The sequence below is a fragment of the Streptomyces sp. NPDC048270 genome (genome assembly GCF_040652335.1).
Lineage (GTDB): Bacteria > Actinomycetota > Actinomycetes > Streptomycetales > Streptomycetaceae > Streptomyces.
The window spans coordinates 227,542-339,000 of the sequence record NZ_JBEZLV010000004.1; the positions used below are offsets into that span (position 1 = coordinate 227,542).

108 protein-coding genes, 2 tRNA genes, 1 other RNA gene, 2 pseudogenes and 1 riboswitch (2 of these 114 cut by a window edge) are annotated in these 111,459 nt (G+C 72.5%); of the genes and pseudogenes, 36 read left to right on the plus strand and 77 right to left on the minus strand.

Features of this window, described 5'->3' with window-relative positions; translation table 11 throughout:
- The 13 genes from AB0D66_RS06035 to AB0D66_RS06095 all read right to left on the minus strand — a co-directional run.
- Positions 1-48 carry the start of a class F sortase gene (locus AB0D66_RS06035; protein WP_362297284.1) on the minus strand. 612 nt of this gene lie to the left of the window's left edge, so 48 of the gene's 660 nt are visible here — the first part of the coding sequence; its start codon is at positions 46-48; the stop codon falls past the left edge of the window.
- Between the two features lie 63 nt (positions 49-111).
- Positions 112-717 carry a hypothetical protein gene (locus AB0D66_RS06040; RefSeq protein WP_362297287.1) on the minus strand — a complete coding sequence of 202 codons (606 nt, stop codon included), beginning with the start codon at positions 715-717 and terminating at the stop codon, positions 112-114.
- A gap of 82 nt (positions 718-799) precedes the next feature.
- Positions 800-1,579, minus strand: coding sequence for an HAD-IIA family hydrolase (locus tag AB0D66_RS06045; RefSeq protein ID WP_069920404.1), 780 nt, complete (start codon positions 1,577-1,579; stop codon positions 800-802).
- A 118-nt stretch (positions 1,580-1,697) separates the two neighbouring features.
- Entirely contained in the window at positions 1,698-3,221 is a 1,524-nt protein-coding gene (locus AB0D66_RS06050) for an alkaline phosphatase family protein (RefSeq protein WP_362297289.1), read from the minus strand.
- A gap of 160 nt (positions 3,222-3,381) precedes the next feature.
- Positions 3,382-4,461, minus strand: a complete 1,080-nt coding sequence (locus tag AB0D66_RS06055; RefSeq protein ID WP_362297291.1) for a 2-aminoethylphosphonate ABC transporter substrate-binding protein — start codon at positions 4,459-4,461, stop codon at positions 3,382-3,384.
- Positions 4,462-4,526: 65 nt separating this feature from the next.
- Positions 4,527-5,324 carry an ABC transporter permease subunit gene (locus AB0D66_RS06060; RefSeq protein ID WP_362297294.1) on the minus strand — a complete coding sequence of 266 codons (798 nt, stop codon included), beginning with the start codon at positions 5,322-5,324 and terminating at the stop codon, positions 4,527-4,529.
- The gene (locus AB0D66_RS06065) at positions 5,311-6,126 is read right to left on the minus strand and encodes a 2-aminoethylphosphonate ABC transporter permease subunit (RefSeq protein WP_362297297.1); all 816 of its coding nucleotides are present in this window, start codon (positions 6,124-6,126) and stop codon (positions 5,311-5,313) included. Before AB0D66_RS06065 ends, AB0D66_RS06060 begins: the two co-directional genes overlap by 14 nt.
- 322 nt (positions 6,127-6,448) lie before the next feature.
- Entirely contained in the window at positions 6,449-7,498 is a 1,050-nt protein-coding gene (locus AB0D66_RS06070; RefSeq protein WP_362297300.1) for an ABC transporter ATP-binding protein, read from the minus strand.
- Positions 7,495-8,277 carry a phosphonatase-like hydrolase gene (locus AB0D66_RS06075; protein ID WP_362297303.1) on the minus strand — a complete coding sequence of 261 codons (783 nt, stop codon included), beginning with the start codon at positions 8,275-8,277 and terminating at the stop codon, positions 7,495-7,497. Before AB0D66_RS06075 ends, AB0D66_RS06070 begins: the two co-directional genes overlap by 4 nt.
- A 5-nt stretch (positions 8,278-8,282) precedes the next feature.
- Complete coding sequence (locus tag AB0D66_RS06080; RefSeq protein ID WP_362297307.1) at positions 8,283-9,404, minus strand: TIGR03364 family FAD-dependent oxidoreductase; 1,122 nt, start codon at positions 9,402-9,404, stop codon at positions 8,283-8,285.
- A gap of 148 nt (positions 9,405-9,552) precedes the next feature.
- Complete coding sequence (locus AB0D66_RS06085) at positions 9,553-10,317, minus strand: GntR family transcriptional regulator (RefSeq protein WP_362297309.1); 765 nt, start codon at positions 10,315-10,317, stop codon at positions 9,553-9,555.
- Positions 10,318-10,454: 137 nt separating this feature from the next.
- Positions 10,455-11,207 carry a hypothetical protein gene (locus AB0D66_RS06090; protein WP_362297312.1) on the minus strand — a complete coding sequence of 251 codons (753 nt, stop codon included), beginning with the start codon at positions 11,205-11,207 and terminating at the stop codon, positions 10,455-10,457.
- A 548-nt stretch (positions 11,208-11,755) separates the two neighbouring features.
- Positions 11,756-12,808, minus strand: coding sequence for an ROK family transcriptional regulator (locus tag AB0D66_RS06095; RefSeq protein ID WP_362297314.1), 1,053 nt, complete (start codon positions 12,806-12,808; stop codon positions 11,756-11,758).
- Positions 12,809-12,999: 191 nt separating this feature from the next.
- Here AB0D66_RS06095 and AB0D66_RS06100 point away from each other — a divergent pair, with 191 nt between their 5' ends.
- Both AB0D66_RS06100 and AB0D66_RS06105 read left to right on the plus strand, forming a co-directional pair.
- Complete coding sequence (locus AB0D66_RS06100; protein ID WP_362297317.1) at positions 13,000-14,106, plus strand: Gfo/Idh/MocA family oxidoreductase; 1,107 nt, start codon at positions 13,000-13,002, stop codon at positions 14,104-14,106.
- A gap of 86 nt (positions 14,107-14,192) precedes the next feature.
- A complete protein-coding gene (locus AB0D66_RS06105) occupies positions 14,193-15,437 on the plus strand; it encodes an ALF repeat-containing protein (RefSeq protein WP_362297320.1) in 1,245 nt (414 codons plus the stop codon).
- Positions 15,438-15,581: 144 nt separating this feature from the next.
- Here AB0D66_RS06105 and AB0D66_RS06110 read toward each other — a convergent pair whose 3' ends face one another.
- From AB0D66_RS06110 to AB0D66_RS06125, 4 genes are all read right to left on the minus strand, one after another.
- Positions 15,582-16,439: a fumarylacetoacetate hydrolase family protein gene (locus AB0D66_RS06110; RefSeq protein WP_362297323.1), complete on the minus strand. Its 858-nt coding sequence runs from the start codon at positions 16,437-16,439 to the stop codon at positions 15,582-15,584.
- 123 nt (positions 16,440-16,562) lie between these two features.
- A complete protein-coding gene (locus AB0D66_RS06115; RefSeq protein WP_362297326.1) occupies positions 16,563-17,609 on the minus strand; it encodes a YidC/Oxa1 family membrane protein insertase in 1,047 nt (348 codons plus the stop codon).
- Positions 17,610-17,684: 75 nt separating this feature from the next.
- Positions 17,685-17,996, minus strand: a complete 312-nt coding sequence (locus AB0D66_RS06120) for a DUF6412 domain-containing protein (protein WP_362297329.1) — start codon at positions 17,994-17,996, stop codon at positions 17,685-17,687.
- Positions 17,997-18,119: 123 nt separating this feature from the next.
- A complete protein-coding gene (locus AB0D66_RS06125; protein ID WP_362297331.1) occupies positions 18,120-18,899 on the minus strand; it encodes a class E sortase in 780 nt (259 codons plus the stop codon).
- Between the two features lie 74 nt (positions 18,900-18,973).
- Here AB0D66_RS06125 and AB0D66_RS06130 point away from each other — a divergent pair, with 74 nt between their 5' ends.
- Entirely contained in the window at positions 18,974-19,969 is a 996-nt protein-coding gene (locus AB0D66_RS06130) for an SEC-C metal-binding domain-containing protein (protein ID WP_362297334.1), read from the plus strand.
- A 20-nt stretch (positions 19,970-19,989) separates the two neighbouring features.
- Here the strand turns inward: AB0D66_RS06130 and AB0D66_RS06135 are convergent, their stop codons facing one another.
- From AB0D66_RS06135 to AB0D66_RS06145, 3 genes are all read right to left on the minus strand, one after another.
- Positions 19,990-20,916: a YDG/SRA domain-containing protein gene (locus tag AB0D66_RS06135; RefSeq protein ID WP_362297337.1), complete on the minus strand. Its 927-nt coding sequence runs from the start codon at positions 20,914-20,916 to the stop codon at positions 19,990-19,992.
- An 88-nt stretch (positions 20,917-21,004) separates the two neighbouring features.
- On the minus strand, positions 21,005-22,726 hold the full coding sequence (locus tag AB0D66_RS06140) for a hypothetical protein (RefSeq protein WP_362297340.1): 1,722 nt from the start codon (positions 22,724-22,726) through the stop codon (positions 21,005-21,007).
- A 37-nt stretch (positions 22,727-22,763) separates the two neighbouring features.
- On the minus strand, positions 22,764-23,309 hold the full coding sequence (locus AB0D66_RS06145) for a GNAT family N-acetyltransferase (RefSeq protein WP_362297343.1): 546 nt from the start codon (positions 23,307-23,309) through the stop codon (positions 22,764-22,766).
- A gap of 165 nt (positions 23,310-23,474) precedes the next feature.
- On the opposite strand from AB0D66_RS06145, the gene AB0D66_RS06150 reads away from it, so the two are divergent.
- Together AB0D66_RS06150 and AB0D66_RS06155 are read left to right on the plus strand one after the other, a co-directional pair.
- Positions 23,475-23,654: a hypothetical protein gene (locus AB0D66_RS06150; protein WP_362297346.1), complete on the plus strand. Its 180-nt coding sequence runs from the start codon at positions 23,475-23,477 to the stop codon at positions 23,652-23,654.
- A 53-nt stretch (positions 23,655-23,707) separates the two neighbouring features.
- On the plus strand, positions 23,708-24,007 hold the full coding sequence (locus AB0D66_RS06155; RefSeq protein WP_362297646.1) for a hypothetical protein: 300 nt from the start codon (positions 23,708-23,710) through the stop codon (positions 24,005-24,007).
- Between the two features lie 96 nt (positions 24,008-24,103).
- Here the strand turns inward: AB0D66_RS06155 and AB0D66_RS06160 are convergent, their stop codons facing one another.
- From AB0D66_RS06160 to AB0D66_RS06180, 5 genes are all read right to left on the minus strand, one after another.
- On the minus strand, positions 24,104-25,519 hold the full coding sequence (locus AB0D66_RS06160) for a DUF445 domain-containing protein (RefSeq protein ID WP_362297348.1): 1,416 nt from the start codon (positions 25,517-25,519) through the stop codon (positions 24,104-24,106).
- 1,336 nt (positions 25,520-26,855) lie between these two features.
- On the minus strand, positions 26,856-27,509 hold the full coding sequence (locus AB0D66_RS06165) for a DUF1707 domain-containing protein (RefSeq protein ID WP_362297350.1): 654 nt from the start codon (positions 27,507-27,509) through the stop codon (positions 26,856-26,858).
- A 154-nt stretch (positions 27,510-27,663) separates the two neighbouring features.
- Positions 27,664-28,632 (minus strand): ATP-binding cassette domain-containing protein, encoded by a 969-nt coding sequence (locus AB0D66_RS06170; protein WP_362297353.1) that lies wholly within the window; start codon positions 28,630-28,632, stop codon positions 27,664-27,666.
- A gap of 41 nt (positions 28,633-28,673) precedes the next feature.
- On the minus strand, positions 28,674-29,501 hold the full coding sequence (locus AB0D66_RS06175; protein ID WP_362297649.1) for an ABC transporter permease: 828 nt from the start codon (positions 29,499-29,501) through the stop codon (positions 28,674-28,676).
- A gap of 94 nt (positions 29,502-29,595) precedes the next feature.
- Entirely contained in the window at positions 29,596-30,411 is an 816-nt protein-coding gene (locus AB0D66_RS06180; protein ID WP_362297355.1) for an ABC-2 family transporter protein, read from the minus strand.
- A gap of 418 nt (positions 30,412-30,829) precedes the next feature.
- Here AB0D66_RS06180 and AB0D66_RS06185 point away from each other — a divergent pair, with 418 nt between their 5' ends.
- Positions 30,830-33,067, plus strand: a complete 2,238-nt coding sequence (locus AB0D66_RS06185; RefSeq protein ID WP_362297652.1) for a transglycosylase domain-containing protein — start codon at positions 30,830-30,832, stop codon at positions 33,065-33,067.
- Between the two features lie 24 nt (positions 33,068-33,091).
- Here AB0D66_RS06185 and AB0D66_RS06190 read toward each other — a convergent pair whose 3' ends face one another.
- From AB0D66_RS06190 to AB0D66_RS06200, 3 genes are all read right to left on the minus strand, one after another.
- On the minus strand, positions 33,092-33,412 hold the full coding sequence (locus tag AB0D66_RS06190; RefSeq protein WP_030026576.1) for a multidrug efflux SMR transporter: 321 nt from the start codon (positions 33,410-33,412) through the stop codon (positions 33,092-33,094).
- Between the two features lie 31 nt (positions 33,413-33,443).
- A riboswitch (guanidine-III (ykkC-III) riboswitch) is annotated at positions 33,444-33,513 on the minus strand.
- A 64-nt stretch (positions 33,514-33,577) separates the two neighbouring features.
- Positions 33,578-33,919 carry a co-chaperone GroES gene (locus AB0D66_RS06195; RefSeq protein WP_030239046.1) on the minus strand — a complete coding sequence of 114 codons (342 nt, stop codon included), beginning with the start codon at positions 33,917-33,919 and terminating at the stop codon, positions 33,578-33,580.
- 46 nt (positions 33,920-33,965) lie between these two features.
- Positions 33,966-34,283 (minus strand): DUF3618 domain-containing protein, encoded by a 318-nt coding sequence (locus tag AB0D66_RS06200; protein WP_362297359.1) that lies wholly within the window; start codon positions 34,281-34,283, stop codon positions 33,966-33,968.
- 106 nt (positions 34,284-34,389) lie between these two features.
- Here AB0D66_RS06200 and bcp point away from each other — a divergent pair, with 106 nt between their 5' ends.
- From bcp to AB0D66_RS06220, 4 genes and pseudogenes are all read left to right on the plus strand, one after another.
- On the plus strand, positions 34,390-34,857 hold the full coding sequence (bcp, locus tag AB0D66_RS06205; protein WP_362297362.1) for a thioredoxin-dependent thiol peroxidase: 468 nt from the start codon (positions 34,390-34,392) through the stop codon (positions 34,855-34,857).
- Positions 34,858-35,007: 150 nt separating this feature from the next.
- Positions 35,008-35,646: pseudogene (locus tag AB0D66_RS06210) on the plus strand (HNH endonuclease signature motif containing protein).
- 116 nt (positions 35,647-35,762) lie between these two features.
- Positions 35,763-36,134, plus strand: a complete 372-nt coding sequence (locus AB0D66_RS06215) for an HNH endonuclease signature motif containing protein (protein WP_362297365.1) — start codon at positions 35,763-35,765, stop codon at positions 36,132-36,134.
- A 55-nt stretch (positions 36,135-36,189) separates the two neighbouring features.
- Positions 36,190-36,265: transfer RNA gene (locus AB0D66_RS06220), tRNA-Leu, on the plus strand.
- A 50-nt stretch (positions 36,266-36,315) separates the two neighbouring features.
- Here the strand turns inward: AB0D66_RS06220 and rdgB are convergent.
- The 4 genes from rdgB to AB0D66_RS06240 form a co-directional block, all read right to left on the minus strand.
- Entirely contained in the window at positions 36,316-36,918 is a 603-nt protein-coding gene (gene rdgB, locus AB0D66_RS06225; RefSeq protein WP_362297368.1) for an RdgB/HAM1 family non-canonical purine NTP pyrophosphatase, read from the minus strand.
- Between the two features lie 118 nt (positions 36,919-37,036).
- On the minus strand, positions 37,037-37,435 hold the full coding sequence (locus AB0D66_RS06230) for a hypothetical protein (protein ID WP_362297371.1): 399 nt from the start codon (positions 37,433-37,435) through the stop codon (positions 37,037-37,039).
- Positions 37,436-37,533: 98 nt separating this feature from the next.
- The gene (rph, locus tag AB0D66_RS06235; protein WP_362297374.1) at positions 37,534-38,259 is read right to left on the minus strand and encodes a ribonuclease PH; all 726 of its coding nucleotides are present in this window, start codon (positions 38,257-38,259) and stop codon (positions 37,534-37,536) included.
- A gap of 95 nt (positions 38,260-38,354) precedes the next feature.
- On the minus strand, positions 38,355-38,678 hold the full coding sequence (locus tag AB0D66_RS06240) for a PTS glucose/sucrose transporter subunit IIB (RefSeq protein WP_362297378.1): 324 nt from the start codon (positions 38,676-38,678) through the stop codon (positions 38,355-38,357).
- 138 nt (positions 38,679-38,816) lie between these two features.
- Between AB0D66_RS06240 and AB0D66_RS06245 the strand changes: the two genes are divergently transcribed.
- From AB0D66_RS06245 to AB0D66_RS06255, 3 genes are all read left to right on the plus strand, one after another.
- Positions 38,817-40,133 (plus strand): PTS transporter subunit EIIC, encoded by a 1,317-nt coding sequence (locus tag AB0D66_RS06245; RefSeq protein WP_362297381.1) that lies wholly within the window; start codon positions 38,817-38,819, stop codon positions 40,131-40,133.
- Positions 40,134-40,438: 305 nt separating this feature from the next.
- The gene (locus AB0D66_RS06250) at positions 40,439-41,686 is read left to right on the plus strand and encodes a PTS transporter subunit EIIC (RefSeq protein WP_362297385.1); all 1,248 of its coding nucleotides are present in this window, start codon (positions 40,439-40,441) and stop codon (positions 41,684-41,686) included.
- 96 nt (positions 41,687-41,782) lie between these two features.
- A complete protein-coding gene (locus AB0D66_RS06255) occupies positions 41,783-42,694 on the plus strand; it encodes a hypothetical protein (protein WP_362297388.1) in 912 nt (303 codons plus the stop codon).
- Here the strand turns inward: AB0D66_RS06255 and AB0D66_RS06260 are convergent.
- Positions 42,691-43,443: an MBL fold metallo-hydrolase gene (locus AB0D66_RS06260; RefSeq protein ID WP_362297390.1), complete on the minus strand. Its 753-nt coding sequence runs from the start codon at positions 43,441-43,443 to the stop codon at positions 42,691-42,693. The genes AB0D66_RS06255 and AB0D66_RS06260 overlap by 4 nt on opposite strands.
- Positions 43,444-43,648: 205 nt before the next feature.
- Here AB0D66_RS06260 and AB0D66_RS06265 point away from each other — a divergent pair, with 205 nt between their 5' ends.
- On the plus strand, positions 43,649-44,083 hold the full coding sequence (locus tag AB0D66_RS06265; protein ID WP_362297393.1) for a hypothetical protein: 435 nt from the start codon (positions 43,649-43,651) through the stop codon (positions 44,081-44,083).
- A pseudogene (locus tag AB0D66_RS06270) lies at positions 44,080-44,456 on the plus strand (DUF488 family protein). The gene AB0D66_RS06265 and the pseudogene AB0D66_RS06270 overlap by 4 nt, the downstream one beginning before the upstream one ends.
- Before the next feature lie 58 nt (positions 44,457-44,514).
- Here AB0D66_RS06270 and AB0D66_RS06275 read toward each other — a convergent pair.
- The 8 genes from AB0D66_RS06275 to clpS all read right to left on the minus strand — a co-directional run bounded on the left by AB0D66_RS06275 (position 44,515) and on the right by clpS (position 49,845).
- Positions 44,515-44,952 carry a hypothetical protein gene (locus tag AB0D66_RS06275; RefSeq protein ID WP_362297395.1) on the minus strand — a complete coding sequence of 146 codons (438 nt, stop codon included), beginning with the start codon at positions 44,950-44,952 and terminating at the stop codon, positions 44,515-44,517.
- Positions 44,953-45,124: 172 nt separating this feature from the next.
- A complete protein-coding gene (locus AB0D66_RS06280) occupies positions 45,125-46,075 on the minus strand; it encodes a cysteine synthase (protein WP_362297398.1) in 951 nt (316 codons plus the stop codon).
- Positions 46,075-46,362 (minus strand): MoaD/ThiS family protein, encoded by a 288-nt coding sequence (locus AB0D66_RS06285; protein WP_362297401.1) that lies wholly within the window; start codon positions 46,360-46,362, stop codon positions 46,075-46,077. The genes AB0D66_RS06280 and AB0D66_RS06285 overlap by 1 nt, the downstream gene beginning before the upstream one ends.
- Positions 46,363-46,452: 90 nt before the next feature.
- Complete coding sequence (locus AB0D66_RS06290) at positions 46,453-46,560, minus strand: putative leader peptide (protein WP_312847437.1); 108 nt, start codon at positions 46,558-46,560, stop codon at positions 46,453-46,455.
- A gap of 88 nt (positions 46,561-46,648) precedes the next feature.
- The gene (locus tag AB0D66_RS06295; RefSeq protein ID WP_362297404.1) at positions 46,649-47,071 is read right to left on the minus strand and encodes a M67 family metallopeptidase; all 423 of its coding nucleotides are present in this window, start codon (positions 47,069-47,071) and stop codon (positions 46,649-46,651) included.
- Positions 47,072-47,148: 77 nt separating this feature from the next.
- A complete protein-coding gene (locus AB0D66_RS06300) occupies positions 47,149-48,588 on the minus strand; it encodes an amino acid permease (protein WP_362297408.1) in 1,440 nt (479 codons plus the stop codon).
- Positions 48,589-48,928: 340 nt separating this feature from the next.
- Complete coding sequence (locus AB0D66_RS06305) at positions 48,929-49,531, minus strand: DUF2017 domain-containing protein (protein ID WP_362297410.1); 603 nt, start codon at positions 49,529-49,531, stop codon at positions 48,929-48,931.
- Positions 49,531-49,845, minus strand: coding sequence for an ATP-dependent Clp protease adapter ClpS (gene clpS, locus AB0D66_RS06310; protein ID WP_362297413.1), 315 nt, complete (start codon positions 49,843-49,845; stop codon positions 49,531-49,533). Before clpS ends, AB0D66_RS06305 begins: the two co-directional genes overlap by 1 nt.
- 80 nt (positions 49,846-49,925) lie before the next feature.
- Between clpS and AB0D66_RS06315 the strand changes: the two genes are divergently transcribed.
- Together AB0D66_RS06315 and AB0D66_RS06320 are read left to right on the plus strand one after the other, a co-directional pair.
- A complete protein-coding gene (locus AB0D66_RS06315) occupies positions 49,926-51,254 on the plus strand; it encodes a nicotinate phosphoribosyltransferase (RefSeq protein ID WP_362297416.1) in 1,329 nt (442 codons plus the stop codon).
- A gap of 139 nt (positions 51,255-51,393) precedes the next feature.
- Complete coding sequence (locus AB0D66_RS06320; protein WP_362297419.1) at positions 51,394-51,978, plus strand: nicotinamidase; 585 nt, start codon at positions 51,394-51,396, stop codon at positions 51,976-51,978.
- 31 nt (positions 51,979-52,009) lie between these two features.
- Here the strand turns inward: AB0D66_RS06320 and AB0D66_RS06325 are convergent, their stop codons facing one another.
- Together AB0D66_RS06325 and AB0D66_RS06330 are read right to left on the minus strand one after the other, a co-directional pair.
- Complete coding sequence (locus AB0D66_RS06325; protein WP_069920444.1) at positions 52,010-52,312, minus strand: hypothetical protein; 303 nt, start codon at positions 52,310-52,312, stop codon at positions 52,010-52,012.
- 112 nt (positions 52,313-52,424) lie between these two features.
- On the minus strand, positions 52,425-54,779 hold the full coding sequence (locus AB0D66_RS06330; protein ID WP_362297655.1) for an immune inhibitor A domain-containing protein: 2,355 nt from the start codon (positions 54,777-54,779) through the stop codon (positions 52,425-52,427).
- 473 nt (positions 54,780-55,252) lie between these two features.
- Here AB0D66_RS06330 and AB0D66_RS06335 point away from each other — a divergent pair, with 473 nt between their 5' ends.
- On the plus strand, positions 55,253-55,564 hold the full coding sequence (locus AB0D66_RS06335) for a hypothetical protein (RefSeq protein WP_362297422.1): 312 nt from the start codon (positions 55,253-55,255) through the stop codon (positions 55,562-55,564).
- 4 nt (positions 55,565-55,568) lie between these two features.
- Here AB0D66_RS06335 and AB0D66_RS06340 read toward each other — a convergent pair whose 3' ends face one another.
- Together AB0D66_RS06340 and AB0D66_RS06345 are read right to left on the minus strand one after the other, a co-directional pair.
- Positions 55,569-56,288: an RDD family protein gene (locus AB0D66_RS06340; protein WP_362297425.1), complete on the minus strand. Its 720-nt coding sequence runs from the start codon at positions 56,286-56,288 to the stop codon at positions 55,569-55,571.
- Positions 56,289-56,365: 77 nt separating this feature from the next.
- Positions 56,366-58,264: an RDD family protein gene (locus AB0D66_RS06345; RefSeq protein WP_362297428.1), complete on the minus strand. Its 1,899-nt coding sequence runs from the start codon at positions 58,262-58,264 to the stop codon at positions 56,366-56,368.
- Between the two features lie 259 nt (positions 58,265-58,523).
- Here AB0D66_RS06345 and AB0D66_RS06350 point away from each other — a divergent pair, with 259 nt between their 5' ends.
- Entirely contained in the window at positions 58,524-59,003 is a 480-nt protein-coding gene (locus tag AB0D66_RS06350) for an SsgA family sporulation/cell division regulator (protein WP_362297431.1), read from the plus strand.
- A gap of 68 nt (positions 59,004-59,071) precedes the next feature.
- On the opposite strand, the gene AB0D66_RS06355 is transcribed toward AB0D66_RS06350, so the two are convergent.
- Positions 59,072-60,454 (minus strand): FAD-linked oxidase C-terminal domain-containing protein, encoded by a 1,383-nt coding sequence (locus AB0D66_RS06355; protein ID WP_362297434.1) that lies wholly within the window; start codon positions 60,452-60,454, stop codon positions 59,072-59,074.
- A 127-nt stretch (positions 60,455-60,581) separates the two neighbouring features.
- Between AB0D66_RS06355 and AB0D66_RS06360 the strand changes: the two genes are divergently transcribed.
- Complete coding sequence (locus AB0D66_RS06360; RefSeq protein ID WP_362297437.1) at positions 60,582-62,129, plus strand: hypothetical protein; 1,548 nt, start codon at positions 60,582-60,584, stop codon at positions 62,127-62,129.
- A gap of 515 nt (positions 62,130-62,644) precedes the next feature.
- Here AB0D66_RS06360 and hppD read toward each other — a convergent pair.
- Positions 62,645-63,799 carry a 4-hydroxyphenylpyruvate dioxygenase gene (hppD, locus tag AB0D66_RS06365; RefSeq protein WP_362297440.1) on the minus strand — a complete coding sequence of 385 codons (1,155 nt, stop codon included), beginning with the start codon at positions 63,797-63,799 and terminating at the stop codon, positions 62,645-62,647.
- 121 nt (positions 63,800-63,920) lie between these two features.
- Here hppD and AB0D66_RS06370 point away from each other — a divergent pair, with 121 nt between their 5' ends.
- The 8 genes from AB0D66_RS06370 (at position 63,921) to AB0D66_RS06405 (ending at position 70,394) form a co-directional block, all read left to right on the plus strand.
- Positions 63,921-64,397, plus strand: coding sequence for an Lrp/AsnC family transcriptional regulator (locus AB0D66_RS06370; protein ID WP_362297442.1), 477 nt, complete (start codon positions 63,921-63,923; stop codon positions 64,395-64,397).
- A 16-nt stretch (positions 64,398-64,413) separates the two neighbouring features.
- A complete protein-coding gene (locus AB0D66_RS06375; protein WP_362297445.1) occupies positions 64,414-65,061 on the plus strand; it encodes an ABC transporter permease in 648 nt (215 codons plus the stop codon).
- Positions 65,054-66,307: a betaine/proline/choline family ABC transporter ATP-binding protein gene (locus AB0D66_RS06380; RefSeq protein WP_362297448.1), complete on the plus strand. Its 1,254-nt coding sequence runs from the start codon at positions 65,054-65,056 to the stop codon at positions 66,305-66,307. The genes AB0D66_RS06375 and AB0D66_RS06380 overlap by 8 nt, the downstream gene beginning before the upstream one ends.
- On the plus strand, positions 66,304-67,173 hold the full coding sequence (locus AB0D66_RS06385; protein ID WP_362297451.1) for an ABC transporter permease: 870 nt from the start codon (positions 66,304-66,306) through the stop codon (positions 67,171-67,173). The genes AB0D66_RS06380 and AB0D66_RS06385 overlap by 4 nt, the downstream gene beginning before the upstream one ends.
- The gene (locus AB0D66_RS06390; protein WP_362297454.1) at positions 67,174-68,148 is read left to right on the plus strand and encodes a glycine betaine ABC transporter substrate-binding protein; all 975 of its coding nucleotides are present in this window, start codon (positions 67,174-67,176) and stop codon (positions 68,146-68,148) included.
- A 77-nt stretch (positions 68,149-68,225) separates the two neighbouring features.
- Entirely contained in the window at positions 68,226-68,864 is a 639-nt protein-coding gene (locus AB0D66_RS06395; RefSeq protein WP_362297456.1) for a winged helix-turn-helix domain-containing protein, read from the plus strand.
- Between the two features lie 34 nt (positions 68,865-68,898).
- Positions 68,899-69,102 (plus strand): hypothetical protein, encoded by a 204-nt coding sequence (locus tag AB0D66_RS06400; protein ID WP_362297459.1) that lies wholly within the window; start codon positions 68,899-68,901, stop codon positions 69,100-69,102.
- Positions 69,099-70,394: an MFS transporter gene (locus AB0D66_RS06405; protein ID WP_362297462.1), complete on the plus strand. Its 1,296-nt coding sequence runs from the start codon at positions 69,099-69,101 to the stop codon at positions 70,392-70,394. Before AB0D66_RS06400 ends, AB0D66_RS06405 begins: the two co-directional genes overlap by 4 nt.
- On the opposite strand, the gene AB0D66_RS06410 is transcribed toward AB0D66_RS06405, so the two are convergent.
- The 3 genes from AB0D66_RS06410 to AB0D66_RS06420 form a co-directional block, all read right to left on the minus strand.
- A complete protein-coding gene (locus AB0D66_RS06410) occupies positions 70,324-71,121 on the minus strand; it encodes a S16 family serine protease (RefSeq protein ID WP_362297465.1) in 798 nt (265 codons plus the stop codon). The genes AB0D66_RS06405 and AB0D66_RS06410 overlap by 71 nt on opposite strands.
- Positions 71,122-71,578: 457 nt before the next feature.
- On the minus strand, positions 71,579-72,220 hold the full coding sequence (locus AB0D66_RS06415; RefSeq protein ID WP_069920456.1) for a helix-turn-helix domain-containing protein: 642 nt from the start codon (positions 72,218-72,220) through the stop codon (positions 71,579-71,581).
- A 426-nt stretch (positions 72,221-72,646) separates the two neighbouring features.
- Positions 72,647-74,431 (minus strand): DEAD/DEAH box helicase, encoded by a 1,785-nt coding sequence (locus AB0D66_RS06420; RefSeq protein WP_362297469.1) that lies wholly within the window; start codon positions 74,429-74,431, stop codon positions 72,647-72,649.
- A 154-nt stretch (positions 74,432-74,585) separates the two neighbouring features.
- On the opposite strand from AB0D66_RS06420, the gene AB0D66_RS06425 reads away from it, so the two are divergent.
- Positions 74,586-74,720 (plus strand): hypothetical protein, encoded by a 135-nt coding sequence (locus AB0D66_RS06425; RefSeq protein ID WP_362297679.1) that lies wholly within the window; start codon positions 74,586-74,588, stop codon positions 74,718-74,720.
- 135 nt (positions 74,721-74,855) lie between these two features.
- On the opposite strand, the gene AB0D66_RS06430 is transcribed toward AB0D66_RS06425, so the two are convergent.
- Positions 74,856-76,319, minus strand: a complete 1,464-nt coding sequence (locus AB0D66_RS06430; RefSeq protein WP_362297472.1) for an MFS transporter — start codon at positions 76,317-76,319, stop codon at positions 74,856-74,858.
- A gap of 214 nt (positions 76,320-76,533) precedes the next feature.
- Between AB0D66_RS06430 and AB0D66_RS06435 the strand changes: the two genes are divergently transcribed.
- A tRNA-Cys gene (locus tag AB0D66_RS06435) sits at positions 76,534-76,608 on the plus strand.
- A 41-nt stretch (positions 76,609-76,649) separates the two neighbouring features.
- Here the strand turns inward: AB0D66_RS06435 and AB0D66_RS06440 are convergent.
- The 12 genes from AB0D66_RS06440 to AB0D66_RS06495 all read right to left on the minus strand — a co-directional run bounded on the left by AB0D66_RS06440 (position 76,650) and on the right by AB0D66_RS06495 (position 91,581).
- Positions 76,650-77,201, minus strand: a complete 552-nt coding sequence (locus AB0D66_RS06440) for a hypothetical protein (RefSeq protein WP_362297477.1) — start codon at positions 77,199-77,201, stop codon at positions 76,650-76,652.
- On the minus strand, positions 77,201-79,510 hold the full coding sequence (locus tag AB0D66_RS06445; protein WP_362297480.1) for a DUF6571 family protein: 2,310 nt from the start codon (positions 79,508-79,510) through the stop codon (positions 77,201-77,203). Before AB0D66_RS06445 ends, AB0D66_RS06440 begins: the two co-directional genes overlap by 1 nt.
- 8 nt (positions 79,511-79,518) lie before the next feature.
- Positions 79,519-79,941: a hypothetical protein gene (locus tag AB0D66_RS06450; RefSeq protein WP_362297483.1), complete on the minus strand. Its 423-nt coding sequence runs from the start codon at positions 79,939-79,941 to the stop codon at positions 79,519-79,521.
- A 40-nt stretch (positions 79,942-79,981) separates the two neighbouring features.
- Positions 79,982-81,157, minus strand: coding sequence for a type VII secretion-associated serine protease mycosin (gene mycP, locus AB0D66_RS06455; protein WP_362297486.1), 1,176 nt, complete (start codon positions 81,155-81,157; stop codon positions 79,982-79,984).
- A gap of 27 nt (positions 81,158-81,184) precedes the next feature.
- Positions 81,185-82,576, minus strand: coding sequence for a hypothetical protein (locus tag AB0D66_RS06460; protein ID WP_362297489.1), 1,392 nt, complete (start codon positions 82,574-82,576; stop codon positions 81,185-81,187).
- Positions 82,576-83,052: a DUF2563 family protein gene (locus AB0D66_RS06465; protein ID WP_362297492.1), complete on the minus strand. Its 477-nt coding sequence runs from the start codon at positions 83,050-83,052 to the stop codon at positions 82,576-82,578. The genes AB0D66_RS06460 and AB0D66_RS06465 overlap by 1 nt, the downstream gene beginning before the upstream one ends.
- Positions 83,053-83,187: 135 nt before the next feature.
- Positions 83,188-85,536 (minus strand): xanthine dehydrogenase family protein molybdopterin-binding subunit, encoded by a 2,349-nt coding sequence (locus AB0D66_RS06470; protein ID WP_362297495.1) that lies wholly within the window; start codon positions 85,534-85,536, stop codon positions 83,188-83,190.
- On the minus strand, positions 85,533-87,662 hold the full coding sequence (locus tag AB0D66_RS06475; RefSeq protein WP_362297498.1) for a (2Fe-2S)-binding protein: 2,130 nt from the start codon (positions 87,660-87,662) through the stop codon (positions 85,533-85,535). The genes AB0D66_RS06470 and AB0D66_RS06475 overlap by 4 nt, the downstream gene beginning before the upstream one ends.
- Positions 87,659-88,531: an FAD binding domain-containing protein gene (locus AB0D66_RS06480; RefSeq protein ID WP_361750808.1), complete on the minus strand. Its 873-nt coding sequence runs from the start codon at positions 88,529-88,531 to the stop codon at positions 87,659-87,661. Before AB0D66_RS06480 ends, AB0D66_RS06475 begins: the two co-directional genes overlap by 4 nt.
- Before the next feature lie 254 nt (positions 88,532-88,785).
- Positions 88,786-90,561 (minus strand): beta-N-acetylhexosaminidase, encoded by a 1,776-nt coding sequence (locus tag AB0D66_RS06485; protein ID WP_362297502.1) that lies wholly within the window; start codon positions 90,559-90,561, stop codon positions 88,786-88,788.
- A gap of 145 nt (positions 90,562-90,706) precedes the next feature.
- Positions 90,707-90,991: a DUF3039 domain-containing protein gene (locus AB0D66_RS06490; RefSeq protein WP_030010729.1), complete on the minus strand. Its 285-nt coding sequence runs from the start codon at positions 90,989-90,991 to the stop codon at positions 90,707-90,709.
- A gap of 29 nt (positions 90,992-91,020) precedes the next feature.
- A complete protein-coding gene (locus AB0D66_RS06495) occupies positions 91,021-91,581 on the minus strand; it encodes a YqgE/AlgH family protein (protein ID WP_069920470.1) in 561 nt (186 codons plus the stop codon).
- A gap of 263 nt (positions 91,582-91,844) precedes the next feature.
- Here AB0D66_RS06495 and murA point away from each other — a divergent pair, with 263 nt between their 5' ends.
- Positions 91,845-93,191 (plus strand): UDP-N-acetylglucosamine 1-carboxyvinyltransferase, encoded by a 1,347-nt coding sequence (gene murA / locus AB0D66_RS06500; protein ID WP_361750803.1) that lies wholly within the window; start codon positions 91,845-91,847, stop codon positions 93,189-93,191.
- Between the two features lie 246 nt (positions 93,192-93,437).
- On the opposite strand, the gene AB0D66_RS06505 is transcribed toward murA, so the two are convergent.
- From AB0D66_RS06505 to AB0D66_RS06540, 8 genes are all read right to left on the minus strand, one after another.
- Complete coding sequence (locus AB0D66_RS06505) at positions 93,438-93,719, minus strand: HU family DNA-binding protein (protein WP_007264399.1); 282 nt, start codon at positions 93,717-93,719, stop codon at positions 93,438-93,440.
- 341 nt (positions 93,720-94,060) lie between these two features.
- Complete coding sequence (locus AB0D66_RS06510) at positions 94,061-95,470, minus strand: NAD-dependent malic enzyme (protein WP_362297507.1); 1,410 nt, start codon at positions 95,468-95,470, stop codon at positions 94,061-94,063.
- Between the two features lie 460 nt (positions 95,471-95,930).
- Entirely contained in the window at positions 95,931-98,237 is a 2,307-nt protein-coding gene (locus tag AB0D66_RS06515) for a UvrD-helicase domain-containing protein (RefSeq protein WP_362297510.1), read from the minus strand.
- A gap of 157 nt (positions 98,238-98,394) precedes the next feature.
- On the minus strand, positions 98,395-98,964 hold the full coding sequence (locus tag AB0D66_RS06520) for an ABATE domain-containing protein (RefSeq protein WP_362297513.1): 570 nt from the start codon (positions 98,962-98,964) through the stop codon (positions 98,395-98,397).
- 98 nt (positions 98,965-99,062) lie between these two features.
- The gene (locus AB0D66_RS06525; RefSeq protein ID WP_362297516.1) at positions 99,063-99,611 is read right to left on the minus strand and encodes a GNAT family protein; all 549 of its coding nucleotides are present in this window, start codon (positions 99,609-99,611) and stop codon (positions 99,063-99,065) included.
- A gap of 32 nt (positions 99,612-99,643) precedes the next feature.
- Positions 99,644-100,816, minus strand: a complete 1,173-nt coding sequence (locus tag AB0D66_RS06530; RefSeq protein WP_362297519.1) for a uroporphyrinogen-III synthase — start codon at positions 100,814-100,816, stop codon at positions 99,644-99,646.
- Positions 100,817-100,888: 72 nt separating this feature from the next.
- Complete coding sequence (locus AB0D66_RS06535; RefSeq protein WP_362297522.1) at positions 100,889-102,259, minus strand: nitrate/nitrite transporter; 1,371 nt, start codon at positions 102,257-102,259, stop codon at positions 100,889-100,891.
- Positions 102,260-102,357: 98 nt separating this feature from the next.
- Complete coding sequence (locus AB0D66_RS06540) at positions 102,358-103,323, minus strand: LysR family transcriptional regulator (RefSeq protein WP_362297525.1); 966 nt, start codon at positions 103,321-103,323, stop codon at positions 102,358-102,360.
- 94 nt (positions 103,324-103,417) lie between these two features.
- Here AB0D66_RS06540 and AB0D66_RS06545 point away from each other — a divergent pair, with 94 nt between their 5' ends.
- The 4 genes from AB0D66_RS06545 to AB0D66_RS06560 all read left to right on the plus strand — a co-directional run bounded on the left by AB0D66_RS06545 (position 103,418) and on the right by AB0D66_RS06560 (position 106,861).
- Positions 103,418-104,749 carry an MFS transporter gene (locus tag AB0D66_RS06545; RefSeq protein ID WP_362297658.1) on the plus strand — a complete coding sequence of 444 codons (1,332 nt, stop codon included), beginning with the start codon at positions 103,418-103,420 and terminating at the stop codon, positions 104,747-104,749.
- A gap of 47 nt (positions 104,750-104,796) precedes the next feature.
- The gene (locus AB0D66_RS06550) at positions 104,797-106,203 is read left to right on the plus strand and encodes an SH3 domain-containing protein (RefSeq protein ID WP_362297528.1); all 1,407 of its coding nucleotides are present in this window, start codon (positions 104,797-104,799) and stop codon (positions 106,201-106,203) included.
- 128 nt (positions 106,204-106,331) lie between these two features.
- The gene (locus AB0D66_RS06555) at positions 106,332-106,607 is read left to right on the plus strand and encodes a type II toxin-antitoxin system prevent-host-death family antitoxin (protein ID WP_362297532.1); all 276 of its coding nucleotides are present in this window, start codon (positions 106,332-106,334) and stop codon (positions 106,605-106,607) included.
- Positions 106,604-106,861 (plus strand): Txe/YoeB family addiction module toxin, encoded by a 258-nt coding sequence (locus AB0D66_RS06560; protein ID WP_362297535.1) that lies wholly within the window; start codon positions 106,604-106,606, stop codon positions 106,859-106,861. The genes AB0D66_RS06555 and AB0D66_RS06560 overlap by 4 nt, the downstream gene beginning before the upstream one ends.
- Before the next feature lie 58 nt (positions 106,862-106,919).
- Here the strand turns inward: AB0D66_RS06560 and ssrA are convergent.
- From ssrA to ftsE, 5 genes are all read right to left on the minus strand, one after another.
- Positions 106,920-107,308: a transfer-messenger RNA gene (gene ssrA / locus AB0D66_RS06565) on the minus strand.
- Between the two features lie 82 nt (positions 107,309-107,390).
- Positions 107,391-107,876, minus strand: a complete 486-nt coding sequence (gene smpB, locus AB0D66_RS06570) for an SsrA-binding protein SmpB (RefSeq protein WP_362297537.1) — start codon at positions 107,874-107,876, stop codon at positions 107,391-107,393.
- An 18-nt stretch (positions 107,877-107,894) separates the two neighbouring features.
- Positions 107,895-109,076, minus strand: coding sequence for a S41 family peptidase (locus tag AB0D66_RS06575; RefSeq protein ID WP_362297540.1), 1,182 nt, complete (start codon positions 109,074-109,076; stop codon positions 107,895-107,897).
- Positions 109,077-109,143: 67 nt separating this feature from the next.
- Complete coding sequence (ftsX, locus tag AB0D66_RS06580; protein WP_362297543.1) at positions 109,144-110,106, minus strand: permease-like cell division protein FtsX; 963 nt, start codon at positions 110,104-110,106, stop codon at positions 109,144-109,146.
- A gap of 17 nt (positions 110,107-110,123) precedes the next feature.
- Positions 110,124-110,813: a cell division ATP-binding protein FtsE gene (gene ftsE / locus AB0D66_RS06585; protein WP_362297546.1), complete on the minus strand. Its 690-nt coding sequence runs from the start codon at positions 110,811-110,813 to the stop codon at positions 110,124-110,126.
- 248 nt (positions 110,814-111,061) lie between these two features.
- Between ftsE and AB0D66_RS06590 the strand changes: the two genes are divergently transcribed.
- Positions 111,062-111,253, plus strand: a complete 192-nt coding sequence (locus tag AB0D66_RS06590; protein ID WP_069920483.1) for a hypothetical protein — start codon at positions 111,062-111,064, stop codon at positions 111,251-111,253.
- A 76-nt stretch (positions 111,254-111,329) separates the two neighbouring features.
- On the opposite strand, the gene prfB is transcribed toward AB0D66_RS06590, so the two are convergent.
- Positions 111,330-111,459, minus strand: the 3' portion of a protein-coding gene (prfB, locus tag AB0D66_RS06595; protein WP_362297550.1) for a peptide chain release factor 2. It continues 980 nt past the right edge of the window; the window shows 130 of its 1,110 coding nt (coding positions 981-1,110); its start codon lies off the right edge, out of view; the stop codon is at positions 111,330-111,332.

Below are 111,459 nucleotides of genomic sequence, written 5' to 3' on the forward strand. Positions count from 1 at the left end.
GGCGAAGGTCAGCAGCCGGCCGCTGCCGGAGGACCTGCCCTCGCTCATGCGCCCCTCGCTCGTACGCCACTCGTTCATGCGCGGCCCGCCCGGTCGCCGCCCGCCCGGTGCTCAGTCACCGCTGCGGCGGCGGCGCAGGGCCAGCGCCCGGCCCGCGACGGCCAGGGTGGCGGCGGCCGCCAGGACGGCGCCGATGACCGTGTGCGGCAGCCCCGGGCCGTCGGCGTGCTCGTCCTTCCTGGCGGCCGCGGTCAGCCGGGAGGACTCCGCGAGTTCGGCGGACATGCCGCCGCCGCCCGCGTGGACCGGCCAGACCGGGGAGGCGTGGTGGCTCGGCCTGCGGTGGGAGATCTCGATGGACCCGCTGACCTTCTCGTGACCGTCGCAGGTCACCCGCACGGAGTGCCAGCCCGGCTGGGCGTGCGAGCTGATCGACACCTCGCCGTAGAGCGGGCTGCGGCCGCCGTCGCGGCCGTACAGTTCGGCGTCCCCCACGAAGACGGAGGACTTGGCCGCGCCCCTGGTGCCGTCGCAGCCGTTGACGCGCAGCTTGACCTGCGCTCCCGGGTGGGCCGGGTTCGGATCGACCGAGACGCTGCCGCCGCGGCCGCCGCGGTCCTCCTCCCCCGCGAGGGCGGTGGGCGCGGTCACCGCGGAGAACGCTGTCAGGGCGACGGCCACCCCGGCGGCACGGAGAGCGATGTGAACACTGCGCATGGTGAACCTCCTCAACAAGGAGATTCACGCGCGGGGCGCCGCTCCGCATCCGGAGCGGCGCCGTACGTGTCAGCCGAACGACTTAAACGAGATCCACCAGGTCGGCGATCGAGTCGACCGTCTTGGTGGGGCGGTAGGGGAACCGCTCGGTGTCCGCGACCGAGGTCAGGCCGGTGAGGACGAGGAAGGTCTGCATGCCCGCCTCCAGCCCGGCGAGCACGTCGGTGTCCATCCGGTCGCCGATCATCGCGCTGGTCTCCGAGTGCGCGCCGATCGCGTTGAGGCCGGTCCGCATCATCAGCGGGTTGGGCTTGCCCGCGAAGTACGGCTTCTTGCCGGTGGCCTTGGTGATCAGCGCGGCGACCGCGCCGGTGGCCGGGAGCGGGCCCTCGGTGGAGGGGCCGGTCTCGTCCGGGTTGGTGCAGATGAAGCGGGCGCCCGCGTTGATCAGGCGGACCGCCTTCGTCATGGCCTCGAAGCTGTAGGTGCGGGTCTCGCCCAGCACCACGTAGTCCGGCTCGTGGTCGGTCAGGATGTAGCCGATGTCGTGCAGGGCGGTGGTCAGACCGGCCTCGCCGATGACGTACGCGGTGCCGCCGGGGCGCTGGTCGTCGAGGAACTTCGCGGTGGCCAGGGCGGAGGTCCAGATGTTCTCGACGGGGACGTCGAGGCCCATCCGGTGCAGCCGGGCCTGGAGGTCGCGCGGGGTGTAGATCGAGTTGTTGGTCAGCACCAGGAAGGGCTTGCCGGACTCGCGCAGCCGCTTGATGAAGGCGTCGGCCCCGGGGATCGGGGTGCCCTCGTGGATCAGGACCCCGTCCATGTCCGTGAGCCAGGATTCGATCGGCTTGCGCTCTGCCACTGGACTGTTCTCCGCTCTCGGTGGCGTCTGACCTCTGTGACCTCTGGTCTCTACCACCCTATCGGGGCCGGGTCGGGGACGTAGGGGGCGTCCACGGCCCGGACCCCGGGGGCCGGACTCAGCCCAGGCGGACGTTGTCCACGGTCCAGTACCAGTTGTTGTCACCGCTGTAGCGGAAGCGGATCTGGACATCCGTGGCACCGGCCGGAACCTGGAGGTTCAGGGACTCCGACCTGGCCACCGCGTCGGCGGTGTAGCTCTTGACGACGGTGGGCGCGGCGCCGTTGTAGGAGACCAGGACCTGGGCGGTCTGCCCGGCCTCGTGGCGGTAGTGCGTCTGGAAGGTCAGGGTCTTGGCGGCGCCGCCGGTGACCGCCCACCTGGGGGTGATCAGGGTGGAGTCGAAGCTGCCGGTGTGGCTCTTGTCGTCCCACTCGTCGGAGTCGGCGACGGCGAAGACGTCACGCGAGCGGACGTTCAGCTCGCGCCACTGGTCGCGCTGGGCCTGGCTCCAGAACTCGTCGGTCGCGAAGGCCCAGCCGGCCCACTCGGCGACACCGCCCGTGCCCATCTTGGAGTTGTCGACGGACCAGCCCGCGGGAGGGGTGCGGGTGAAGCCCTTGGTGCCCGCCGGAATGCCCGTCTCGTCCACGCGGGCCTGGAGGTTCGGGCGCAGGGTGTCGAAGGGGTCGCTGTCGGGGGCGTTCAGCGGCACCCCGTCCAGCGGGGCGGTGGAGACGCCGACCTGCGCGAGGGCGGTCGCGGCCACGTCGACGAGCTTGACGTCGTCGCGTACCGAACCGGCCGCGATTCCCGCGCCCTTGGCGATGACGAAGGTGCCGCGCTCCTGGATGGTGGAGCCGCCGTGGCCGCCGGAGTTGGTGTGGCCGTGGTCGGTGGTGACCAGGATCTTCCAGTTCTCCTGGGCGTACGTCGGGCGGTTCTGTACGGCGGTCAGCACCTGGCCGATCAGCTTGTCCACGCGGCCGATGGCGTCGAGGTACTGCTGGCTGGCGGCGCCGTAGGAGTGGCCGGCGATGTCGATCTCGCCGAGGTAGACGAAGGCGGCGTCCGGGTTCTGGCCCTGCAGCTCGGCGGCGGCCGCGGCGGCGATCTTGGGGTCCTCGCTGCCGTAGCCGTCGCGGTCGCCCTTGAGGGAGAGGCGCTTGTCGACCTTGGCGGAGAAGATCGGGCCGCCCGCGTCGGTGGAGGTGATCGGCTCCCAGTCGGCGGCGGCGTAGGTGTTGAGCTCCGGCTTGGCGTTCTCGATGCGGGTGAGGAAGTCCGGGTGGGCGGTGTAGTTCTTCCCGGAGAAGGAGTTGTCCTTCACGCCGTGCTTGTCGGGCCACACGCCGGTGGCGATGGTGGACCAGCCGGGGCCGGAGGAGGTGGCGGCCATCGGGTTCGCGTAGAGGGTGCTGCGGGCGGTCAGGCCCTGGGCCATCAGGCTTTTGAGGTGGGGGGCGTTGGCGGCTTTGACGCGGTCGAGGACCGCGCCGTCGATGCCGATGACGAGCACCTTGTCGGTGTTGGCGGCGGCGTCCGCGGCTCCGGCCGGGGTGGCCAGGGCGGACGCGGCGATCAGGGCGGCGGCGGAGGCGGTCACGGCGATGACGCGTCGTCCGGGCAGGGCAGTGGACACGTACTCCTCCTGGGAGTAGGTGAGCGGCGGGGGTGCGGGGACATGCGCGGGAGCACCCCGGACGGTATCCGGGGGAGGGTCCGAACCGAAGGGGCACTTCGGTCCAGACCCGTTACGCAAGTGTCACTTTTCCGGATCAGGGTGGCCGGGAAGTGACCGGTCAGCTGCCGGTTGCCGACTTCCACGCGTCGACGTGGGCGGTGAGGTTCGCGTCGATGTCGGTCCAGTTCGGCTCGAAGACCTCGACGCCCGTCATGAGCTTGGTGAGCTCCACCGCGTTGGCGTCGGTCGGCTTGACGTCGGTGCGCGCCGGGAAGCCGCCGCCGACCGCGCTGACCTGCTGCTGCGCCTCCTCGCTGAGCAGGTGGTCGAGGAGCTTCCTGCCGTTCTCGGTGTGCGGGGCCTTGTCGACGAGGCCGGCCGCGTACGGGAGGGCGAAGGTGGTGGGCCTGCCGCCGTCCTTGGCGGGGAACCAGATGCCGATGTTCGGCATGGACTTGGACTGCGCGAAGTTCATCTGGACGTCGCCGTTGGCGACGAGCAGCTCGCCCTTGTCGGTCTTGGGCGCCAGCTTGCTGGTGGAGGAGGACGGGCCGACGTTGTTGGCCTGGAGCTTCTTCAGGTACTCCATGGCCGGCTCCTTGCCGCCGAAGTCGTGCATCGACTTGATCAGCACGGCGGTCCCGTCGCCCGCGACGCCCGGGGTGGAGTACTGCAGCTTGCCCTTGAACCTGGGGTCCAGCAGCTCCTCCCAGGTCCTGGGGGCCTCGGCGAGCTCCTTCTTGTTGTAGATGAAGCCGAAGTAGTTGTTGACGATGGAGGTCCACTTGCCGTCGGCGGCCTTGTCGGCGCCGTTGACCTTCTCGGAGCCCTGCGGCGTGTAGGCCTGGAGGAGGCCCTTGCCGTCGGCCTGCTGGATGAAGGGCGGCAGGGTGATCAGTACGTCGGCCTGGGTGTTGGTCTTCTCGCGGACGGCGCGCTGCACCATCTCGCCCGAGCCGCCCTCGACGTACTTGACCTCGATACCGGTCTTCTTGGTGAAGTCGGCGAAGACCTTGTCGTACCAGCCGTCGCCCTTCTCGCTCTTGAGGCCGTCGGCGCTGTAGACGGTGACGACCTTCTCCTCGGCGGCCTTGCCGGAGCCCGCGGTGGCGGAGCCGCCGCAGGCGGTCAGGGAGACGGCGAGGGCCAGGCTGCCGGCGAGGGCGCCGGCGGTGCGGAGCAGGAGCTTGCTGGGCATGGAACTTCCTCACGGGGAAAGGGAGTCGGCAGGAGAACGGCAGGGGTGTGGCGGAGGTGCGCGGGTCAGCGGTAGGAGGCCCTGGTCCGGATGCGGGAGACGGCCAGCAGGACCAGCAGGGTGGTGGCCATCAGCACCACGGCGACGGCGGAGCCGCCGAACAGCGAGCCGCGGTCGGTGGCCGTGAAGATCCGCACCGGCAGGGGCATCCAGTCGGGCGGGTAGAGCATCATCGTGGCGCTCAGCTCGCCCATGGACAGGGCGAAGCAGAGCCCCGCGGCCGCGGTGAGGGACGGCAGCAGGAGCGGGAGCTTGACCCGCCACAGCACGTGGCCGGGCCGGGCGCCGAGGGAGGCCGCGGCCTGCTCGTACGCGGGGTCGAGCCGTACGATCGCCGCCGAGACCGACTGGTGGGCGAAGGCCGTGACGAGGATCGTGTGCGCCAGGACGACGATCGAGGCGGTGCCGTTGATGAGGAGCGGCGGCCGGCTGAAGGCGACGAGCACGGCGAGGCCGACGACCACGGACGGCACGGCGACGGGCAGCATGAACAGCGCGTCCAGGGACCGCTTGCCGCGCTTGCCGAGGGCCGCGCCGGCCAGGGCCGCCCAGGTGCCGAGGGTGAGCGCGAGCAGGCTGGCGGCCACGGCGGTGACCAGGCTGGTGGTCAGGGCCTGGAGGGACTCGCCCCGCACCGCGGAGGCGTAGTTCGCGGCGGTCGGGCCGGAGGGGAAGGCTCCGGACCAGTGGGTGGCGAAGGAGGCCGCGACCACCACGAGCAGGGGCAGGGCGAAGAGGGGCAGGAAGAGGAGGCCGAAGAGGCCCCAGACGGCCCAGCGGCCCGCCTTGCTATGCACCAGCACGCTTGCTCACCACCCGGTAGAGGCCGAACAGGCCGACGGAGATCACGATGTTGACGACGGCGACCACACAGGCGGCCGCGTAGTCGGATTCGAGGATCGCCTTGCCGTAGATGAGCATCGGGAGGGTCGTGACGTCCTTGGCTCCGGTGAACAGGACGATCCCGAACTCGTTGAGGCACATGACGAGGACGAGGCTGCCGCCCGCGGCCAGGGCGGGCAGCGCCTCGGGCAGGATCACCCGCCGGACGATCCGCGCGGGCCGGGCGCCGAGGCCGGCAGCGACCTCCAGCTGGGCGGTGTCCAGCTGGGAGAAGGCGGCGAGCAGGGGTCGCATCACGAAGGGCGTGAAGTAGGTGATCTCCGCGAGCAGGACGCCCCACGGCGTGGTCAGGAACCGGAAGGGCCCGTCGGCGGCGCCGGTGAGGTCGGTCCAGACGCCGTTTGCCATGCCGACGGTGCCGTAGACGAAGAGCAGCGCGAGGGTGATGAGGAAGGAGGGGAAGGAGAGGAATACGTCGATGAACTTCGCGATGGCGCGGGCCCCGGGGAAGGGCACGAAGGCGATGACGAGCGCGAGCGCGAAGCCGAGGACGAGGCACCCGGCGGTGGCCCCGACGGCCAGCCAGACGGTGGTCCCGAGGGCGTCGCGGAAGCTCTGCGAGGCGAAGACGGAGCCGTAGGCGTCGAAGGCGCCCCCGCCGTTCTCGGGGCTGAGCGACTGCTGGACGACCAGCGCGAGCGGATACAGGAACACCAGCGCGAGCACGGCCACGGGAGGCAGCGCCCACACACTCCGCGGCACCCGCCATCCCCTGCGCCCCGCGGAGGAACCAGCGGACTCCGCCGGGGACTTGCCCGGCCCCACCGAGGACTTGCCCGGCCCCACCCGGGCGCCTTCCGGCCCTGCCGGGGGCCCGTCGCGCCCCGGGGAGCCTTCCGGCCCCGCCGGGGACTCATTTAGCCCCGCCGGCGTTTGAGGCGCGGGGTCCGGGGCGGAGCCCCGAGCCTCCCCGGAGGGGAACCCTGCCGGCGCGGCCGGAGCCGGACCCGGCGGACCTGAGGCCGCAGGGGCGCGACCCGGGGGCGTACCCACGGTCGTCCCCGGTGCGGCTCGCCGCGAGGCGTCAGGCATCGGACACCCCCGCCCCCAGCAGCACCGCGTCCCGCGGCTCGAAGTGCAGCGTGACCCGGTCCCCCAGCGCGGGCGTCTCCCGCAGTTCGGGAAGGTCCGCCTTCACCCGGTGGCCGTCGACGTCGACGTACAGCCGGTGCGTCGAGCCGCGCCACTGGACCTCGGCGATGCGGCCGCTCAGCGCGTTCGGGCCGTCCCCGAGGCCGAGCAGGTGCGGCCGTACGCACAGGGTCGCGGTGGACCCCGGCACGGCCCGGCCGCGGTCGAGGGCCAGCGGCCGGCCCTCGAAGAGCGCCCCGCCCTCCGCCACGGTCACCGGAAGCAGGTTCGCGTTGCCGACGAAGGACGCGGTGAACTCGGTGCGCGGGGCCCGGTACAGCTCCTGCGGGGTCCCGCAGTCCTGGAGCCGGGCCTTGTCCATGACGGCGATCCGGTCGGCCAGGGTGAGCGCCTCGACCTGGTCGTGGGTGACGTAGAGGATGGAGACGTCGGGCAGTTCGCGGTGCAGACGGGCCAGTTCGGCGAGCATTCCGGAGCGCAGCTGCGCGTCGAGCGCGGACAGCGGCTCGTCGAGCAGGAGCACGCCCGGGCGGATGGCGAGGGCGCGGGCGATGGCCACGCGCTGCTGCTGGCCGCCCGACAGCTCGCGCGGGTACCGCTTGGCGTAGGCCGCCATGCCGGTCATCTCCAGCGCCTCGGCGACCCGGCCGGGTATCCCGGCCTTGGGCGCCTTCTGGGCCTTCAGGCCGAAGGCGACGTTGGCCTCCACCCTCATGTGCGGGAACAGCGCGTACTGCTGGACGACCATGCCGATACCGCGCTTGTGCGGCGGAAGGGCCGTGACGTCCCGGCCGCCGATCAGGATCCGGCCGGCGGCGGGCCGTACGAAGCCGGCGACCGCCCGCAGCGCCGTGGTCTTGCCCGAGCCGGAGGGGCCGAGCAGCGCCATCACCTCGCCGGGCTCGACGGCCAGGTCGAGGGAGTCCAGGACGGTGGTGCCGCCGTAGGCGACGCTGACCCCCTCGAAGCGGATGCCGCTCACGCCGACTCCGCGAGCAGCTGGGGGAGTTCGGCGACGGAGCCGAGGACGTGCGTGGCGCCGTGGCCGGTCAGGGCCGCCCGGTCGTGGGCGCCGGTGAGGACGCCCGCCACGGTCCCGGCGCCGGAGCGGCGGCCGCTGAGCATGTCGTAGGCGGTGTCGCCCGCGACGACCATCTCCCGTACGTCGTCCACGGCGCCCGTGCGCAGGAACGCGGCCAGCACCATGTCGGGGTACGGGCGGCCGCGGCCGCCCGCGTCGGCGGGGCAGAGGGTGAGGTCCGCGAGGCCCTGCCAGCCCAGGGCGTCGAGGATGGCGTCCTGGGTGACGCGGGCGAAACCGGTGGTCAGGACGACGGTGCGGCCGTCGGCGCGGAGCTTCTCGATGGCCTCGCGGGCTCCGGGGACCGGGGCGATCAGGCCGCCGTCGACGAGTTCTCCGTACGCCTCCTCGAAGGCGGAGTTGGCCCGCCGGGCGAGCTCCTCCGTGCCGAAGAGGTGGCGGAAGACGGAGATCTTCGACTCGCCCATGGTGTCGCGTACGTACTGGAGCTTCTCGGCGTGGCCGGCGCTGCCCGGCTCGACGCCGAGGCGCTCGGCGGCGCGCTCGAAGGCGCGCTCGACGAGGCCGCCGTCGGCGACGGTGGTGCCGGCCATGTCCAGGACGATCAGGTGCTGCGTGCGGTTGTCCGTGCGGTTGTCCGTACGGTGGTCCGTACGGTGGTCCGTCCGGTTGTCCGTGCGGTTGTCCGTGCGGTTGTCCGTGCGGTTCTTCTCGGTCATCAGACTTACCAGCCCAGTTCGTTCGCGGTGGTCTCGGCTATGGCGGGCGAGCACGTCATGCCGCGGCCGCCGGGCCCGGTCACCAGCCAGACGCCGTCGGCCACCTGCTGGCGGTGGACGACGCGGGTGGTGTCGGTGCACTGCGCGTACACGCCCGCCCAGCGGTGCCTGATCTTCGGCAGGGGGCGGCCCAGGAAGGACTCGACCACCTCGGTGAGGTGCTCGTAGGGGTCTTCGAGGGTGTCGAACGCGAAGGGATGCTCGTACTCGTGGGTGTCTCCGATGGTCAGTCCGCCGTCCAGGCGCTGGACCATCAGCAGCTGCATCTTGTGCGCGGCGGCGACCGGCGCCTGGGCCTGCCCGGCGTTGAGCGCGTCGAGGGCCCGCGACTGGTAGGCCGGGTAGTAGCGGAAGCTGTCGGCGTCCGCGACGGAGGTGGTCAGCGGCTCGCCGAGCGGGGCGGTCTGCATCATCTGCAGCCGGACGCGGCGCACGGGCAGGTCGGGGACCAGCTCGCGGACCAGACCGGACAGCCAGGCCCCGGTGGCCAGGACGACGGCGTCGCCGCGGTGGACGTCGCCGTGGTCGTCGCGGACGGCGCCCGGGCCCGTGACCTCGCGGACCTCCCGCCCGGGGAGGAAGGTGTACCGGCCGGTGGCCTCGAGGGCCTGCCGCAGGTGGAGCTGCGCGGTGCGCGGCTCGACGGCCGCGTCCCGCTCGCACCACAGCGCGGCCTCGAAGGCGCCCCGCAGCGCCGGGTTGATCTCGCGGGCCTCCGCGGCGGTCACCAGCTCGTAGCCGCGGGAGGCGGCGTCGGGGCGGGCGACGGCCGCCTCGGCGACCGCGTGCTCACGGGCGTTGCGGACGGGGGTGAGGGAGCCGATGGCGCGAAATCCCAGGCCCGGGACCCGCTCCCCGATCCGCTCCCAGAGCTCACGGGCCCGCAGGGCGGTGTCGAGCTCCTCACCACCGGCTCTTCCACTCACCCAGATCTGGCCGAAATTGCGCAGCGACGCACCGCGGGCCTCCGCTTCTCGCTCGATCTGGACGACCTCGTGGCCGCGTTCGACTGCTTGCCAGGCGTGCATGGTGCCGACCACGCCGCCTCCGACGACTATGACTCTCACGCCGCCAACGGTGGGCGCGGACCGTGACCCGGGGGGATCCGGCGGAAGTCGGGGCGGTGAACAGCCCCCCAAGCTTGGACTAGACCCGTTATCTTCCTGTGACATCAATCCGTCCCTTTCCCTGGGTTATGGAGCGATCCGTCCGGCGCTACTCGGGCCGCAGGCGGGTCGTGAAGCTGAACCGGTCGCCACGATAGAGCGAACGCACCCGTTCCAGCGGCCGGCCGTCCTGATCCCGCGAGAAGCGGTGGATGAGCAGCATGGGGAGGGCCGGCGGGGTGCCGATCAGCAGGGCCTCGCGGGGTGTGGCGAGGACCGTCTCCAGCTTCTCGTCGGCGTCGCCGAAGGAGATGCCGAGGCGTTCGCGCAGATACCCGTAGAAGGAGGAGTCCGGCTGGAAATCGATGTCGAGCCGGGGCGCCCGGGCCACCCGGATGTACGTGCTCTCCAGGCCGACCCGCTCGTCGTCGGCAAGCAGGACCCGCTCCAGGTGCCAGACCGGCTCACCGGCCTCGGCGCCGATGCCGGGGGCGAGGTCGGGCGGGCAGGGGAAGCGCTCGAGCCCGATGAGGTGGCGGCCCGGGCGGAGTCCCTGGCGGCGGACCCCTTCGGTGTAGCTCGCCAGCGACAGCGGCTGCTCCAGCTTCGGCCCGGCGACGACGGTCCCCCGGCCGGAGCGGCGCAGGCGGCCTTCGAGCAGCAGCTCGCGCAGGGCCTGGCGGACGGTCTCGCGGGACACCTCGTACCGCTCGGCGAGATCGCGCTCGGTGGGCAGCGATCCGCCTTCGCCGAGCTCGTCGAGGAGTTCGGCGATGCGGGCCTTGACGGCGTAGTACTTCGGGATGCGGCCGTGCTCGGGGATGCCGGAGCGGACGGGCGAGCCCGGACGGTGCTGCTGGGTCTGTTCTTCCACCCTGGGACTCTATGCGGGGCGGATGTACGCGGACCCTCGGGCGGGATCGGGGGGCGGTTCGGGCGGGTCCACGGACGGTTCGGGCGGATCAGCGGGCGGATCCCCGGGCCGGTCAGCGGGCGGTTCCCCGGGTCCGGTCAGCGGGCGGGGGTGCGCAGGCGCCGGGCCCCGATCACGAGTCCCCCGCCGACTGCGAGGGCGGCCACCGCACCGGCACCGGCCCCGTACGCCCGCTCGCGGGACCCGGTGTGCGCGAGGGAGCCCGCCTCGACCGGGTCCTGCGGGCCCTCGACGGTGAACCGGTAGCCGCCGGCCTCGCCGATCCATTCGCCGTCGTCGCCCTTGCGCTGCACGAGGGCGGCGTCCGCGAGGATCTCGCCGGTGGGCGCGTCGGACGCGAAGGCGAGGCCGACCCGGACGGTCAGCGATCCGCCCGCGGCGACGGTGAACCCGGGGAAGGCGGACCCGCCGTCGAAGACGGCGATGATCTCGTCGCGGTCGCTCCGCTCCAGGCTGACGGGCAGGGTGCCGCTCGGGGTGTCGAACTCCATCCGCAGGTGGGCGGGGCGCAGGGCGCGGGCCTTGTCGGTGAGGACGACGACGGGGTGGATGGCGGTACAGAGCGAGTTCGTGGTGTTGGTCAGGTCCAGGTACCAGGTCTGCGGCCCGCCACCGGTGCGGTACACGGCCGGGCCGCCGCGGATCCGGGCCCCGATGGGGAAGGCCGTGCTCTTGCCGTCCCCGCAGGTGGCCTGCGCGCGTGACGGCCACGCGGGCGCCGGCCGGGCGCCGCCGCCCGTGCCGATGTCCGCGCCGGCGGTGGATGCGGTGGCGGCGACCAGGGCGGCGGAGAGGGCGGCGCCGAGGGCAAGGGCTTTGCGCAGTCGCATGGAAGACCCTTCGCTGCTTCGCTGCTCACCGGACGGGACGATGGTAGGACGAGGTGACAATCACCCCGCCCAGCCCGCACCTTCGCACGCCCTCCAGCACCACCACTCCCACCACGCCCAAGCCCCTACGGTTTACGCCCAATCAGCCCAAACCGTCAAGAACCCCTACGGGCCCGCGCCCAGCGCTACCCGGCCCCGCCAAGCCAAACCCAGCCCCGCCGAGCCAAACCCAGCCCCGCCGAGCCAACCCGGCCCCACCCAGCCAACCCGGCCCCGCCGAGCCAAACCCAGCCCCGCCGGCGTTTGAGGCGCGGGGCCTGGGGCGGAGCCCCAGCTCCCCGACCCGCACCCGCCCACCCCACCGAGCCGACCCGCACCCACCCAACCAACCCCGCCTCACCCCTCCAACCCGGCCCCACCCAGCCAAACCCAGCCCCGCCGGCGATTGAGGCGCGGGGCCTGGGGCGGAGCCCCAGCTCCCCGACCCGCACCCACCGGCCCCACCGAGCCCCCAACCAAAGAGCCCAGTCACCCGGCGGGCGGGCCCCTCACCCCACCCGCCCGAACACCGGCCCCAGCACCAACTCCGCCGCCCCCTCCGCAACCCCCGCCTCGGCCAGCGCCACGCGAACCGGCCCCGCCCCAGCCCCCCGCACCGCGATCACCCGCCGGACCCCGTCCAGGAACACCTCCGGCGCCCGCGCCACCACGCGCCCGCCCAGCACCACCCGCTCCACGTCCAGCAGCGCCACCAGGTTCGCCGCCCCCTCCCCCACGATCCGGGCGGCCCCGGCCAGGTCCCCCCGAGCCACCGCCTCCAGGCACAGGACCTCCGCGCACCCCCGCGCCCCGCACCGGCACGGCGGCCCGTCCAGCCGGAGCACCTGGTGTCCGAACTCCCCCGCCCCGGAACGCCCGCCGCGGTAGACCTCCCCGCCCAGCCGCAGCCCGGCCCCGAGCCCGGTCCCGACGTGCACGTACACCGAGGCGCCGCGAAACCCGCCCGGAGCGGCGGCCGCCGCAGCCGCGCCGGCGTTCGTGTCCTTGTCCAGCAGCACCGGCACCCCCAGCCGACCCGCCAGCACCTCCCGCAACGGAAACCCCTCCCACCGCGGGAACCCCGTCACCCGGCCCATCACCCCGGCCCGGTGGTCCAGCGGCCCAGGCGCGGCCACGCCCACCCCCAGCAGCGGCCGCCCGCCCGGGTCCGCGACCCGCGCGAGCGCCCGTACGACCTCCTCCACCACCCGGTCCGGACCGGCCCCGAAGTCCAGCGGTTCGCGGCTCTCCCCGACGACCGTGCCCGCCAGGTCCACCCGTACCGCCCGGAGCTCGTCGCGGTCCAGGTGCACCCCGGCCGCCTGCCGCGCCTGCGGCACCAGCCGGAGCAGGGTGCGCGGCTTGCCGCCGGTGGACACCGCGCGGCCGGCCTCCGCGATCAGCCCCTCCCCGCCCAGCCTCGCGGTGATCTTGCTGACGGCCTGCGGGGTGAGCCCCGTACGCGCGGCGAGTTCGGCGCGGCCCAGGCCGGCGGGCCCGGCGCCGCGCAGCAGGTCCAGCAGCAGCGCCTCGTTGTGCCCGCGCAGCGCCGGCAGGTTCACGCCACCCCGCCCGCCGCGGCCGTGCGCGTGCCCGTACCCGGGCCCGTATGCGCCCCCGGTTCCGTCACCGCCCCCGGTGCTGCTCCCGCCGCCCCCGCCCCCGCTACCGCCGTCGTCCCCGATTCCCCTGTTCACCTGCCCATTGTCCACCCTCCTTGCACTTCGGCAACACTGTTGCCAAAGTGGTTCTCATGAACGCCACCGCCCCCGCCTCCCCCCGCTCCGCCCCCCTCCGCGTCGGCCTGATCGGCTACGGACTGGCCGGTTCCGTGTTCCACGCCCCCCTCGTGGCCGCCACCGACGGGCTCGTGCTCGACACGGTCGTCACCTCCGACCCGGGCCGTCAGGAGCAGGTCCTCGCCGAGTTCCCCGACGTCCGGATCGCCGCCTCGCCCGACGAGTTGTGGAAGCGCGCGGACGGCGCCGAGGCCCTCGACCTCGTCGTGATCGCCTCGCCCAACCGCACCCACGTCCCGCTCGCCACGGCCGCCCTGACCGCCGGGATCCCCGTCGTCGTCGACAAGCCGCTCGCCGCCACCGCCGCCGAGGCGCGCGAACTCGCCGCCCTCGCCGAGCGGACCGGAACCTTCCTGTCCGTCTTCCAGAACCGCCGCTGGGACAACGACTTCCTCACCGTCCGCCGCCTCCTCGCGGACGGCGACCTCGGCGAGGTCCAGCGGTTCGAGTCCCGCTTCGAGCGCTGGCGCCCCCAGCTCAAGGGCGGATGGCGCGAGTCGGGCGCCCCGGAGGAGATCGGCGGCCTGCTGTACGACCTCGGCAGCCACGTCGTGGACCAGGCGCTGGTGCTGTTCGGCCCGGCGGTACGGGTCTACGCGGAGGCCGACACCCGCCGGCCGGGCGCCGAGACCGACGACGACACCTTCATCGCCCTCACCCATGCGAACGGAGTCCGCTCCCACCTCTACGTCAGCGCCACCACCGCCCAACTCGGCCCGCGGTTCCGCGTCCTGGGCTCACGGGCCGGCTACGTGAAGTACGGCCTCGACCCGCAGGAGGGCGCCCTGCGCGAGGGGCTGCGGCCGGGCGCGGACGCGCCGTGGGGCGAGGAGCCCGAGCACCTGTGGGGGCGGCTGGGCTCCGGCGAGTCCCCGCTGACCGGCGCCGGGACGCCGGTACCGACGGCCCCGGGCGACTATCCGGCGTACTACGCGGCGGTCGCCGCGGCCCTGCGCGACGGCGGACCCGCGCCGGTCACGGCGTACGAGGCCGCCCACTGCCTCGAGGTACTGGAGGCGGCCCGCACCTCGTCCCGGGACGGAGTGGCCGTCGAGCTGTGAGCCAACGCTCACAGGAACCGGCGCGTCCGGGGCGGGCACCGATCTATTCTGCACGGATTGTCAGCAACACGATCATCACGTGTGGAATGAACGGAACCTCTGTGAAGCTGCCCCGGATCGCGTCGGCCGTCGCCGCCGCCGCGATAGCCCCGGCCGTCCTGCTCTCCTCGCCGGCCTTCGCCGCTGACGCCCCGTCGGCGCCCGCGTCGTCCACCCCGTCGGCTCCGACCGCTCCGACCGCTCCGGACCAGGGCGCCGAGGGCCGGCCGGCCGCCGGGAACCCGGCGGAGAAGCCCGCCGAAGACCCGCAGGCCGCGAAGGACCGGGCCGCGATCCAGGCGATCCTGGCCGACCCGGCGAGCGGGCCGGGCGTGCGCGCGGCAGCCGAGAAGGCGCTCCAGGGGACGGCCGCGGACATGCGGCACTTCCTGGAGGTCGTCTGGCAGCAGGCGCAGTACACCGACGACCGGGTACGCGTCACCCAGATCCACAGCGTCGGCGGCACCGCGGTCAAGCGGGAGGCCGAGAAGGCCCTGCGGGCCGCAACCCACGCCGCGCTGAAGGAGTTCCTCGCCACCGGGCAGCACAAGGCCCGCTACGAGGACGACCAGGTCGAGCTGTTCCGCATGCTGAACGGCGCCGGCTCGGGCATCCGCGAGGCCGTCGAGAAGCTCCTGCGCGACGGGACCCCGGAGCAGGTCCGCCGGTTCGTCGAGGTCGGCCAGCACGATGTCCGGGCCGAGGACGACCGGGTCGAGCTGGCCCGCATGTACGAGGGCGCCGGCCCGGGCCTGCGGGCGGCCATCCAGGCGCTGCTGACCGGGCACCCGTCCAACGCCGAGCTGCGCGAGTTCGTGAAGACCGGGCAGCACAAGCTGCGCGACGTGGACAACACCGTCCTGATCTGGTCGATGCTGGACAACCCGGGCCCGGAGCTGAAGAAGGCCGCCATCGCCGCCCTCAAGGGGACGCCCGAGGACCGCGCGGCGTTCCTGAAGACCGGCCAGCACGAGGCGCGCGCCAAGGACAAGGCCGCCGAGGAGGCGGCCGCCAAGGCGGAGCAGGACAGGAAGGACAAGGAGAAGAACGGCTCCACCGGCTCCACCGGCTCCGGCACGGGCACCGGTACGACGGGCACCGCCACGCAGGTCGCGGCGCAGGGCACCGGCGGCAACGGCAACGTGACCGCGGCGGGCGGGTCCGCCCCGCTCGCGGACACGGGCGCCGGTTCCGAGAACGCCTGGTTCGCGGCCGGCAGCGCCGCCGCGCTCGCCGCGGGCGCCGGCCTGGTGCTCGCCAACCGCCGTCGCCGTACGCCGGCCGAGGGCTGAGCCGGAGGTTCCCCGCCGGGGGCCGCACACCGGACCGCACCCGCGCACACGCGGAAGGGGCGGGCTGCTTTCGGCAGCCCGCCCCTTCCGTCTTCCGTCCGCGTCCGCGTCCGCGTCGGTGCTCGCTACGCGTGTCCGTGCTCGCTACGCGCCCTTGAACTCCTGGCGCTGGCGGCCCAGGCCCTCTATCTCCAGCTCCACGACGTCACCGGCCCGCAGGTACGGCTTCGGTTCCGGCTGGCCCATGGCCACGCCGGCCGGCGTGCCGGTGACGATGACGTCGCCCGGGTACAGGGTCATGAACTGGCTCAGGTACCGGACGACCTCGCCGACCGGGAAGATCTGGTCCGCGGTGTTGCCGTCCTGCTTGAGCTCGCCGTTGACCCACAGCTTCACGTCCAGGACCTGCGGGTCCGGGATCTCGTCGGCGGTGACCAGCCACGGGCCGAGCGGGGTGAAGGTCTCGCAGTTCTTGCCCTTGTCCCAGGTGCCGCCGCGCTCGATCTGGAACTCGCGCTCCGAGACGTCGTTGACCAGCAGGTAGCCGCCGACGTGCGCGAGGCCCTCCTCGGCGGAGGCCAGGTAGCGGGCGGTGCTGCCGATGACGACGCCGAGCTCGGCCTCCCAGTCGGTCTTCACGCTCCCGCGCGGGATCAGCACGGTGTCGTCGGGGCCGACCACGGTGTCAGCGGCCTTCAGGAACAGGATCGGCTCGGCCGGCGGCTCCGCGCCGATCTCGGCCGCGTGCCCGAAGTAGTTCAGCCCGATGCCCACGATCTTGCCTATGCGGCCGACCGGCGCGCCGATCCGCAGCCCTTCGGCGTCCAGGACCGGGAGCTCGCCCGCTTCCGCCGCGTCCCGTACCCGGGAGAGCACGGAGTCGTCGGCGAGGAGAATGCCGTCCACATCCGTGATCAGGCCGGACAGGTCACGCAGGGCGCCGTCCTGGTCGAGCAGCGCGGGGCGCTCCGACCCGACGGGTCCGACACGCAGCAGCTTCATGGGCATTCTCCCGTGGTCGTGGGTGGTCGGCGCATGGGCGGGCCCAGGCGCCGGCCGATGGGTTGCGGCCATCGGAGGATTGGTCGATCCTCCAAGAAGTCCGACCAATCCGCAAGACCCTGTTCACAGACTGGAACGCCGCCTGCCGGCAGCCTTCCCGCCGCGCCCACCCCCACGGCCTCCACGACCGCCCCGGCGCTTCCCGGCCCCGGCCGCGCCACGGCCCGCTCCTCGGCCCGCTCCGGCGGCCGCTCCACCGGTCGATTCCCCGGCCGCCCCGCCCGTCGCACCACCGCGCGACTCGGCAGCCGCGCCACGGCGTGCTTCCGCGCCCGCGCCACGGCGCGACTCAGCGACCGTGCCACGGCTCGAGCCGGCAACCGCGCCACCAGTCTTGCCACCGGCCGCACCGTCCTCACCGGCCACACCGCCGACCCCGCCAACCTTGCCGACCCCGCCGACCCCGCCGGCCTCAGCTGACGCCCCACCGGCCCCACCGGACGCTCCGCCGGCACCTCCGCGGCGCTGGAGCCAGGCGCGCTCCGCCACCGTCCACGCGGTGGTGGTCAGCAGGTAGAGCCCGGCCGCCAGCGGCACCACGGCAGCGGTGATCAGCGTGCCGAAGGACAGCAGGGGCAGTACGCCGCCCAGCTTGCGCATGGCGGCCTGCTGCTCGGCACTCATACCGGCCGGGACGGGCCGGGCCGGGGCGAGCGCTGCCTCGGCGGCAGACCGGCGCCCCCGTACCGCACTCCACGCGGCCACCACCCCGATCGCGGCGAACAGCCCGAGGAACACCAGCCCCTGCGCCCCGAGCAGGCCGCCGTCCCCCAGCGCCTCGGTCCACCGCGCGCCCAGCGGCGCGGCGAACAGCCGGTGCGCGAGCAGTTCGTCGCCCGAGGAGAAGGCCTGGTACATCAGGAAGAACACCGGCAGCTGCAACAGCACCGGCAGACACCCCGCCGCCGGGGTCGCCCCACGGAAGGCGGCCCGGCTCAGCGGATACAGCACGAGCCGCACGAGCACGGTGAACAGCACGATCGCGGCAGCGGTCGCGGACTCGGCCAGAACCGGCTCGAGGAACCGGCCCAGCTCGGCAACAAGATGGGTGAAAACGGACACGCGGGCCCTCCGAAGGGTCTCGTCGACGTCGAAAGAGATGCAGGGCATGCATTTCGGCGTGACGACCCGCGAGGGGCGAGACAGTGATCGGAATCGGAGAAGGCGAGAAGGTACTGCGCGCCCCTACGCGGCCGTCGGGACCAGACGGCCGGGAGCCCTGGGCCGCGACCGGCCCGAGGCATCGGGATCGCGCTGCGGCAGGAACGCCGTGCGCTGCTCGCGATCACGGATCGCGGTGCGTATTCGGTGCGGCGGCACGGGCCGCGCCAGACGGGCGGCGGCCGCCAGGGCCTCGGCGCCCACGGCGACGGTGGCGGCGAGGGCGACGACGACCGCGCCCAGCCCGCCCTCCCCGGCGAACAGCGCGAGGACTCCCCCGAGCAGCACCAGCACCAGCGACGTCCGGGCGAACAGCAGGAGGAAGCGCCGAGCCATACGGACCTCCCCCTTCCACTCCCCCGCGCGAACCTCCGTACGAGACCCGCTCCTTGCGATCGATACTAACCGCACCCACTGACAGGCGGACGGGATCAGGACCTCGGGAGCACGACCTCGGGATCAGGACCTGAGGGTCCCCCACACCACCAGCCGGTACTTGGAGGTGTACTCGGGCGTGCAGGTGGTGAGCGTGATGTACGCACCGGGCTCGCCGTACCCGTACTCCGGCTTCACCAGGCTCCGCGGCACGGGCGCGATCACCCCGACGTCCCGCTCGGTCGTCTCCCCGAGCACCTTCCCGACCACGTACGTGTACCGCCGCCCCCGCACCTCGACGATCAGCTCGTCCCCGGCCCGCAGCCGGTTGATGTAGCGGAACGGCTCCCCGTGGGTGTTGCGGTGCCCGGCCAGCGCGAAGTTCCCCTGCTCCCCGGGCCCGGCGGTCCCCGGGTACTGCCCGGCGTACCCCTTGTCGAGCACCGCCCGCTTTTCGATCCCCTGCGCGACGGGCACGGTCAGGCCGAGCCGGGGGATGCGCAGCACGGCGTACGCCTGGTCCCGGGCGGGCGGTCTGGCGGCCGGGGCGCGACCCGGCGCCCCGGCCGACGGCTTCGGCGACGAGGACGGCGCGGCTCCGCCCTCCGCCTCCCCGGACGGAGCGGGAGCGGCGGACCGGGCGGGCTCCTCCGCGGGACCGTCCGGCTCACGGGCCCAGTCACTCTCCAGGGCCCTGACCTGCTCCTGCGCGGCGGCGACGGCCTGCCGGTTGGTCCACCACACCTGGTGCACCACCAGCAGCAGGACCACCACCCCCACCGTGACGGTCAGCTCGGCGGCCGCCCACAGCGCCCCCGCGAGCCCGGCCCGGCGCGCCCGCCGGCCGCTCCCCTGAACCACCACAGGTATGTGATCCCGCACGGGCGGCACCCTAAGTCCTCCCCCGTCAACTGACCAGCAGCAGTACGGTGTGATCCATGCGCCCTGACACGCCTGCCGAGCACATCGCCGAAGCCGAGCGCCTCATCCGCACGGCGACCCGCTACCCCGAGGACCAGGAGCCGTTGCTCCTCCAGGCCGCTGCCCACCTCGAGTTGGCAGACGCCCGGGACCGCGCCAGCGCGCTGTACGACCAGCTCCTCTCCGCCTCACCGGCCGACCCCCACCTGATCAAGGCCCTGCAGGCGGCGAACCTCTGGGAGTACGGCCACGAGGCCGAGGCCCGCGCCCTGATCTCGGGCATCCGCGCGGCCTCCCCCAAGGACCCGGCACCCTGGGAGGTCATCGCGGAAGCCCTCGAGACGCACGACGAGCTCGAGGCCTCGCACGACTGCTTCACCGAGGCGGCGAACCTCCTGATCGCGGAGGACGACCCGCTCACCCCGGCCACCACCGCCCTCCTGACGGGCCGCCACCGCGTCCGCCGGCTGCTCGGACTGCCGCACGACGACTGGGACATGGTCGCCGACACCCGCCACATCGGCCCGATCCCGCTCGACGAACTCCACGACCCGAAGCGCATCTGGGCCCTCGGCTCCGACGACCCGGCCGAACTCCGCGCCGAGATCGCCCGCCTGCGCGCCGAACTGGGCGACCGCCGCGCCGCGCTCTCCCGCCCCTTCCCGGTGGCGATCCTGCACTGGCCCGCCCGCGAACTGGCGGAACTCCTCACCTCGTACCCCACGCTCGCCGCGGAGTACCCCTCGCACGAGGCGCACCTGCGGGAGATCGAGACCTCCCTCCGCGCCCTCGCCGCCTCGGGCACGACGAACCTCGGCATCGTCACGGCAAGCGTCCCGTCCTACGAGGCCTTCGCCGCCTCGGAACGAACCTCCCCGGCCTCCCCCTCCCTCCTGGCCGAATACGCCACAACCCTGGCAGCCCGCGGCAAGGCCACCCCCTGGCCCCCCACCCCGACAAACCCCTGCTGGTGCACCTCGGGCAAGCCGTACTCGGAGTGCCACGGGCGTTGAGGAGATGCCCAGGGGAGCGGTCACAGGAGTCGGTTCGCCCACCGTTCACGGTGCTTGCGGGCGAACTCGATGCCGATGTCGTGTCCCTTGGCTCGTGCGAGCGCCGCGCGGAACTGACCGGTGAGTCCGTCGACCACATGGAGCTCATCGGTCAGCTGAAGCGCCCCTCGGTCGAACAGTGCGTGGCAGTTGGGGCATAGGCACAACACGTTCTCAATCCTGTCGGCGCCGAAATGCGGTGTGCCGACAGCCTGTATGTGCGCCCCTTCGCTGTACGCCTCGCCCTCCAGGGAAACGACCAGCCGCAAACTGCATACCTGACAGGTGTTGTTGTACATCCGCTTGACCTCGCTCACGACCTTGGAGTCGCGCACCAATCGGTCCTGAGACACGTAGCGCCGAGCTTGCTCTTCGAATGCCGTCTCGGCCCCGGCCAATGGGTCGACCGACTGTGGCGCAGGGACCTGTCCCGGCCCAAGCTTGAGCAATTCGAACTGGCAGATTCGAAATCCCTCTTGCCCCACCGTCAACCAATGCTCGGCAACTCGATAGAGCCCCCGGTAGATGTACCCCTTGGTCGCTCGCCGCCGCTTCCCGCCCGTGACCCCGAGTCCCTCGATCACTCTGACCGGATGTCCCTTCGCCTGCGACATGACGAGGGCGGCGTTGCCCCGCTCACCGAGGGTCTGGTCCGCCACCATCCTCCCCGTATGCCGGTCACGGCCGCCCTCGCCGGTGTAGACGATCCGGCTTCCCTCGTCCTGATCATCCAGATAGCCGCCGGAGAGAACGATCGAGTCAGCGCCGGTCGCTTCAATGCCACTGATGCCGCGGCCGCTGAAGCGATGCAGCCCCGCAGCGTGGAGTTCTGCGTGCCCCTTAAACCAGTCGCCTTCTGCCACGCCGTCTGGGGTGCCGAATTGTACGGAGCTTGAACGATTGACCATGGACACATCATGCCAATTCGCTGCCGAACGCACCCCTCAAATGATCACTCCGTGCCCCGGCAGGGGGCTCAGCCGGCGAAGTCTCCACTCAACGGAACAGTGCCAGCTGGCTGTGGCCGCGGGCTCGGGCTGTGGGTGGGGTGGGGCGGGGGGTGGTGAGGGTGAGGAGGGTGCGGAGGGCTGCGAGGACCTCGTGGGGGGTGTCGCGGAGCATCGACGGGGTGGCGCTGACCACCAGGATGCCGTGGGACTCCAGGCGCAGGCGGCGGCGGAGGGTGGCGTGCCAGGCGTCGCGGGTGTAGTGGTACTCCGCCGAGTCGATCTCCAGGGCCACGCCCTCATCGGGCCAGTACGCGTCCGGGGTGGCCAGGAAGGCGCCGTCCGGGGTGTAGAGGCGGGCGTTCCACAGGGGGGTCGGGAGGTCCGTCGCGGTGAGGACGTCTCGGGCCTGGGCTTCCGCGATCGAGCGGACTCCGGCGAGGAGTTCGGAGGCCGCGGCGCGGATCGCGGGGCGGGTGAGGAGGCGGGCGGCGCGGAGTTCCGCATGCAGGTCCTGCGGGTGGCACCAGCCGGCCTGGACCACCTGCGCCAGGGTCGAGCGGATGCGGTCGGCGTCGGTGTCCGTGGCGCGGGCGGCGAAGTCGGCCGCCGCACGGACCGGGCGGGTGCTGGGGATGCCGCAGACCGTGATCGTGCGGGGCCAGCGGGAGGTCGGCAGCGGGCGGACCTGCGCGGTGCCGGTGAGCCGGCGCGGGGCGCGGATCAGGACGTCCGCGGGGTCGGCCGGGCCGTACGGGGCTTCTCGGATGCCGAGCAGGGCGAGCGCGGCGCCGCCGGTGAGGGCGGCCGTGTCGCCGGACAGGGGGTCGGCGGCGGGCTCGGCGGCGTAGAGGACGGCGGCGAGGGCGCGTTGGCGCTGGTCCGGGGGCCCGGTCTGGAGGAGGTATACGCGGGGCAGTAGGCGCTGCCAGGGGCCGCCGGGGCGGGTCCGCGAGGTGATCGTGCCGTCGGGGACGCCGGCCGCGGTGAGCTGGTGCCGCGTGGCCAGGTTGAGCTGGCGGCGGGGGGCTGGGGTGACTTGCGGGGGGCGGTGGCGTGGGGTGGTCGCCTCGGGTGGGTGGCGGGGGGTGATCGCCTCGGGTGGGTGGGGAGGAGTGGTCGGCTGGGGTGGGTGGCGAGGAGTGGTCGGCTGGGGTGGGGGCGTTGGCTGGGGTGCGTGGGGTGGTTGGTGGGGGTGCTGGGGCTGGTCGGTCTGCGCGGGGTGGCGGGCGTGTGGGGGTCCCTTTTGCTGGGGGTGGCCGGGCTGCTCGGGGTGCCGGGCTTGGCTGTCCTGGCGGCTCTGGTGGGCCAGTTGGGGCTGCTGGGGCCACCCGGGCTGCTGGGGCCGTCCGGGCTGTTGGCCAGGGACGCTCTGCTGGGAGGGGCTCGTCCGGTGGGATCCGCCGTGCCCGGGATGGAGGGGCTGCGCGGGCCGTCGGCGGGGTCCGGGGGGTTGGGCCTGCCGTGGCTGGTGGGGCGGGGCGGGCCGTCGGCGGGGCCCGGCGGGTTGGGCCTGCCATGGCTGGTGGGGCGGGCCGGGCTCGGGCTGGGCGCTCGGCCCGGGCTGGTGGGGTGGGCCGGGCTCGGGTTGGGCGCTGGGCCCGGGCTGGTGCGGCGGGCCGGGCTCCGGCTGGGCGCTCGGCCCGGGCTGGTGGGGTGGGCCGGGCTCGGGGTGGGCGCTGGGCCCGGGCTGCCGGGGGCGGTGTGGGGGCCGGGGGCGGGTGGAGTGGGGGGTTCGGGCGGGCTGTTCGGTGTGACGGGGTGTGATCATGCCGCGGGTATGCCCCGCCCGCGTGGGGCGGACACCCTCAGGGGTTTGGGTGGTTCGGGTGGTCCGGGGCGAGGAAGACGATCACGCCCGTCTCCGTGCCGGGGCGGGCCTGGACCTCGTGCCAGCCGAGGCGGCGGTAGGTGGCCACGGTGTCGGTGGCCAGGCGGGAGGTCAGCAGCCAGGCGCGGCGGTCCGGGGCGTCCGCCGTGATCTCGGTGAGCAGGGCCCGGCCCGTGCCGCGGCCGCGCGCGTAGGGGCGTACGGCGAGTTCGTCTATCTCCAGCGCGCCGATCAGCAGCTCCCGCACCCGCTCCGGGCCCAGCTGCGCCGCGACCTGTGCGTACGCGCGGTTCTTCGGGAAGGTGGCCGGGGTGATCCAGCCCGTGGCGAAGCCGTCGATGCCGGTCGCGGACTGGGCGAGGGCGGTACGGAATCCGGCGCGCCGGGCGTCGGCCGGGAGGCGGGCGGCGAACTGGCGAATGGTTTCTTCGTCCTCGTTCCAAGGCGGACCGGAGAAGACGTCGGCGTAGGCGTCGACCAGTTCGTCCGCGAGGTCGAGGACGGCCTGTCCGTAGCAGATCACGATGTCCTGGCTCCTGGGTTAGGTGGGATTTTCCCCTTTGGGTGGGGAGAGTGAATGTATGCCCTTCGGGTTCCACTGGCGCACACCGCACGGATCCGGCGAGTGTGCGACAAATCCCCTGCCGGCCCTCCGTGTCGACATGCCCCGCGCCCGCGTTGAGCAGCCGTGGACAGACTGCTTCGGGCGGCCGGCCGGTGCGCGCTCGCCTTCCTTCTCGTCCTCGGCGTCGTGGCCCTGCTGCCGCGCGCCGTACGGGACGCGGTGCCGGACGCCCTGATCGGCGGGGCCGTGGTCGTGGTGGTGTGGATCCTGGGCGCCCGCCGGTTGGCGGGGCGGCCGCGTTAGCCTCGTACGGCAGACAAGCGACTCATATGACCGGGAAGACCGAGGAGTTCGACATGGTGCGGGTACCGAGTTCCGCAGTGGCGGCCGCCGGGCTGGTCGGCGGCTACGCCGTCGCCCGCTGGACCAAGAAGCGGCCGCTGGGCGGTGTCGTCCTCGGCGCCGCCGGGCTCGCCGCCGGACGCGAGTGGCACCGCCGGGGCGGGGCGCCCGCGGCGGCCGGGCTCGGCGCGCTGTACCTGGCCGGCTTCGCGGGCGCGCACCCGCTGGCCAAGAAAGTCGGCGCGTGGCCGGCCGTCCTCGGGGCCGCCGGGATCGTGGCCGCCGCGTCCTGGGCCGTCGCCGACCGCGGGTGAGGTCGGGCGGGTACGGCGGGGCCCCGCGAGCCGCGAGTAGGCTCGGCCTCGGCTGCGGGCCGGTCGGCCCGCTGGGGCCCGGTCGGTCTCGGGCTGCTACGCGCCGAACGCGCGGGACACCGTGTAGATCAGCAGGCCCGCCAAGGCGCCGACCACCGTGCCGTTGATGCGGATGAACTGCAGGTCCCGACCGATGTGGGCCTCGATCTTGCGCGACGTGTGCTCGGCGTCCCAGCCCGCCACCGTGTCCGTGATCAGCGAGGTGATCTCGGCGCGGTAGTTGGTGACGACGTACACGACCGCGCCCTCGATCCAGCCCTCCACCTTGTCCTGGAGCCGGCCGTCCGTGGCCAGCCGCGCGCCCAGGGACATGAGCGAGGAGCGGACCCGCAGGCGCAGCTCGCTCTGCTCGTCCTCCGCCGCCGAGATGATCATCGACCGGATCGCGGTCCAGGCGGACGCGATCACGTCCTGGACCTCGCCGCGCGCCAGCAGCTCGGACTTGAGCCGCTCGACGCGGGCGCGGGTCTCGGTGTCCGACTGCAGGTCGGCCGCGAAGTCCGTCAGGAAGCGGTCCACCGCCCCGCGCGCCGGATGCTCCGGCATGTCCCGCATCTCCGTGACGAAGCGGAGCAGTTCCTTGTACACGCGGTCGCCGATCTTGCGGTCCACGAACCGCGGGGTCCAGCCGGGCGCTCCGCCCTGGACCGCGTCCATCACCGACTCCCCGTGCGTGATGAGCCAGTCGTGGGCCTTGGCGCACACGAGGTCGACGGCGCGGTGGTGGCCGCCGTCCGCGACGACCCGCTCCAGGGTCTTGCCGATGCCCGGGCCGATCTCGGCCGTCTCGGCGCGCCGGGTGATGGCCTCGCCGACGACGGCCTGTACGTCGGAGTCGCGCAGTACGGTCAGCGCTCCGCGCAGCGCGGTGGCCAGCTCCGCGGTGACACGGTCCGCGTGCGCGGGCTCAGCGAGCCAGGCGCCCAGGCGGCCGCCGATGCCGAGGGAGTGGAGGCGGGCCTTGACGACGTCGGAGGAGAGGAAGTTCTCGCCGACGAACTCCCCGAGGGAGATCCCGAGCTGGTCCTTCTTGGTCGGGATGATCGCCGTGTGCGGGATGGGCAGGCCGAGCGGGCGCCGGAACAGGGCGGTGACGGCGAACCAGTCCGCGAGGGCGCCGACCATGCCGGCCTCCGCGGCGGCCGCGACGTAGCCGGCCCAGCCGCCGGCGCCCCAGGCGTGCTGGGCGTACTTGGCCAGTACGTAGACCAGCGCGACCAGGACCAGCAGGCCGGTGGCGGTGGTCTTCATCCGGCGGACGCCGCGGCGGCGCTCCTCGTCGGCGGCGCTGAAGACGAACGCGCCACGGGTGGGGGCGGCCGTGGCTGCGCTTGCGTCTGCGCCTGCGCCTGCGCCTGACTGTGCCCCTGATTGTGCTTGTGCCTGTGTCCGTCGCGGTGGCGGGGGCGGTGGGGCTGCGCCGGTGCCTCCGGCGGTGGTGCGGTGGTCCACGTGGTCCTGCCTTCCCCCGGGGGCGCCGGTTTTGTCTGCATAGCATCCGACTACTGGGAGGCGCGAGGAGTTCCCGGCACGCCGTTTCGCTCCCGCGGGGGGTGCGGTTCCGGGCCCGGCTTCGAGCTCCGGCCCCGGCCCGTGTCCCCCGCGGCCAGGCCGCCCGGCCCTGGCACGGAGCCGGGGCCGAACGGCCGGGCCAGCGCCTGGCCCGGGCCGCCTGGCCCGGGCCGCCGGGACCGGGCCGCCGGGACCGGGCCGCCGGGACCGGGCCGCCGGCCGCCGGGACCGGACCCGGCGGTCGGCCGTGCCAGACCGGACACCGGGTGCCGCTCCCGGCTGCCGGCCCCCTGCCGCTTCCCGCAGTGCAAGGCCTCCTACCCGGCTCCGTACCCGCTCATCGCGCCAAGCTCCGGATCGGGCTCCCGTGTCCGGCCGCCGCGAAGGGGCCGTTCCGGGCCCGGCCCGGCGGGGCGGGGCGGGGCATGGCGGGGCAGGGCAGGGCGGCGTACGGGTACCGCCGCCGGGCGCGGCCCGGCCCGGCCAGACACCGGACTCCCGCCCCCGTCGCCGGGCTCGGACTTCCTTCCCGACCGCCGCACTAAGCCTCGGAGCCCGACTCCCGGGGCTGGGCGCCATCCGCTTCGCTCACGCCGAGGGTGGCGGTGCGACCCCGAAGCCGGAGCCGGAGCCACCTGGCTCCCCTGCCCGCCTGCCGTGCCTCCCGGTCCGGACCCCGGGTCCGGCTGCCGCGCCCGGCGCCCCGCCAGGGCTTCGGGTCCGGCTGCCGCGCCCGGCGCCCCGCCAGGGCTTCGGGTCCGGCTGCCGCGCCGGTCACCGCTTCCGGCACGTGCAGGCCGGCCCGGCACCCGGCGCCGGCACGCCCCGCCGGGCTCCGGAGCCCGGGGCGGTATGGCGGGTCGGGGGCTTCGGCTGCCGTTTCGCGGCACCCGGGGCCGCCCCGTCCGGGTTCGGCGCGGGCGTACAGCGGGCGGGTACGCGGGCCCTGCGGCGGTTCGCCCCGCGAGGAAGTCGCATTCCAGCCGAGGACTCAGGGGCCAGCCGTGGCGCCCCAGAGGCCCGACGCCGGCGGCTCGAGTCACCGGGCACCGTCCCCCGAAGCCCCACCCCGGCGCCCCAGCCGCCCGGGCGGCCCCGGTCCAGCCGACCCCGCCCCGGGCGGCCCCGGTCAATCCGCCCATCCGCCGCAGCCCGGCCCGCGGCCCCGCCGCCCCGCCGGCCCCACCGCCCCGCTGGCCTCGCCGCCCCACCGCCCCGCCGACCCCGCCGGCCCCGCAGCCCCGCCGCGCCCACCTGCCCCCCGGCCCCCACCCGCCTACAAGTGCTTCTGCAGTGGCGGTGGTGGTGGGGTTTTCGGGGGCTTGACCTTGATTTCGACGCCGCCCCAGAAGGCCAGGCCCGTCACGACCACGCGCGGGGCGCCCGGGGCCCTCGGGCCCGGGGTGTCGCGCTGGTCGAAGGCGCCCATCAGGCCGAAGCCCCGTACGTCGACCTCCACGCCCGGTGGCACGGTGATCTCGATGCCGCCCATGATCGCGATGCAGTTGATCACCACCTCCTGCTCCGCGAAGTCGGCCTCGCGCAGGTCCAGCTCCCCGCCGCCCCAGAACACCACCGCGTCGAAGCGCGCCGGCACCGTCCACGTGCCCTTGCGCTGGAAGCCCGACATGACCGCGACCCCGGTCGTCGACGTCCCCCGGCCGCCGATCCGGGCCGGCCAGGACGCACCCGAGGCCGCCACGGGCGCCGCGAGCGGCGAGGGCGTTCCCGCCGCCGGCAGGTCCCGGGTCAGCGGCTCCAGTTCCGCATACGTGCGCGACTTGTACGCCGCCTCCAGCCGCTCCTCGAATTCCTCCATGTCGAGCCGGCCCTCGGCGACGGCGTCCCGCAGACGCTCCACCACCCGGTCCCGGTCGGCGTCCGACGCCCTCAGCTCCGGCAACGGCTTCTCCGGCCGCTCGTCACTCATGCGGACCAGCCTATGCACGGAACCCGGGGAGTTGTACGGCTTCAACCCCTGCCGGTCTCCGGGTTGCCCCTGATTTCCCCCGGGGCCCCGGGGCCCCATCCCGCCTCCCGGCCAGGAGCCGACGCCCCCGCCCCGCGGCCCCCGCCCCCTACCCCTACCCCCGTCCCGCGTACATCCGCGCGATCACGTCCTCGATGTCCGGTTCCCGCACCGACAGGTCCGACAGCGGGTACCGTGCCGCCACCGCCGCGACCAGCGGCGCGGCCGAAGCCCCCGCCGGGAACGCCAGCCACTGCCGCGGCCCGTCCACCTTCACCACCCGCGCGCCCTCCACCTCGATCGGCCCGAGCTCCCGCTCCAGGTCGACCACCAGCGTCCGCTCGCTCTCCCCCGCCGACCCCGCCGCGTGCAGCCCCGCGAGCGGCCCGTCGTACATCAGCCGCCCGTGGTCGATCACCATCACCCGCTCGCACAGCTGCTCGATGTCCTGGAGGTCGTGCGTGGTCAGCAGCACCGTCGTGCCGAGCTCCGCGTTCAGCTGCCGCAGGAAGCCCCGCACTTTCGCCTTGCTCACCACGTCCAGCCCGATCGTCGGCTCGTCCAGGTACAGCACGTCCGGATCGTGCAGCAGCGCCGCCGCGATGTCCCCGCGCATCCGCTGCCCCAGCGACAGCTGCCGCACGGGTACGTCCAGCAGCTCGGCCAGGTCCAGCCGCTCCACGCAGCGCTCCAGGTTCTCCGCGTACCGCGCCCGCGGGATCCGGTACATCCGCCGCATCAGTCCGTACGAGTCCTTCAGCGGCAGGTCCCACCACAGCGTCGTGCGCTGCCCGAACACCACCCCGATCCGGTGCGCGAGCCGCATCCGCTCCCGCGCCGGGTCGATGCCCGCGACCCGCAGCCGGCCGCCGCTCGGGGTCAGGATCCCGGTCAGCATCTTGATCGTGGTCGACTTGCCGGCGCCGTTGGGCCCGATGTAGCCGAGCATCTCGCCGCGCGCCACCTCGAAGCTGATCCCGTCCACCGCCCTGACCTGGCGTTTCTCACGGCGCATCAGGCCCACCCGGCGCCGTACGTCGAAGACCTTCTCGACCCCGTCCAGCGAGATCAGCGCATCCGCCACACCCGCACCCACACCCACACCCACACCCACACCCACCACAGCTAGCTCCCCGTGCTTCGGTACGAACGGACTCCCGCGCGCCACGCCAGCGACGCGGGCAGGAACACCGTGAAGGCCACCAGCGGGCTCAGGAACGCGACCCACCCCGGCAGCCCCAGCGGATCGGGGCGCCCCAGCACGTACAGCGCCGGGAGCCAGTTGACGAAGGCCAGCGGGACGACGAAGGTCACCCCGCGCAGCAGGTCCTTCGCGAAGATCGTCGGCGGGTACTGGAGCATCTGGTTCCCGCCGTAGGTGAACGAGTTCTGCACCTCCGCCGCGTCCCCGGCCACGAACTGGAACGCCGCGCCGGCCACCATCACCGCCCCGAAGATCGCCGCCCCCGCCACGATCATGACGGGCACCAGCAGCACCTTCCCGGCCGACCAGTCCACCGGCAGCACCGACACCGCCCAGCCCAGCACCACCAGCCCCTGCGCGATGCGTCCCAGCCTGCGCAGCGCGAACCGGTCCGCCGCGACCTGCGCGAGCAGCGGGACCGGGCGCACCAGCATGGTGTCGAGCGAGCCGTCGCGCACGCGCAGGCCGATCCGGTCGGTGTTGCCGAGCAGCAGGTCGGCCAGGCCGAGCGAGGCCGAACAGGACCCGTACAGCAGGGCGATCTCGGGCAGCGAGAAGCCGCCCAGCGCGTCCACGTGCTGGAACATGATCCAGATCGCGACGAAGTCGAGCAGCTGGATGGCCGCGTTCCCGAACACCGCGAGGAAGAAGGACGTCCGGTAGGTCATCGTCGACCGGATCCACATCCCGACGATCAGCCCGTAGCCGCGCAGCCCTTCGCGCACCCGGCCGCGCCGGGGCACCTCCACGCCCGCGAACTCCCCTCCCGGGACCGGCTTCGGGACCCGCCCGGGCTCCGGCTTCCGCTCCGGCTCCCCCTCCGGCTCCCGCTCCAGCACCGCCTCAGCCACCCTGGACCACCACCTTCCGCGTCGCCGCCGACTGCAACAGCCGCCCCACACCCAGCAGTACGCACGCCCACCCGGCCTGGAACCCCAGCGCCCCGGCCGCGCTCCCGGCCCCGGAGTGCTTCCCCAGCAGCACGTCCATCGGCACCTGGAGCACCGCCGCCCACGGCAGGGCGCGCACCAACTCGCCGAAGCCGCCCGGGAACACGGTCAGCGGCAGCAGCACGCCCGAGAAGAAGACCATGACGACCTGCGCCATCAGGTTGATCCCGGCCCCGTCCATCAGCCAGAACGCGGCGAGCCCCAGCAGGTAGCGCAGCGCGAAGCTCACCACCAGCCCCAGCACCACCGAGACCAGGAACAGCAGCCAGCGCACCGGATCGGCGGGCAGAGCCAGCTGGAAGGCCAGCGCCCCGGCCGCCAGCGGGACGAGCCCGCGGCCCGCCAACTGGAAGGCGGCCCGCCCCAGATCGGCCGCCAGCCACCACATCTGGAGGTCCGCCGGCCGGTACAGGTCGACGGCGATGTCACCCGTACGGACCCGCTCCTGGAAGGTCTCCTGGAACCCGCCCCCGATCAGCGCCCCGGCGGCGAGCAGCGACTGGCTGACCCACACGAAGGTCAGGGCCTGCGCCTGGTCGTAGCCGCCGAGCCCGGGCCGCTCGCCCCACAGGGCGATGTACGTGTACGCGACGATGAAACCGAACACGGTGTTGGTGAACACCCCGGCCGCGGTGGCCGTCCCGTAGGTCGCGTAGCGCCGGAACCCGCCCGCCGCGACCGCCAGGTAGAGACGCACTCGCTGAAGCACCGTATCCCTCCCTTTTCCACGTCGTTCCTACGTCGGCCAAAGCGCGCGAGCTTAGTGCGGAGGGGCGAGCCACGCGACCGATTTACCCCCGTCCGGAGCGGAATCGGCGGCCAATCGGGTAGACACCATGAGGTACAGAAGTGGATATTTCGCACGGCGTCGAGGAGCCCTGGAGATGAGCGACCAGTCACCACCACCGGGCTGGACCCCTCGCGACCCGGACACACCCGACGAACAGCCGCGCCCGCGGGCGCAGGAGCCCGGCCCCGGCCGTCGCCCCACCGGATCCACCGGGCCCACCGGGCCCACCGGATCCACCGGATCCACCGGATCCACCGGATCCACCGGCCCCGGCAGACCCGCCAAGAAGGCCCGACGCAAACGGACCGGCTGGCGCCGCCTCTTGCCCACCTGGCGCATGGCGCTGGGCGCCGTCCTGCTCCTCGCCCTGCTGCTCGGCGGCGGCCTGGTCGCCGGATACCTGCTGGTGGACATCCCGCCGGCCAACGCCGCCGCGACCGCCCAGTCGAACGTCTACCTCTACTCCGACGGCACCCAGCTCGCCCGCGACGGCGAGGTCAACCGCGTCAACGTCCCGCTCTCGCAGATCCCGCGGACCGTCCAGGAGGCCGTACTGGCCGCGGAGGACCGCGACTTCTACTCCGAACGGGCGGTGGACCCGAAGGCGATGCTCCGCGCCGCGTGGAACACCGCGACCGGCAAGGGCACCCAGTCTGGTTCGACGATCACTCAGCAGTACGTCAAGAACTACTACTTGGGCCAAGAGCAGACGATCAAACGGAAGGTCAAGGAGTTCTTCATCGCGATCAAACTCGGTCGCGAGAAGTCCAAGGCCTACATCCTCGAGGGGTACCTGAACACCAGCTACTTCGGCCGCAACGCCTACGGCATCCAGGCCGCCTCCCAGGCCTACTACGGCAAGGACGTCGGCCGGCTCACCACCGCCGAAGGCGCCTACCTGGCCACCCTCCTCAACTCCCCCAGCGCCTTCGACGTCGTCTCCCACCCCCAGGGCCGCCCCCGCGCCCTCGCCCGCTGGAACTACGTGCTCGACGGCATGGTCAAGAAGGGCTGGCTGCCGGCCGCCGAACGCGCCACGACCCAGTTCCCCGAACCGGGCAAGGTACGCGCCGCCGCCGGACTCTCCGGCCAGCGCGGATACCTCGTCGAGGCCGTCAAGGACTACATCACCGAGAACAAGATCCTCGACGACAAGACCCTCGCCGAGGGCGGCTACCTCATCACCACCACCATCGACAGGCGCCGCCAGAACGCCTTCGTGGAAGCCGTCGACAACCAGATGACCGGCAAGCTCGACCCGGAGAAGCGCAAGGCCGACCGGGTGGTGCGGGCCGGCGGGGTCTCCATCGACCCGGCCACCGGCAAGGTCGTCGCGCTCTACGGGGGCATCGACTACACCAAGCAGTACGTGAACAACGCCACCCGGCACGACTACCAGGTCGCCTCCACCTTCAAACCGTTCGTCTTCGCCGCCGCCGTCGAGAACGACTCCCGCACCCAGGACGGCCGCCGGATCACCCCCAACACCCTCTACAACGGCGACAACAAGCGCCCGGTGGTCGGCGGCCGCATCCGCTTCGCCCCCGAGAACGAGGGCCAGGTCAGCTACGGCAACATCACCGTCAACACCGCCACCGACCTCTCCGTCAACGCCGTGTACGCACAGATGGCCGTCGACGTCGGCACCCTCAAGGTCAAGGAGACGGCCGTCGCCCTCGGGATCCCCGAGAACACCCCGAACTTCGACCCCGGCCCCGCCATGGCCCTCGGCACCCTGCAGGCCAGCGTCCTGGACATGACCCAGGCCTACGCCACCCTCGCCGACCACGGCCGGCGCACCCCCTACACCTTCCTGGAGAAGATCGCCAAGGACGACGACACCATCGCCCTGCCCGAGCGCACCCCCACCCAGGCCGTCAGCCGCGAAGCCGCCGACACCACCACCTCCATGCTGGTCAGCGTCGTCGACAACGGCACCGGCACGGCAGCCCTCGCCGCCGGCCACCCGGCCGCCGGCAAGACCGGGACCGGCGAGCTCGACCGCTCGGCCTGGTTCGCCGCCTACACCCCGGACCTGGTCACGGTGGTCTCGATGATGGGCCAGGACCCGGACACCGGCGCCCTGCAGTCGCTGTACGGCGCCCTCGGGGAATCCCGCATCGGCGGAGGCGGCTACCCGGCCCGGATCTGGGCCGCCTACACCAAGACCGCCCTCGAAGGCACCGACCCCGTCGACTTCGACCTGGAACTCCAGCCGGGCGCCGCCCAGCCCCCGCCGCCACCCAGCTTCGAATCGGAGCCTCCGGAGGAGACGGCACCGGGCGAACGCACCCCCACCTCCCCCGGCCGCCCCACCCGCCCCACCCCGCCGAACCCGACCAGCGGACAGAACCAGGGCGGACAGAACAACGGGGGCCAGAACCAAGGCGGGCAGGACAGCGGAGGCCAGAACCAAGGCGGCCAGAACAACGGCGGCACCACCCAGGGCGACCAGGGCGGCGCCTCCGCGGGCAACCAGGGCGGCACCTCACAGGGGACCAGCCAGGGCGCGGCCCAGGGCGCCGACGCCGGCGCGGTGGGAGGCCTGCGCCCCCCATCGGCCTTCCTCGAATGACCCGGCCCCGGGCCAAGCCGTCTCCTAGTGGCCCGAGGTCGCCTTCAGCCCCACCACGGCGACCAGCAGCAGGCAGATGAAGAAGATCCGGGCGGCGGTGACGGGCTCACCCAGCACCGCCATACCGAGCACGGCCGCACCGGCCGCGCCGATGCCCACCCACACGCCGTACGCGGTACCGATCGGCAGGGTCTTCGCCGCATAGGACAGCAGCACCATGCTGGCGACGATCCCGGCCCCCGTGAACACACTGGGCCACAGCCGGGTGAAACCCTCGGTGAACTTCATGCCGATCGACCAGCCGACCTCGAGCAGACCGGCGAGAAGAAGCAGAACCCATGCCATGACGGCACCTCCGAGACATCGAGCGATACGGGGTGCGTCGTCTTGTCGTACCCGGTACGGCGCGTCTCGTCGGGGTCCCCCAACCGTAGCAAAGGGCAGCGAAAAGGGCTGGTGACCTGGGCCACCAGCCCTCTACGGCACTCGCCGGCACTCCCCGGCAGGGGATCAGAGGTAGAGCCCCGTGGAGTCCTTCGACCCCTCGAGCCGCTCCGCGGCCACCGCGTGCAGGTCCCGCTCGCGCATGAGCACGTACGTGGCACCCCGCACCTCGACCTCGGCCCGGTCCTCGGGGTCGTAGAGCACCCGGTCACCGGGCTCCACGCTCCGGACGTTCTGCCCGACCGCGACCACCTCCGCCCAGGCCAGCCGCTTGCCCACCGCGGCCGTCGCCGGAATGAGGATGCCGCCGCCCGAGCGGCGCTCGCCCTCCGGCAGGTCGGACTTCACGAGCACGCGGTCGTGCAGCATCCGGATGGGCAGCTTGTCGTGGGTGGTGTTCTCGCTCACGCCACGAACCTACCTGCCCACGCCCGGCCCGCGCTGCGCAGGGTCATCAGCGCTTGCGCCGCGCCGAGACCACCAGCAGCCCGACCACACCGGCCGCGAGCAGCGCCACGGGCACGATCCGGCCGACGCGCGGAGCTCCGTCGTCGTGACGCAGGCCGTCCCGCACGTCGGTGACGAGACGGTTCACCGCGACGAAGGCGCGGCCGGCGGTGTGGTCGACCGTGGAGGCGACCCTGGCCTTCGCGTCCCCGATGATCGTCTTCGGGTGCATGCGCACGCCGATCTCGTCGAGCGTCTCGGCGAGCTGCTCGCGGCGGCGGACGATGTCCGCCTCGATCTGTGCGGGGGTCCTGGCTTCCGGCACCGCGCTGCCTCCGTCGTCGTGGTCCTGTGGGGGCGTAGTCCGCCATGAACAGTCTGTCAGCTTAGTCTCGTGCACGTACCGATCCCCTCTTGAGGAGACTGCCGACATGAGCGAGCGACTTCAGCCGGGCGACCCCGCCCCCGCCTTCACCCTGCCCGACGCGGACGGCAACGAGGTCTCGCTGGCCGCCCACAAGGGCCGCAAGGTGATCGTCTACTTCTACCCCGCCGCGCTGACGCCGGGCTGCACCAAGCAGGCCTGCGATTTCACGGACAACCTGGACGCCCTGGCCACGGCCGGCTACGACGTCATCGGCGTGTCCCCGGACAAGCCGGAGAAGCTGGCGAAGTTCCGCGAGAAGGAGAACCTGAAGGTCACCCTGGTCGGCGACCCGGAGAAGGAGACCCTGGCCGCCTATGGCGCGTACGGCGAGAAGAAGCTGTACGGCAAGACGGTGACGGGCGTCATCCGCTCCACGGTGGTCGTGGACGAGGAGGGCAAGGTCGAGCACGCCTTCTACAACGTCAAGGCCACGGGCCACGTAGCCAAGATCATCAAGGACCTGGGCATCTGACCCCCCGCCCCGCTCCACCCGCAGCGGCCCGCACCCACCCGGTGCGGGCCGCTCCGCTTATCGGACGAAACCAGCCGTAACCGTCCGACACCCGGCCCGTTACTCCGTACGAGGGCCGCACACGGGGCCGGTATACGGAGAGGGACGCGGATGCCGATCAGTCCGTACACGAGGGAACGCCTCGCGGAGGCCGCGGAGGGGGCACGGACGCTGACCGAGGCGCTGCTGAAACTCGGGGTGGACCCGAAAAGTGGATCCCGGCGCTACCTGCACGAGCGCATGCGCAAGCTCGGAGTGGACGTCTCCCACTTCGAGCCGGAGGCGGCGAAGTGGACGAAGGAGATCCTGACAGAGGCCGTTGCCGCGTCGACGACCATGTGCGAGGTGTTGCAACGGCTCGGGCTTGAGGTCGTGGGCGGCCACCACACCCACATCAGCCGCCGCGTGAAGGCCTTCGGCATCGACACCTCGCACTTCAAGCTGCCGTAACCCGCGGGGCGCCCCAGGCCCCGGCGGACCCCCGAGACTCTCCTCGTCAAACAACACGGGGCGGATGCCCGTCGGACCCCGGGCGAGCGGCTCAAGACGGCACTCGTAGCCCTGGGCGTGCCCGACAGCTGCGCCGCGTGCGGTATCGCGCCCGCCTGGCAGGGGCATCCGCTCCCGCTGGAGGTCGACCACATCGATGGCGACTGGCGCAACAACCGGCGGGAGAACCTACAACTGCTCTGCCCGAACTGCCACTCCACCACGGACACGTACCGCGGCCGTGCGAAGGGGCGGCGATGAGCCGGCCGTACGCACGGCGCGTGAAACCTGACCGGGCAACCCTGCGCGACGCCGTCGCCTCTTCCCACTCGCTGGCGGAGACGCTCCGGCACCTGGGTAGAGGACCTTCCACCAGCATGAACGAGGTACTCAAGCAGTGGATCCGCGAGGACGGCCTGTCCACGGCCCACTTCCTCGGGCAGGCGCATCACCGCGGCAAGCCGGGGCGCGCCACCACCAGACCGGCCACCGAGGTTCTCGTCAAACACGACGGGACTCGTCGTACACGCACCCACCGGCTTCGGCGCGCGCTGCGCGAAATCGGCGTCCCGGGGTGCTGCGCAGTCTGCGGGACGCCACCCCTGTGGCTAGGGCGGCCCTTGACCCTGGAAGTCGACCACATCAACGGTGACTGGAGTGACGACCGGCGGGAGAACTTGCGACTGGTCTGCCCCAACTGTCACGCAGTCACCAGCACCTGGTGCAGGGGCGGGCGCAGGATTCGTTAGACGCGGCAATCCGATCTCCGCGCACCGTGTGGGCGCAGTAGAGTGTTCTTGGTTTGCGCCCGTACGCCAACGGCTGAGCGGCGATCTTTAGGTGGTCGTGTGTGTCGGTTCGAATCCGACCGGGCGCACCAAGGCGACAGGGGCCGGCCTTCCGTTTCTCGGAAGGCCGGCCCCTGTCCCGTCAGCCCAGGAGTTCTCTTACCGCCGGGACCAGGGCGCGGAAGGCCTGGCCTCGGTGGGAGATGGCGTTCTTTTCCGCCGGGGTGAGTTCCGCGCAGGTGCGGGTCTCGCCCAGGGGCTGGAGGATCGGGTCGTAGCCGAAGCCGCCCGTGCCCGACGGGGTGTGGCGCAGGGTGCCCAGGAGGCGGCCCTCGACGACGCGTTCGGTGCCGTCGGGCAGGGCCAGGGCCGCCGCGCAGAAGAAGTGGGCGGCGCGGTGCTCGTCGGCGATGTCGCCGAGCTGGGCGAGCAGGAGCGCCAGGTTCGCGGCGTCGTCGCCGTGGGTGCCGGCCCAGCGGGCCGAGAAGATGCCGGGGGCGCCGTTCAGGACGTCGACGCACAGGCCGGAGTCGTCGGCGACGGCCGGCAGGCCGGTGGCCCGGGCCAGGGCGTGGGCCTTGAGGAGGGCGTTCTCGGCGAAGGTGACGCCGGTTTCCTTGACGTCCGGGACCTCGGGGTACGCGTCCGCGCCGACCAGCTCGTGCGGCAGGCCGGCGTCGGACAGGATGGCGTGGAGTTCGGAGATCTTGCCCGCGTTGCGGGTCGCGAGGATCAGGCGGGTCATGGTCACCGATTATGGCCTGCCCGCGCCGTCCGTCGCGGCCGGGGACTGCCCCCGCCTGCCCGCACCGCCCGCAGGCCCGGCCCCACCTGCCCGCGACGCCCGCCGGCCCGGCAGATCGTCAGCCCGGGGTGCAGACCTTGGAGATCTCGCTCGCCGCGTCCGCGACCGGCTGGATGTCCGGGGTGGCGTCGCCGTTCTGGATGGCGTCGCGGACGTTCTTCACCGCCGTGTTCATCGAGCCGATGGCCTTGCTCAGGTCGGCGTTGTCCGTCTGGTCGCCGATCTTCTTGAGGTTGTCCTCGATCTGGTTGAGGGCGTTCTGGGCGTCCTGGGGGCTGTTGCCGGCCTGGGAGACGGCCTGCTGGAGGTCGTTCGCCCCGTCCGTGATGGCCACCGCGGTGTTCGCGCAGTCCATCGCCGTGGAGATCGCGTCGCAGGCGGTGAGGGCGGGTATGGCGAGCGCCGCGGCCAGCGCCAGGGCGGCGGCGCGGTGCTTCGGCTTCGTCGTCTGCTTCATCGGGTCCCCCAGGGGTTCGGATACGTGGACGGGCGCACGGCTGTGACACCGTGCGCCCGTACCAGGACGGACGCGAATCCGCGCGCCGCGGTTGCCGCTCAGAGTTGGAGCGCGCCCCGCTGGATGGCTTCCAGGTCCGCGCAGCCGCCGGCCGCGAGGTCCAGGAGGGCGTTGAGCTCCTTGCGGTCGAAGGGCTCGCCCTCGGCGGTGCCCTGGACCTCGACGAAGCGTCCGTCGCCGGTGCAGACGACGTTCATGTCGGTCTCGGCGCGCACGTCCTCCTCGTAGCAGAGGTCGAGGAGCGGGACGCCGTCGACGATGCCGACGCTGACGGCGGCGACGGTGCCGGTCAGCGGCTTGCGGCCGGCCTTGACGAGCTTCTTCTTCTGGCCCCAGGCGACGGCGTCGGCGAGGGCGACGTAGGCGCCGGTGATCGCGGCGGTGCGGGTGCCGCCGTCGGCCTGGAGGACGTCGCAGTCCAGGACGATGGTGTTCTCGCCGAGGGCCTTGTAGTCGATGACGGCGCGCAGCGAGCGGCCGATCAGGCGGGAGATCTCGTGGGTGCGGCCGCCGATCTTGCCGCGGACGGATTCGCGGTCGCCGCGGGTGTTGGTGGAGCGGGGCAGCATCGAGTATTCGGAGGTGACCCAGCCTTCGCCGCTGCCCTTGCGCCAGCGCGGGACGCCTTCGGTGAAGGAGGCGGTGCAGAAGACCTTGGTGTCTCCGAAGGAGATGAGGACGGAGCCCTCGGCGTGCTTGCTCCATCCGCGTTCGATGGTGACCGGGCGGAGCTGTTCGGGCGTACGGCCGTCGATGCGAGACATGGCTCCGAGCCTAGTCCCTGTGGAGCAGCGCGAGGACCCCGTCCGGAGGGGTCCGGGACGGGGTCCGAGGCGTGTGGCGAGCGGGTGGGCTCAGCTCACATCATGTCTTCGATCTCGCCGGCGATGGGGTCGGCGTCGGTGCCGATGACGACCTGGATGGCGGTGCCCATCTTGACGACGCCGTGGGCGCCGGCGGCCTTGAGGGCGGCCTCGTCGACCAGGCTCGCGTCGTGGACTTCGGTGCGCAGGCGGGTGATGCAGCCTTCGACTTCTTCGATGTTGTCGATACCGCCGAGCCCGGCGACGATCTTCTCAGCCTTGGTGGCCATGTGTTTCTCCCTGAGTGTTGCGAAGAACGAGTCTCGGCGTCCGGTGCGCGGGCACCTGCCCACACAGTCCGCTTTGTCACGGTAACGCACGGTTGGCCCAGCTACGCGAGCACGTGACCGGCATCTATCGAATGATGATGATCAGCAGCAACCTGCCCACAACTGGTCTACACCAGTGTGCCGCACGCGCTGCGACTGCCAAAACGGGGCCGGTCAGGGAGGACGCCGATGAGCGCGAACAGCGCCGCAGCAAAGCCGCGGAGCCAGTGGCGGAGCGGCTTGTTCCAGGGGCTGCAGAAGATGGGCCGCAGCCTGCAGCTGCCGATCGCGGTGCTGCCCGCGGCGGGCATCCTGAACCGTCTGGGGCAGGACGACGTCTTCGGCAAGGACGGCCTGAACTGGACGGACGTCGCCAAGGTGATGGCGGGCGCGGGCGGTGCGCTGCTGAACCCCGAGCTCGGCCTGCCGCTCCTCTTCTGCGTGGGTGTGGCGATCGGAATGGCCAAGAAGGCCGACGGTTCGACCGCCTTGGCGGCCGTGGCGGGGTTCCTGGTCTATTGGGGGGTGCTGCGCGCGTTCCCGAAGGACTGCCCGGAGGGGGCTCGCGCCTTCACGGGCGGCGCCTTCTCCGGCGGCTGCCTGAAGGCGGACGACACGTTCGCCGGCTTCACCTACCAGAACCCGGGGGTCTTCGGGGGCATCGTCATGGGCCTGCTGGCGGCCTGGTTCTGGCAGCGCTACCACCGGGTGAAGCTGGTCGACTGGCTGGGCTTCTTCAACGGGCGCCGGCTCGTCCCGATCATCATGTCCTTCGTCGCCATCGCCTTCGCGGTGGTGTGCCTGTGGATCTGGCCGCCGGTGGGTGGCGCACTGGAGAGCTTCTCCGACTGGCTGACCGGTCTGGGCGCGTGGGGCGCGGGCATCTTCGGCCTCGCGAACCGCGCGCTGCTGGTGATCGGCCTGCACCAGTTCCTGAACGTGCCGATCTGGTTCCAGTTCGGCTCGTACACCACGCCGGAGGGGGTCACGTACCACGGCGACATCAACATGTTCATGCACGGCGACCCGAACGCCGGCCTGTTCCTCTCCGGCTTCTTCCCGATCATGATGTTCGCCCTCCCGGCCGCGGCCTTGGCGATCACGCACTGTGCGAAGCCGCTGCGCCGCAAGGAGGTCGGCGGTCTGATGCTGTCGGTGGGCCTGACCTCGTTCGTCACGGGCATCACCGAGCCGCTGGAGTACTCCTTCCTGTTCGTGGCGCCGGCGCTGTACGCGATCCACGCGGTGCTGACGGGTGTGTCGATGGCGGTGACGTGGGCGCTGGGCGTGCACGACGGTTTCAGCTTCTCGGCGGGCCTGATCGACTACCTCATCAACTGGAACCTGGCGACCAAGCCGTGGCTGATCATTCCGATCGGCCTGTGCTTCGCGGTCGTCTACTACGCGGTGTTCCGTTTCGCGATCACGAAGTTCGACATCAAGACGCCGGGGCGGGAGTCGGACGAGGAGATCGAGGAGATGCTGAAGGACAACACCAAGGCGTAGCGGCTCTCCCCGGCCCCCCGGGCCGGGTCTTTCGGCCCTGTTTCCAGGCCCTCGGATCCACGGATCCGGGGGCCTTGGCCATGTCCGGTGGGCCGGGGGGCCGGGCGGGGAACGGGTCGGGCCCTCGTGTGGTGTAGACCACAGGAAATCGAAGGTTCCTTATCTATCCCTCACCGTGTTACAACTGGTCTACACCACCTATTGGTGTAGACCACGCGGGCCTGTCTGGCCCGCGTACCCCCCTTTCTGAGACGTCGCCGTCCCCGGTTCTCCTCTGGCGGCGCCTTGCCCACTGGAGGAAGTTGATGAGTACGGCAACCGCCGCTCCCGCCAAGAAGCGGGGCTCCGGCCTGATGCAGGGCATGCAGAAGGTCGGCCGCAGCCTCCAGCTGCCCGTCGCCGTTCTGCCCGCGGCTGCCATCCTGCTCCGCCTCGGGCAGGACGACGTCTTCGGCAAGGACGGTCTGGGCTGGGGCAAGGTCGCCAGCGTCTTCGCCAGCGCGGGTGACGCGGTCTTCGCCAACCTCGCCCTGCTCTTCTGTGTCGGTGTCGCCATCGGCTACGCGAAGAAGGCCGACGGCTCGACCGCCCTCGCGGCACTCGTCGGCTTCCTCGTCTACAAGAACGTGCTGACCGCGTTCCCGATGGACGGATCCATCACGGAGCTGCTGCCCAAGGGCAAGCCGCAGGACCCGGGCGTACTCGGCGGCATCATCGTCGGCCTCGTCTCCGCCATCATCTGGGAGAAGTACCACCGCACGAAGCTGGTGGACTGGCTCGGCTTCTTCAACGGCCGCCGGCTCGTCCCGATCATCATGGCCTTCATCGGCACCGCCTTCGGCGTGTTCTTCGGCCTGGCCTGGGGCCCGGTCGGCTCCGCCCTCGCCGACTTCGGCGACTGGCTGATCGGCCTCGGCTCGGTCGGCGCCGGCATCTACGGCGTGTTCAACCGCGGTCTCATCCCCGTCGGCATGCACCAGTTCCTGAACACCTTCTTCCAGCAGCAGGTCGGTTCCTTCACCAAGGCCGACGGCACGATCGTCACTGGCGAGATCCCGCGCTTCTTCGCCGGTGACCCGACGGCCGGTCAGTTCATGTCGGGCTTCTTCCCGATCATGATGTTCGGCCTGCCGGCCGCCGCGCTCGCCATCGCGCACTGCGCCAAGCCCGCCCGCCGCAAGGCCGTCATGGGCATGATGGTCTCGCTCGCGCTGACCTCCTTCATCACGGGTGTCACCGAGCCGATCGAATTCACCTTCCTGTTCCTCGCCCCCGCGCTTTACGCGGTCCACGCGGTGCTGACCGGCATCTCCATGGCCGTCACCTGGGGCCTGGGCGTCCACGACGGATTCGGATTCTCCGCGGGTCTGATCGACTACCTGCTGAACTGGAAGCTCGCCACCAACCCGTGGATGATCATCCCGATCGGCCTGTGCTTCGCGGCCGTCTACTACGTGGTCTTCCGCTTCGCGATCGTCAAGTTCAACCTCCCCACCCCGGGCCGCGAGTCCGACGAGGAGATCGCCGAGATGGAGAAGGCCGAGGCGAAGTAGGCCTCAGCCACACACTGTCAAAAGGGTCCGAAGCCCCGGTCTTTCCCTCCGAAAGACCGGGGCTTCGGCCTGTCTGCGCCGCATAGCGTGGAAACCATGACAGAACAGCGCATCCTCGACCTCGACCGCGACCAGCTCGCCGCCCTGCGCGGCCGCGCCCTGACCCGGGCGGTGGCCGCCGCCGAGGGGCGGACCATGGTCGCCGAGGTCTTCGCCGAGCGCGCCGCGCTCTCCCCGCACCCCGACGGCCGCGGGGTGCACAACGCCGAACTCGTGGCCGCGTTCGGCGCGGACATCGTCGTGCTGAACCTCATCGAGCGGGCCTGGGACGGCGAGCGGCTGCGGCTGCCCGGCCTCGGCGAGTTCACCTCGTTCACCGAGCTGGCCCGGGTGATCGGCCGGCCGGTCGGGGTGAACCTGGAGCCCGGCGACGTACCGGAGATCCGGCGCGCGAAGCCGGAGTACGCCAAGCGCCTGGTCGACATGGGCGCGGCGATGCTGTGCATCACGGCGAACCCCGGCACGGGCGGCTCGTACGAGGCGATGGCGCGGGTCACCGAGGAGCTGCGGGGCGGTCTGGGCGCCGACGCGGCCCTGTGGTCGGGCAAGATGCACCACGCCGGGCATCCGGAGCGGGTCACCACCGCGCGGCTGACGGCGCTGGTGGACGCGGGCGCGGACGGGGTGGTGATGCCGCTGCCGGGGACGCTGCCCGGCGTGACGCGGGAGCTGGCCGCCGAGGCGGTCGCCGCGGTGCAGGACGCGGGGGCGATCGTGATGGGCGCCATCGGCACGAGCCAGGAGGGCTCGCACGCGAACGTGGTGCCGCAGCTCGCCCTGGGTGCCAAGGAGGCGGGCTTCGACGCGCACCACTTCGGGGACTCGTACCTGCCCGGCATGTGCGATCCGGAGGTGATGTACGCGTACTCGGTGGCGATCCGCGGCCGCCGGCACACCTGGAACCGGATGGCCCTCGGCGGCCGGCAGGCCCGGCCCGCCGGGTCCTAGACCTCGTAGACGGCGCCCGCGTAGGCCAGGTCGACCGGGCCCTCGTAGACGGCGCGGGCGTCGGTGAGGTTCTGCCGGGCGTCCGTCCACGGCGGGATGTGGGTCAGGACGAGCCGTCCGACCCCGCCGCCCTGGGCGTACTGCCCGGCCTCGCGGCCGTTGAGGTGGAGGCCGGGGATGTCCTCCTTGCCGTGCGTGAAGGAGGCCTCGCACAGGAAGAGGTCGGCGCCCTCGGCGAGGAGGCCGAGCTCGGGGCAGGTTCCGGTGTCGCCGGAGTACGTGAGCGAGCGGCCGCCGTGCTCGACGCGGATGCCGTAGGACTCGACGGGGTGGCTGACCCGCTCGGTGCGGACCTGGAAGGGGCCGATCTCGAAGGTGCCGGACTTCAGCGTGCGGAAGTCGAAGACCTCGCTCATCGAGCGCTCGTCGGGGACGTCGTCGTAGGCCGCGGTCAGGCGCTTCTCGGTGCCGTCGGGGCCGAAGACCGGGATGGCGCCGCAGCGGCCGCCCTCGTGCCGGTAGAAGCGGGCGACGAAGTACGCGCACATGTCGATGCAGTGGTCGGCGTGCAGATGGCTGAGGAAGATCGCGTCGAGGTCGTAGAGACCGATGTGGCGCTGGAGATCGCCGAGGGCGCCGTTGCCCATGTCGAGGAGCAGCCGGAAGCCGTCGGCCTCGACGAGGTAGCTCGAGCAGGCCGATTCCGCGGACGGGAACGAGCCCGAGCAGCCGACGACGGTGAGCTTCATGGAGCGTGAACCTCCGTGGACGGTCCGTGGACGGAATGCGGGCCGTGCGTGGGTCGAGCGTAAGGCGCGAAACGACCGGTCGCTCCTCCGCGGCGGGCCGTTGTGGGGGGAATCACCTGTGCTGTCACCCGGGGGAGCGACGGCGGGCACGGGCGTTGCCACACGTTGCCATGCCGGGGCGTTCCCGCACGGCTACGGTCGAAACATGGACACGTCCTGGTGGCCCGCGGTGGCCGCGGTCGTGGTCGTGGCGGTGGTGGCGCTGCTCGCGCTGGTCGCGGGGCGGCGGCTGGGGCTTCCCCGCCGGGCCAGGCCCGCGCCCGCACACGGTCCCGGGCCGCCGCCGCGGCCCCGGCCGGGTGAGTTGTGGTACCTGGCGGACGGCCGGGTCTGCCTGGTGCTGGCGGTCGGGCAGGTGCGGGGGCACCGGGCGCGGGTGGCGTGGATCAGCGGGAAGTACGACGACCGGCGGGCCGGTGTGATCCCGCTGCCGCCGGGGACGGTGGGGGCGCAGGGCCGGACGAGCTTCCTGGAGGCGGACCGGCCGGAGGAGGTGTCGCTGTGGGAGTTCGCCAGGCGGGTGGGGATGCTGGATCCGGTGGTGTGGGACGAGGTCAAGGGGCTGGGAGGCGGGCAGTGATCCGGATCCGGCGGGTCTACGAGGCTCCCGAGCCGGGGGCGGACGGGTGGGGGTCCCCCCGGACGGAGTCTGGGGGAGGGTGCTGGTGGACCGGCTGTGGCGGCGGGGCCTGGCGAAGGAGGCGGCCGCGGTCGACGACTGGCCGCGGGCCGTGGCTCCGTCGACGGAGCTGCGGAAGTGGTTCCACGCCGGCGGCTCGGCCGGGGAGTTCCGGCGGCGGTACGAGGCGGAGCCGGCGGCCGTGGCGGAGCTGGAGCGGCTTCGGGGCCTCGCGGCGGCGGGGCCCGTGACGCTCCTGACCGCGGTCAAGGAGCCGGCGTCCGGCCACGCGGCGGTCCTCGCGGAGCAGCTGGGCGGCGCGGGGCCCGGGTGACCGGTGCGGGCCGGGACGCCGCTGCGGCGTCCCGGCCCGCGGCGCGGCCTGGGGGGGGTCAGAGGGCGCCCGGGCTGCGGTCGACGCACAGGGCCCAGATCACGAACACGCCGATCGCGATGGCGATCAGGGACCAGAACGGCTGGTAGGGCAGCCACAGGAAGTGCAGGATGATCGACACGCCGGTCAGGGCGATGCCGAGGGCCCGGCCCCAGGTCGTGCCCTTGAGGATCGCGAGGCCGACGATCAGGACGACGATGCCCAGGATCAGGTGGATCCAGCCCCAGGCCGTCAGGTCGAATTTGAACGAGTAGTCGCGGACCCGCCAGATGACGTCGTCCTTGGCGAGCGCGGCGATGCCCTCGAAGATCGCGAACACGCCGTTGATCATCATCAGGACGGCGGCGAACAGCACGCCGCCCGCCGCCCAGGCGCTGCCTGAGGGAGACGGGTGGCCGGACGGGCCGGGGGCCGCGGGGTTGGGAGTGGTCGTCATCGAGCCACCACCCTCTCTGTGGGGTCGGTCGGGCAGGTTCAGCCTCTGCCCGTACCGCCGTCCCGGCGACTTCCGAGGGCCATTCGGGGGATTCGTGCCCGCTGCGAACGATCCCGAGCCCGCTCCCCCGTGGAGGGGAGCGGGCTCGGGACGCGCGGGGGAGGGAGCCGGGCTACGCCCAGAGCTGGCCCTGGAGGACCTCGATGGCCTCTTCCGTGGTGGCGGCCGTGTAGACGCCCGTCGACAGGTACTTCCAACCGCCGTCGGCCACGACGAACACGATGTCCGCGGATTCGCCCGCGGCCACCGCCTTGCGGCCGACACCGATCGCCGCGTGCAGCGCGGCGCCCGTGGAGACGCCCGCGAAGATGCCCTCGAGCTGGAGGAGTTCCCGGGTCCGGGTGACCGCGTCGGCGGAGCCCACCGAGAAGCGCGTGGTGAGCACGGAGGCGTCGTACAGCTCCGGGACGAAGCCCTCGTCCAGGTTCCGCAGGCCGTAGACCAGGTCGTCGTAGCGCGGCTCGGCCGCGACGATCTTGATCCCGGGCACCTTCTCGCGCAGGTAGCGGCCGACGCCCATCAGGGTGCCGGTCGTGCCCAGGCCCGCCACGAAGTGGGTGATGGAGGGGAGGTCGGCGAGGACCTCCGGGCCCGTGGTGGCGTAGTGGGCGCCCGCGTTGTCCGGGTTGCCGTACTGGTAGAGCATCACCCAGTCCGGGTGCTCGGCCGCCAGTTCCTTGGCGACCCGCACCGCGGTGTTGGAGCCGCCCGCCGCCGGCGACGAGATGATCTCGGCTCCCCACATGGCCAGCAGGTCGCGCCGCTCCTGCGAGGTGTTCTCCGGCATCACGCAGACGATGCGGTAGCCCTTGAGCTTGGCCGCCATCGCCAGGGAGATCCCGGTGTTGCCCGAGGTGGGCTCCAGGATCGTGCAGCCGGGGAACAGCCGGCCGTCCTTCTCCGCCTGCTCGACCATGTGGAGCGCCGGGCGGTCCTTGATCGAGCCGGTCGGGTTGCGGTCCTCGAGCTTGGCCCAGATGCGGACGTCCTCCGAGGGCGACAGCCGGGGCAGCCGGACCAGCGGGGTGTTGCCGACGGCTGCCAGCGGGGAGTCGTAACGCATCAGACAGCGCCGCCGGCCACGGCCGGGAGGATCGTGACGCTGTCGCCGTCCTTGAGGGCGGTGGAGATGCCGTCGAGGAAGCGGACGTCCTCGTCGTTGAGGTAGACGTTCACGAAGCGGCGCAGCTGGCCCGCGGCCGCCTCGTCGACAAGTCGTTCTCGAATGCCCTTGTGCCGCGTCTCCAAGTCGGAGAACAGGTCGGCGAGGGTGGCGCCGTCACCGGACACGGCCTTCTCGCCGTCGGTGTAGGTGCGGAGGATGGTGGGGATGCGGACCTCGATGGCCATGGCCGGCTCCAGTCGTGAGTGAGGGCGTGAGAACGTGATGGCGCGCGGGTTCGTGGCCCCCCGCGCGAGAGGGCTCTGGTGCTCTGGTGCTCAGACGGCAGGACAGATCGCGCTGGCGAGGCGGCACAGGTCGACGTGCAGCCGCGCCACGAGCAGCAGCCTGCCGGGCGTCTCGATGCTCACGTCGTGGGAAACCATGCGGTCATGTTAACGATTCCAGGTCCCCCGTTTGGAGTGGGATCCCGCATGGTGGACGCCATGCGCTCACATGCTGGTCAGCCGGGGTTCAGTAGGCCTCGACGACCTGCACTTCCTCCTCGGTGATCACGCCCTCGACGATGCGGTACGAGCGGAACTGGAACTCGCCGAGGCCGTCCTTGTCCGCCGTGGAGACGACCACGTAGTGCGCTTCGGGCTCGTTCGCGTAGGTGACGTCCGTACGGGAGGGGTAGGCCTCGGTCGCGGTGTGCGAGTGGTAGACGACCACCGGGTCCTCGTCGCGGTCGTCCAGCTCGCGGTAGAGCTTCAGCAGGTCCTTCGAGTCGAACTCGTAGAACGTGGGCGAGCGGGCCGCGTTGAGCATGGGGATGAAGCGCTCCGGACGGCCGGTGCCCGCCGGGCCGGCCACGACGCCGCACGCCTCGTCGGGGTGGTCCTGGCGGGCGTGCGCGACGATCCGGTCGTACAGGTCCTGGGTGAGGGTCAGCATGAGCGACAGGATAAGCAGACGGGCCCTCCCGTACCGAGGAGTGGTACGGGAGGGCCCGAATGGTGGACAGACCTGGTTCAGGAGGCCTTGGTGAAGGCGGCGCCGCGCGGGTTGCGGGACTTCAGGACCAGGTAGGACAGGCCCAGGACCAGGCCCCACAGGGGGGCGCAGTACAGCGAGACGCGGGCGTCCTTGTCGACGCCCATCATCACGATGACCATGCCGATGAAGAGCAGGGCGAACCAGCTGGTCCAGGGGGCGCCCGGCGCCCGGAAGGAGGACTGCGGCAGCTCGCCGCGGTCGGCCTTGGCGCGGTAGCGGAGCTGGCAGACCAGGATCATGATCCAGGCCCACATGCCGGAGATGGTGGCGAAGGAGACGACGTAGTCGAAAGCCTTGCCCGGGGCGACGTAGTTGATCCAGACGCCCACCAGCATCAGCGCGGCGGAGAACGTGGTGCCGATCAGCGGGGTGCCGCTCTTGGTGAGCTTGGTGAAGAACTTCGGGCCCTGGCCGTTGAGCGCGAGGTCGCGCAGCATGCGGCCGGTGGAGTACATGCCCGAGTTGCAGGAGGACAGGGCCGCGGTCAGCACGACGAAGTTGACGATCGCGGCGCCGACGCCCAGGCCCATGCGCTCGAAGGCGGCGACGAAGGGCGAGACGCCGGGCTGGAAGTGCGTCCACGGCACGACCGACAGGATCATGATCAGCGCGCCGACGTAGAAGACGGCGATGCGCCACGGCACGGTGTTGATGGCCTTGGGCAGGGTCTTCTCGGGGTCCTTGGACTCGCCGGCGGTGACGCCGACCAGCTCGACCGCGAGGAAGGCGAACATCACGATCTGCAGGGTCATCAGCGTGCCGCCGATGCCCTTGGGGAAGAAGCCGCCGTCGTTCCACAGGTTGCTGACGGTCGCGGTGTCCGCGGCGTCGGAGAACCCGATGGTCAGGATGCCGGCGCAGATCAGGATCATGCCGACGATGGCGGTGACCTTGACCATGGAGAACCAGAACTCGAGCTCGCCGAAGAGCTTCACGGAGATCAGGTTGGCGCCGTAGAGGATGACCGTGAAGATCAGCGCGTACGCCCATTGCGGGAAGCTGTCATGGGTCCAGTACGACATGTACTGCGCGGCGGCGGTGACCTCGGTGATGCCGGTGACCACCCAGAAGAGCCAGTACGTCCAGCCGGTCACGTACCCCCAGAAGGGGCCGAGGAACTCGCGGGCGTAGTCCGAGAAGGAGCCCGCGACGGGGCGGTACATGAGCAGCTCGCCCAGGGCCCGCATGATGAAGAAGATGACCAGGCCCGCGATGGCGTAGGCCAGGATCAGGCTCGGTCCGGCCTTGGAGATCGCCTTGCCGGCGCCCAGGAAGAGGCCGGTGCCGATGGCTCCGCCGATCGCGATCATCTGGATCTGGCGGGCGCCGAGTGTGCGGTGGTAGCCCTCGCCGCCCTCGCCCCGCGTGCCCTCACCGGGCGTGTTGCCGTGCTGCTCGACCTGCACAGAGGTCATGTCTGGTGCGCCTTTCTCCACGCCGACCCGCGCCTTCGCTGGCTGCGGATCGGGTCCTCGATCCCCCCGGATACGGATGGAGTTGCACGCCGGCGGTCCGCCGGTTCAAGCAGGCCGCGGGTCATGGGTGGCGTCCCGGCGGCGATCGTGAAGATTTATCACGTGCTTACGGGTGCCCGAGGGCGAAAAATGTGACGCAGGACACGACAATTTCAGGACAAAGGTCCTGAAACAGATCAGACCACCGCATCGCGGTGATCTGATCGTTATCCGGATTTGAGCGTCCGCTGAGCGAACGGCACACGCCCTTGAGGATCTTCAGAGGGTTTCGACGCGTGCCTCAGAGCGTTTCGACGAGCGTCTCCTGGAGGCCGCCGAGCCACAGGTACGCCATCACCATCGGCTTGCGCGGATCGTCGTCCGGCAGCCGGAACAGCACCGCGCCCTCGTCGTCCTCGGTGATGTCCAGGCGGGCCGCGATGGTCAGCCGCAGGTCGTTGAGCGCGCCGAGCCAGCGCAGCGGCAGCTCCCCGCCCAGCTCGAGCACCGCCGCCCCGTCGCCGGCCGGGGTGAGCCGGTCCAGGCTGTGCACGACGGCCAGCGCGTCCTCCCGCTTGCGGGTGCGCAGGTCGTTCTCGGTGAAGCGGCGGAACTCCGCCGAGCGGCTGCGCAGCTCCTCGGCGTCCTCCTCGGGCCCGGGGCCGCCCGGGCCGCCGTAGGCGTCGGGGAAGAGCCGGGCCAGCGCCGGGTCCGCCGGCGGCTCGGTGGGGCCGTCGGAGGCGAACAGCGCGGCCAGCGGGTCGGCGTCCTCGGCGGGCTCGGGTTCGCCGGGGCCGATCAGCTCGAGCAGCTGGACCGCGAGGGAGCGCAGGATGGAGATCTCGATCTCGTCGAGCGCGATGGCGGCGCCGCCGCCCTTCAGGGGCTGGAACGTGCCGCCCATCAGTTGCGGTCCTGGGTCAGGGTTGCCCACAGGCCGTAGCCGTGCATGGCCTGCACGTCGCGCTCCATTTCCTCGCGGCTGCCGCTCGACACGACCGCCCGCCCCTTGTGGTGGACATCGAGCATCAGCTTGTGCGCGACGTCCTTCGAGTAGCCGAAGTACGCCTGGAACACGTAGGCCACGTAGCTCATGAGGTTGACCGGGTCGTTGTGCACCAGGGTCACCCAGGGGACGTCGGGTTCGGGGACCGCGAAGGTCTCTTCGGCCGACTCGGTGCGTTCGATCTCAATGGGAGCAACACTCACTTGTCCCATGCTGCCACCGTGACGGGCCAGTCGCACAAACGGGTCCTAGATCTCGTCACTTTGACGAAATGTGCGCTAGCATCGCCGGCATGAACCCTGCGGACCTGGGCCTGCCGGTGGACGTGCCGTCGACAGCGCTCTTCACGGACCATTACGAGCTGACGATGCTGCAGGCCGCCCTGGCGAACGGCACCGCCGACCGCCGCTCGGTCTTCGAGGTCTTCACCCGGCGGCTGCCCGAGGGACGCCGTTACGGCGTGGTCGGCGGAACCGGCCGGGTGCTCGACGCGGTGGAGAACTTCCGCTTCGACGGCGCGGTGCTGGACTTCCTGCGCGAGCGCGCCGTCGTCGACATGCGGACCCTGGACTGGCTGGCCTCCTACCGCTTCTCCGGCGACATCTGGGGCTACCCGGAGGGCGAGGTCTACTTCCCCGGCTCGCCGGTCCTGCGCGTCGAGGGCAGCTTCGCCGAGTGCGTGCTGCTGGAGACGGTGATCCTGTCGATCCTGAACCACGACTCGGCGATCGCCGCGGCCGCCTCCCGGATGTCCTCGGCGGCCGGCGAGCGGCCGCTGATCGAGATGGGCGCCCGGCGCACCCACGAGCTGGCGGCCGTGGCTGCCTCGCGCGCCGCGTACGTGGGCGGCTTCACCTCCACCTCGGACCTGGCGGCCGGATTCCGCTACGGCATCCCGACGGTCGGCACGAGCGCCCACGCCTTCACCCTGCTCCACGACAGCGAGCGGGACGCCTTCACGGCGCAGGTGGCCTCGCTGGGCGGCGGGACCACCCTGCTGGTGGACACCTACGACGTCGCCGAAGCGGTACGGACGGCCGTGGAGGTCGCCGGGACGGGGCTGGGAGCGGTCCGGATCGACTCGGGCGACCTGCTGCTGGTGGCCCACCGGGTGCGGCAGCAGCTGGACGAGCTGGGGGCCACGCAGACCAGGATCGTGGTCACCTCGGACCTGGACGAGTACGCCATCGCCTCGCTGGCGGCGGCGCCGGTGGACGCGTACGGGGTGGGCACCCAGCTGGTGACGGGCAGCGGGCACCCGACCTGCTCGATGGTCTACAAGCTGGTGGCGCGGGCGACGTCGGCGGACCCGAAGGCGCCGCTGGTGCCGGTGGCGAAGAAGTCCACGGGCGGCAAGACCTCCCTCGGCGGCCGCAAGTGGGCGGCCCGCCGCCTGGACGCGGAGGGCGTGGCCGAGGCGGAGGTCGTCGGGACCGGGCCGGTGCCCTCGGGACTGGCGGACACGCAGCTGCTGGTGCAGCTGGTCAAGGCCGGCGAGGTCGTCGCCCGGGAGCCGCTGGAGGCCGCGCGCGACCGGCACCGCGCCGTCCGCGCGGGGCTGCCACTGTCGGCGACGCAGCTCTCGCGGGGCGAGGCCGTGCTCCCCACGGAGTACGTCTGACCCGCGGGGCCCGCCCCCGAGCCTCCCCCTCCCCACCGGGTCCGGGTCCGAGCCCCCGTTTCGGGAAGGGGCGGGGTGGGGGAAGAGCCCCCGCAGGGCCCCGCCGCCACATCGCACCACCGAGCCGAAGGACTACGTCATGCACCGCGCACTGATCGTCGTCGACGTACAGAACGACTTCTGCGAGGGCGGCAGCCTCGCGGTCACCGGCGGAGCCGACGTCGCCGCCGCCATCACCGAGCTCATCGGACAGTCCACGCCCGGCTACCGGCACGTGGTCGCCACCCGGGACCACCACATCGACCCGGGGAGCCACTTCGCGCACCCCCCGGCCGAGCCGGACTACGAGACCTCCTGGCCCGTCCACTGCGTCGCCGGCACCGAGGGCGTCGGCTTCCACCCGAACTTCGCCCCCGCCGTCGCCTCCGGCGCGGTCGCCGCCGTCTTCGACAAGGGGGCCTACGAGGCCGCGTACAGCGGGTTCGAGGGGGCCGACGAGAACGGGACGGACCTGGCCCGCTGGCTGCGGGACCGGCACGTCACCGAGGTGGACGTGGTCGGCATCGCCACCGACCACTGCGTGCGGGCCACCGCCCTCGACGCGGCCCGCGCGGGCTTCGCCACCCGCGTCCTGCTGGACCTCACGGCCGCCGTGGCCCCGCACACCAGCGCCCGCGCCCTGGAGGAGCTCCGGGCCGCCGGGGTCGCCCTCGTCGGCGGCTAGGCCGTCACCCTCGGACCTTGCGGTCACAGCACTAGGTGCCCAGCAGGGCCCGGATCGGGTGCCAGAGCTCCTCGGCCACATCGGGCGCGCAGCGCCACAGCAGGCCGTCGGGGTGGTGCAGGACGGCCGTGACCTCGTCCGGGGTCGGCGGCTGCGCGTTGCCCCGCAGGTAGACCGCCCGCATACCGAGGTTCCGCAGCCTGGTCAGGGCGCGGGCCCGGTTCGCGGCGTGCACCAGAACCCGGACATTTCCTCCCTCTCCCGAGGGTCGCGGCAGCGTGAGCGCGACCACCACGCTGCCGCCTGGCAATCTGACGAAACCTCCACCGGGCATGGCTGTCATCTCCCCCGTCAATAAGAAACTCGCACCACGCATCTAAACGCGATCGGCCGCCGCCCGCTAGAGGGCGACGGCCGATCATGCTTTGACCTGCGGTTTTACCGAATTACTTCGAGGAGGGCCCGACCTCGACGGTCATGACCTCACCGTCGTAGGTCTCCTTCAGGATCTTGATCTTGGTGTTGGTGTCAGTGACCTTCACCGATCCGGTCGGGTTCTCGTCGTAGTAGTACTTGCCCTTGCGGTCGTCGAAGACCAGCTGGGCCGGCTTCGGCTTCAGGAAGAGCGACTCGCCGTTCTTGTGCAGCGTGAACGCGTCCGTCGAGTACGCGCTGAAGGTGGCGTCGTACGGCTGGATCTTGTTCCGCAGCAGGGTGCCGTCCGCCCACTTCATGGGCTTGGCGTTGGCGTCGACCGGCAGGATCAGGCCCTGGCCCGGGTGCTGGCTGGTGTTGTTGTCCTTCTGGGAGGTGTCCCACTGCCAGATCAGCAGACCGTCCTGGTACGGGTAGTGCTCGACCCAGTCCGGACGGGTGTTGCCGAAGCCGAAGTTGTACGGGCCCACCTTGAGGGTGGAGTCGTACGACACGTAACGGCGGTTCTCGGCCAGGTAGTACTGCGCGTACTCCTTGGTGAAGCCGGCGCCGATGCGCGAGAAGCCCTTGCCGGTCCAGCCGTTGTCGCCGTTCTCGGCGCCGTCGGTGAACAGCGCGGAGCCGTCCGCGGTCAGGGTGACGGCGTCGGCCGTGAAGCCCTTGCCGCCCGCGCCGCCGTCCGTCTGGTAGCGGAAGCGGAGGTCGATCTTCTTGCCCGCGTAGGCGTCGAGCGGGAAGTTCAGCGACTTCCAGGCACCCGAGACACCGGTCAGCGACGGGTTGCCGGCCGCGTCGACCGGAAGGGCCGTGCCGTCGGCCGTACCCGCGAGGGCGGTCCAGTTGGCGCCACCGTCGGTCGACACCTCGGTGTAGAGGTAGTCGTACTCGGCCTCGATGTCCCACCAGCCCTTGAGGGACAGCGCGGCGGACGTCTTGCCCGTCAGGTCCACGGAGCGGGTCAGGGTGTTCTTGAGGTCGTCACCCATGTTGCTCCACCACTGGGCTGCGCCCTCGGCGGGAGCGACGACATCGGTCTTGACCTGCTTCTTCGGCAGCTCGACGACCAGCGCCTGCTTGTCCTTGGTGTTGTACTCCGCCACGCCCAGCTTGTGGGTGGACTTCGTCGCGGCCTTGGCCGTGTCGTAGTTCAGCCAGCCCAGCTGCAGCTTGTCCCAGGCCGTCATGTCGCCCGGGAGGTCGCCTATGGAGTCCTTGCCGGTACCGAGCCAGGAGCCGGCCGACATCAGGGACCAGAAGCCGACGGAGTTCTCGCCGCCACCGGAGGTGTCGTAGAGGTCCGGCAGGCCGAGGTCGTGGCCGTACTCGTGCGCGAAGACGCCGAGGCCGCCGTTCTCCGGCTGCATCGTGTAGTCGCCGACCCAGATGCCGGTGTCACCGATCTGGGTGCCGCCGGCCTTGTTGTTCTCCGGGCCGGTCTTGCCCGCGCTGGTGCCGTACGCGTACCAGCGGTGCGCCCACAGCGCGGTCGTGCCCTGCACGCCGCCGCCGGCCGACTCGTCCTCGCCCGCGTGGACGATCTGGAAGTGGTCGATGTAGCCGTCGGGCTCGTTGAAGTTGCCGTCGGCGTCGAAGTCGTAGCGGTCCCACTGGTCGTACTGGGCCAGCTGCGCCTTGATCTGCGCGTCGGTCTTGCCGGCCTTCTTCTGGGCCTCCGTCCACGCGAGGACGCCGTCCTTGACGGTGTCCCACACGTTGGAGCAGTTGGTCTGGCCGCAGTAGTTGGAGCCGTAGCGGCCCTCGTTGTACGGGACCTTGACCCAGTCGGAGACCTCGCCCTCGACCGAGTAGCGGCCCGAGGAGGTCTTCTCGTAGTAGGTCTTCAGCGAGTGCTTGCCCTGGCCCGTACCGAAGTACAGCTCCTGGAAGTAGTCGCGGCTGAAGTCCTTGCGCCAGGCCGTCGAGTTGTCGTTGGCGCGGTCCGGCTGCGCGATCGTGTTGTGCAGCGGACCGGGGGTGCCCCCGTACTTCGGGACGGCGGGCTTGGGGCCCGGGCCGTCCGGGTCGAACATGGTCTCGTTGTCGACCTGGTCGCCGAACTCGACGAGGATCGTGAAGATCTTGTCGGTCTTCTCGCGGCCGAGCTCGACGTACTTCTTGTCGTCGAGCTTGACGACCTTGGAGGCGCCGCGCTGCTCGACGTCCTTCTTGCCCGTCAGCACCTGGTCCAGAGCGGCCTTGCGCTGCTGCGCCTGCTGCTCGCTGAACGGGCCCTTGAGGTTGTGCTCGACCACCTTGGCAGGAGCGGTCGGATCCTGCCGGTCGGCCGCCGGGGCGGTCGGGCCCTTGTCGTCGGCCTGGGCCGAGGCGACGGTGAAGAAGGTGGCGCTGCTGGCGCAGGCGGCCATGGTCACGGCGACGGCGGCGGTACGAAGCGCACGCCGTCTGGCGGAATTGCTGGTCACTTGATGTCGTTCCCCTCCCGCGGCCGCATGGACGGTCGGAACGTCTCCATAGGAGCGGGGGGTTCCGCGCGGCGCGCGTCTCAAGTGACGACATTTGACCGGAGAGTCGAAAGAAAAGACAGACCTTGACTTGTTCCTTACAACTGCACTATGCGGTCAGGCAGTTCCGCTATTCGGACGTTCCGCTGCCATATGGGGCGAAGGCCGCGTCCCGGCCGCCCGCCGCGCGCCTCGGGCGGGCGTTTCGGGGTCCACGAGGGCGTGCGGCATGACCCCGTGCGCCCCCCGTGCACCGGCACCGTGGGTTAGGTCACGCTTACTGGCGGTTCCGCTCGGGCATCCACCGTCGTAGAGTCACTTGACGCGCGACCGAGTTGAGCCGACTCCCCCTCCCCTCCCCGAGGACGGAAATCGCCATGCCGCGTCCGACTGCCGCACAGCTCGCCTACGGGTCCGCCACCGTCGTCGTGTCGACGATCGCCATGCTGCTGCTCTCGCAGACGAGTTCGGGGCTCTGGATCGCCTTCATCGCCGCCGCCGCCCTCGCGCTCGGCCTGCTCGTCGCCGTCACCGTGCCGCTGCCGAGGAGCCGGGGCCGCCACGCGGCCCGCCCCGGCTCGCGCCCGGCCGCCCCGGCCCCCGCGCGCCTTCCCTACGGGGACGCGCCGACGGCCGCCCGGGTAACCGAACCCCGGACGGCCGCTGCCGAACACCCCGTCCACCACTGAGCGACTAGGTGGTGGACTTCACGACCACCGTCTTGCCGACCTTGTCGTGGAGGCCCTGCTTGTACGGCTTGTCCACCAGGATCGAGATCGCCAGCGCGATCGGCCACAGGCAGAAGCAGCAGATCAGCGTCGGCAGCCAGAGCACGGCGGCGCGGGCGAGGGCCGGCCCGGACTGCGGGACGCTGCCGTCGTTGAGCATCGCGACGCGCAGGCCCATCGCCTTCTTGCCGATGGTCTGGCCGTTCTTCTTGGTGAACCACCAGTCGTAGCCGATGTACGCGACGATCGAGATCAGCGTCATGATCAGACCGCTGCCGCTGTAGGACCGGGTGATGACCTCGCTGATGTCCTCGCCCTGGTTCGTCTCGACCATGTACCGCTTGGTGCCGAAGGCCAGTTGGATGAGGAACAGCGGCACGGCGACGATGATCACGTCGATCAGGCGGGCGGCGAGCCGCCTGCCGAAGTCGGCGAGCGGAGGCATCCCGGCGAGCGGATCGGGCATGCCGTAGCCCCCGCTGCCGCCGTAGGGGTCGCCGCCGCCGCCGTACGGGGGCGGCGGCGGGGGCGGGTACCCGCCGCCGCCCGTCCCGCCGGGAGGCGGGGCGCCGGGGGGCGGCGAGCCGTACGGCGAACCGCCCGACGGAGGCGTCGGTTCCTGGGGCCTCTTGAGGAACGGGTCGTCCTCGGGGCGTTCGCCCGGCGGCGGCTGGTCGGTACTCATGGCCCGAGTCGAACCCGGCACGGCCACCCCCGCAACGCGGCACTGTCCATTCGGGGGACCGGCCCGTCACGGGCGGCTCAGCGGGCCACGTACGTCCCCGCCGCCCTGTCGTGCAGCCCGCGGCGCCGCGGACGGTCCACGAGGCACCAGAGGCTGCCGGGGAGGCCCAGGAAGGCGTACACCAGCCAGCGGCGCAGGGCCGCGCCGACGGTGGGCGGGCGCAGGGTCGCGGTGGCCAGCACCCGCACGCCGAGCAGCTTCTTGCCCGGGGTGCGGCCCCAACGGGCGGTGGGCAGCGCCTCGTAGAAGACCCCGAACAGGAGCACCGCGCCGAGGACCAGGCCGAGGTGGCCGGCGATGGTCCCGTCGAGCAGCCAGACGGTGGTGGTGCGGCCGCTCACCCGGGCGGCGTCCACCTTGGCCTGGAGGTGGGCGGTGGCGGCGGGGACCAGGGGCCGGGCGGCGGCCGCCGCGACCGCCGCGAGGACCAGGCAGTCCACCGCCCGGGCCGCGCCCCGCCGGACCAGGCCGGCGGGGTGCACGGCCCGCTCGGCCATCCGCTCGAACACGTCCCGCCCGGTCGCCTCGCGGCGGGGGGTGGGGGCGGGGGCTTCGGATGCCTCCCCGCGCGGCCCCCGGCCGTCGGGGCCGGCCTCGCCGCGGGGCCGCCAGCCCTCGGAGCCGGCCTCGCCGCGGGGCCGCCAGCCCTCGGGGCCGGCCTCGCGGCGGGAGGCGGCCGCCTCCCGGCCGGGTGCGGGGGCTCCGGCGGACTCGCCGCGCGGGGTCCAGCCGTCAGGGCCGGCCTCGCAGCGGGACGCGGCCGCATCCCGGCCGGGTGCGGCGGCTTCCCCGCGCGGGGTCCAGCCACCCGGGGCGGCCTCCCGGCCGGGTGCCGCGGATCCGGCGGCGTTCTCGCGCCGGGACGGGGACTCGGCGCCCTCCCGGCGGGGTGTCCAGGGCTCGGGGGCGGCCTCGCGGCGGGGCTCCGGAGCCTCGGGCTCCCGGCGCGGCGTCCAGGCCTCGGCAGGGGCTCCGCGACCGGGAGCGGGGGCTTCGGCGGCTCCCCCGCGCGGCCGCCGGCTCTCGGCGGGGGCCTCGGGACGCGGGGTCCGGGCTTCGGCGGGGGCCTCGCGGCGGGGTGCCTCCGCCTCGGGGCGGGGAGCGGCCGACTCCCGCCGGGGTGCCGGGGCTTGGGCGGCCTCCGCGCGGGGGGTCCAGGCCTCGGGGGCGGGGCCCCGGCGGGAGGCCCAGGGCTCTGCGTCGGGGTCCCGGCGGGGCTCCAGGGGGTCGGCGTGGGCGGGTCGGGGCTTCGGCGGGGCCGTGGTCCTGGTGGACGGGATCGAGGGGCGCATGCCCGCCGGGCGGGGCGGCCAGGGCTCGGGACGGGCCGCGCCGGACGGGGGCTCCGCGGCCGCCGGCGCCGTCTCGGGCCACGAGGAGGTCAGGCCGGAGCCTCTGGATCCGCCGGACCCACCGGGCGCGTCGGGCCACGCGGGGGCCGGAGCCGGGGCCGCCGCCGGGGAGCGGGCCGACAGGATCCCGGCCGCGGCGGACGGCGTACGCGCGAGGGAGATCCCGGCGGCGGGGGCCCGCGCCGGCAGCGGGTCCGGCCGCTCGGGTCCCGGCTCCGGTCGCGGGTCGGGCTCCCGCTCGGGCTCGGCCGGGCTGCCCCACGACACCCGGTGGTCGCGGGGCCCGCCGAAGCCGGCCTGGTGGAGGGGGTCGGCCTGCCACACCGCCTGCCCGCCGGCCCGCTCGGCCGCCGGCCGGGCCACCGGCTCCGCCACCGCCTCCGTCGCCGAGGTCTGGTCCAGGAACACCGGCCCCGTCTCCTCCACGGGCACCGCGGGGGCAGGTCGGCTCGTCCCCGGAACCCAGGCGGCGCCGTTCCAGTACCGGACGTACCCGGGAATGGACGGATCGGGGTAGTAGCCCTCGCGGGCCGCGTGCTCGCCGTCACCAGGGGAGGCCGTCAATGTCCCCAACTCCGATCGTGGCTTGAGGCATGTGCAGGGCAGGACCATAGCCAAGAACCGCCCCCCGACAGGTCCGGTAACGGGAGATTCCAAACCTTCGGGCGAACCCCGGGCCATGCGACTGTTTCCGGTCACCCGACAGAAATCGGCCAACCTTCGATTCGTCACCCGAAGTCGCGTCATACGCGGGCACACCGGAGCTCTCTCCGGGTGTGGGGCGCGATCCGCCCCCGCCGCACCGACCGAAGCGAGGCCCGTCATGCACCACCCCGTCATCGAGCGCGAGCTGGAACTCAAGCTGGTCCTGTCCCCCGAGCGCAGCGTCCCCGTCCCCGCACGGCTCCTCTACCTCACCGAGGACCCGTACGCCGTCCACATCACCTTCCACACCGGCTCCAGCGCCCCCGTCAACTGGACCTTCGCCCGCGAACTGCTGGTCGAGGGGGTGTTCCGGCCGTGCGGCCACGGCGACGTCCGGATCTGGCCCACCAAGATCGACAACAGGTCGGTGCTCTGCATGGCGCTCAGCTCGCCCGACGGCGACGCCCTGCTGGAGGCCCCCGCCCCCTCCGTGTCGGCCTGGCTCGAGCGCACCCTGCGCGTCGTCCCGCCGGGCACCGAGGCCGAGCGGCTCGGCCTGGACGACGCGCTGGCCGAGCTGCTGACCCCGACCCCGGCCGACGAGCTGTGGCTGCGCGACCCCTGGCCCTCGGACGAGTCCGCCGAAGGGGACCTGTGACGCCCGCCGGGCCGGCGGGCGGCGGGCGGCGGGCGGCGGGCGGCGGGCGGCGGGCGGCGGGCGGCGGATCAGAAGAGCTTGCCCGGATTCAGCAGGCCCAGCGGGTCGAAGGCGGCCTTGACCGCCCGCTGCATCTCCAGGCCCACCGGGCCCAGTTCGCGGGCCAGCCATTCCTTCTTCAGCACGCCCACCCCGTGCTCGCCGGTGATGGTCCCGCCGAGCGAGAGCCCCAGCTCCATGATCTCCCCGAAGGACGCGCGGGCCCGCCGCGTCTCGTCCTCGTCGGCGGGGTCGAAGCAGACGATCGGGTGGGTGTTGCCGTCCCCCGCGTGCGCGCAGACCCCGATGAGCAGGTCGTGCGCACGGGCGATCGCGGCCGTGCCGTCCAGCATCTCGGCGAGTCGCGAGCGCGGTACGCACACGTCGTCGATCATCGTCGCGGGCCGGAGCGCCTCCAGCGCGGGGAAGGCCATCCGGCGGGCCTGGAGCAGCAGTTCCGACTCCGCCTCGTCCTCGGCGGGCACGACGGCGGTGGCCCCGGCGGCCGTGCACAGCTCCCCCACGGCCGCGAGGTCCCCGGGGGCGTGCGGGGTGTCGAAGGCGGCGAGCAGCAGGGCCTCGGTGGCGTCGGGCAGGCCCATCTTGCCGAGCGCGTTGACGGCCCGGACGGTCGTCCGGTCCATGAGCTCCAGCAGCGAGGGGGTCAGGCCCGCCTCCATGACGGCGCAGACGGCCGCGCAGGCGGCGGCGACGGAGGGGAACTCCGCGGCCAGCACCAGTTGGCGGGGCGGCGCGGGCCGCAGCGCGAGCACGGCCCGCACGACGATGCCGAGGCTGCCCTCGGAGCCCACGAAGAGCCGGGTGAGGTCGTACCCGGCGACGCCCTTGGCGGTGCGCCGGCCCGTGCTCAGCAGCCGCCCGTCGGCCAGGACCACGTCGAGGCCCAGCACGTACTCGGCGGTGACCCCGTACTTGACGCAGCACAGCCCGCCGGAGGCGGTGCCGATGTTGCCGCCGATGGTGCACTGCTCCCAGCTGGAGGGGTCGGGCGGGTAGTACAGGCCCTGTGCGGCGACGGCCCGCGAGAGCACGGCGTTGACCACGCCCGGTTCCACGACGGCGATCCGGTCGACGGCGGAGATCTCCAGGATCCGGTCCATCTTGACGAGGGACAGCACGATGCAGCCGTCGGAGGCGTTGGCTCCGCCCGACAGGCCGGTACGGGCGCCCTGCGGGACCACGGGGACGCGTAGGGCGGTGGCGGTGCGCATGACGTGCCGGACCTGTTCGACGGTCCGGGGCAGAACGACGGCTGCGGGGGTGCCCGCGGGGCAGAAGCTGGCCATGTCGGTGGCGTAGGAGGCGGTCACCTGCGGGTCGGTGAGCAGGGCCTCGGCGGGGAGCCCTGCCAGCAGGTCCGTACGAAGACGTGCGAAGAGGTCGTCATCCATGGGTCCAGTGTGGGCGCCGGCGGGGGCGCCTCCCAGGGGGTGGCACGGGGGGACCATCGGTGTGAACACGGCCGCGACCGGCTCCGGGCACCCCGGAGAGCTCTTCATATTGACGCACAGTGAGCCCATGGACCGTATCGACCGTTTCGACCGTATCGACGAGGATGCGCAGACCCCGGCGCCGCCCGTGACCTTCACCGGCCGCAAGACGCTCGTGGCGGCCGCGGTCGCGGTGGTCCTGATCGCGGGGGCCCTGCTGATCCGGCCGGCCCGCACCGGGGACGACGCCCGCCCGCCGGGGCCGAGCGAACGGGCCGCGGCGGCGGTCGGGATGGGCGCGCCGGCGGCGGCGGTGGACGTGACGGCGCTGGTCGCGGACCGCGAGAAGTGGCTGGCGAAGCATGCGGACGACGACGCCTCGTGGGCCGTCCTGGGCGGCGCCTACCTGGAGCAGGCGCGGCGCTCCGCGGACCCGGCCTGGTTCCCGAAGGCGGAGAAGGCGCTCAAGAAGTCCCTGGCGGTCCGCCCGGCCGAGAAGGGCAACTACGACGCGATGACGGGCATGGGCACGCTGGCCAACGCCCGGCGGGACTTCGGGACCGGGAAGCGGTGGGGCGAGCTGGTACGGGCGCAGTCCCCGAAGCGGTGGACGGCGTACCCGGTGCTCGTGGACGCGTACACGGGGCTGGGCGAGTACAAGGCGGCGCAGGCGGCGATGGAGCGGCTGCTGGAGCTGCGGCCGGGCTTCGCGGCGTACGTGAGGGCCTCGCAGGTCTACCGGGACCGCGGCTGGCGCGAGGACGCGGTCGTCGCGATGGAGCACGCGGCGGGCGCGGCCAAGGGGCCGGCGGAGAAGGCGTACACGCTGTTCCGGCTCGGGGAGCTGTCCTGGGAGCGCGGCGAGGCGGGAGAGGCCCTGCGGCTGTTCGAGGGCGCGCTGCGGACGGATCCGGCGCAGTCGGAGGCGCTGGCCGGCCGGGCCCGGGCGCTGGCCGCGCTGGGGCGCGGCGGGGAGGCGGTACGGGACTACCGGCTGGCGCTGGGCCGTACTCCGGTGCCGCGGCTGGCGCTGGAGCTGGCCGAGCTGCTGGACGCGCTGGGCCGGGACGAGGAGGCGCGCCTGCCGTACGAGATGCTGGGCGCGATGGCGGTGCGGGACGGCGCGAACAGGGTCGACGACGACGTGGTGCTGGGCCTGTACGAGGCGGACCACGGGGATCCGGCGGCGGCGGTGCGGCGGCTGTCGCAGGAGTGGTCGCGGCACAAGAGCGTGCAGGTCGCGGATGCGCTGGGCTGGGCGCTGCACAAGGCCGGCGAGGACTCGGCGGCACTGGAGTACGCGACGAAGGCCACCGATCTGGGGCTGCGGAGCGCCGACTTCGCGTACCACCGGGCGATGATCGAGCGCGAGCTGGGGGACGAGGCGGCGACGCGGCGCCACCTGCAGGAGGCGATGCGGACGAATCCGTACTTCTCGCCGCTGCGGGCGCCGTTGGCGAAGCAGGCCCTGGCGGCGGTCGGCCAGCCGCCTTCGGGCGGGCCGGAGAACATGCGGCCGACGCGGCCGTGGGTGGCGCCGGAGCTCCCGAAGGCCGCCCAGCCGGCCGCGAAGCCGAAGCCGAAGCCTGCGGCGTCGCCGAAGCCGTCCCCGACCCCGTCGCCGTCATCCCGCTGACCGGGCCGCGGCCCTCCCCTCACGGGGCCGCGACCCGGCAGGTCCGTACGGCTGCGCGGCCCGCCCCTGGGGCTCCGCCCCAGACCCCGCGCCTCAAACGCCGGCGAGGCTGAATCCGGCTGCCGTCGGCCCGCAAGCACACGCAGCGAAGCCAAACCCAGCCCCGCGGGCGTTCGAGGCGCGGGCGCAGCCAAACCCAGCCCCGCCGGCGATTGAGGCGCCGCCGGAGGCAACCAGCCCGCCGGCGTTTGAGGCGTGGACGGAGTCGAGGCCCCGCCGGAACCGATTCAAGCCCCGCCGGCGTTCAAGGCGATGGCGCAGCCAAACCCAGCCCCGCCGGCGTTTGAGGCGCCGCCGGAGGCAGACCGGCCCCGCCGGCAATCCGAGACGCCACCGAAACCGAACCCCATGCGGCCGCACCATCAGGCGAAGCCGAAGCCGGCCCCGCCGGCGGCGGCACGGCGCGCGGCCGGACCCCCCGGCGGCCGGAGCCGGGGGGTCCGGGGCTGCGCGGGCTACAGGTTGCCGCGCTTCTCCTGCTCGCGCTCGATCGCCTCGAAGAGCGCCTTGAAGTTGCCCTTGCCGAAGCCCATCGACCCGTGCCGCTCGATCATCTCGAAGAAGACCGTCGGCCGGTCCTGCACCGGCTTGGTGAAGATCTGCAGCAGGTAGCCGTCCTCGTCGCGGTCGACGAGGATCTTCAGCTCGCGCAGGGTCTCCACCGGCACCCGCGTCTCGCCCGCCCACTCGCCGAGCGTGTCGTAGTACGAGTCCGGCGTGTCCAGGAACTGCACGCCCGCCGCCCGCATCGACCGCACGGTCGCCACGATGTCGTTCGTGGCCAGCGCGATGTGCTGGACGCCCGCGCCGCCGTAGAACTCCAGGTACTCGTCGATCTGCGACTTCTTCTTCGCGATCGCCGGCTCGTTGATCGGGAACTTCACCTTGAGGGTGCCGTCCGCGACCACCTTGGACATCAGCGCCGAGTACTCGGTCGCGATGTCGTCGCCCACGAACTCCTTCATGTTCGTGAAGCCCATGACCTTGTTGTAGAAGGCGACCCACTCGTTCATGCGGCCGAGCTCGACGTTGCCCACGCAGTGGTCGATGGCCTGGAAGGTGCGCTTGGCCGGCGGTTCGACCATCGGGCCGACGGCGACGAAGCCCGGCAGGTAGGGGCCCGTGTAGTCGCCGCGCTGGACCAGCGTGTGGCGGGTCTGGCCGTAGGTGGCGATCGCGGCCATCGTGACCGTGCCGTGCTCGTCCTTGACCTCGTACGGCTCGTCCAGACCGCGGGCGCCGTGCTCGACGGCGTACGCGTACGCCGCCCGCACGTCCGGGACCTCGATGGCCAGGTCGATCACGCCGTCGCCGTGCTCGGCGACGTGCTCGGCGAGGAAGCGGCCGCGGTCGGTCGTCGCCTTGATGACCGAGGTGAGGACGAAGCGCGCGGCGCCGTTGGTGAGGACGTAGCTGGCCGTCTCGCGCACGCCGTTCTCCGGTCCGGAGTAGGCGACGAGCTTCATGCCGAAGGCGGTCGAGTAGTAGTGCGCGGCCTGCTTGGCGTTGCCGACGGCGAAGACGACCGCGTCCATGCCCTTCACCGGGAAGGGGTCTGCCTCACGCGCGGTGTGGGGGGTGGTTTCCAGGTTGGCCAAAGACTCAGTCATGACCGCAGAGTCCCGCCGATCCACAAGCTGCGCAATAGTTTCCTGTTTGGCTGTACATACTGCCCAGTCGCGCCGCAGGATGGCTGATACATCTGTGCACTATGACCACCCCGGAGGCCCCGTGGGCATCGATGAACTCGACGGCCGTCTCATCGTCCTGCTCGCCCGCGAGCCCCGGATCGGGGTCCTGGAGGCCTCGCGGCGACTCGGGGTGGCGCGCGGGACCGTACAGGCCCGTCTCGACCGGCTTCAGTCGAACGGAGTCATCCGCGGCTTCGGTCCGCAGGTGGACCCGGCGGCGCTCGGCTACCCGGTCACCGCCTTCGCCACGCTGGAGATCAAACAGGGCCAAGGCGTGGACGTACGGGCGCACTTGGCGGGCGTACCGGAGGTGCTGGAGCTGCACACCACCACGGGCCACGGGGACATGCTGTGCCGGCTCGTGGCCCGGTCCAACGCGGACCTCCAGCGGGTGATCGACCGCGTTGTCGGATTTGATGGGATCGTTCGGGCTTCGACGGCGATCGTCATGGAGAATCCCGTTCCCTTGCGGATCATCCCACTGGTCGAACAGGCGGCCGAGGACGACGGCCGATAGGACGAGGTGACGCGGTGTGAGCTTCTGGAGGTACGTGACCACCCGCCACGAGCAGCTCCTCACCGACGCCTTCCAGCACGCCAGCGTGGTCTTCCAGTGCATGGTGATGGCGACCGTGATCGGCCTCGCCATCGGGCTGCTCTCCTACCGGAGCGGCTGGGGCGGCGACCTCGCCATCACCTCCACCGCCACGATCCTCACCGTCCCCTCCCTGGCCCTGATCGGCCTGCTGATCCCCATGGTCGGGCTCGGGGTGCCGCCGACCGTGATCGCGCTGACCCTGTACGGGCTGCTGCCGATCGTCCGGAACTCGATCGTCGGCCTGCGCGGGGTGGACCCCGCCCTGGTCGACGCGGCGACGGGCATCGGGATGTCGCGCACCGCGCGGCTGCTGAGGGTGGAGCTGCCGCTCGCCTGGCCGCCGATCCTGACCGGCATCCGCGTCGCCACGCAGATGCTGATGGGCATCGCCGCGATCGCCGCGTACGCCTCCGGGCCGGGCCTCGGCAACGAGATCTTCCGCGGGATCGCCTCGCTGGGCAGCGCCAACGCCATCAACCAGGTGCTGGCGGGGACGATCGGCATCGTCATCCTCGCCCTGCTCTTCGACGCCGCGTACGTCCTGCTCGGGCGTCTGACCATCCCGAGGGGAATCCGTGTCTGAGTCCGCCAGTGCCGACGGCCCGGGCAGCACCTCGGGCGCGACCATCCGGCTGGAGAACCTGACCAAGCGCTATCCCGGCAACCCCAACCCCTCCGTCGACGACGTCTCGATGGAGATCAGGGCGGGCGAGACGGTCGTCTTCGTCGGCCCCTCGGGCTGCGGGAAGTCCACCACCCTCAAGATGATCAACCGGCTGATCGAGCCCACCTCGGGCCGGATCCGCATCGGCGACGAGGACGTCACCGACATGGACCCGGTGAAGCTGCGCCGCAAGATCGGGTACGCGATCCAGTCCTCCGGGCTCTTCCCGCACATGACGGTCGCCGAGAACATCGCCCTGGTCCCGAAGATGACCGGCTGGTCCAAGGCGCGGGTCAAGGACCGGGTGGAGGAGATGCTCGACCTGGTCGGGCTGGACCCGCGCGAGTTCCACGGCCGCTACCCGCGCCAGCTCTCCGGCGGCCAGCAGCAGCGCGTCGGGGTGGCCCGGGCGCTGGCCGCCGACCCTCCCGTCCTGCTCATGGACGAGCCGTTCGGCGCGGTGGACCCGATCACCCGCGACCACCTCCAGGACGAGCTGATCCGCCTCCAGCACGAACTGCACAAGACGATCGTCTTCGTCACCCACGACTTCGACGAGGCCATCAAGCTCGGGGACCGGATCGCGGTGCTCCGCGAGCGCTCGCACATCGCCCAGTTCGACACCCCCGAAGCCATCCTCACCAACCCCGCCGACGACTTCGTCTCCGGTTTCGTGGGCGCCGGCGCGGCCCTCAAACGGCTCAACCTGACCCGCGTACGGGACGTGGGGATCGCCGGCTTCCCGACCGTCTCGGTGGACGACCCTCTCCAGCAGATCTTCAACACCCTGCGCGACGCCACGACCAACGAGCTGCTGATGCTCGACCGGCGCGGCCGCCCGTACAAGTGGCTGCGCCGCGGCGACCTGATGCGCGCCAAGGGCTCCCTGGCCCGGGCCGGACAGCTGGTGCACGACACCGTGACCCGGGATGCGACCCTGCACGACGCCCTGGAGGCGGTCCTCACCGACAGCGGCGGCCGGGTCGCGGTCACCGGCCGCCGCGGCGAGTACATCGGCGTCGTCGACATGGAGACCCTGCTGAACTCGGTGCACGAGATGCTGGAGGCCGACCGGCTCACGGCCGCTGAGCACCAGCACGACCTCGAGGAACTGCGCCACCATCGGACCGAACGGGAGCTGGAGGGCGGTGCGGGCGACTCGTGAGCACCGGCAGCCCCGCACCGGCCGAGCGGCCGCCGGGCGAACACGAGGTCAAGGGCCACCCGTTCAGGGATCTCACCTTCCGGGACGACGAGCTCGTCGAGGCCGGGGAGGCCCCGGCGCCGCCGTCCCCGCCCCGCCGGATCACCTGGCGCAGGCTGGTCCTGCCGCCGGCCGCGCTGGCGCTGGTCCTGCTGGCCACCTACCTGTGGATCACCAACATCACCCTCGACTCCATCGCCGAGAACTCCCTCTCCGACGGGAACGTCGAGCTGCGGCTGTGGCAGCACGTCCAGCTCACCGCGATCTCCACGTTCTGGGTGCTGGTCATCGCGATCCCGCTGGGCATCGCCCTCACCCGCCCCGGCCTGCGCCGGGCCGCGCCGCTGGTCACCGCCGTCGCCAACATCGGCCAGGCCACCCCGGCCATCGGCCTGCTGGCCCTGCTGGTCATCTGGCTGGGCATCGGCCCGTCCACGGCGATCATCGGCATGGTCGCGTACGCCGTACTGCCCGTGCTGTCCAACACGGTCGCGGGGCTGCGGGCGATCGACCCGCAGCTGGTGGAGGCGGCCCGCGGGATCGGCATGTCGGCCACCGGGGCCCTGCGGAAGGTGGAACTCCCGCTGGCCGTCCCGCTGATCCTCGCGGGCGTCCGCACGGCCCTGGTCCTCAACGTCGGCACCGCCACCCTGGCCACCTTCGGCGGCGGCGGGGGCCTGGGCGACCTGATCACCTCCGGGATCCAGACGCAGCGGATGCCGGTCCTGGTGCTGGGCTCCGTACTCACCGTGCTGCTCGCCCTGTTCGTGGACTGGCTGGCCTCGCTGGCGGAGACGGTCCTGACCCCGCGCGGACTGGAGGCGTAGATGCGCACCCTGAGCGTACGGACGGCCGCCGGCGCGGTGGCGCTGCTGGCCCTGGCGGGCTGCGGGCTCAAGAGCGGATCGCCGATGGTGGACGACGTCGTACCGGGGCCGGTGGGGCGGGGCGAGCCGCTGAAGGGCGCCACGCTCACGGTCACCTCGAAGAACTTCAGCGAGAACATCGTGCTCGGCCAGATGATCGGCCTGATCCTCAAGGCCGCCGGCGCGGAGGTCGTCGACCGCACCAACCTGCCCGGCTCGATCAGCTCGCGCGAGGCGGTCCGCAAGGGCGACGCGGACGTGATGTACGAGTACACGGGCACGGCCTGGATCACCTACCAGGGCAACGCGGAGCCCATCGACGACCCGCACCGGCAGTGGGAGGCGGTGCGGGACGCGGACGTGAAGAACGGGGTGGCGTGGCTGGCGCCGTCCACGCTCAACAACACCTACACCCTGGCGATCAGCAAGAAGAACAACGCCGAGTACGGGCTGAAGACGATCTCGGACGTGGCGGAGCTGGCGCGCAGGGACCCGTCGGCGGTGACGCTGTGCGTGGAGAACGAGTTCGCCTCGCGCGAGGACGGGCTGCCGGGCATGGAGAAGGCGTACGGGATGAAGATCCCGGCGGCCAACATCCGGAAGATGGACGCCGGGATCATCTACACGCAGGTCTCGAAGTCCGACTCCTGCCTGCTGGGCGAGGCGTACACGACGGACGGGCGGATCAAGGCCATGGACCTGGACACCCTCGCCGACGACCGGAAGTTCTTCCCCAACTACAACGCGGCCCCGGTGGTCCACGCACAGACGCTCGCCGAGTTCCCGGTGATCGCCGAGCTGCTGGACCCGCTGACGAAGAAGCTCACGACGGCGGTGGCGCAGGAGCTGAACGCCAAGGTGGACGTGGACGGGCAGGATCCGCACGAGGTGGCCAAGGACTGGCTAGTCAAGGAGGGCTTCATCCGGGAGGGATGAGCGACGAGGAAGTTGTCCAAAGGAATCTCTGCAAAGAAATCCTTGCAGAGAAGTCTTTGCAACTCTACAGTCGAGGTATGTCCGAGAAGCCCGGCGCCCAGCCCAACGTCCGCACCCTCGACGCCACCGCCCTGCGCGGCCTGGCCCACCCCCTGCGCATGCGCCTGCTGGCCGCCCTGCGCCTGGACGGGCCGGCCACGGCCTCCCAGCTGGCCGGGAAGCTCGGCGAGTCCAGCGGCGCCACCAGCTACCACCTGCGCCAGCTCGCCGCGCACGGCTTCGTCGAGGACGCGCCCGAGCACGGCAAGGGCCGCGAGCGCTGGTGGAAGGCCTCCCACGACGGCACCGCCTTCGACGAGGGGCTGATCCACGCCGACGACGCGGCGACGCGCGGCGCGGCGGACGTCTTCCTGGCCGAGATCGCGCGGATCCACACGCAGGAGCTGAACACCTGGCTCGCCACCGCGCACGAGTGGCCCGCCGAATGGCGGGGCGCCTCGGACCTCAGCGACTTCACGCTGGACCTGACCCCCGCGCAGAGCCAGGAGCTGATCGGGAAGCTGCACGACCTGATCAACAGCTACCGCGACCTGCCGCCCTCGGCCCCGGGCACGGACGCGGACGCGGACACGGACTCGGCCACGGACTCGCAGCCGGCCGCCACGGAATCGGTCCGCTTCCACACGCACGTCATCCCGCGCCGCGCCCCCCAATAGCTCCCTTTCGCCCTTTCGCAGAAGGAGTCCTGCCATGCACGCCTTCACCCATGCCCTGCTGCACGCCGCCCGCACCGCCGAACTGGCCGCCGAGGCCGCCGCCTGGCGGCGCGCCGCCTCGGCCGACACCACCCCCGCCCTGCGCGACCGGCTCGGCGAGGCACTGGTCGCCGCCGGGATCCGGCTGATGCAGCCGGCCCACGTCCACGCCCGCCTGCAGCGCCCGCACACGGTATGAGCAGACGGCCGTTCACGGCGGTCCTGGCCGCCAACACCATCTCCATAGCCGGAAGTTCACTCACCCTGATCGGCGTGCCCTGGTTCGTCCTGCAGACCACGGGCAGCGCCGGCCGGGCCGGGATCGTCGCCTTCTGCGCCACCCTGCCCGTCGTCGTCGCCGCGCTCGTCGGCGGCCCGGTCATCGACCGGATCGGCCGCCGGCGGGTCTCCGCGGCCTCCGACCTGATCTGCGCGGTCTCGGTCGGCGCGATCCCGCTGCTGCACCACGCGGGCCTGCTCGAGTTCTGGATGCTGTGCGCGCTGATGGCCGTCGGCGGGCTCGTGCACACCCCGGGCCTGACCGCCCGGTACGTGCTCCTGCCGAGCCTGGCCGAGCACGCGGGCACCACCGTGGCCCGCGCGGCCAGCCTGTACGACGCCGTCTCGCGCGGCGCCCGGATGATCGGGGCGGCGCTGGCCGGCGTACTGATCGCGGCCTTCGGGGCCGAGACCGTACTGCTGCTGGACGCGGCCACCTTCACCGTGTCCGCCCTGCTGGTCGCCGCCTTCCTGCGCGGGGTGCCGGCCGCGGAGCCGCAACGCGCCGCCGAGAAGGCCTCGTTCGCGGGGTACCGGGCCGAACTGGCCGAGGGCTGGGCCTTCCTGACCCGCTCCCGGCTGCTGATGGGCATCACCCTGATGGTGATGATGACCAACGGCCTGGACCAGGGCTGGGCCTCCGTCCTGCTGCCGGTGCACGGCGACGAGGTCCTCGGCGGCGCCACCGCCCTGGGCCTGATGATCTCCCTCTTCGGCGGCTTCGCACTGCTGGGCGCCCTGCTCTACGGGGCCTGGGGCGAGCGGTACCCCCGCCGGGTGGTGTTCGCGGTCGCGTTCCTGCTGTGCGGGGCGCCGCGCTTCGTGACGGCCGCCTTCACGGACACCCCGCTGCCGCTGGCGGTGACCATGGCCCTGTCCGGGCTCGGCGCGGGCGTGCTCAACCCGATCCTGACCACCGTCGTGTACGAGAAGGTGCCGGAGGAGCTGCGCAGCCGGGTCTCGGGGGTGAGCACGGCGGGCTGCGAGCTGGCCATGCCGATGGGCGGACTGGCCGCCGGCCTGCTGGTCGACGGCTTCGGGGTGACCCGGGCGCTGCTGCTGTTCGGCGGCGCCTACCTGCTGACGACGCTGACCCCGCTGCTCTTCCCGGCGTGGCGCGGGCTGAACGCCCCGGCCGCCGTCAGCAGGACGGAGCGTCCTCTCCCCGGTTCAGTGCCCGCAGGGCGTTCACCGCATCCGTCAGAGAGGTGACGGGGACCAGCCGGAGCCCCTCGGGGAGTTCGGACTGCGCGTCCGAGCACTCGGCCTTCGGTACGAGGAACACCGTCGCCCCGTCGCGCCGCGCGGCCTGGGTCTTCAGGGCGACTCCGCCGACCGCGCCGACCTCGCCGTTCGCGGCGATGGTCCCCGTCCCGGCGATGGTGCGCCCGCCGGTGAGGTCGCCGCCGCCGCCGTCGCCGTCGAGCTTGTCGACGATGCCGAGGGAGAAGAGGAGCCCGGCGCTGGGCCCGCCGACGTCCGCGAGGTTCAGGTCGACCTTGACGTCCTTGGGGTCCTTGTGGAGGAACCCGAGGGCGGCCTCGGCGGCGGCCGACTGGGATCTGGCCATTTCCTCCAGATTGTGCTGCTCGATCTCCTTGTCGGTTCCGCCCGAGGAGTAGACGACTTCCTTGGGCATGACGGCCCGGGAGCTGTCGAACCAGTTGTCGAGGAGTTCGGGCAGGTTCACCGTCGTGGACGGGCCGGTGGCCTGGATGGTGGTCATCCGCAGCTGGCCGGTGGTCTGCCGGGTGGGCGCACCGGCGACCGTGATGACGGGCTTCCCGTCCCGCTCCCCCAGCACGTCGGCCGTGAGCCCCGGCTGGGCGACCACGAAGGGCAACGGCGCGAGGAGCGCAACGGCGAACAGCCCGACCACGGGCACGGCACAGACGGCCAGGGCTACGGGACGCGGCAGACGCAGCAGACGAGAGAGCACCCGGCCAATCTATCCGCCCCCACCCCACTCCCCCGCCGGGGCACGTCCCCTCCCCGCCGGCGCGCGAGACGCGGGCACACGCAGCCCCGCCGACGCTTGAGACGCGGGCACACGCAGCCCCGCCGACGCTTGAGACGCGGGCACACCCAGCCCCGCCGGCGCTTGAGGCGCGGGGCCCGGGGCGGAGCCCCGATCCCGTACCCGCACCGGCAACCCCGGCCCAGCCCAAAACAGCCCCGCCGGCGCGCGAGGCGCGGGCCCCGGGGCGGAGCCCCGATCCTGTACCCGCACCGGCAACCCCGGCCCAGCCCAAAACAGCCCCGCCGGCGCTTGAGGCGCGGGGCCCGGGGCAGAGCCCCGGCAGCGGCGCCGCACCCGACCACGGCCGGACCCGACCACGGCCCCGACCGACCCGACCCGATCCCGCCGAGCCCGCGGGTCCCGCCGAGCCCGCGGCCTAGCGAAGGGCGTCGGCCACCTCGCGCGCCGCGTCCACGACCCGCGGCCCCACCCGCTCCGGCACCGCGTCCGCCAGCATCACCACACCCACGCTGCCCTCCAGCCCCGTGATCCCCACGAGCGGCGCGGCAGCGCCACTGGCGCCCGCTTCCAGCTCCCCGTGGGTCAGCGTGTACCCGGGCTCGATCAGGGCCCCCTGACGGGCGGCCAGAATGGCCCGCCCCGCGGCCCCGCGGTCCAGCGGGTGGCGGAAGCCGGCCCGGTAGGCCACGTGGTAGTCCGTCCAGGTCGGCTCGACGACGGCGACGGCCAGCGCCTCGGTGCCGTCGACGAGGGTCAGGTGCGCGGTGGCACCTATGTCCTCCGCCAGCGACCGCAGCGCGGGCAGGGCCGCCTCGCGTACGAGCGGATGCACCTGCCGCCCCAGCCGCAGCACCCCGAGCCCGACCCGGGCCCGTCCGCCGAGGTCACGACGGACCAGGGCGTGCTGCTCCAGGGTGGCCAGGAGCCGGTAGACCACGGTGCGGTTCACACCGAGGCGGTTGGACAGCTCGGTGACGGTCAGACCGTGGTCGGTGTCGGCGAGCAGTTTGAGGACTCTGAGCCCTCTGTCGAGAGTCTGGGAGGTTTCCGCGGTCACGACGCCTCTCCCTCTTTCGGTGAGCGGCGGTGACTCTCGGGGTGGCACGCCGCCGGTCCCGCGGCGGCGCACGGAGAGGCCGCCGGTAGCGGCCATGGCACCGGCTGCGCTCCCGCGGCGGCGCTGCCACGGTGCGTTCGATGCGGGGACAGTAGCGAGCGGGTCCGCTCAGCGGAAGGCCTCGTCCAGAATCCGGGCGCCTGCTACCGCTTTATGCCGGTTCCTGATCGACTCCGGTTTCGATTCGTGACCTCGAACCCTCCAAGAGCTCTTTGCCCGGCCCTTACTCTGATCTTGTCGAGAACGCACCCGGCGATGTCGTCAACGCCGTTGTCCACACACACGAACGGGGCCCGTGCGAACCCGCACGAACCCCGTCCCCGTCCTCGTCCTCGCCCTCGTCCCCTCACGATCCCCGCGGGCACCTCACCGCATCCGGGTGGCCCACTCCTGCACCTTCTTGATCCGCTCGCGCAGCTGCCCCGCCGTCGCCTCCGCGCTCGGCGGCCCACCGCACACCCGGCGCAGCTCCGTGTGGATGACCCCGTGCGGCTTGCCGCTCTGGTGGACGTACGCGCCCACCATCGTGTTCAGCGACTTGCGCAGCTCCAGCAGCTCCTTGTGCGAGACCACGGGACGCCGGTCGGCCGGCAGCTCCAGCAGGTCCGCCTCCGCGTCCGGCTTGCGGCGGCTGTGCGCGATCTGCCGCGACTGGCGCTTCTGCAGCAGCATCTGCACCTGGTCCGGCTCCAGCAGCCCGGGGATGCCGAGGTAGTCCTGCTCCTCCTCGCTGCCCGGGTGCGCCTGCATGCCGAACTCGGCGCCGTCGTACAGCACCCGGTCGAAGACGGCGTCGGACTCGAGCGCCTCGAAGGACATCTGCTCGTCCTCGCCGGTGTCCTCGTCCTCCTGCCGGTTCGCCTCGTCCATCTCCTTCTCGGACTCGGCGTACGGGTCCTCCTCACCCTGCTTCTTCGGCTTGTCGAGGACGTGGTCGCGCTCGACCTCCATCTCGTTCGCGAAGCCGAGCAGGTAGGGGATGGTCGGAAGGAACACCGACGCGGTCTCGCCACGTCTGCGCGATCGTACGAAGCGCCCGACGGCCTGCGCGAAGAACAGCGGCGTCGAGATGGTCGTCGCGTACACGCCGACCGCGAGCCGGGGTACGTCGACGCCTTCGGACACCATCCGGACCGCGACCATCCAGCGGCTGCCGTCCTGGCCGAACTCGTCGATCCGCTTCGACGCGCCGGTGTCGTCGGACAGCACGACGGTCGCCTTGCTGCCCGTGATCTCGCGCAGCAGCTTCGCGTACGCGCGCGCCGAGTCCTGGTCGGAGGCGATGACCAGGCCGCCCGCGTCCGGGATGCCCTTCCTGACCTCCGTCAGCCGCTGGTCGGCGGCGCGCAGCACGTTCGGCATCCAGTCGCCCCGCGGGTCCAGCGCGGTGCGCCAGGCCTGCGAGATGGCGTCCTTGGTCATCGGCTCGCCGAGCCGCGCGGCGATCTCGTCGCCGGCCTTCGTCCGCCAGCGCATGTTGCCGCTGTAGGAGAGGAAGATGACGGGCCGGACGACCCCGTCGCCCAGCGCGTTCCCGTAGCCGTAGGTGTAGTCGGCGGAGGACCGGCGGATCCCGTCGTTCCCCTCTTCGTAGGAGACGAAGGGGATGGGGTTGGTGTCGGACCGGAAGGGCGTGCCGGTCAGCGCCAGGCGCCGGGTCGCCGGATCGAAGGCCTCCAGGCAGGCCTCGCCCCAGGACTTCGAGTCGCCCGCGTGGTGGATCTCGTCGAGGATCACCAGGGTCTTGCGCTGCTCGCAGCGGTTGCGGTGCAGCATCGGACGCACGCCGACACCGGCGTAGGTGACGGCGACCCCGTGGTAGTCCTTGCTCAGCGGCCCGGCCGAGTACTCCGGGTCCAGCCGGATGCCTATCCTCGCCGCGGCCTCGGCCCACTGCTTCTTCAGGTGCTCGGTCGGCGCCACCACGGTGACCTGCTGGACGATGTGGTGGTGCAGCAGCCAGGAGGCCAGGGTGAGCGCGAAGGTGGTCTTGCCGGCGCCGGGCGTGGCGACCGCGAGGAAGTCCCGCGGCTGGTTCTGGATGTAGCGGTCCAGCGCCCCCTGCTGCCAGGCGCGCAGCTTGTTGGCGGTGCCCCAGGGGGCACGGCCGGGGAAGGCGGGTGAGAGGTGGTGGGAGGCGGTAGTAGTCACGGTCTCCGGTCCGTCGCTCTCGGCAGTCGTACGTAGGACAACCGGGCCACCCTACCGGGACGGGCCGGTGCCTCGCGGAGGGACAGGCCCGTGACCTCGCGCGGTGCGGCGAGCGTCACATCGCCGGCCTCCGCACCACCTGACCCTGCCCGAGGTGCTGAACCTCGCGGAGCGGCTCGGGACCGGCGAGGTGCGTGACTACGGGCTGCCCGACTCGGCGCGTGCGCGCCCCCAGGCGCGTGTGATCGGGCAGGACGCCTACCCGGACGCCGGTTCAGCTCACCGCTGACCTTCAGGACGTGTTCCGCCGCCGCGTTGAACGGCCGGGAGGGTGCGTTTACGGCCCTGATCACCGCCTCGTGCGCGAAGGACCGCATGCTGCGGCCCTCCGCCTCGGCGCGCTCGCGCAGGGCATCCAGCTCTTCTACGCAACCTTGGCCGGCGGTCGCGCGGTCAGCCGGGTCGCGACCCACGCGCCCACCAGTGCCACGCAGGCCATCGGCAGGAAGACGACCACGAAGGCGGCGGGATGCGAGGCCGTCGCCGACTCCCCGAGCGCGTGCCCGGCCCCCACCGCTCCCCCGCCCAGCGCGGCGAACGCCGCACCGCCGGCGGCCAGCAGCACCACGTTGGCCAGGGCGTCGGAGATCTGCAGCGCGGCGGAGTTGGCCCCCGCCTCCTCCGGCGCCGACAGCTTCAGCAGCAGCACGCTGGTGGAGCCGATCACCAGCCCCATCCCCAGGCAGCCCACCGCCCAGGCCAGCGCCAGCGTCCACACCGGCACGGACTCGATCAGCACGGCGGGCGCCGCGGCGATGGCGAGGGCGACCAGCACCATCCCGCCCACCATCAGCCGTTCCCGGTAGGGGGCCATCCGCCCCTTCGACTGGACCCACGAGCCGCCCGCCCAGGTCAGCCCGCCCAGCGCCAGCGAGAACCCGGCCAGCGTCGGGCTGAGCCCCCGCTGGGTGACCAGCATCAGCGGCACGAAGCTCTCGGCCGCGATGAACGACCCCGCCGCGACCCCGCGCAGCAGCACCACGGAGGGCAGCCCGCGGCGCGCGAGGTAGGTCCCGCGCGGCAGCAGCCCGAGCACGGCGGGCACCAGCAGGGCCACGCCCGCCACCGCCGGGGCCAGCGAGAGCCACCGCAGGTCCTGGGCGGCGTACTGGAGCAGGCCGGCGCCGAGCGAGATGCCGAAGGCCAGCCGGATCCGGCGCCGGTCGAAGGCGACGGGCGGCGCGTCGGGGTCCACCGGCCCGGAGGCGGTCCTGCGTATGGCGGGCAGGGCGACGGCGAGGGGAACGACGACGAGCACCGGGATCCCGAGGAACACCCACCGCCAGCCGAGGTGCTCGGTGACGGTCCCCGAGGCCAGCGGCCCGACGATGGACGGCACCACCCAGCTCGCGGCGAAGGCCGCCATGATCGCGGGCCGCAGCCGGTCCTCGTAGGCGCGGCTGACGACGACGTACAGGGCGACGATCACCAGCCCGCCCCCGAACCCCTGCACGGCCCTGCCGAGCACGAACAGCCCCATGAGGCCGGCGGTCCCGGACACGAGCAGCCCGGCGGCGAAGGACGCGATCCCGAAGGTCAGCGGCCGCAGCGGCCCCTGCCGGTCGGCCCACTGACCGGACAGCACCATGCCGAAGAGGCTGGTGGTGAAGTAGGCGGAGAAGGCGAAGGCGTACAGCCCGACCCCCTCCAGCTCCCGCGCGGCGACGGGCATGGCCGTGCCCACGGCGGTCGCCTCGAAGGCGATCAGGAACACGACGGAGATGATCCCGATGCTGAGCGTCCGGTACGCGGCCCCGAGGATCCCGCCCCGGGAGGGGGCCGGGACCGGCGCGGGTATCTGGGGCACACGGGGTTCAAGGGCACTCATCGCCCCAGAGTAAGGGGCGTCCCTGCTTTTGGACCCTGTCAATAAGACGGACCCCGCCTCGTCCCTTGGACCTAGGACCAAGACCGGCGAACGCGGACCCGGGGGCCGCCGCCGGGGAACTGTGAACGCAGCATGGCATTCCCGTTGCACCCCCCGCAGGCCTCTTCCCCCGCCGCCCCGGGTCCCCGTACGGTCAAGCCCATCACCACCCCACAGCCGTGTGCCCGAGTGGTTGAGGGACTCGCCTGCAAAGCGAGTTACGCCGGTTCGATTCCGGTCACGGCTTCCACCGAAGGCCGCTCAGGAGGTTTCCTGAGCGGCCTTCCGCCGTTAGGCCCCACAGCCGGTTTGCTGCTTCGCGGCTGCCAGGTACTTCTCCATGAGTGTGGTGAACAAGGAGCGCGACGTGCCGGGCTTCATATGCTCCACCGAGCCCCCGATCGTCAGGAGAAGCTCGAAGGAATCCGTGGAGCCCTTGCAGGTGAGCGCGACCCGGGCACCCGTGTTCCACACGGTGCCCTTGTCTCCGAGGGGCAGTGGATCGGCTGCGGGCTGGTTCGGATCGCCGGGCGGCCAGGTGAAGTGCTGCCCCAGTGGTTGGCGCGTGGCCGATACGAGAAGCCGTCCCTGGCCGTCGACATCCACGTTGCACGTGGCCGAGCGGCGCTCCGCTGACAGCCTGATGTCGACCGGGGCGGTTTCGTTCACCGTCGTACCGGACCCCATCAGAGGCTCGATATCGGATGGCGTGAAAATGCCGAAACACGTGCGGTCCGGCAACCGTGGGGCCGCGGCCTTCTCCGATTCGGTGCAGCCGGTCAGTGCGACCGCCGCGGCCAGGGCAGTGACGACGATCGCTATGGAGGCCTGAGCCGGGCGCATCAGGAGCCGCCGTTGGACGTGACGACCTGGCCTCGACCGACCGCGTGCGCGTTGGCCGTCTCAGTCGATGCCACGCCCGCGAGAGCATCGATGGTCCGCTGGCTCATGCCCGTTCCCTCCACGGCCTTCCGAACCGACTGCGCCGCCGACTCGCCTGCCTCGGTCTGCGCGTTCGTGTAGTCGAGCACCGCCTTGTGATCGGCCTCGCCCGTCTTCTCCGCCTGGTCCTTCTTGGCGCGCTCCACGACACCCTCCGTGATGTCCTCCTGGAGCCACTCCACGACGTCCCCGGCGAGCGGCACCATCTCCAGATATTTACCACCGGCCGCACTGATCCCGCGGTTGATCCACTTGGCGTTGTCCTCGACGCCCTTGACGTACTCCTCCGCCTTGTGTCCGTTCTCGGCGAACGAGCCCTCGGCGCGAGCCTCGGACAGGATGCCGGCGATCTGGCCACCGGGGTGCACGACGCTCTTGATCGCCGCGTCCAGGTCCTCGTACTCGGTCCGGTGCGCGACGACGTCGTTGATGAGGGTTGTCGTGAACGCCCGCTGGGAATTGGTGATGGCGCCGTACGCGTCCGGGTCCTGACCCACCGCCCCGATGAAGGCGGCCATGTCGGCCTTGTGGAACTCGGCCATCACACCGTTGGCCTTGATCATCCGACTGCCGTTCTCAGCCGAGGCCTGCAAGTCCGGCATGTATTCGGCCGCCATCTGGCCGAAGTGCCCTGACAGCCCCTTCAGCGGGCCGTCGGGCTCGCCCGGCTTCGCGGCCACCAGTTCCGGCTTGTCGCCGATCTTCTCGACGACGCGTTCCATGACCGCCGCCATTTCCTTGGTGTGCGGCACCGGCTTCGCGTCGTCGTCGCCCGCCGCGCGGCCGCTCACCGCCGCTTCCAAGGCACCGCCGACCGCCTCCTGGGCCGGGCCCGCTCCGCCGTAGGGGTGGTCCGGGGTCCGGTCGAAGGCGTCGGCCCACGACTCCTTGTCGAGCATGTAGTCGACCATCCCGCGAGCCTTGCCGTGCTGGCCGTCCACGACCTTGTCGGCGGCCGTGACGATCCCGTCGCCGTTGCTGTCCTTGCGGACCGGCTCGTTGAAGAAGGCCGTCGCCGCGTCCGGGTTGTTGGACATGGCGTCCATCAGGCCCGTCAGCGGGTAGAAGCCCCGGCTGCCGTCCTTGCCCTGGCTGAGCACCGTCTTCGGGTCGTACGGGGATCCGTGCTCCCAGGCCTTCGGGTTCTCGCGGTCGAAGGCGACCATGTCCCGGCCGACCGAGGTCAGGAAGTCCTTGTCGTACTTGCCCTCGTGCAGCAGCGCGCCCAGCGCCTGGTAGCCGTAGATCCTGCTCGTCAGGTCGCCGGTGACCTGCATCTCCTTGCGGCCGGCCTTCATCAGGTCGGTCGTCCACGCCGCGTCCAGGTGGTTCGGCGAGCTCTTCTGCGTGGCGAGCCCCAGCATGGCGCCCATGTCGTTCTGGATGTTGCCGACCATGGCCAGCCGGTCCTTGCCCGCTTCGCCCAGGGTCGAGGCGTCGATGGACAGCTTCGCGTACGCCTCGAGCGTGCCTTCGGGACCGAGCTTCCGGTAGAAGTCCGTCGAGAAGTCGGCCTCGTTGCGGTTGTCGTCGAGCAGGTCCTCGAGCTCGCGCAGTGCCTCCGGGTTGCGGGCTACGCCGCCCTGCTCCGTGCTGAGCTTCTTCATCAGCTCGGCCGCCCGGTCGGCCTGTTCGCCGTCCAGGGTGGTGTACTTCGGCGCGGAGAAGTCGTGCTCGTCCGTGACGTTCGCGCGCAGGGCGCGGGCCAGGGACTCGTCGGCGTCCGCGCAGTCTTCGACGAGCCTGTCCACCCTTGCCTGCCAGGCCTTGCGGTTCTCCTCCTGCTTGCGCCTGAACTCGGGATAGTCCGGGTCGTGCCGGGCCGCGTACTCCGTCTTCGGGTCCATCGGGACGGCCGAGACCTTGCCCGCCGCGTCCACCCGGAACCCGGCGGCCGGGGCCTCTTCCTCGGCGGCCTTCTTCAGTGCGGCCCGCGTCGTGTTGATGGTGGTGTGGGCGTCACTGAGGAGCTGGTGCACGCCCTTGGCCGCTTTGGCGGCGTCCTCGAACTCCTTGGCCGTCTTCGCGACGAACTCCCGGCCCACGCCGGCGGTGACCCCGCTCCACTCGGCCTTGTCGGCCTTCGCCTTCATGCCGTTGCGGGCCACGTCGGCGAGTTCGTCGAGCTTGTCGACCATCGCCTTCCAATCGGCGACGGCCGTCTGGAGCTTGTCCAGCGGGGCGTTCATCACGTTCTCGTACGTCAGCATCCGGGCGCCTACTTGAGGTATGAGTTGAGCGCGGACGTGGTGAAGTCGGCGCGGAGTTGCTCCTCGTCCTTGGCGTGGGAGGAGAGCGAGTAGTTCAGCCCGTTGGAGACGTTCGCGCAGGCCGCCACGAGGGTCTTCACCTGGCTCTCCCAGAGGGTGTTCGCCTTGAGCAGCGCCGCCCCGCTCGCGAAGTTCTCCTTCGTGAGCGCGCCCGCCGCCTCGGCGGTGGAGGTCGCGGCGTGCTTGCCGTCCGTCTGCAGCCGGGAGTGGAGCTTGTGAGCCTCGGAGCCGATGGCTCCGATGTGGTCCTGGTTGAGGTCGAGGCTGCCGGCTCCGCCGCCGCCCGGATCGACCGGGGCCTGGTTGAGCCGCATGGAAACGTTGGCGGCGGCCGTGGCGCGTGCCGCCGACCACTCCTCGTCGAACGACATCGCGTGAACTCCCTCGTCAGATCCGGTCAGCGGTGAGCGGTCAGCGGTTGCGGCGTACGACGACGGCCGTGACGGCCCCGCCGATGAGCAGGCAGGCTCCCAGCCCGATTCCGATCCAGGGAAGGAGACTGCCCTCCTTCTTCTCCTCGGCCCGATCCGCCGGCTTGGGCGAAGCCGCCGCGTCGGGGGCCTTGCCGTCCGCGGGCGCCGAGGGGGACTTGGCCGCCGCCTCGGCGGCCGCCAGGTCGGGCAGCGGGAACTCGTTCGCCGGGCCGGGGTCGCCGGGGGTGGGCACGGCGACGCGCGGGCGGACGACGCCGTAGCCGACGAAGTCATTGCGCTGGGAGCCGTCGACGGGCTTGCCCGCGGTGTTCAGGAGGACGCGGAGCACCTGGTTGTTGGTCCAGTCGGGGTGCGCGGACCAGAGGAGGGCGGCGGAGGCGGAGGCGAGGGCCGAGGCGTCACTGGTTCCGTGGGTCGTGCACAGTCCCGTCTTGCCCTTGCAGGCCGTCACGATGTCGATGCCTGGCGCCGCCATGTCGACGTACGGGCCCTGCTGTGACTCCTTGGTCGGCTCGCCGCTGGCGTCCACTGCCGCTACACCGACTACCCCCGGGGTCGCTGAGGGGTAGACGACCGTCCGACCCCCGTCGTTTCCGGCACCGGCGAAAATCAGTTTCCCCTTGGAAAGCGCGTACTTGACCGCCTCAGCCCGCGCCCGGTCGTCCTCTGGCTTGCCGTCGATGGCCAGCGAGATGTTGATGACCTTGGCATCTGAGTCTGCTGCGTGTCGAATGGCAGCGGCCCATGCCGGGGTCGTCGTCCCGTCCAGCATGTTGGGTACGCGGATCGGAAGGATCTTCACGCCGGGTGCAAGCCCGTAGGCGCCGTCACCGCTCGGATGCTTTCCAGTAGCGGCGATCATCGCGGCAACGCCAGTACCGTGACCGTCATAGTCGTTGTCTCTGCCGCCCTCGGCAGAGCCGACAGGGAAGGCCGCGCCGGGAAGGACCTGCCCCTCAAGCTCCGGAATCATATTGACGCCGGTGTCGATCACCGCGACGGTGACCCCTTTTCCGGTGCTGATCTTCCAGATGTCGTCGGCCTTCATGGCGTCGAGATGCCATTGCTGCGATCGAATCGTCTCCGCGTGGGCCGGGGTCGCGGCGACCCCGGCCAGCAGCAGACCCACGAGGGCCGAGGTCGCCTTACGCATGCGCATCCCGTACAAAGTCCGTTCTGCTCAGTCGATCACCGGCGGGACAACACGACGGTTGCCCTGCCAGGTCTCTTCGTCCTCGGCCAGGTAGTCGGGGCGTTCGCCCCTCTGGTCGTCGCGTCGGGCGCCCGGGGTCGGCATGCCCGCGCCGACGCCACCGACATTGCCCCGAACAAGGCCCGAGCCGCCCTGGGTGAACGGCGTCGCACGAGTGCCCGCGGCAGGCTGACGCCCGCCGACGATACCTCCCGGCTCCGTGGCCAGCCGGCGGCCCCCGACAGGTCCGCCCGTGCCGCTGTGGGCACCGCCCAGGCCGCCGCCCATCATGCCGTTCACGGGACGGCCGGCGTGCCCGGCCTCCGTGCCGATGACCGTGCCGCGAGGGATACCCGAGCTGGGACCCGTGGCAGTGACCGGGCGACCGCCCACGATGCCCGTGTCAGCGCGCGGTGGCAGGCCGAGCTTGCCCAGGGGCCCGGTCGTACCGGGGACAGGGCCGACCGGCCCGACGGGGCCGATGCCGGGGATCGTCTTCATCCCGCCGAGCGGCGGCAGAGGCACAGGCGGGGCAATGGCCACAGGGGCGGGACCTGTGGGCAACGGGCCGGCCGGCGTCGTCACCGGAGGCGCGGTCGGGTGCGGGAGCGTGGTGACTGCGTCAAGGTCCACGTCCACGTTACGATCCGGGGTCACCCCCACCGGCGCCGTCGGCAGGGGCGTGCCATCCGGCTTCGGCGGGCTCCCCGGTGTCCAGCCCGCTTCGTTCGCAGAGCTGCTGCCGCCGGGTGCCGACGATGCAAATGAGGAACCTCCCGAGTAGCTCCCCTGATCAGAACTGCCGCCTGGGCGAGCCCTGTCGGACCCGCCGCCGATGTCTTGCGGTACAAACACCTTCGGCGGCTTCGGAAACGTAGGGATCTCCGCCCTGTCCATCTCCGTCCTCGACAACGCATACGACTGCGACAGCTTCGTCAGCGCGTCCACCGCCCGCGCATGGTCCCCGCTCAGCTTCGACCACGCCTCCTGGCCCAGCTGCTTCGCGTCCGGGTCGTTGCGGTACTTCCGCGAGAGCTCAAGGTTTTCCTTCAGGTCCGCCTCCGCCCCCGCGTCGTACTTGGGCATGTGGATCTCGGACATGGTCTGGGCCGCCAGCGTCATCCAGTGGCCGCCCGTCGAGCTGAAGTCGGCCAGGACCAGCGTCGCGCTGCCCGCACGGTTCACCCATTCCTGGAAGGCCGTCGCCGCTTCGCCCTCCCAGCCCTTGACCTTGTGGTCCTTGAGCTTCTGGCCGATCTCCTTGATGGTCTTCGCGGCCTCCGTGAGCTGCGTGCCCCGCTGCGAGACCGTCTTCGGGTCGATCGAGGCGACCATCGCCGCCAGTTGTGCGTGCGAGTATCCCTCGAAGTTCGTCGCCATCAGATCTCACCGCCCCGCTTGTCGGTGGCCTGCTTGTCCGCGTACGGGTCCCGCTTCGGGACGTAGTTCTCCTGGGCCTCCTTGGCGATGGCCGCCATGCGCCGCTTGGTCTCCTCGTCCACCTCGCCGAAGCCCTTGCCCGCCGTCAGGATCGCGATGCCCAGGGCCTCGATCTGGCCCGCCAGGCCCTTCGACAGCTTCTGCAGCTCCTCGTGGACCGTGTTGTACGACTTGTGCAGGCCTTCGGCCTCCGGGAAGCCGGTGCCCAGGGCGCCCGCCGGGAGGGTGCCGTGGGCCAGCTTGCCGTGGGCCGCCTGGGAGTCCTCCAGTGACGTCAGGAGGCCGTCCACCAGGCTCTTGTACTCCTTCATCGTGTCGTACTCGACCGACAGCGCGGCCGCCTGCGCCATGATGGCGTCCGACAGCCCGGGCGTCAGGCCCTGCCCGAACAGACCCGGCTCACTCTCCACTGCCACGCTGGCCTCCCCGACTCCCCGTCCCCGTTCGCACACACGGTTCGCACGCGCGCGTACGCAATCTCACCGGTCACTGTAGCGATCAGCTCCGACAGCCCCAACTCCGAGGTTGCAGGTGCAATGCGGGTCACACGGTCACGAGTTGGGCGCCGCGACCGCCGCCGATGGCCGGATCGGGAGCCTGTTCACCGGGCGGCCCGTGGCCGAGCGGACCGCCGAGGCCACCGCCGCCGGCGCCGTCACCACGGGGATGGCGCTGGCCGCCTTCGCGCCGAAGGGGGCCACCACGTCCCGCTCCTCGACCAGTTTGACGATGCGGACCACGGGGGCGTCCAGCGACGTCGGCAGAGCGTAGCCGGTCAGGTCCGGGTGGCGGACCAGGCCGGAGACCGTGCGGAGGTTCTCCGTCAGGGCCGCGCCCACGCCCTGGGTGACGCCCGCCTCGATACGGGCCTCCAGCTGGCGGGGGTTGAGGACGCGGCCCACGTCCTGGGCCACCGCGAGTTCCACGACCCGTACCGAGCCCAGCTCGATGTCGACGTCCACCACCGCGCGGATCGCGCAGAACGCGAGGCCGACGAAGGCGTCGCCCTGGCCGTCCGCGTCCAGGGGTTCCGTCGGGTGGGGGCGGCACTGGGCCGTCGCCCAGAGCTCCTTGCCTTCTATGGCCTCGGCGACCGTCGTCGAGAAAGCGCCGTCGTACGACGTGATCCGGCCATCCGCGATCTGCAGGAGCTCCGTGGACATCCCCAGCTTGTGGGCCATCGGCTGGAGGAGCTGGGTGCGCACCATCTTCGCCGCGCGCTCCACCGCCCCGCCCGACACCCACGTGTGGCGGCCGTGCGCCGACGGGCCGGCCGGCGGCTGGTCGGTGTCGACCGGAGCCATCGCCACCTCGTCGACGCCCAGCACCTCCTGGACGATCTGACGGGCCAGCGTGGCGAAGCCCTGGCCGGTGTCGACCGCCGCGCAGATGACCGTCGCCGTGCCGCCCACCACCTTCACGGTGGCCGTGGAGACCTCGTCGGTGCCCTCCGCGCCCAGCATGTGCACCATGCCGACGCCGTACCCGACCCCGCGCCGCACCGCGCCCGGCTCGCCCGCGCCCTCCGGGCCGCCCGGCAGCAGCCACTCGTCCTCGGGGGTGTCCTTCGGGAGGGCGGGCAGCTCGAAGTCCCGGACCGCGCGCACCAGTTCCGCCACCGGCGCCGGGCAGGTCACCGTCTGGCCGGTGGGGAGGAGGTCCCCGGTGGCCAGGACGTTGCGCAGGCGCAGTTCCGCGCCGTCGATGCCGAGCGCGGCCGCGAGCTTGTCCATCTGGCCCTCGTACGCGGCGCACACCTGCATCGCGCCCTCGCCGCGGACGTGGCCGGAGGGGGGGTTGTTGGTGCGGACCGCCCAGCCTTCCACGAAGGCGTGCGGGACCACGTACGGGCCGCAGGCGAAGGCCACCGCCGCCGCCAGGGACTCGGCGGAGGAGTCCGCGTACGCGCCCGCGTCCATCAGGATCTGGGCCTCGACCTTGACCAGGCGGCCCTCCGCGTCCGCGTGGTGGCGGTAGCGCAGCAGGGTGGGGTGCCGGTGGGTGTGGCCGAGGAAGGACTCCTCGCGGGTGGCGGCCAGCTTGACCGGGCAGCCCGTGCGCAGGGCGAGGAGGCCGAGGGGGAGCTGGAAGGCGGCGTCCTCGCGGTCGGCCGTCGCGCCCGGCACGCCGGTGACGACGACCCGTACGCGGTCCGGTTCGAGGCCGAAGCAGGCGGCCGCCAGGTCGCGGTCGGAGTGCGGGTCGGTGGAGGCGGTGTACAGCTCCACGCCGCCGTCGGGCCGCGGCACGGCCAGCCCGGCCTCGGCGCCGATGGGCGCGGGGTCCTGGCGGCCGATCCGGTACAGGCCCTCGACGACGACCTCGCCGGTGGCCTCCGGGTCGCCGTAGCGGAGCGGGATGTGCCGGATCAGGTTGCCGTCGGGGTGCAGGGCGGGCGCGCCGAAGGCCTGCTCGGGGTCGGTGACCGGGTCGAGGAGCTCGTACTCGACGGCGATCGCGGCGGCGGCGAGGCGGGCGGTGTCCGGGTGGTCGGCGGCGACGGCGGCGATGGGCTCGCCGTGGTGGCGGACCACGTCATGCGCGAAGACCGGCCGGTCGGCGATGCGGCGGCCGTGCGTGGTGGCGCCGGGGACGTCGGCGTGGGTGACGACGGCGCGCACGCCGGGCATCTCGGCGGCGGCCGAGGTGTCGATGGACAGGATCCGGGCGTGGGCGTGCGGGGAGCGCAGCACGGCGGCCCACAGGAGGCCCTCGGCCCACAGGTCGGCGGCGTAGGGGAAGGTGCCCTCGCTCTTGGCGCGGGTGTCGGCGGCCGGGACGGACGCTCCGATTCCGCTCGGCGCCCGCTGCTCGGCGGCCGTGGCACCGGCCTCCGCCGCCAGGGCGGTGACCGTGGTGTTCGCCGTTGTCGTCGCCGTCGCCGCGTCCTGCCCGCTCACGCCGTGCCTCCGTGGTGGATGCCGCCCTCGCCGGGCGCTGCCTGGTGCGGAATGCGAGCCTCCGGCGAGCCCGGGGCGGAAGCCGCACCCTGCCCGGCCTGGCCGTGCCCGGCCTGCCCCGGCCCGTGCCCCGGCCCGTGCCCCTGCCCGTGCGCCCCTTCGGCCGCCGCCGCCTCGCGCCCGGCCACGACCTCGCGCACGGCGTCGATGACCCCCGCGTACCCGGAGCAGCGGCAGAGGTTGCCGCACAGGGCCTGCCGCGTCTCCAGCTCGCTGGGCGCGTGGTTGCCCTCCAGCAGGTCATGGATGGTCATGGCCATGCCGGGCACGCAGAACCCGCACTGCACCGCACCCGACCTGCACAACGCCTGCTGCACGTCCGAGAGTTCCCCGCCCGTCGCGAGTCCCTCGACGGTGCGGACCTCGCTCCCGGCGGCCGTCGCGGCCGGGACCAGGCAGGAGGCGACGAGCCGGCCGTCGACCTGCACGGCGCAGGCGCCGCACTCGCCCTGCGAGCAGCCGTCCTTGGCGCCGGCGAGGCCGAGCCGCTCGCGCAGCACGTAGAGCAGGGACTCGCCGATCCAGGCGCCGGTGACCGGCCGGTCGGCGCCGTTGACGCGCAGGACGTAGGAGGCCTGCGGGTGCTCGTGATGGGCGGCGGCCACGGCTGCCGCGGCTTCTTCTCCGTACGCCGGCACCTCGGCCGGGAAACCTTCGGCGGTGTCCTCGGCCGGGGGTGCCACAGCGATGTCGGCGGTGTCCCCGGTCGGCGTGGAGCCGGCCGGAATCCCGGCCGGTCCCGGGGCGCCCCCCGCGAACCCGTGCCCGTCCGTACCCCCGTGCTCCGCGTCGGACCCCGCGGGCGGCTCCGGGGACGACTCAGCGGCAGACCCGGCGGCCGATCCCTCGGCCGGTCCCTCGGCCGGTCCCTCGGCCGGCTCCGCCTCGGCGGCCGCCACGGCCTCCGCCGGAGCCCCGCCGACCGGCTCGGCCTCACCCTCGGCCCCGAGCCCCGGCTCGGGCGCGTGCCCGGCCCCGGACCCCGGCTCGGCCTCCGGCTCCGCGGCCGCCGCCTCCGCCTCGACCCGCACGCCGCCGAACAGGTCAAGCCCGCCGGACGCCACCGGATGCGGACGCTCCTCCTCGACCGGCAGGGCCGCCGGGCCGTGCGCGGCCTCGATGTCGTGCGGGGCCGGGTGCGCCGGCTCGCCCGCCTCCGGGAGGGGGGTGCCCACACCGGGCCCGCCCAGCACGCGCGGCCCGCGCCGCGCGGCAAAGCCGCCCCCGGTACCGGTCGCCGAGCCGGTCCCGGTACCGACGCCGGGCCCGCCCAGCAGCCGGTCCGCGGCGGCCGCCGAAGCCACGGCTTCGTCCGTTCCCGGCAGCGTCCCCGGCTCCGGCTGCTGCGGCTCGGGCTGCTGCGCCGCGTAGTCGGGGTGGTCGGCCCACGGCGCCGCGGCGCCACCCGGCAGCGTCGCCGGGGCCTGGCTCCAATCGGCGGCCCACTGGCCGGTCGACGAGGACTCGTCCGCGAACCGCCACTCGGCGGTCGCCCCCGGCTCCGGCTCCCGCTGCGCAGGCGCCTGGAACGGGTAGTGCGACGCGGACTCGGAATCGAAACCGGACCCGGCCTCAGACCCGAAACCAGACCCGGACTCGGACCCGAAACCAGACCCGTCCTCAGACCCGAAACCGGACCCGGACCCGGACTCGGGATACGCCTGCGCCTCCGGCTCCGCCTCGGCGAACGCCGCTGCCACCGACGCCGGAATCGGGATCGACGCCGGGATCGGCCCGCCGACCGGAGCCGGAGCCGGGGCCTGGCCCTGGGGTGCGGCAGCCGCCGACGTCCCCGCCTCGGGCCACTGCACCGGGATGGTCCACGTGCCCGTGGCCGCCGGATCCGTACTGGCCGAGCCGAGCGGCACGATCATCGGCGGCGGCACGTAGCCGTGGCCGGGCGCGGCGAGCGGCTCGCCGGTCCCCAGCGCGTCCAGCATGTCCTGCGGCAGCTTGACGAAGGCCGTCGCGTCGGAGTCGTACTCGCCGCCCTGCGGCACCGGCTCCCAGCCCCAGCTCGCCGTTCCGTTCCCCTGGGTCACGTTCTCGTTCTCGTTCCCGCTCATGAGCTCAGCGCCCTCCCCAGGGCCCTGCGCGCCAGCACGGCCACCGTCCGCCGCAGATGCAGTACACCGGGGGCCACCGGCTCCCCCTGGTCGGGCACACAGGCGGCCGCGACGTACTCGCCGAAGGCCTCCAGCGCCTCGGGGGCCAGGTGCCGTTCCCCGTCCCAGTCGATCAGCGAGGCCACCCACTGCTCGGCCTCCAGCGGGCGCAGTGGCATCGGGGCGACCGCCCCGATCGCGCAGCGCACGCCCCGGCGCGCGGGATCCAGCACCAGACCCACGGACGCCACCGCGCGCCCCGGCCCCGTACGGCCCGTGGCCTTGAGGAACACCTGCGGCGCGTGCAGCAGCGGCACCCGGACGAAGCCGATCAGTTCGCCGGGGCGCAGCATCTCGCGGCCGGCCAGCAGGTGCGACACGGGGATCTCGCGCGATCCGGCCGGGCCGACGATGACGAGCACGGCCTCCAGCGCGGCCAGCACGGGCAGTGCGTCGCCCGTGGGCGCGGCGGAGGCGATGTTGCCGCCGAGGGTGCCCGCGTTGCGGATCTGCGGGGGCCCGGCGGCGCGGGCGGCGGCCGCCAGCGCGGGGATCAGAGCGGCGAAATCCGGCCGTCCCATCCGCGCGTGGGTGAGGCCCGCGCCGAGCAGCGCGTGGCCGTCCTGGTACTGCCAGCCGCGGATCTCGTTGATCCGCCCCAGGCCCACCAGCGCGGCGGGCCGCAGCAGCCCGGCGTTGACGGCGGCCATGAGGTCGGTGCCGCCCGCGACGGGCACGGCGGCGGGCATGGCGGTGAGAGCCGCCACGGCCTCGTCGAGCGAGGCCGGCAGCGTCACGGACTGCGCCGCCTGCGGTGCGTGCGTGGTCAACCCAGCTGCCCCTTCCCGATGTCCCGGTCCCGGCGCTCACGCCTGTCCGCCGTACGGTACGTGCTCACCGCCGGGAGGTGGCAACTCTGGCACATCTTCCCGGACGCCCGGCGCGAGGGTGGGCCGGGCGCCCCCGCACCCGCGGCCCGCCCCGGGCGGCCGGTCCCGGCGGTGCCGGGACCGGCGCACCTCGGACCGATCGTCCGTTTTTCCCCGTATCACCGGAAATCCAGCCAGAGTTCCGGTTCTCGTTGTCACACGTTCGGGGGCGCTCCGTCGATCGGCCTCCCGAGGACCCCGGGGCGCCGCTGCCACGGCAGCGGCCCGCCCGGTGGCCGGTAACCGACCCCGAGGGCGTCCAGTCGCGCGTAGTGCGCGCCCATCCGCTCCTCGAACCGGGCGAAGTCACGCTCCTCGGGCGCGGGCTGCGGGGACCAGACGACCTCGGCGAAGGCCGCCAGCCGCGGGAACACCTGGTAGTCCACGCGTCCCTGGTCCTCCATCACCTCGGTCCACGCGTTGGCCTGGGCGCCGAGCACGTGGGCGGCGGCCTCGGGCGACAACTTCGGCGGAACCGGCTCGAACCGGTACACGTCCTCCAGGGTGCGCACGTACCCGATGGGCATCGGCTCCTCGGCGCCGGCCGCCTGACGGTGGTCCAGGTACACCTGCTGCTCGGGGCACATGACCACGTCGTGCCCGGCCTCGGCGGCGGCGATCCCGCCCCCGTACCCGCGCCACGAGGAGACGGCCGCGCCCGGCGCGAGGCCGCCCTCCAGGATCTCGTCCCAGCCGATCAGCCGCCGCCCGCGCTCGGCGAGCCAGGTGTCGAAGTGCCGGATGAACCAGGACTGGAGGCCGTCCTCACCGTCCACGCCCAGCTCGCGGATGCGCTCCTGGGCGGCGCGCGAGGCCTTCCACTGGGCCTTGGGGCACTCGTCCCCGCCGACATGGACGAAGGGCGAGACCTCGGCGGGGAACAGCTCCAGCAGCTCCTCGAAGACCCCCTCGTAGAAGCGCAGGACGGTCTCGGTCGGCGCCAGCACGTTCTCGCTGATCCCCCAGTCGTCCCACACCTCCAGCGCCGCGGTGTCGACCACGTCGGCGTTGCCCAGTTCCGGGTACGCGGCGATCGCGGCCTGCGAGTGGCCCGGTACGTCGATCTCCGGGACCACCCGGACGTGCCGCTCGGCGGCGTACGCGACGATCTCGCGGAGGTCGTCCTGCGTGTAGTAGCCGCCGTGCGGGGTCTCGTTCCACAGCGGGGAGGCCCGGTGGCCCCGCCGGCTGCGCGCCCGCCACGAACCGACCTCGGTCAGCCTGGGATGGCGCTTGATCTCCACCCGCCAACCCTGATCGTCCGTCAAGTGCAGGTGCAGCACGTTGAGCTTGTGCGCGGTGAGCAGGTCGATGTACCGGAGCACCGCGTCCTTGGGCATGAAGTGCCGGGCCACGTCGAGCATCAGCCCCCGCCACCCGAACCGGGGGGCGTCCGCGATCCGTACGTACGGCAGGCTCCAGACGCGCCCCGGCAGCGGGGCCTTGCGGTAGGCGTCGGGCCCCAGCAGCTGACGCAGCGTCTGGACGCCCCAGAACAGCCCGGCCTCGCTCGCGCCGGTCAGCTCGACGCCGGTCGCGTCGACGGTGAGGGTGTACGCCTCGGACGCCGGACCCGCCCCGGGCCCCGACCCGGGCCCCGCCGCCGCCCCGGGCCCCGACTCGGGTTCCGATCCCGCCTCCGCCGCGGCCCGCGGGTCGATCCCGAGCCGTATCCGGGCCACCGGGCCCGTCCCGGCCGCGCCCGCCCCTGCCGGTTCCGATTCCGGTTCCGATTCCGGCTCCGGATCCGATTCCGGTTCCAGCCCCGCCGCCGGCAGGCTCCAGCCGGTGGCCGCGCCCAGTTCGCGGCGCAGCAGGCGCGCGGCGCCCTCGGCGCCCGGCCCGGCGGCGAGCACCGGTTCGGGCCCGAACTCGAAGCGGAGCCCGCCCTCATGGAAGTCGGCGAGCCGGGGTGCGGGGATCAGGTCCATGCGTCAGCCCTTCGCAGCAGCCTGTTGCACTCTGCGCAACGCCCGTTCCGCAGAGTGCTCGTCGCGCCGACCCTAGTACGCGAAAGGCCCCCGGGGTGCGCGGATGCGCACCCCGGGGGCCCCGACCCTGCCGCGGAAGTCCGGACTACTTGTCCTTGCCGCCCTTGTCCTTGTCCCCGCCGGGGCCCATGGACTCGTAGATCTCCTTGCACATGGGACAGACCGGGTACTTCTTCGGGTCCCGGCCCGGCACCCAGACCTTGCCGCAGAGCGCGACGACGGGGGTCCCGTCGAGCGCGCTCGCCATGATCTTGTCCTTCTGGACGTAGTGGGCGAAGCGCTCGTGGTCGCCGTCGCCGTGGGACACCTGCGGCGTCGGCTCTACGAGGGTCCCCGTACCAGTCCCGCGCTCGGGCTCAAGAGTGCTCATAAAAACCAGGGTACTGAACGCCGCGGGGGTCAGTTGAGCGACGGGTCGTCCGGATAGGTGGCCACCATCGCGAGCTCGCTGCGCTGGCGGCGCAGGACGGCCCGCCAGAGCCGCTCGGGGTCCGGGAAGGACACGTCGCCGGGTTCCGATTCCACGACGTACCAGGCGCCCTCGCCGACCTCGTCCTCCAGCTGGCCCGGGCCCCAGCCCGAGTAGCCGGCGAAGATGCGCAGCGAGCCCAGGGCCGCGGCCAGCAGCTCGGGCGGCGCCTCCAGGTCGACCAAGCCGATCGCCCCGTGCACCCGGCGCCAGCCGAGCGGGCCCTCCTCGCCCGGGATGACCGCCACCCCCAGGGCCGAGTCCAGGGCGACGGGTCCGCCCTGGAAGACCACGCCCGGATCGCCGGCCAGCGGGGCCCAGGGCAGCAGGACGTCGCCGACGCCCACCGGGGTCGGCCGGTTCAGGACCACGCCGAGGGAGCCCTGCTCGTCGTGGTCGAGCAGGAGCACCACCGCGCGGTCGAAATTCGGGTCCGCGAGGGCGGGGGTGGCCACGAGCAGCCGCCCTGTGAGGGAGGACACCTCGGTCATGCCGCCATGATCCCGCACATTCGCCCGTTGCGGGGACCGGCCGGGAAGATCGGACCGCCCGCAGCTCAGGGCGCACGGCAGCAGCGGGGAGGGCGTGCGGGCGGCGCGAGCGGAAGGCGACGCTCCGCCATGTGGTGGGTACGGAGGGTGTTGTACCGAATTCATGACAGTCCTACGGCCGCGTCAGCCATACAAACAAAGGGGTGGTGGCCCTTACTCTTTTCACTGGCCCCCTGCCCACCCCACTCCGGAACGCGAGATTCATGACCGGCACAGTCAGTGACGATGTACTGCTTGTCCACGGCGGCACCCCGCTCGAGGGCGAGATCCGTGTCCGCGGTGCGAAGAACCTCGTGCCCAAGGCCATGGTCGCCGCTCTGCTCGGAAGCGGACCCAGTCGGCTGCGCAACGTTCCCGACATCCGTGACGTCCGGGTCGTGCGCGGGCTGCTCCAGCTGCACGGGGTGACGGTCCGTCCCGGCGAGGAGCCGGGCGAGCTGGTGCTCGACCCGACCCACGTCGAGAGCGCGAACGTCGCCGACATCGACGCCCACGCGGGCTCGTCGCGCATCCCGATCCTGTTCTGCGGCCCCCTGCTGCACCGCCTCGGCCACGCCTTCATCCCCGGCCTCGGCGGCTGCGACATCGGCGGACGCCCGATCGACTTCCACTTCGACGTGCTCCGCCAGTTCGGCGCGACCATCGAGAAGCGCGAGGGCGGCCAGTACCTGGAGGCCCCCCAGCGCCTGCGCGGCTGCAAGATCCGCCTGCCCTACCCGTCGGTCGGCTCGACCGAGCAGGTGCTGCTGACGGCCGTCCTGGCCGAGGGCGTCACCGAGCTCAGCAACGCCGCCGTGGAGCCCGAGATCGAGGACCTCATCTGCGTACTGCAGAAGATGGGCGCGATCATCTCCATGGACACCGACCGGACCATCCGGATCACCGGTGTCGACCGCCTCGGCGGCTACAACCACAAGGCGCTCCCGGACCGCCTGGAGGCCGCCTCCTGGGCGTCCGCGGCCTTGGCGACCGGCGGCAACATCTATGTGCGCGGCGCCCAGCAGCGCTCGATGATGACCTTCCTGAACACCTTCCGCCGCGTCGGCGGGGCGTTCGAGATCGACGACAACGGCATCCGCTTCTGGCACCCGGGCGGTCCGCTCAACGCCATCGCGCTGGAGACGGACGTGCACCCCGGCTTCCAGACCGACTGGCAGCAGCCGCTCGTGGTGGCCCTGACGCAGGCCACCGGCCTCTCGATCGTCCACGAGACGGTCTACGAGTCCCGGCTCGGCTTCACCTCGGCGCTGGGCCAGATGGGTGCTCACATCCAGCTGTACCGCGAGTGCCTGGGCGGCTCGGCCTGCCGCTTCGGCCAGCGCAACTTCCTGCACTCGGCGGTCGTCTCCGGCCCGACCAAGCTGCAGGGCGCCGACCTGGTCATCCCCGACCTGCGCGGCGGGTTCTCGTACCTGATCGCGGCGCTGGCGGCCGAGGGCACCTCGCGCGTCCACGGCATCGACCTGATCAACCGCGGCTACGAGAACTTCATGGAGAAGCTCGTGGAGCTCGGCGCGAAGGTCGAGCTGCCGGGCGGCGACCTCGTCTGAGCCGTACGCGGCAGCGTTCGCACGGCCGTCGGACCGTCAGAAAGCCCCCCGCGGGCCCCGCAAGGGCCCCGGGGGGCTTTCTCATGGCCCCTCAGGCGCCCCTCGGGCTCCTGACGGGGGCGTGGCGCCGCGGCCGCCCGCAGGGCCCGGGACGGCCGAAGGGCGGCCGCCCCGTCCGGGGTGGCCGCCCTTCGCCGTACTGCTGCCGTTCCAAAGGCCTGTGCGGCCTTCGGCGCCGGGGCAGGACTACTTGCCCTTGGCGGCTTCCTTGAGCTTGGAGCCCGCGGAGACCTTCACGCTGTAGCCGGCCGGGATCTGGATGGGGTCGCCGGTCTGCGGGTTGCGCGCGGTGCGAGCGGCACGGTGGGTGCGCTCGAAGGTCAGGAAGCCGGGGATGGTGACCTTCTCGTCGCCCTTGGCGACGATCTCGCCGACGGTCTCGGCGAGCGCGGCCAGAACGGCGTCGGCGTCCTTGCGGGTCACCTCGGCGCGCTCGGACAGAGCGGCCACCAGCTCACTGCGGTTCATGTTGTACTCCCGTGTTCAACTTGCCTTAGAGGCGTGAGATCGAAGCCGATGCTGCCAGGGCCCTCGGACAGTCCCCGGACCCGGGTCTGAACGTCAGACCCTCTCGCCCGGTTACGCATCCTGCCCCCACCAGCGGCGGGAAAGCCAATCCGGCACCCGCCGGGGTCACACGAAAAGCGCCACAGTCACGCCGCGGTGACGCTCCGTCCACGCCCTCGCCCATACGCTGCTGCGCACCGCGGACCTCGCGGGCATCCCCGCAACCCTAGAGGCGCCCCGCACGGCCCGCATCTCGCGACGCGCCGGGAGCGGGACGCCCGTGAGGGCGGTCACAGCCCCGGTCAGCCCGCCGGGGCGGTGGCGGCCTTGCGGACGGCTCCCGCGACGGCGCCGGCGACCTTGTCGTTGAAGACCGACGGGATGATGTAGTTCGCGTTCAGCTCGTCCTCGCCGACCACGTCCGCCAGGGCGCTCGCCGCGGCGAGCATCATCTCGGTGTTCACGGTCCGCGACTGGGCGTCCAGCAGGCCGCGGAAGACACCCGGGAAGACCAGCACGTTGTTGATCTGGTTGGGGAAGTCGGAGCGGCCGGTGGCGACGACGGCGGCGGTCTGGCGGGCGACGGCCGGGTCCACCTCGGGGTCCGGGTTCGCGAGCGCGAACACGATCGCGCCTTCCGCCATCGCGGCCACGTCCTCGCCGGAGAGCACGTTGGGGGCCGAGACGCCGATGAAGACGTCGGCTCCGGCCACGGCCTCCTTCAGCGTGCCCGTGTAGCCCTCGGGGTTGGTGTTGTCGGCGATCCAGCGCAGCGGGGAGTCGGGGGCCGCGTCGACCAGGTCGGGGCGGTCCGCGTGGACGACGCCGTGGATGTCGGCGCTCACCGCGTTCTTGACGCCCGCCGCGAGGAGCAGCTTGAGGATGGCGGTACCGGCCGCGCCGGCGCCCGACATGACCACCTTCACGTCCCCAACTGCCTTGCCCACCACGCGCAGTGCGTTGGTGAGCGCGGCGAGCACCACGATCGCGGTGCCGTGCTGGTCGTCGTGGAAGACCGGGATGTCCAGGGCCTCGCGCAGGCGGGCCTCGATCTCGAAGCAGCGGGGCGCGGAGATGTCCTCGAGGTTGATGCCCGCGAAGCCGGGGGCGATCGCCTTGACGATGGCGACGATCTCGTCGCTGTCCTGGGTGTCGAGGCAGATGGGCCACGCGTCGATGCCGGCGAAGCGCTTGAAGAGGGCCGCCTTGCCCTCCATGACGGGCAGTGCGGCCATCGGGCCGATGTTGCCCAGGCCCAGGACGGCCGAGCCGTCCGTCACGACTGCGACGGAGTTGCGCTTGATGGTCAGGCGGCGGGCGTCCTCGGGGTTCTCGGCGATCGCCATGCACACGCGGGCCACGCCCGGGGTGTAGATCATCGAGAGGTCGTCACGGTTGCGGATGGGGTGCTTGGACGCCATCTCGATCTTGCCGCCGAGGTGCATGAGGAAGGTGCGGTCGGAGACCTTGCCGAGGCTGACGCCCTCGATCCCCCGCAGCTTCTCGACGATCTCGTCCGCGTGCGCGGTGGAGGTCGCGGCGATGGTGACGTCGATCCGGAGCTTCTCGTGGCCGGAGGCGGTCACGTCGAGGCCGGTGACCGAGCCGCCGGAGGACTCCACGGCGGTGGTGAGCTGGGAGACCGCGGTTCCGCTCGCGGGCACTTCCAGGCGGACCGTCATCGAATACGAGACGCTGGGCGCCGTTGCCATGGCCGTGTTCCTCTTCTGTCCCTGGTTTTCGCTGTACACACAGGGCCCGGCACACAGCAGGCGGCGTGGCGGGACCTGTTGTCCGATCGTCCCACCTACCAGCCGGTACAAGGTAACCAGCTACAAACTTCGGAAAGACACTTCCACCATACGAGATAACGGGGGTGTGCGGAATGGTGGGTCCATACAAAACAGGTCCGCCCCCTCCACACGTGGAGGGGACGGACCTGTTCTACGTCTATGACACCGACCCGCCATGCTCGCCTCGCGGCAAGTGGTCGCTCTAAGCGACGAAGGTTGGGCCCGGGGGCTTGGATCGAGTCGGTGCCTTCACCAGGCTAACAAAGGATCGCCGAATGCGGTCCCCCTCCCGGCGGCCGGTTGCGCGGACCACGCTCCTGGCCGCGGACCATCCGGCCGTACGGCGGGCGCGAGCCCCGCGCGCACGGCCGGGAGGGCCCTACGGGAGCAGCAGTTCCGGCACGCCGGCCGCGTCGGGCCGGTCCCGCTCCGCCGAGACCACCGTGAGCTGCTGCGTCGCGCGCGTCAGCGCCACGTACAGCACCCGCAGGCCCGCCGGGGACTCGTCCGCGATCTCCGCCGGGGAGACGACGACCGTGGCGTCGTACTCCAGGCCCTTGGCCTCCAGGCTGCCCAGCGCCACCGCCCGCTCCCCGAGCCCGGCGAGCCAGCCCGCGGCCTCCGCGCGCCGGTCCATGGCCACGACCACGCCGACGGTGCCGTCGACCTGTTCCAGCAGCCTGCGGGTCTCCTCCCGGACCGCAGCGCCCAGATCGTCCGCCGCGGCCGCGAAGCGGGGCTCCAGGCCCGTGGAGCGCACCGCCGACGGCGGCTCCATGCCGGGCATCGCCAGGCGCAGCACCCGGGCCGCGACCTCGGCGACCTCCGCCGGGTTGCGGTAGTTCACCGTCAGCGTGAACCGGCGGCGCGGCCGGGACCCGAGGGCCTCGTCGCGGGCCGCGGCCGCCTCCTCCGGGTCGGTCCAGGAGGACTGCGCCGGGTCGCCGACCACCGTCCAGGTGCCCGTCCGGCCCCGCCGGCCCACCATCCGCCACTGCATCGGCGTCAGGTCCTGGGCCTCGTCCACGATGACGTGCGCGTACTCGGTGCGTTCCGCCGCGAGCCGCTCGGCCCGCTCCCACTGGGTCTCCTCCCGGGTCGGCATCAGCTCCTCCAGCCCGCTGAGCTGGTCCAAGGGGTCCATCTCCCGCTTCCGCTTGGGCCGGGCGGGCGCGCCGAGCAGCTGGTGGAGCTCGTCCAGCAGCGCCACGTCGTGCACCGACAGGGGGCCCTTGCCGTCGGGGCCCACCCGGCGCAGCGAGCGCGCCAGCTGGCGGGTCTCGCGCGGGTTCAGCTCGCGGCGCGACCAGCGGCCGAGCCGCCGCTCGTCGGCCATCGCCGCCAGCACCCCGCGCGGGGTGAGCTCCGGCCACCAGCGGTCGAGGAAGTCGATGAAGGCGTCCTCGGTGGAGATGTCCTCGTCGAAGGCGGAGCGCAGCTCGGCGGCGAGCTCCGGGTCGCTGTGCCGGCCGGACTGGCCGGACCGGGCGTACAGGGCGTCGAGGAGCAGCTTGCGGGCGCGCGGGCGCAGCAGGTTCACCGGCGCGGTGCCGCCGAGCACGTTCTGCCGGATCCGGTTCAGCTCGTCGGCTTCCAGCTCCTGGCGCCGCCCGAAGGCCACCACGCGCAGCCGGTCGGGGGCGCCGCCGAGCTCCAGGGCGCCCCGTACGGCCTTGCGCAGCACCCTGAGCATCCGCGAGGAGCCCTTGATCCGGGCCACGGCCGGGTCGTCGTACGTGGTGGCCTCGGCCCCGTCGACCAGCGAGCCCAGCGCCCGGATGGCGACCTGGCCCTCCTCGCCGAGGGAGGGCAGCACGCCCTCGGTGTACGCGACGAGCAGCGGGGTCGGGGAGACGATCAGGATGCCGCCGGAGTAGCGGCGCCGGTCCTGGTAGAGCAGGTAGGCGGCGCGGTGCAGGGCGACGGCGGTCTTGCCGGTGCCGGGCCCGCCCGCGACCTCGGCGACGGAGGCGGCGGGGGCGCGGATGACGAGGTCCTGCTCGGCCTGGATGGAGGAGACGATGTCCCGCATCGAGTGCGTACGGGCCCGCCCGAGCGCGGCCATCAGGGCGCCGTCGCCGATGGCGGGCAGCTCCCGGCCGTCCAGGAAGGCGGTGACCTCGGGGCGCATCAGGTCGTCCTCGACGCCCAGCACCTTGCGGCCCTTGGAGCGGATGACGCGGCGGCGCACGACGCGGCCGGGGTCCTTGGGCGTGGAGCGGTAGAACGGCGCGGCCGCCGGGGCCCGCCAGTCGATGACCAGCGGCGCGTAGTCGGAGTCCAGGACTCCGATGCGGCCGATGTGCAGGGTCTCGGCGATGTCGGCGGTGAGGTCCTCGCGGATCGCGTCGTCGGCGGGCTCGACGGAGGTGTAGGCGCCGTCCGGGCCGCGCTCCCCGTCCTTGCCGAGCACCAGGTCGACGCGGCCGAAGAGGAAGTCCTCGAACTCGTTGTTGAGCCGGTTCAGGTGGATGCCCGCCCGGAAGACCTGCGCGTCGCGCTCGGCGAGGGCACCGGGGGTGCCCACCTGACCGCGCTTGGCGGCGTCGTTCATCAGGAACTCGGCCTCGTGGATCTTCTCCTCGAGGCGTCTGTACACCTGGTCGAGATGCGTCTGCTCGACCGCGATCTCCCGATCTCGGACGGAATCCGCCGTGCTGTCGACAGCGGCATTCTGCGCGGCCACCAAGGCCCCCTTCTGACGTGCATGGGCGACCGTCAACCGTACGCGAATCGGCCCCCTGTCCGCACGCCCGTTCCGGAACCGCGCCGGGCGGAGTCGTGCGGGGCGGACCGGACGGCGTGCGGGCGGACCGGACGGCGTGCGGGGCGGACCGGACCGCCTAGACGGATCCCGCGGCCAGGACCCGGCGGCGGTGCCGGGCGACGCGCTCGCGGTTGCCGCACAGCTCGCTGGAGCACCAGCGGCGCCGGTGGCCGCGGGAAGTGTCCAGGTAGACCCGGGTGCAGCCGTCGCCCTCGCAGGCCCTCAGCAGCGCCAGGTCGCCCGGGTCGGTGAGCAGCTCGACGGTGTCGCGGGCCACGGCCGCGAGCAGGGCGCCGCACTCCACGCCGCCGCACAACTCCCGTACCAGGTGCCCTTCCCGGTCCCGTACGGCACACAGGCCCGGGGGTGGCCCGGCGGCCAGCGCGTTGACCCGGGCGAGGGCCTGCGCCGTGGCGGGCGACGGCGCGGCAGCGTCCAGTTCCGCCCGTACGAGGGTCTCCACGTCGGAGCGCAGGGAGCGGAAGGCGGCCGCCCAGTCCGGGCCGACCCGGGCGAGCGGCGTCCGGTCGGGCACCAGCCCGGCTCCGGCCAGCCACAGCCGTAGCCCGTCACCGTCCGCAAGCCCCTCGTGGGGGGCGAGAGTGGCCACCAGGTCCAGGCAGACCCGGCCGGAGTCGAACCGCATGCCCGTCACCGCCTCGCGTCGTGGGGCGCTCCACCAGAGTGCCGCCCCGCGCGTACGAGTGGAAGCCCCCGGCGGGGCTCCGGACCGGTCCGGGAGGGCTACCGCGCCGGGGGATCGTCGTGCAGGAGGCGCTGGAAGAGGCGGTGGTCCCGCCAGGCGCCGTCGATGTGCAGGTAGCGCGGGGCGATCCCGTACTCCTCGAAGCCGGCCTTGCGCAGCACCCGCTGCGAGGCGAGGTTCCCGAGCAGGGTCCCGGCCTCCACCCGGTGCAGGCCCACCTCCTCGCGGGCGACCCGGCACACCTGCTCCAGGGCGGCGGTGGCCAGGCCCTTGCCGTTCCAGTCCTGGTCCACCCAGTAGCCCACGCCTCCGCTGCACAGCGGACCGAGCGCGATCGAGCCGAGGTTGATCGCGCCGACCGGCGCCCCGCCCACGGCCTCGACGAGCACGTACGGGACCATCCGGCCGGCGTCCCGGTCCGCGAGCATGCCCTCGATCCGGGCCCGCTGGCCGCGCTCGGTGTAGAACTCCGGCGGCCGCGCCGGTTCGAAGGGCGCCATGAACGCCCGGTTGCGCGCGTAGGCCACGGCCAGCCCGGCGGCGTCGCCGGTTTCCAGGCCCCTCATCTCCACGCCGTCAATGATCATTGCCGCACGCTAGCCCAGGACCTCCCCGTGCGTCACGGGGCCGACGGCTCCCCGTACTTGGCCTCGCCGCCCGCGTCCAGCGACAGCCGGTAGCCCCGCTTCACCACGGTCTGGATCATCTTCGGGGCCCCCAGCGCCACCCGCAGGCGGGCCATCGCGGTCTCCACGGCGTGCTCGTCGCGCCCCGCCCCCGGCAGCACCCGCAGCAGTTCCGCCCGGGCCACCACCCAGCCCGGCCGCCGGGCCAGGGCCCGCAGCAGGGCCATCCCGGCCGGCGGCACCGGCCGCAGCTCCTCGTCGACCAGGACCGCGTGCCCGCGGATCTCCAGCCGGTGCCCGGCCACCGGCAGCACCCGTGCCCGGCCCGGCAGCTCCTGGCACAGCAGCTGGACCAGCGGGCCCAGCCGGAACCGCTCGGGCTGCACGGTGTCCACCCCGTGCGCCTGCAGCGGCAGCGCGGTCACCGGCCCCACGCACGCGGCCAGCACCCCGCCCCGCAGCGCCGCCAGCACCGGTTCCCGTACGCCGCGCTCCTCGGCCCGGGACAGCAGCGAGGCCGCCGCCGGGGCGGAGGTGAAGCTGACCGCGTCCACCGCCCCGCCCACCACCGCGTCCAGCAGCCGGTCCAGCGGGGCGAGGTCCTCCGGCGCCATCCACCGGTAGACCGGGACCACCACCACCTCGGCCCCGCCGGCCCGCAGCGCCTCGACGAAGCCCGGCAGCGGCTCCCCGTGCAGCTGCAGGGCGATCCGCCGCCCGGCCACCCCGCCCGCCAGCAGCCGCTCCAGCACCTCGGCGAGCGATTCCGACTCCGGGGACCAGGCCTCGACCAGCCCGGCGGCCCGGATGGCGCCCTTCACCTTCGGCCCCCGCGCCAGGAGTTCGGTGGTCCGCAGCCGCGCCAGCAGTTCCTCGCCGACCCCCCACCCGTCGGCGGCCTCGATCCAGCCGCGGAACCCGATCGCGGTGGTGGCCACCACCGCGTCCGGCGCGCAGCCGATCAGTTCCTTGGTGGCGGCGAGCAGTTCGCCGTCGTCGGCCAGCGGGACGATCCGCAGCGCGGGCGCGTGCAGCACGGAGGCCCCGCGCCGGCGCAGCAGGGCGATGAGTTCGTCTGCCCGCCGGGCGGCGGTGACGCCGATGGTGAAGCCCGCGAGCGGACCTGTCTTGGTGTCGTCCATCGTGACCTGCCTCGTGACGTGCATGGGGGGCGGTGCGGGTGGACCGAGCCTGCCAAGGCGGCGTGTCGGACTCGGTTCACCCGTATTTCGCCCCGGTTACACCGACGTGAGCTGCGGTTTCGCCTCGGCCCCGGCCGCCGGGGCGATCGCGGCCGCCGGCCGGCGAAGGTATACCGCCCAGGTCACCGCGCAGCACAGGGCGTAGAAGCCGAGGAAGGTCACGAAGGCCGCCGTGCCCGATCCGGAGCTGAGGAACGCCTCCCGGAAGACCAGGTTGATGCCCAGCCCGCCGAGCGCCCCGACCGCTCCGATCAGCCCCATGGAGGCTCCGGAGAGCCGCCGTCCGTACGCGGCGGCGGCCTCGCCGCTCATGCCGCGGGCCAGCGCCTTGGCCTGGAAGATGCCCGGGATCATCTTGTACGTCGAGCCGTTGCCGAGCCCGCTCAGGACGAACAGGGCCACGAACCCGACGAGGAACACCTCCAGCGACTGCCGCTGCGAGGCGAACACCACCACCCCGGTCGCCGCCGCCATCGCCACGAAGGTCCCCAGGGTGATCCGCGCCCCGCCGAACCGGTCGGCCAGCGCGCCGCCCACCGGCCGGATCAGCGAGCCGAGCAGCGGCCCGACGAAGGTGAGCGAGGCGGCCTGCAGCGGGGTGCGCCCGAACTGGGTCTGGAGCACGAGTCCGAAGGCGAAGCTGTATCCGATGAAGGACCCGAAGGTGCCGATGTACAGGAACGCCATGATCCAGGTGTGCGCGTCCCGGACCGCCTCGCGGACCGCGCCGGTGTCGTTGCGCACGGGCGCCAGGTTGTCCATGCGCACGACGGCCAGCACCGCCGCGGCCACGATCAGCGGGATGTAGGCGCCCAGCAGCAGCCGCGGGTGGCCGGCCCCGGCGGTGGCGATGACCAGCAGTCCGGCCAGCTGCACCACCGGTACGCCGATGTTGCCGCCGCCCGCGTTCAGGCCGAGCGCCCAGCCCTTCTTGCGCAGCGGGAAGAAGGCGTTGATGTTCGTCATCGACGAGGCGAAGTTGCCGCCGCCGACGCCGGTGAGGGCGGCCACGGCCAGGAAGGTGCCGTACGAGGTGCCGGGCTCCATGACGAGCATCGCGGCCACCGTGGGCGCGAGCAGCAGCAGTGCGCTGAAGACGGTCCAGTTCCGGCCGCCGAAGCGGGCGACGGCGAAGGTGTAGGGCACCCGCACGAGCGCGCCGACGAACGTCGCGGTGCCGATCAGGAAGAACTTCCCGGCCGGGTCGATCCCGTACTCGGGGCCCATGAAGAGGACCATGACGGACCAGAGCGACCAGATGGAGAACCCGATGTGCTCGGAGAGCACGGAGTAGACCAGGTTCCGGCGGGCGACCCGCTCCCCGGTCTCCTTCCAGAACGTCTCGTCCTCGGGATGCCACCGCTCGATCCAGCGGCCCCCCTTGCGCGGTGCGGTCGTACCGGTCATCACACGCCCTCCACAACTGTCGCGTCCGTGGTCACGACCGTAGGCAGGACGCGTTTCGGCCCCGGTCCCCGCCGGATGACCACCGGGAAACCTTGCTCTCACCCGGCACCGGCGCCGTGTGTGAGCCGGGCGGGCACCCAGCTGCCGGGGGGCGGTCCCAGCCATCCGTGCTCGGCGGCCAGCGCGGCGGCCGCCGCGCGCAGGGCGTCCAGCCCGGGGTGGTCGAAACCCCGCCGCCACACCATGGACAGCGGGGACAGCGGTACGGGGTCGGTCAGCGGGCGCTTCACGCAGCCGGGCATGTCGAGGAAGTCCACGGTCACCAGGACCGGATGGCCGGTCTTGGCCATCACCCGGCGGAACTCCTCCTTGCCCACGGCGACGGGGGCGGGCGGCGCCATCTCGATCCCGCGCCCGGCGAACAGCTCGCGCGCCAGCTCCGTCCACTCCACGGTCCGCGGGTTCCCGGCCCCCGCGTACACGGTCTCCCCGGCCAGCGCGTCCACGCGTACGGCGTCCTCGGCGGCCAGCGGGTGCCCCTCGGGCAGCAGCACGGCGAGCGGCTCGTAGCGCACGGGCGCCTGCGCGAGGCGCGCCCGCAGCCCCGGGGCCAGCCCGTCGGCGTACCCGAAGGCGACGTCGAGCCGGCCGGCGGCGATCTCGGCGGCGGCGTGCGTGAGGCCGCTCTCGAAGCGGGCCATCAGCTCGCAGTCCGGGGCGAGTTCGCGGGCCCGTTCGAGGACCCGGCGGCCCGTGCTCGGACCGTCGGTGTTCAGGTCGACGAGGAGGACGCGCGGGGCGGTGAAGGCGGCGGCCAGGTCCTCGTGCGCGGCCAGCACCCGCCGGGCGAGCGGCAGCAGCCGCATCCCGTCGGCGGTCAGCTCGACCGCGCGGGTGGTCCGTACGAACAGGGCGGTCCCCAGAACCTCTTCGAGTCGGCGGACATCGCGGCTGAGGGCCTGCTGGGCGAGGTAGAGGCGGGCGGCGGCACGGGTGAAGTGCAGCTCCTCGGCGGCGGCGACGAACCCGCGCAGCAGCCGGGCGTCCACATCACGGGGATTCACGCCAGGAGACTAACAACAGAATCCGGTGAATGGGCTCCGAACAGGTGTTGGACGCCGAACGGGGGCCCGACCGAGGCTGGTTGCCATGCCCCTCATGACCGTCACCGGCACCACGCTCGTCCTCGCCGCCCCGGCCACCGCGGCGCCCGCGCCCGCCCCGGCCCCCGTCTCCGCCCCCGTACCCGCCGCCGCGCCCGCCGCCGGCCGGGGCCGCGCCCCCGGCCCGTACCGCCGCCTGTTCGCCCTCCCCGGGACCCGCGCCTTCACCGCCGGGAACCTGCTCGCCCGGCTCCCCATGGGCATGTTCGGGGTCAGCGCGGTCATGATGATCGCCGGCCAGCGCGGTTCGTACGCCCTCGCCGGAGCGGTCACGGCCACCGGCCTGGCCGCCACGGCCCTGGTGGCACCCTGGACGGCCCGGCTCGTCGACCGCTACGGGCAGGCCCGCGTCGCCGTGCCCGCCACCCTGGTCGCGGTCCTCGGCTCGCTGTGCCTGGTCGTGTGCGTCCGGACCGGGGCCCCGGCCTGGACCCTCTTCGCCTCCTACGCGGCGACCGCCACCACCCCCAACATCGGGGGCATGTCCCGGGCCCGCTGGACCCACCTGCTGCGCGGCGCCCCCTCCTCGCACCACACCGCGATGTCCTTCGAACAGGCCGCGGACGAACTCTGCTTCCTGCTCGGCCCGGTACTGGCCGCCTTCCTCTGCACGGCCGTCTTCCCCGAGGCCGGCACCCTCGCCGGCGCCGCCCTCTTCCTCACCGGGATGCTGGTCTTCACCGCCCAGCGCTCCACCGAGCCCCCGGCGACGGGTGCGGCGCCCCGCCACGGCTCGCCGCTGCGCGCCCTGGCTCCGCTCCTGGCCCTGTTCGGCTGCCTGGGCCTGGTGTTCGGCTCGATGGAGATCACCTCGATCGCCTACCTCGACGCCGCCGGGCTGGGCGCCGCCTCCGGCCTGGTCCTCGCCCTCCAGGCCGCGGGCTCCTGCGCGGCAGGGCTCCTCTACGGCACCCTGCGCCCCCGCACCCTGCGGACCTGCGTGGTCGCCCTGGCCGTCCTCATGGCCCTGCCCTGGGCCGCGGCGTCCACCGGCTCGCTGCCCGCGCTCGCCGGGGCCCTGCTGCTGGCCGGCATGGCCACGGCCCCGACAATGGTCACCGCGATGTCCCGGGTCCACGCCCTGACCCCGGCGGGCCGCCTCAACGAGGGCATGACCCTCGCGGTCACCGCCATCCTCGCGGGGATCGCGGCCGGTTCCGCCACGGCCGGCCTGACGGTCGACCGCCTGGGTGCGACGACGGCCTACCTGCTGCCCGCGGCGGCCGCGGTCGCCGCCGTGGCGGCCGCGGCGGCAGGCCGATTGATCCGGCGGGCGGGTGATCGTTCCCGCGTGGTACGCACCGCCGCCGCTCGCGATCCGCAATAACTGGGGGTGCCTTCCCCCAGCGCCCTTTCTTCGCGGAGGAACACCCTTTGTCTGCTCACCGCTCCGTCTCGGCTGCCGTGATCGTCGCGGCCGTCACCGCCTCCTGCCTCGTACCGGCCGTACCCGCCCTCGCCGACTCGGCGGGGCCGCGGTTCTCCCAGCCGTACGTACCGTCGATCGCCCCCGGCCGGACGGGCCGCGTCGTCATCGCCGCCGCCACCGGGACGGATCAGGCCGTCAGCAGCACCTTCCGGATCACCGCCCCGGAACGGACGACCTTCCCGGAGGCCCGCTTCTACTGGAACGGCCGGCGCACCGCCGCCCCGTGCACGCTCTCGCGCGACGCCCGGCAGCTGACCTGCGAGGCCGGAACGCGGGCGGGCTTCGTCTTCCCCGCGAACGAGCAGACCCGGCTCGGCGTGTCCGTCCGGGTGGACGCGAACGCCCCGGAGGGCACGACGCTGGACGGCGGCGAGTGGGCGACCGGCGCCGAGGCGCCCGCCCTGTTCGCCGTGGCCACCGCCGTGACCGGGCCGACGGGCCCCAAGGGCGACGACGGCAAGCCCGGAGAGCACGGCCACCACGGCAAGCCCGGAAAGCACGGCCCGAAGGGCGAGAAGGGGGACAAGGGCGACAGGGGCGACACCGGCCCCCAGGGGCCCGCGGGCCCCGAGGGACCGCAGGGACCTGAGGGCCCGCAGGGACCCGAGGGACCACAGGGACCCGAAGGACCGGCCGGACCCGAGGGACCGCAAGGCCCCTCCGGCGGCCCGCCCGGACCGCAGGGCCCCAAGGGCGACACCGGCGACACCGGCCCCGAAGGACCCGCGGGACCGGAAGGACCCGCAGGACCCGAGGGACCCGCAGGCGCCGAAGGCCCGGCCGGACCCGAAGGACCGCAGGGACCGTCCGGCGGCCCGCCCGGACCCCAGGGCCCGCAGGGACCCCAGGGACCCGCCGGCCCCTCCGGCCCCGCGGGACCGCAGGGCCCCAAGGGCAACCAGGGCAACCAGGGCAGGCCCGGAAAGCCCGGCCCCGCAGGCCCCGCCGGACCCAAGGGCCACCAGGGCAAGCCCGGGAAGCCCGGCCCGGCCGGTCCCGGCGGACCGAAGGGCCCCAAGGGCCCCCAGGGCCTGCCCGGCAAGCCCGGTCCGCAGGGCCCGAAGGGCCCCAAGGGCGACACCGGCAAGCCCGGCGACTGCAAGTGCGGCGGCCACCACGAGCACCCGAAGGCCAAGATCGTCGCCCCCGGCAAGGGCCTCGGCATCCGCTCCGGCCCCGGCACGCAGTACGCGAAGAAGGGCAAGGCCCTGACCGGCACGGTGGTCAAGCTTCAGTGCAAGGTCAACGGCCAGAACGTCGACGGCAATTCGATCTGGTACAAGCTCGCCGACGGCAGCGGCTGGATCTCCGCCCGCTACGCCCTGAACCTCAACAAGGTGCCGTTCTGCTAGCAGCCGCCCCCGCCTGACATGACGAAGGCCCCGCAGCCGAGAGGCGGCGGGGCCTTCGTCATGTCGTACCAGTTTTCGGTACCTATCCTGTACCGTAAACTCGTACGACCCCGAGAGGAGTGGGCGCCATGTCCATAAGTGCCAGCGAAGCCAGGGCAACCCTGTTCCCCCTGATCGAGCGCGTCAACACCGACCACGCCCCGGTGCGCATCACCTCCAAGAACGGTGATGCCGTACTCATGTCCGCCGACGACTACGACTCCTGGCAGGAGACCGTCTACCTGCTGCGCTCACCCGCCAACGCCCAGCGACTGATGGCAGCGGTGGCACGGGACCGCGAGAGCACGCCCGCGGTCGCCAAGACGATGGACGAACTGAGGGACCTGGCCGGGGGCGAGGAGTGAGGAGCGTCCACTTCGACCCCGACGCCTGGGAGGACTTCCTCTTCTGGCTCGCCTCGGACCGGAAGATGGCCCGCAGGATCACCCGCCTGATCGGCGAAATCCAGCGCGACCCTTTCGGCGGGATCGGCAAGCCCGAGCCCCTGAAAGGCGAACTGTCGGGTTACTGGTCCCGTCGAATCGACGACGAACACCGGCTCGTCTACCGGGCGGACGAGAAGGAAGTGAAGATCCTCAAGGCCCGCTACCACTACTGATACGGCATGACGAAGGCCCCGCAGCCGAGAGGCTGCGGGGCCTTTGCCCACATGGGATGAGTGGAGATGGCGGGAATCGAACCCGCGTCCAACGGTGCAGAAGCAGGGCTTCTCCGAGCGCAGTCCGCTGCGCTTTTCTCAGCCCCGGAGATCACGCGGACAAGTCTCCGACGGGCTCAGTCACTGTTTGATTTCCCTCCCACCCCCGTGACCGGGGTGAGAGGTTTAGATCCCTAATTGACGCCAGGATCCGGACCGGGACCACTTCCGGGCTGACGCTCCTCACAGAGGCTTCAGCTCACTGTTATTAGGCAGCGAGGGTGAAGCGGGAGTTATCGCTCTTGGAGTTGGCGATTATTGTTTGCGACATGTGGTTAGCGAGATCATTGCCGCTTCCTCGGCTCGCTTCCCCTGCATCGACATCCGCTGTCGAAACCGATCATCCCCATGTTTTTTTAACAATGTGCTCCACCCCGGGGGGCGGTGCTGACGCCATGGTACGCGAAGTGGACCACCACGTGCCAGGTGATTAAACCGTACCCCGCTGCTTGCGGCGGATCGCCGAGATCGCCCGGTTCGTCTCGCGGGTGTCCTGCTTCTCCCGCAGGGTCTGCCGCTTGTCGTACTCCTTCTTGCCCTTGGCCAGCGCGATCTCGACCTTCGCGCGGCCGTCCTTGAAGTACAGCGCGAGGGGCACGATCGTGTGACCCGACTCCTCCGCCTTGCGCTCCAGCTTGTCGATCTCCTCCCGGTGCATGAGGAGCTTGCGCTTGCGCCGGGCGCTGTGGTTGGTCCAGGTGCCCTGGCTGTACTCCGGCACGTGCACGTTGTAGAGCCACGCCTCGCGGCCCTCCACCGACACGAACCCGTCGACCAGCGAGGCCCGGCCCTGGCGCATGGACTTGACCTCGGTGCCCGTGAGCACGAGACCGCACTCGTAGGTGTCGAGGATCGTGTAGTCGTGCCGCGCCTTCTTGTTCTGGGCGATCAGCTTGCGCCCTTTTTCCTTAGCCATAGTGCGGTCATTTTCGCACTACCGACCCACCCCGAGGCCACCCAATACCTGCGCGGCCCGCTCCTCGGCACCCGCACCGGCCGCCACGTCCGGGGTGATGCCGCCGCCGTCCAGGCTGCGGCCTCCCGGCGTGCGGTACGTGCCGACCGTCAGCTCGGCCACCGAGCCGTCCGGGAGCTCCGTCGGCATCTGCACGGAGCCCTTGCCGAAGGTCCGGCTGCCCACCGCCACGGCCCGGCCGCGGTCCTGCAGGGCGCCGGTCACCAGCTCGGCCGCGCTCATCGTGCCGCCGTCCACCAGGGCCACCAGCGGCCGGGCCGTGTCGCCGCCCGGGTCCGCGTACAGGGCGCGCTGCTCGCCCCGTACGTCGTACGTCGCCACGAGCCCGCCGTCCAGGAAGGCGGAGGCGGCCGCCACCGCCTCGGCGACCAGCCCGCCCGGATTGCCGCGCAGGTCGAGCATGAGCCCGGTGCCGGGCGGGGCCGCGCGCACGGCCGCCTTGACGCGCTCGCCCGAACCGCGGGTGAAGGAGGCCACCTTGATGACGGTGATCCCGTCGCGGAGCTGCCGTACGGTCACGGGCTCGGTGCGCAGCTGCTCACGGCGGACGGTCTCGGTGAGGTCGGCGCCGTCGCGGCTGAGGTTCATGACGACGGGGGTGCCGGCCTCGCCGCGCAGCAGGGCGATCACGTCGGTGACGGCGAGGCCCGTGACGGCGTGCCCGTCGACGCTCAGCAGCCGGTCCCCGGCGCGTACGCCGGCCCGGGCGGCGGGGCCGGCGGGCTGGACCCGGTCGACCTCGATGCGGCCCTCGCCGCCGCGCCGGGCCCAGAGCCCGACCCCGGTCCAGCGGCCGTCGAGGCCCTCGGCGAAGGCGGCGTACTCGCCCTGGTCGTAGACGGTGCCCCAGCGGTCGCCGCTGCGGCTGACCACCTCCTGTGCGGCCTTCTTGCCGGACTTCCCGTCCGCGACGGCCTCGGCGGCGGCCCGGGCCACGGCCTCGCGGTCGGCGGTGCCCGTGGCCCCGGGCGGCTCGGGGGCGGGGGCCTGCGCTCGGACGGCGAGGGCGGCCGCGGGGTCCTCCCGGTCCCAGCAGCCGGTGCTCGCGGCGGTGCCGACGGCCGCGAGGAAGGCCAACGTCAAAACGGCCCCGCGACGCAGGTCGCGGGGCCGGAGACAGAGAGCGGGCAGACCCGGCATGGCGCCGAGTCTAGGACAAGCCCCGCGCCGGTACGGATGGTTGGCCGGACCGCTCGCGGGGCGCTTGTCACACCTTCAGGTACTTGCGCAATGCGAGGAACGCGGCCACCGAGGGCATCAGGAGGCCGATGAAGAGCACGTACGGCAGCTTGCCGAGGACGGAGGTCCAGCCCATGAAGTCGATGATCTGGATCTTGTCCCGCAGGCCGACGCCGTGGTCGATCACGAAGTACTGGCCCGAGACGAGCATCACGCAGGCGAAGAGGGCGCCGATGAGCCCGGCGACGGCGGCCTCCATGATGAAGGGGACCTGGATGTAGAAGCTGGAGGCGCCCACCAGCCGCATGATCCCGGTCTCCCGCCTGCGGCTGAACGCGGAGACGCGCACCGTGTTGACGATCAGCAGCAGGGCCACGATCAGCATGATCAGCATGATGGCGAGGGCGGCGACGTTGAGGTAGTTCAGGATCTTGAAGAGGTCGTCGATGGCCTGGCGCTGGTCGTCGACGGTGTGGATGCCGTCCCGGCCGGTGAAGGCCGAGGTGACGACCTTGTACTTCTCCGGGTCCTTGAGCTTGACCCGGAAGGACTCCTGCATCTGGTCGGGGGTGATGGAGGAGGCCAGCGCCGTGTGGCCGTACTGCTCCTGGTAGTGCTTGTAGGCCTCGTCCGCCGACTCGTAGGCGACGGACTTCACCAGGGACATCTGCTTGAGCTCGGCCTCGATCTGCTTCTTCTGCTCGTCGGTCACCGCGCCCTTGCGGCAGGTGGCGACACCCAGGTCGCCCGATCCGGCCGCCTTGTTGGCGGCCTCGGTGGCCTGCTCGGCGTCCGACTTGTTGCAGAGGTAGATCGAGACGTTGGCCTTGTCGTACCAGTAGCCCTTCATCTTGCTCACCTGCTCGCGCATGAGCAGGGAGCCGCCGAACAGGGCCAGCGACAGGGCCACGGAGATGATGACCGCGAAGGTCATGGTGAGATTGCGACGGAGACCGACGCCGATCTCCGACATGACGAACTGGGCGCGCATTGCGTCTCAGGGACCTTTCAGTGCTGGTAGCCGTAGACGCCGCGCGACTGGTCGCGCACGAGTCGGCCCTGTTCGAGTTCGATGACGCGCTTGCGCATCTGGTCGACGATCTGCTGGTCGTGTGTCGCCATGATCACGGTGGTGCCGGTCCGGTTGATCCGGTCCAGCAGCTTCATGATCCCGACGGAGGTCTGCGGGTCGAGGTTGCCGGTGGGCTCGTCCGCGATGAGCAGGGCGGGGCGGTTGACGAAGGCGCGGGCGATGGCCACGCGCTGCTGCTCACCGCCGGAGAGCTCGCCGGGCATCCGGTCCTCCTTGCCGCCGAGGCCGACGAGTTCCAGGACCTGCGGGACGGCCTTGCGGATCTCGCCCCGCGGTTTGCCGATGACCTCCTGCGCGAAGGCCACGTTCTCGGCCACCGTCTTGTTGGGCAGCAGGCGGAAGTCCTGGAACACGGTCCCCAGCTGGCGCCGCATCTGCGGGACCTTCCAGTTGGAGAGCTTGGCGAGGTCCTTGCCCAGGACGTGGACCTGGCCGTGGCTCGCCCGCTCCTCGCGCAGGATGAGCCGCAGGAAGGTGGACTTGCCGGAGCCGGAGGAGCCGACCAGGAAGACGAACTCGCCCTTCGCGATGTCCAGGGTGACATCTCTGAGTGCGGGGCGGTTCTGCTTCGGGTAGGACTTGGAGACGCTGTCGAATCGGATCACGGTGCACCACGGTCGCCGGGAGTAGGTGTGCGTGACCATACGCGAACGGGCGCGGGGTGTGGACCCGGCAACCGGAGATGCACCTTTTATCCCCTGGTCCGGGAGGGTCCGGGCCCGTCGGGACCGCGATTGACCGGAGGGGCCGCGCCGAATGCCGGCGAAGCTGGCACAGTGGGAGGGGGAACGGTCTCGTTCCCCGCCGCGTTGTAGTCGGTGTCGCAGTGTGATGGGGACGAGAGGAGGAGCGCATGACATATGACCGGCTCGTGTGCGCGAACTGCGCCGCACCCGTAAGCCAGGGCCGCTGCCCTGTGTGCCGGGCGAACCGGGAGCGCCTCCAGCAGGAGGGCCCCTTCTCCGGCCTGAATCCCGTGGCGCTCATCGCCCTCATGGTGATCCTGGTGGCCGCGCTGGCGCTGGTGGCACAGCAGACCGCGTAGACGTACCGATCATGACGACTCATGGCGAAAGGGCCCGGACACCTGGTGTCCGGGCCCTTTCCGCGATGCCGGGGGGTTACGCGGTCTGCTCCTGCTGCTTGCGCCAGCGGATGCCGGCCTCGAGGAAGCCGTCGATCTCGCCGTCGAGCACCGCCTGCGGGTTGCCGACCTCGAACTCCGTCCGCAGGTCCTTGACCATCTGGTAC

What these genes read in the sequence shown, in the direction of transcription:
- AB0D66_RS06055 (WP_362297291.1), bottom strand. Translation starts at nt 4,461, where the DNA reads ATGCCCAGCAAGCTCCTGCTCCGCACCGCCGGCGCCCTCGCCGGCAGC.
- AB0D66_RS06350 (WP_362297431.1), top strand. Translation starts at nt 58,524, where the DNA reads ATGCACCACCCCGTCATCGAGCGCGAGCTGGAACTCAAGCTGGTCCTG.
- AB0D66_RS06185 (WP_362297652.1), top strand. Translation starts at nt 30,830, where the DNA reads ATGGCGCTGGGCGCCGTCCTGCTCCTCGCCCTGCTGCTCGGCGGCGGC.
- AB0D66_RS06450 (WP_362297483.1), bottom strand. Translation starts at nt 79,941, where the DNA reads ATGTCGTTCGACGAGGAGTGGTCGGCGGCACGCGCCACGGCCGCCGCC.
- bcp (WP_362297362.1), top strand. Translation starts at nt 34,390, where the DNA reads ATGAGCGAGCGACTTCAGCCGGGCGACCCCGCCCCCGCCTTCACCCTG.
- AB0D66_RS06295 (WP_362297404.1), bottom strand. Translation starts at nt 47,071, where the DNA reads ATGCTGACCCTCACCCAGGACCTGTACGACCGGATCGTCGCGCACGCC.
- AB0D66_RS06335 (WP_362297422.1), top strand. Translation starts at nt 55,253, where the DNA reads ATGCCGCGTCCGACTGCCGCACAGCTCGCCTACGGGTCCGCCACCGTC.
- AB0D66_RS06445 (WP_362297480.1), bottom strand. Translation starts at nt 79,510, where the DNA reads ATGCTGACGTACGAGAACGTGATGAACGCCCCGCTGGACAAGCTCCAG.
- AB0D66_RS06255 (WP_362297388.1), top strand. Translation starts at nt 41,783, where the DNA reads ATGACAGAACAGCGCATCCTCGACCTCGACCGCGACCAGCTCGCCGCC.
- AB0D66_RS06505 (WP_007264399.1), bottom strand. Translation starts at nt 93,719, where the DNA reads ATGAACCGCAGTGAGCTGGTGGCCGCTCTGTCCGAGCGCGCCGAGGTG.
- AB0D66_RS06110 (WP_362297323.1), bottom strand. Translation starts at nt 16,439, where the DNA reads ATGAAGCTGCTGCGTGTCGGACCCGTCGGGTCGGAGCGCCCCGCGCTG.
- AB0D66_RS06305 (WP_362297410.1), bottom strand. Translation starts at nt 49,531, where the DNA reads ATGGGCGGCACGTTCCAGCCCCTGAAGGGCGGCGGCGCCGCCATCGCG.
- AB0D66_RS06535 (WP_362297522.1), bottom strand. Translation starts at nt 102,259, where the DNA reads ATGACCGGTACGACCGCACCGCGCAAGGGGGGCCGCTGGATCGAGCGG.
- rdgB (WP_362297368.1), bottom strand. Translation starts at nt 36,918, where the DNA reads ATGACCCGCCTGATCCTCGCGACCCGCAACGCGGGCAAGATCTCCGAA.
- AB0D66_RS06290 (WP_312847437.1), bottom strand. Translation starts at nt 46,560, where the DNA reads ATGGTTTCCCACGACGTGAGCATCGAGACGCCCGGCAGGCTGCTGCTC.
- mycP (WP_362297486.1), bottom strand. Translation starts at nt 81,157, where the DNA reads ATGCGTAAGGCGACCTCGGCCCTCGTGGGTCTGCTGCTGGCCGGGGTC.
- AB0D66_RS06555 (WP_362297532.1), top strand. Translation starts at nt 106,332, where the DNA reads ATGTCCATAAGTGCCAGCGAAGCCAGGGCAACCCTGTTCCCCCTGATC.
- AB0D66_RS06400 (WP_362297459.1), top strand. Translation starts at nt 68,899, where the DNA reads ATGCACGCCTTCACCCATGCCCTGCTGCACGCCGCCCGCACCGCCGAA.
- AB0D66_RS06530 (WP_362297519.1), bottom strand. Translation starts at nt 100,816, where the DNA reads ATGCACGTCACGAGGCAGGTCACGATGGACGACACCAAGACAGGTCCG.
- AB0D66_RS06285 (WP_362297401.1), bottom strand. Translation starts at nt 46,362, where the DNA reads ATGGCCATCGAGGTCCGCATCCCCACCATCCTCCGCACCTACACCGAC.
- AB0D66_RS06520 (WP_362297513.1), bottom strand. Translation starts at nt 98,964, where the DNA reads ATGCGGTTCGACTCCGGCCGGGTCTGCCTGGACCTGGTGGCCACTCTC.
- AB0D66_RS06355 (WP_362297434.1), bottom strand. Translation starts at nt 60,454, where the DNA reads ATGGATGACGACCTCTTCGCACGTCTTCGTACGGACCTGCTGGCAGGG.
- AB0D66_RS06330 (WP_362297655.1), bottom strand. Translation starts at nt 54,779, where the DNA reads ATGGCCGCCTGCGCCAGCAGCGCCACCTTCTTCACCGTCGCCTCGGCC.
- AB0D66_RS06575 (WP_362297540.1), bottom strand. Translation starts at nt 109,076, where the DNA reads ATGCCGGGTCTGCCCGCTCTCTGTCTCCGGCCCCGCGACCTGCGTCGC.
- AB0D66_RS06460 (WP_362297489.1), bottom strand. Translation starts at nt 82,576, where the DNA reads ATGGCGACGAACTTCGAGGGATACTCGCACGCACAACTGGCGGCGATG.
- AB0D66_RS06440 (WP_362297477.1), bottom strand. Translation starts at nt 77,201, where the DNA reads ATGCGCCCGGCTCAGGCCTCCATAGCGATCGTCGTCACTGCCCTGGCC.
- AB0D66_RS06040 (WP_362297287.1), bottom strand. Translation starts at nt 717, where the DNA reads ATGCGCAGTGTTCACATCGCTCTCCGTGCCGCCGGGGTGGCCGTCGCC.
- AB0D66_RS06115 (WP_362297326.1), bottom strand. Translation starts at nt 17,609, where the DNA reads ATGCCCTGCATCTCTTTCGACGTCGACGAGACCCTTCGGAGGGCCCGC.
- AB0D66_RS06130 (WP_362297334.1), top strand. Translation starts at nt 18,974, where the DNA reads ATGCGCCCTGACACGCCTGCCGAGCACATCGCCGAAGCCGAGCGCCTC.
- AB0D66_RS06090 (WP_362297312.1), bottom strand. Translation starts at nt 11,207, where the DNA reads ATGCGACTGCGCAAAGCCCTTGCCCTCGGCGCCGCCCTCTCCGCCGCC.
- AB0D66_RS06165 (WP_362297350.1), bottom strand. Translation starts at nt 27,509, where the DNA reads ATGAGTGACGAGCGGCCGGAGAAGCCGTTGCCGGAGCTGAGGGCGTCG.
- AB0D66_RS06545 (WP_362297658.1), top strand. Translation starts at nt 103,418, where the DNA reads ATGACCGTCACCGGCACCACGCTCGTCCTCGCCGCCCCGGCCACCGCG.
- AB0D66_RS06135 (WP_362297337.1), bottom strand. Translation starts at nt 20,916, where the DNA reads ATGGTCAATCGTTCAAGCTCCGTACAATTCGGCACCCCAGACGGCGTG.
- clpS (WP_362297413.1), bottom strand. Translation starts at nt 49,845, where the DNA reads ATGGGACAAGTGAGTGTTGCTCCCATTGAGATCGAACGCACCGAGTCG.
- AB0D66_RS06525 (WP_362297516.1), bottom strand. Translation starts at nt 99,611, where the DNA reads ATGATCATTGACGGCGTGGAGATGAGGGGCCTGGAAACCGGCGACGCC.
- AB0D66_RS06275 (WP_362297395.1), bottom strand. Translation starts at nt 44,952, where the DNA reads ATGACGACCACTCCCAACCCCGCGGCCCCCGGCCCGTCCGGCCACCCG.
- murA (WP_361750803.1), top strand. Translation starts at nt 91,845, where the DNA reads ATGACCGGCACAGTCAGTGACGATGTACTGCTTGTCCACGGCGGCACC.
- rph (WP_362297374.1), bottom strand. Translation starts at nt 38,259, where the DNA reads ATGTCTCGCATCGACGGCCGTACGCCCGAACAGCTCCGCCCGGTCACC.
- AB0D66_RS06495 (WP_069920470.1), bottom strand. Translation starts at nt 91,581, where the DNA reads ATGACCGAGGTGTCCTCCCTCACAGGGCGGCTGCTCGTGGCCACCCCC.
- AB0D66_RS06105 (WP_362297320.1), top strand. Translation starts at nt 14,193, where the DNA reads ATGAACGGAACCTCTGTGAAGCTGCCCCGGATCGCGTCGGCCGTCGCC.
- AB0D66_RS06485 (WP_362297502.1), bottom strand. Translation starts at nt 90,561, where the DNA reads ATGGACCTGATCCCCGCACCCCGGCTCGCCGACTTCCATGAGGGCGGG.
- AB0D66_RS06280 (WP_362297398.1), bottom strand. Translation starts at nt 46,075, where the DNA reads ATGCGTTACGACTCCCCGCTGGCAGCCGTCGGCAACACCCCGCTGGTC.
- AB0D66_RS06510 (WP_362297507.1), bottom strand. Translation starts at nt 95,470, where the DNA reads ATGGCAACGGCGCCCAGCGTCTCGTATTCGATGACGGTCCGCCTGGAA.
- AB0D66_RS06260 (WP_362297390.1), bottom strand. Translation starts at nt 43,443, where the DNA reads ATGAAGCTCACCGTCGTCGGCTGCTCGGGCTCGTTCCCGTCCGCGGAA.
- AB0D66_RS06230 (WP_362297371.1), bottom strand. Translation starts at nt 37,435, where the DNA reads ATGAAGCAGACGACGAAGCCGAAGCACCGCGCCGCCGCCCTGGCGCTG.
- AB0D66_RS06300 (WP_362297408.1), bottom strand. Translation starts at nt 48,588, where the DNA reads ATGACCTCTGTGCAGGTCGAGCAGCACGGCAACACGCCCGGTGAGGGC.
- AB0D66_RS06155 (WP_362297646.1), top strand. Translation starts at nt 23,708, where the DNA reads ATGGTGCGGGTACCGAGTTCCGCAGTGGCGGCCGCCGGGCTGGTCGGC.
- hppD (WP_362297440.1), bottom strand. Translation starts at nt 63,799, where the DNA reads ATGACTGAGTCTTTGGCCAACCTGGAAACCACCCCCCACACCGCGCGT.
- AB0D66_RS06250 (WP_362297385.1), top strand. Translation starts at nt 40,439, where the DNA reads ATGAGTACGGCAACCGCCGCTCCCGCCAAGAAGCGGGGCTCCGGCCTG.
- AB0D66_RS06390 (WP_362297454.1), top strand. Translation starts at nt 67,174, where the DNA reads ATGCGCACCCTGAGCGTACGGACGGCCGCCGGCGCGGTGGCGCTGCTG.
- AB0D66_RS06100 (WP_362297317.1), top strand. Translation starts at nt 13,000, where the DNA reads ATGAACGCCACCGCCCCCGCCTCCCCCCGCTCCGCCCCCCTCCGCGTC.
- AB0D66_RS06325 (WP_069920444.1), bottom strand. Translation starts at nt 52,312, where the DNA reads ATGCCCGGTGGAGGTTTCGTCAGATTGCCAGGCGGCAGCGTGGTGGTC.
- AB0D66_RS06590 (WP_069920483.1), top strand. Translation starts at nt 111,062, where the DNA reads ATGACATATGACCGGCTCGTGTGCGCGAACTGCGCCGCACCCGTAAGC.
- AB0D66_RS06120 (WP_362297329.1), bottom strand. Translation starts at nt 17,996, where the DNA reads ATGGCTCGGCGCTTCCTCCTGCTGTTCGCCCGGACGTCGCTGGTGCTG.
- AB0D66_RS06215 (WP_362297365.1), top strand. Translation starts at nt 35,763, where the DNA reads ATGAACGAGGTACTCAAGCAGTGGATCCGCGAGGACGGCCTGTCCACG.
- AB0D66_RS06315 (WP_362297416.1), top strand. Translation starts at nt 49,926, where the DNA reads ATGAACCCTGCGGACCTGGGCCTGCCGGTGGACGTGCCGTCGACAGCG.
- AB0D66_RS06265 (WP_362297393.1), top strand. Translation starts at nt 43,649, where the DNA reads ATGGACACGTCCTGGTGGCCCGCGGTGGCCGCGGTCGTGGTCGTGGCG.
- AB0D66_RS06245 (WP_362297381.1), top strand. Translation starts at nt 38,817, where the DNA reads ATGAGCGCGAACAGCGCCGCAGCAAAGCCGCGGAGCCAGTGGCGGAGC.
- AB0D66_RS06190 (WP_030026576.1), bottom strand. Translation starts at nt 33,412, where the DNA reads ATGGCATGGGTTCTGCTTCTTCTCGCCGGTCTGCTCGAGGTCGGCTGG.
- AB0D66_RS06475 (WP_362297498.1), bottom strand. Translation starts at nt 87,662, where the DNA reads ATGAGCGGGAACGAGAACGAGAACGTGACCCAGGGGAACGGAACGGCG.
- AB0D66_RS06490 (WP_030010729.1), bottom strand. Translation starts at nt 90,991, where the DNA reads ATGAGCACTCTTGAGCCCGAGCGCGGGACTGGTACGGGGACCCTCGTA.
- AB0D66_RS06360 (WP_362297437.1), top strand. Translation starts at nt 60,582, where the DNA reads ATGGACCGTATCGACCGTTTCGACCGTATCGACGAGGATGCGCAGACC.
- AB0D66_RS06405 (WP_362297462.1), top strand. Translation starts at nt 69,099, where the DNA reads ATGAGCAGACGGCCGTTCACGGCGGTCCTGGCCGCCAACACCATCTCC.
- AB0D66_RS06340 (WP_362297425.1), bottom strand. Translation starts at nt 56,288, where the DNA reads ATGAGTACCGACCAGCCGCCGCCGGGCGAACGCCCCGAGGACGACCCG.
- AB0D66_RS06430 (WP_362297472.1), bottom strand. Translation starts at nt 76,319, where the DNA reads ATGAGTGCCCTTGAACCCCGTGTGCCCCAGATACCCGCGCCGGTCCCG.
- AB0D66_RS06075 (WP_362297303.1), bottom strand. Translation starts at nt 8,277, where the DNA reads ATGACCGAGAAGAACCGCACGGACAACCGCACGGACAACCGCACGGAC.
- smpB (WP_362297537.1), bottom strand. Translation starts at nt 107,876, where the DNA reads ATGGCTAAGGAAAAAGGGCGCAAGCTGATCGCCCAGAACAAGAAGGCG.
- AB0D66_RS06395 (WP_362297456.1), top strand. Translation starts at nt 68,226, where the DNA reads ATGTCCGAGAAGCCCGGCGCCCAGCCCAACGTCCGCACCCTCGACGCC.
- AB0D66_RS06320 (WP_362297419.1), top strand. Translation starts at nt 51,394, where the DNA reads ATGCACCGCGCACTGATCGTCGTCGACGTACAGAACGACTTCTGCGAG.
- ftsX (WP_362297543.1), bottom strand. Translation starts at nt 110,106, where the DNA reads ATGCGCGCCCAGTTCGTCATGTCGGAGATCGGCGTCGGTCTCCGTCGC.
- AB0D66_RS06140 (WP_362297340.1), bottom strand. Translation starts at nt 22,726, where the DNA reads ATGATCACACCCCGTCACACCGAACAGCCCGCCCGAACCCCCCACTCC.